Below are 110,979 nucleotides of genomic sequence, written 5' to 3'. Positions count from 1 at the left end.
GGCGCGGGGGTGATGTTCACCAACACGTCGGTCTTCGACGCGATCGCCAAGGCTCAGAGCCTGACGGTCTTCGACGCCAAGGGCGCGCCGGTCTTCCAGCTGGACCTCAAGGGCACGGCCGAGGCGCTGGCGGCGGCACGCAAGTGCCAGCAGCAGGAAAGCTGAGCCCCCTGCCGGGGGTGTCTGCGTGAACTGTCGGGCGAGGGGTTGCGCGCGGCTTCGCCGCGCGCCCCGGCCGGCCTTCGGCCGGCAAGTCCTCATCCCGGCCTTCGGCCGGCACGCCCAAAGCCCGGTCAGCGCAGCGGCGTGAACAGCGCGTCGTTCAGGCGGCAGTCCCTGCGCGCATCCGGGCCGCAGGGGCGGGGCTCCAGCCCCCGGGTGAAACAGATCCGCACCTCCTGCACATAGCCGTCGCGGCAGGTCACGGTCAGCATGTCGGGCGTCAGCTGAGGATTGTCCTTGAGAAACGCCTCTTCGACGACCGAGGCCGGCAGGCGCACCGCGTTGCTCAGCTTGCGGAACACCTCGGGCCGGACCACGCGGCCATAGGCCACCCGCGACAGGCGAAAGTAGTCCTCCGGTGCCAGCCCGGAACAGGAGCCATGCTTGCGCCACTGGTGCCAGGCCAGCCCGGCGCTGCCCATGATGTCGGTCATCTCGCGGGTCATCTGCCGCGATGGAGAGGGTTCGGAGGTGTCGCAGGTTTCCGGCCACCCGGTCTCGAACTGGGGCCAGAGCCCGTGCAGCAGCCAGCCGTGATCCTCGTCGCATTGCGGCGCCCGGCGCTGGTCCCCTTCCAGGGCGCACCAGTTCGGCGACCAGCTCAGCGCCATCACGTAATAATCGAACCGCCCCGGGGCATTTTCGGCCTCGCTGGCGCGCGCGGCCATCCCGACGGGCCCGGGCGCCGCCGCCAGGGCCAGCGCAAGGATCCAGCTGCCGAAAGCCTGCCGCATTCGCCTCTTCCCTTTCCGGTCATCGCCGACTATACAACGCCGAAGTTCCCCGACAACGGAAACCCGCCCGTGGCCTGAAACCCGGGCAGCCTGGTCCGCCCAGGCGCCGGGGAAGATGTATGTGTTAAGGAGCATGACTATGGCACGACTGATCAACGCGCGCGCGACGGCGGTCTGGCTGGTGGACAACACCACCATGACCTTCAAGCAGATCGCGGATTTCGTCGGCATGCACGAGCTCGAGATCCAGGGCATCGCCGATGGTGACGTTGCCGTGGGCGTGCGCGGGTTCGACCCGATCGCGAACAACCAGCTGACCCAGGCCGAGATCGACAAGGCCGAGAAGGATCCGCTTTACCGGCTGCGGGTCAAGACCAACCCCGCCGCCGAGGGCGAGGAGAAGCGCCGCGGCCCGCGCTACACCCCGCTGTCGAAGCGCCAGGACCGTCCGGCTTCGATCCTGTGGCTGGTGAAGTTCCACCCGGAACTGGCCGACAGCCAGATCTCGAAGCTGGTGGGCACCACGAAGCCGACGATCCAGGCGATTCGCGAACGCACGCACTGGAACATCGCCAACATCCAGCCGATCGACCCGGTCGCTCTGGGCCTCTGCAAGCAGTCCGAACTGGACGCCGCCGTGCAGAAGGCCGCCGCCAAGAAGGCCGCCGAGGGCGAGGTCATGGACGACGACGCCCGCCGCCGTCTCGTCTCGACCGAGCAGTCGCTGGAGATGGAGGCCGAGCCGCGCATCCCGACCGCGATCGAGGGGCTCGAGACCTTCTCGCTCAGCGACAGCGACGAGGACGACAAGGAAGACAGCGAGCCGATCGTGGACGCCGACAGCTTCTTCAACCTGCCCTCGGGCGAGGATGACGACGACGACGAGGACGACACGTCGCGCTGAGCCGCGCCGCCCTCCGGCACCATGCCGCAAGCTCACGCGCCCGCCCGGGATCCCGGCGGGCGCGTTTGCGTTTCGGGGCCGGGGCCGGGGCCGGTGCCGCGCCTGCACAATTTCCCCGCGCCCGCGGGGGACAGGGCCCGCGCCGGTGTCGAAACCATCTCTGCCGTTGAAGCCACGGGGGCGAAGCTGCTACGCCTGTGCGGCAGGGCCGAAACGGCAGGGCACAAACGGCAGGGGGCAGGATGCGCATCCGGATCGACGTCGACATGCACTACCGGTTTACCCGGCCCAACACCGTCTTCCTGGCGCTGGAGGCCGCCCGGACCGAGGGGCAGGAGATCCTGCACCAGAACCTGACCATCACCGAGGCCAGCCTGACCCGGGTCGAGGGCGACGCCGGGGTCGGCGAACGGATCTGGGCGCAGGTCACCGCCACCGAGATGGCCCTGTCCTACGATGCCGAGGTCGATATCACCCGGCCGGCGGTTTCGCTCAACACGCTCGAGGCCGCGCCGCTGCACCGGATCCCCGGGCCCGTCGCGCCCTACCTGCGGCCTTCGCGCTATTGCCAGTCGGACAAGTTCGTCACCTTCGTCGGCAAGCGCTTCGGAGACCTCTCTGGCGGCCGTAAGGTCGCCGCGATCCGCGACTGGATCGAGGCCAACCTGACCTATGTCCCCGGCAGTTCCGACGCCGACACCAACGTGCTGGAAACCTTCGCCGGCCGGCAGGGTGTCTGCCGCGACTACGCGCATCTGGCCTGTTCGATGATCCGCGCCGCCCAGATCCCGGCGCGCATGGTCGCCGTCTACAGCCCGCAGGTCACCCCGCCGGATTTCCACGCCGTGGCGCAGGTCTGGCTGGACGAGGCCTGGCACCTGGTGGATGCGACGGGCATGTGCTCGGCCGATACGCTGGCCGTCATCGCCATCGGCCGCGATGCCTATGACATCGCCTTCATGGATTCCGAGGCCCCGGCCGAACTGATCTCGCAATCGGTTTTCGTGACGCCGGCCTGAGGCGGGCAGCGTTCTCCGCCTCGCGTCACACCGCCTCGGCCGAGGTCACGTTCGCCGGGATCGGCACCCGCCATTCGGGCCCTGTCCCATGCGCCGCCAGCACCCGTTCGACCACCGACGCACGGATCGCGGTGGCGTTTTCCTCGGGCTGGGGCCGCAACAGGGCCCCGCCGCGCGCCGTGCCTTCCAGGAAATAGACATAGGGCGCCGCCGGATCGTCCACCTTCCAGGCCGATGGCACCGTCTCGCAGTGACACCCCGCAAAGCCGCGCGCCTCCAGCACCGGAAAGGCCAGCGCGGGATCGGCATAATCGGTGGCCCCGGGGCCGGGCGGCAGCGTGATCCCGGGGTCGCCATGCGCCGCGATCGCCTCGAAGACATATCCAAGGGCGCTTTCTGCCCCGGCGCCGCACCAGACCGAGAAGGCCAGCCGCCCGCCGGGTTTCAGCACCCTGCGCGCCTCGGCCAGCACCTGCGGCGGATCGGGCACATGCGGCACGCCGAAGCCGATCGTCACCGCGTCAAAGGTGCCGTCCTCGAACTCCAGCGCCATCGCGTCGCCCTCGACGAACCTGGCCCCCGGCACCGCAATGCGCGCCATTTCCAGCATCGCGGGCGAGAAATCCACGCCCGTCACCTCGGCGCCGGCGCCGACAAGCCCCGCGCTGACGTTGCCATGGCCGCAGCAAAGGTCCAGCGCCCGCGTCCCGGACCCGGCCCGGACCGCCGCGACAAGCGCGGGCACCACCATGTCCGAGGCCTTCGCGAAGGCCTGGGCATAGGCGCGCGCCACATTCGGGTCCGACCATTCCCGCCGTTCCAGTGCCGCGAAGCCCGTTGTATCCGTCATGCCCGTATCCTCCCCACCTGCCGACCGACGCAGACTTGCGCGCAGGCCGGTTACCTTGCGTCACTCTAGCTGCAAACCCCCCGCCGCGCCACCTCCCCGGGCGGGCGCATCTTCTTGAGCCTCCGCCGCCGCCCCGGCGCACAAGCCCTGTGCATCTGCCCGGCGCCGCGCCCCGGGCCCGGGTCATCGGGTTGACGATTGCCTGCCACGCCCCGACATTGTCCCGGCACCCTTCAGACGGAGCCATCCCGGACCCTTCCATGCCCCACCGTTCCTCCACACGCGCCATTTCCCTGACCGAATCCCACGTGGCGCGGGTCTACCGCGAGGTGCCCGATCCCGGCCCTTCGGACACCCACACGCCGATGACGGATGACGACAAGGCAGAACTGGCGCAGCGTCTGCTGGAGGAGAACGCGGGCCGGCCGTTCTGGGTCTTTGCATATGGCTCGCTGATCTGGAAACCGGCCTTCGAATACGACGAAAGCCGCGCCTGCATCCTGCACGGCTGGCACCGGTCCTTCTGCCTGCACATGCAGGGCTGGCGCGCGACCCCGGAAGAACCGGGCCTGATGCTGGCGCTGGACAAGGGCGGCGCCTGCAAGGGCGTGGCCTTCAAGATGCCCGAGGATGACCAGCTCAGCCGCATGATCCGCCTGATCGAACGCGAAGGCGCCTTCCGCGAGATGATCCCCTGGATCCGCTGGGTCACCCTGCGCGCGAACGGCGAAAGCTTCCGCGGCCTGGTCTTCTACTGCACCCCGCCCGCCGACCGGCGCCACGACGGCGAGGGGCGGCTGGTGCGCCTGCCGCTCGACGACCAGGTCCACCGCCTGGCCCGCGCCGTGGGCCACGCCGGCAGCTGCGCGGAATACCTCTTCAACACGGTCAGCCATCTCGAAGAGCTCGGGATCCACGACAGTTACATGTGGAAACTGCAGGCGCTGGTCGCCGACGAGATCGACGCCGTGCACGGCCCCGAACCCCGCGCCGCGGCGGAATAGGGCAGGGGGCGCTGCGCCGCCCCGGCCGCCCCGGTATCCCGGAACGTTACAGCCCCCGGATCTCGCCCAGTCCCAGCACCTCGCCCGAGGGGCCGCCCTGCTGCGAGCCGCCCGGCGGCTCTTCGGAGATGCCCATGGTGAAGGTCCCCTCGATCCCCCGCAGCGTGTCTGGCAGCTCCAGCCGCGCCGTCTCGCCCGCGCCAAACAGCCCGACCGAGATCGCCGGCTGATCGTCGCCATGCGCCCAGACCTGCAGTACCCGGCCCTCGGGCGCGGTCCCGGATATCCGCGTGACCTGCAGAACGCCCTCGGCCTCGTCCAGCACGGCAAGGTACCGGAAGCTGCCGTCGTCCGACGCGATCTCGGCCGCGCGCAGCGGATCGGGGCCCGGTCCGCTCAGCCAGAGCCAGCCCAGGATGGCCGCCAGGAACACCGCCACCGCGCTCAGCCCGCGCCAGAACCCCAGCGCCGCGCGCATCCGCGACGACACCGGCGCCGGAGACGCCCCGAACAGCCGCATCTCCAGCCGCGATTTCACCTCGGCCGGGACGGGTTCGGGCGGCAGCTCGACCGCTAGGTCGGCCAGCTCGATCTCCCACCGGGCGACGGTGGCCGCAAAGGCGGGGTCCGAGGTCACGCGCCGGTGCGCCTCTGCCAGCTCATCGCCGGTCAGAAGGTCCAGGGCGTATTCGGCCGCCAGCATCTGGTCGTCGTCGTGGGCCATCTCCTCGCTCATCGGGACATGCACTCCCGCAATGTGGTCAGCCCGCGCCGCAGCCAGGTGCGCACCGTGTTCAGCGGGATGCCGAAATGCGCCGCCAGGTCGGCATAGCTGTCACCCTCAAGGTAGGCGCGCCGCACCGCGTCGCGCCGGTCGTCGGGCAACTCGGCCAGGCAGGCGCGGATCCGCGCCAGCTCGGACGCGGCCACCGCCGCCGTCTCGGGCCCGGCGCCGCTGCCGGCCAGGTAATGGGCGTGATCCTCGATATCCTCGTGTCTCTTTCGGCTGCGCAACCGGTCGATCGCGGTGTTTCGGGCAATTGTGACGAGCCAGCTCATCGGGTGGTGATCCGTGACTTCGAAACGCCCGGCATTGCGCCAGACCTTCACAAAGCTGTCCTGCAGCGCATCCTGCGCCTCGGACCGATCCTTCAGGACACGCAGGCAAAGCGCGAAAAGTTTCGGCCCCGCGCGATCGAACAGGTCGGAAAACGCCTGCCGGTCGCCCAGACCGATCCGTCCCAGTAGCCGCTCCAGCTCTTGCCGGTCGTCGCTGTCCATCCATTCCCCTCGGGCGGCCGCGCCATGGCCGCCCTGCTTGCCCTATCCATAGCAGGCCGGGGGGCGGAGGCGTCAAAGAAATTGTGTATCGGGGTCAATCACTTGTTCGAAAAGTGCCGGAAGCCCGCGAATTCTTTGAAACTTCGCGCGGTTGCGGCTCGTGCCTGTCTGTATCGCTCCGGCGCTTGTGCCGGACGCTTGCACTCAAGGACGAAAAGGGAGTTCTCCTATGCAGACGCGTATCATGGCCGCCGCCACCGCAACCACGGCCCTTGCCATTGCTCTTGCCACGACCACCTTCGCCGCCGAACACGCGATGGCGCCGTCGGTCCAGGCCTCGGACCAATCCGTTGCCAATGGCGTCGTCAGCGCCGACATGATCGCCGCGGGCGAAAACGGCTGGATGGTCGTGCACCGCACCGATGCCGAGATGAAGCCGGGCCCCGTCGTCGGCTATGCGCCGCTGCGCATGGGCGAGAACGTGGATGTCGCCGCGATCCTGACCGAAGAGGTCGCCCCGGGCGACATGCTGATGCTGATGGTTCATGGCGAGACGGGCGGGATGGAGACCGGCGTGTTCGAATACACCCTCGGCGCCACCGAAGACGGCCCCGTCCGGGTCGACGGTGACCTGGTCATGACCGTGATCACGGCCCAGTAAGGGCCTCGGGTCCGGGGCGCACGCGTCCCGGAAACCTGTCGCGCATTTTCGCGGCAGGGCATGCGGCGGGGCGGCCATTGCTCCATGAACCCTCCGCTTCGCTGCATGCGGCTGTCCCGTGACGGTCAGGGCCGCACCTGCCGGTCTCTCGCCGTGCCGGGCATGGAACCCGCCTCACAATATGAAATCCTCCTCGGTCAGGCCCAGCGACTTGACCACCAGGATCTTCATGTCAAAGCTCCCGTCGCCATCCGCATCCACGTTTACCAGCGTGTTGCCGTTGGCTTCACGCGTCGCGACCGAGGCGCCGTCGCCCGTCAGAGCGCCATTGCTGACAAAGGTCCAGTCATCGGCCAGCGCCGCCAGGTTGATCCGGTCCTCGCCGCTGACAAATCCGTAGATCCGGTCGAACCCGGCCTCGGCGGTGCTTTCCGAGGTGGACAGGAAGCGGAATTCGTCCGCGCCGGAATTGCCGCGCATGCTGTCCTGGCCTTCGCCGCCCAGCAGCAGGTCGTCCCCCGACCCGCCACGCAGGTCGTCGTTGCCGGCCATGCCGACCAGCCGGTCGTTGCCGCCCCCGCCCAGCAGCAGGTCATCCCCGTTGCCGCCGTTAAGCGCGTCGTCCCCGGCGGCGCCGCGCAGCTCGTCCGCGCCGTTCTGCCCGATCAGCTGGTCGTCTCCGGCGGCGCCCAGCAGCAGGTCGTTTCCGTTCCCGCCCCGCAGGACATCGTTGCCCTGAAAGCCGTAGATCTCGTCGTTGCCGCCCATGCCGGACAGCTGATCGTCGCCCGACCGCCCGGCCAGCACATCGTCCGCCCCGGTGCCGCGGGTCAGGGGCTGCGGCGTGGTCTCTCCGCCGCTCAGGACCTGCCGGACCCAATCCGTGACCATGGCCTGCAGCTTCTCGGGCTCCGTCAGGTCGGCGAAGGCAAGGATCGCCGCTGTGACGTCATCCCCGAACTGCACGAATTCCACCATCGCATCGACGTAGTCTTCGGGCCAGATCTCGGGGTCGATCGTCTCCAGCAGGTCGTCGACGGTTATGTCCTTGTTGGTGCCGGCCAGCGCGGCGACGTCCCGCAGCTGGTCCATCACCGCCTGCAGCTGTTCCTGCAGCAGGCGCAGTTCGTCCAGGTTCAGGTCTTCGGCAAGGGGCAGCCCGACCGCGGGATCGGCCCAGAAGGCCAGAAGCTGCGCCAGCGCCTCGCTCTCCTCCCCCGGAAGGGGGGCGGTCAGGGCGCTGAATGGATCGGACAGGCTGGAGAGGATATCGGACAAGCTCGGCATGAGACCCCCGGGGCTGAGTCGGCAGAATGAACCGCCTGACCGGCGCCCCGGCAGTGCGACAGCCCGGGCGCCCTTGCGGGACCCGGATTGGCCGGGCACCGGTGACGGCCCGGCCTGCATACCGCGCTGATGGTTAATCAGACGTTAGCGCCGCCCGGCGCAGGCCCGTTCCGCGTCAGCGCGTCACAGGTCCTTCCGCGCGCGCAGCGCCGCGGTGATCGTGCCGTCGTCGAGGTAGTCGAGCTCTCCGCCGATCGGCACCCCCTGCGCGAGCGAGGTCAGCCGGACCCGCCCGTCCAGCTGGTCGGCGATGTAATGCGCCGTGGTCTGGCCATCGACCGTGGCGTTCAGGGCCAGGATCACCTCGGTGATGGATTCTTCTTCCACCCGGGTCAGCAATTGCGGGATCCGGAGGTCCTCGGGTCCCACCGCGTCCAGCGCCGAAAGCGTCCCGCCCAGCACGTGGTAGCGACCCTTGAAGACCTGCGACCGTTCCATCGCCCACAGGTCGGCGACATCCTCGACGACACAGAGCTCGCCCGTCGCGCGTTTCTCGCTCAGGCAGATGTCGCAGATATCGGTCGTGCCGACATTGCCGCAGCGCAGGCATTCGCGCGCGGTGGCGGCCACGGTCTGCATCAGGTCCGCCAGCGGGGTCAGCAACAGCGCCCGCTTGCGGATCAGGTGCAGCACCGCGCGCCGCGCGGACCGGGGGCCAAGCCCGGGCAGCCGGGCCATCATCTCGATCAGCGCGTCGATATCCCGGGTCGAGGACATGGGGGCGTCGTGGACCGAAGCTGCCTCAGAACGGCAGCTTCATGTCCTTGGGCAGCCCGAGGCTTTCGGTCAGCTTGGCCATCTCTTCCTGCTGCCCTTCCGCGGCCTTGGCCTGCGCGTCCTTGATCGCGGCAAGGATCAGGTCCTCGACCACTTCCTTGTCGTCGCCGCCCAGGATCGACGGATCGATGTCCAGCGATTTCAGCTCGCCCTTGAGCGAGGCGGTGACCTTCACCAGGCCCGCGCCGGATTCGCCGTCGACCGTCATTTCGGCCATCTGCTCCTGCAGCTCGCCCATCTTGGTCTGCATGTCCTGCGCGGCCTTCATCATCTTGGCCATGTCGCCAAGTCCGCCGAGTCCTTTAAGCATGTCGTGTTCCTTCAGAAGAGTTTGATCGTCGCCGGGTAGACCGTATCAATGAATCTAAGCTCGCCTTCGATGGCATCCCCGTGGGAATATGCCATGTCTCCGCTCAGAAGCTGCCATCGGCCGCCCAGGTTGATCAGGTTGTAAACACGGATTCCCGATCCCATCAATTGCAGATGGTGGTTCTGATTGCACGCGGCCCCGCCGGGCGCCTGGAAAGAGATGGAGCCCGCCACGTCATTTGTCGCGCTCACCGGCAGTTCAAGCACCCGGCTGCTGAACTCGCCCGAGGTGCCGTCGGGCTTGCGTCCGTCCCCCAGCTCCACGCGGATGATCTGCTGCTGCGTCAGGGCGCGGAACAGGATCTGGCTGCGCACGTCCGCGCTGCCCGAGCTCGCGCCGGCCTTCAGCGCCATGTTGCGCACCACCGGGTTGGACGCGCACATCAGGTCCTCGAAGGCAAAAAGCTGCTCCAGCGGATCCGCCTCGGGCGCGACCATAAGCGACATCAACTCGCGGGTCTCATCCCGCGTGAACTGCTGCACCTGCGCGCATTGCGCCTGTGCGCCGGCCTCGGAGGCGGTGAACAGGGTCAGGGTGGCCAGAAGCGCGGCGAAAGGAGGCAGGAAATTGTGCAAGGGACTAGTCCTCAGAACAAGCGGATCGTGGCGGGATACCGGACGTCGTTAAAGACCACTTTGCCTTCGACCGTGTCACCGTGATCGTAGTCGAACCGGCCGGTAAGCAGGAACTTGCGCGGGCTGCGATCGACCTTCATCGTCATGGTCGTGCCGGAAAATTCGGCGATCGAACTGGCGGAACAGGCCCCTCCGGCCCCCGCGTCGAAAGACATGCAGCCGCGCGCGGGATCTCTATACACGACGTCCAGCGTCATGACGCCAGGCTCGCGCAGGTTCCGGCGGTATTTCGGGTCCACCGGCTCGCCTTCGCCCAGCTCGATCTGCAGCACAACCTTCTCGAACAGCGACCGCATCAGGATCTGGCCGCGCACATCCGCACTGGGCGAGCTGGCACCGGTGCGCAGCGCCATGTTGCGCAGCACCGGCTCGTCGGCGCACATCAGGTCCTCGAAAGCAAAGAGCTGTTCCAGCGGGTCGGCTTCGGGCGCCATCATGACCGACATCATCTGCCGCGCCTCGTCCCGGTCAAGCGGGACCAGCTCGGCGCATTGCGCCCGCGCCAGGATGGGCAGTGTCAGCAGGCTCATGGCAAGGGCCAGTCGGATCATGGCGGTCTCCCCTTTGTCGGATCATGGTCAGTATAGCGCGATCCACGCCGGGTAGGTCGCGCCGTCAAGCGTGACCTGCCCGTTCAGCCGGTCGCCATGTTCGTAGGCAAAGGAGCCGACAAGCTTGGGCGACCCGCTGGAGATCGAGATATCCAGCGTCGTGCCGAAGACCGTGGCCAGCGAAGATGCGTCGCAGATCCCGCGGTCCACGAAGCTCATGCAGCCCTGCGCGGGATCGCGGTAGCGCACCGGCAGAGATATCATCGGGTCCGAGGCCAGCCGTTCGGCCTGGGTCTCGGTGGGCTCTTCCGGCTGGTCGAGGCGGATGGTCAGGATCTCCGTCTCGAAGATCGACCGAATCAGCACCTGGCCCCGGATCACCGGGTTCTCCGACAGGCTGGCGGTGCGCAGGGCCAGCTCGCGCAGGCCGGGCTGGCCGGCGCACATCAGGTCCTCGAAGGCAAAGAGCTGGTCCAGCGCCGACACCTCGGGCGAGACCATCGCCGCCAACATCTCGGCTGCGCTCTCGCGGTCGAGATCGACCATCTCGGTGCAGTCGGCCAGCGCCGCGGCGGGCAGAGCCAGGGCCGCGAGACCGGCAAGCCACCTAAGACCGGAAAGGCCCCTATGCTCCGGGCCTGTTCTCTCGGGGCGCAATGTCTCGGGGGTGGGCCGCATCGGTAGTTCTCCCGTTTCGGGGAATGTCACTGGTTACTCTCTTGCGAGGTTAACCGAACCGAGCGTCATTTCAACATGGGGCTCCTCGGGGCCGCCTCACTCGTCCTCGAACGGATCCCATTCCTCGCTGACCTCGGGCAGCGCCTCGGTCTCGGCTTCGGCGGTCAGCTGGGCGCGGGTGCGGATGTCGGTGATCTTCGCGGTGGGGAAATGCGCGCGGACAGCTCGGATCAGCTCGCTTTCCTCGGCCTCGGCCTCCATCGCCAGGCGTTCGGCGTCGCGCACCTCGGCGATGCTCGGCGCGCCGCCCTCGCTGGTGACGATCACGGCCCAGCGGTTGCCGGTCCAGCTTTGCAGCTTGCCGCCCAGGCGCTGCGCCAGGTCGGCGGGCGCGCCGGGGGCGGGGCAGAACTCGATCCGGCCGGGGCTGTATGACACCAGCCTTACGCCGCTCTCGACCTCCACCAGAAGCTTCACGTCGCGGTTGGAGCGGATCAGCTCCACCACCCGCTCGAATGTCGTGTAATGGGCCAGCGCCTCGTCCGGGGCCAGCGCCCGTGCGGTGGCGGGGCCGGCATGTCCCCTTCCGCTGCCGCCCGCGCGGCCTGAGGGCACGGCGGGTGGGCGCGTCTCGGCCCGGGTCTCCGGGCCGGAGGGGGCCACGCCGCCACCGCCGCCATTGGGCGCGGGGCCGGGGCCAGACTGGGGCGTCTCGCGGATGCGGCGCACCAGCTCCTCGGGCGAAGGCAGGTCGGCCACGTGGGTCAGCCGGATCACCGCCATCTCGGCGGCCATCATCGCGTTGGGCGCGGCGGCGACCTCTTCCAGCGCCTTGAGCAGCATCTGCCACATGCGCGTCAGCACCCGCATCGGCAGGTTCTCGGCCATGGCGCGGCCGCGCTCGCGCTCGTCCGGGCTGACCGTCGGGTCCTCGGCCGCGTCCGGCGTGATCTTCACGACCGAAACCCAATGCGTGATCTCCGCCAGGTCCCGCAGCACCGCCAGCGGGTCGGCCCCATCGGCATATTGCGCGCCCAGCTCGGTCAGCGCACCGGCAGCATCGCCGGTCAGGATCATGTCCATCAGGTCCAGCACCCGGCCGCGATCGGCCAGCCCCAGCATGGCGCGCACCTGCTCGGCCGTCGTCTCTCCGGCGCCATGCGAAATCGCCTGGTCCAGCAGCGAGGTCGCATCCCGGGCCGAGCCCTCGGCCGCCCGGATGATCAGCCCCAGCGCATCCTCGGCGATCTCTGCGCCCTCGGCCGTCGCGATCCGCTTCAGCAGCCCGGCCATGTCTTCCGGCTCGATCCGGCGCAGATCGAACCGCTGGCAGCGCGACAGCACCGTGACGGGCACCTTGCGGATCTCGGTCGTGGCGAAGATGAACTTCACGTGCTCGGGCGGCTCCTCCAGCGTCTTGAGCAGCGCGTTGAAGGCGCTGGTCGAGAGCATGTGGACCTCGTCGATGATGTAGATCTTGTAGCGGGCCGAGGCGGCGCGATAGCGCACTGAATCGATGATCTCGCGGATGTCGTTCACGCCGGTGCGGCTGGCGGCGTCCATCTCCAGCACGTCGACGTGCCGGCCCTCCATGATCGCCTTGCAATGTTCGCATTGCCCGCAGGGCTCCGTCGTCGGCCCGCCGGTGCCGTCGGGGCCGATGCAGTTCATCCCCTTCGCGATGATCCGCGCCGTCGTGGTCTTCCCGGTGCCCCGGATGCCGGTCATGATGAAGGCCTGCGCGATGCGGTCCGCCTCGAAGGCGTTCTTCAGCGTGCGCACCATCGCATCCTGGCCGACGAGATCGGCAAAGGTCTCGGGGCGGTACTTGCGGGCGAGTACCTGGTAGGCAGGCTGATCGGTCATGGGGCTTCCTTCGCGGGGACAGCGGCAGGCTACCGGCTTGGCCGGGGGCTCCGCAAGCGGAACACGCGCGGGCGGGGCATCCGGCGGGCCGTCGGCGCGGGACCTGCCATGGGACTTGTCACGAGGCGCATCAGCGGCTAGCAAGAGCGCAGCCGCCCCGGGGGCGGCATCCGGGTCCGCGGACAGCCGTATCGGCACCCCCGACATCGACGGACGACATCCTTTCGGTTGATCTCCTGCCCGGACAGCGGACCATCGGGCCTGTGGTGAGGGATACCGATGACTGATTCCACGCAATACCTGCGTCGTGCCGCCAAGGCGCTGCGCAAATCCTTCGACGCCGGCGCGCCCGAGGCGCGGGCCCGCGTCCATGCCGTCCTCCCCGGCGCGACCGCGCTGCGCCATGCCGACGCGCTGCACGTGATCGCCCGCGAGGCCGGGCACGACAGCTGGCCCAGGTTGAAATTCGCCGAAGAGGCCCGCGCGCTCGACCGGGCCGCGCGCGCCCGCCAGCTGGGCCAGGCCCTGGAACAGGGCCGCCGCTGGGCGATCGAGGCGCTGCTCTCCGAAGATCCCGCGCTGGGGCGTGACACGCTGGCGCTGGCCTGCGCCACCTATGACGTGGCCGAGGTGCGCCGCCGCCTGTCGCGCGATCCGGATGCCGCGACCCGCGCGGTGGCGGGGCGCCGGCCGATCGCGGATCTGGCCTTCTCGCGCTACCATCTCTGCGGCGGGGAAGAGGCCGACATGCTCGCCGTGGCCGAGGCGCTTCTGGCCGCCGGCGCGGATGTGGACGACAGCATCCCGGCGGGCGACGGCAGCGATCACCGGCTCTCGGTGCTCTACGGGGCGATCGGCCACGGCAACAACATGGCGCTGGGCGAATGGCTGCTGGATCACGGCGCCGACCCCAATGACAACGAGTCGCTCTACCACGCGACCGAACTGGGCCATCGCGGCGGGCTGCGCCTGCTGCTGGCCCATGGCGCGCGGCCAGAGGGCACCAATGCGCTGCTGCGGGCGCTGGATTTCGACGACCGCGAGGCGGTGGCGCTGCTGCTGGCCGCCGGGGCCGACCCGGCCGAGCTGCCGGCTGGTCATCCCTCGGGCGAACCCGCGCTGGTGGCTGGGGCGCTGCACCAGGCGGCACGGCGGATGTGTTCGGGCGCGACGGCAGAGCTGTTGATCGCGCATGGTGCCGATCTCTCGGCGCGGTTCTTCGGCCACACGGCCTATGCGCTGGCGCGGATGCATGGCAACGGGCCAGTGGCCGGGGCCATCGCCCGGGCGGGCGGCGACACGTCCCTGACCGCGGCCGAGGCGCAGCTGGCGCGCGCCGCCGACGGCACGCAAGGCTCCCGCGACTGGATCGACATGGCGCTGCTCTCGGACGAGGCGCGCCGGCTGCTCTGCCGCATGGCGGGGAGGCCCGGGGCCCTGCCGCACATGCGCCGGCTGGTGGAGATGGGGTTCGACACCAATGCCACGGACGAGATGGGGCTGACGCCGCTGATGCTGTCAGGCTGGGAGGGGTTGGGGGAGGTTTTTGCCTTCTTCCTGTCGCAGGGTCCGGACCTGGGCCATGTGAACGGCTTTGGCGGAACCCTGTTCGAGACGATCCTGCACGGGTCGATGAACGCCCCGCAGCGCGCGGCGCGCGATCACATCGACTGCATGGAGCAGGCGTTGCGCCACGGCGTGGCCCTGCCGCGCGGGGCGCTGTCGATTCAGGGCGAGGCGGCGATGATGGCCTTCCTCGCCGACTGGGCCGAACGCCATCCGGGCCAGGTGGTGGAGAGCCCCGCCGCCTGACCGGAGGCGCCCGTGGCGGGGCGCGACCAGCGCGCGTCCCGCTCCCGCCCACCCACCCCGCGAGACGCGCGCTGGCCGCGGCGCGGGGTGGCGAAGGCGGGGCCTTTTGCATGGGCGAAATCGTGAACCAATGGTAAATGCGCCGCTGTAACCCGTTGATTTCAAGCAGGGCGACCCGTGTCCCACGCGTGGGACATCGCGCTGGCGGCGGCGGCAGTATTCGGCAAAGGCCCCCCGGCAGATGCCCCGATATCAAAGCGATGATCGGGCATGCCAAGCGGGGGGAAAGGTGAGAGGCTGGACAACGACCCAAGCGGGGCTCGTTACGGCTGCTTCCTTCCGGACCTGACCGGGTTGGCGAGGCGCTCGCCCGCGCCAACCTCTCGATGGGTTATCTAGGGATCCCGGCGGCGGAATGCAACCGTTGCGTTGGCCGCGGGAGCAGATCGGCCCTGCGGGCGACGGGCGCTGGCCGGGCGATCAGAACCGCAGGCGCAGCTGCAGGAACCCGTCGGGCTCCAGTCCCAGGTCTTCCGGCGCCAGCGGGGCGATTTCGTCCAGCAGGGCGCGCGCGGCGGGGCCGGTACGAGCCAGCGCCCGGGTGCCCGGCGGGGCGGTCAGCCGCCAGGGCGGGGCAAAGCCTGGCGCGGGATCGGTGCGGATGTGATCGGCCACCGCCTCGCGCAGCTCGGTCGGGGCGACGGGCACCTGGTCCGCGCCGCGCAGGGCCGCGAAATTGCCGCCGCCGCCGACGCGGTAACTGTTGGCCACCACCAGCAGGTCGGCCCCGGGATGCAGCTCTGCGCCGTCCAGCCAGGCCCCTGTGACGCGCCGCGCGCCCGCATCCCGCAGACGACCGTCGGGCGCGTAGCGGGCCGGACGCGTGGGGTCGATGACGTAGTCCAGCCCGTGGATCACGTCGAAGTTGTAGCCCGCGATATCCTGCGGGATCAGCGGCTGATCGGCCGCCCCGGGCGCGATCTGCGACAGCAGGCTCGCCGACATCTCCAGCCAGTCCAGCACCTGCGCGCCGCTCAGCCGCACGACGCGCAGCTCGTTGCGGTAGACATGCAGGTCCGACACGTGCCGCAGGGTGGCGGGCCCGCCGGGCACATCGGTGAAGGCGGCCGCCCCGGCGCGGGCGCCGAACTTGCAGGGCGCCACGGCCGACAACAGCGGCACCGAGTCAAGCCCGGCCGCGTCCACCGCCGGACGCACCGCCGCGGCCTGGGCATCGGCGACAAGCGCCAGGCCGTGATCCGGACCGAAGAGGCTGAAGTAGCTGTGCAACCGTCGCGGCACACGGCCGACGGGCTGGTCCAGCGCGCTGCGCGTGGCCTCGTGCACCGGACCCAGCAGGCGGGTGAGCGACGGGTCCTCGGGCGTCGGCGCATCGGTCTCTGCCGGGTCGGCGCCGTTGATCCCCCGCAGCGCCACCGTTGCGCCGTCCAGCTGCCAGCCGCCGGCCCCCCGCCGCAGCCGAAGATCCATCACCCCCAGGTGCGATCCGGCCGAGCCCGGCATCACCACCGGCCGGCCATGGATCGTGCCGCGCCCGGCGTTGACCGCGTCAAGGCCCTGGTGCGCGGGCCCGGGCAGCTGCTGATGGGTGTGGCCCGCCACGACCGCGTCGACCTGCGCCAGTCCGGCGATCGGGATCGCCGCGTTCTCGGCCCCGGCGCCGGGATCCTCGGCACCCAGCCCGGTATGGGCCAGCACGATCACCAGGTCGCAGCCCCCGGCCTTCAGCCGCGCCGCACCCTCGCGCACGGCCTCGACCATGTCGTCGATCTCGAACCGGTTGGCCACGTGATGGGCGTTCCACAGCGCCGTCTGCGGCGGCAGCACGCTGAGCAGCCCGACGCGGATCGCCTCTTCGCCGGGCACCGCGACCTCCAGCCGCAGGTCCCGGCGGATCGGCCCCGTCTCGCCCCGCAGGTTGGTCGAGATCACGGGGCAGGGCGCGTCGCGCAGGATCCGCATCAGCATCTCGGGGCCGAAATCGAAATCGTGGTTGCCCAGCCCGATCGCATCGTAGCCAAGCGCTGCGAAGGCCTGCATCAACGGGTGCACCGCGCCGGCGGATCCGCCGTGCTCGGCGACCCAGACATCGCCCAGCGGCGTGCCCTGCAGGCTGTCGCCGTTATCCAGCAGAAGCACCGCGCGGCCCTGGGCCTCCGCCTCGGCCCGGGCGGCGCGGATCAGGCTGGCGGTGCGGGTCAGGCCGCTCGCCGGGTCGGGGCTGTCGGTATAGTAGTTGTGCGCGCACAGATGCATGTGCAGATCGGTCGTCGCCAGGATCCGCAGCCCGACGCTGCCGGCTTCCCGGTCCGGGCGCGTGTCGGCCGGGGCGGTGGGGTCCAGAGCGTCTGGCCGGGCCATGAAACCTATGCCTTTCGGGGGCTTGCGAGGATGTGCTTTCCCTGCCCCGGCGTCAACTACAGCCCGATGGCCGCGCCCTGTCAAGCGACGGGAGGGCGCAGGCAAGGCCGACCGCAGCGATCACGCCGCGGATCCGGCCGCCACGGGTCTCGGCGATTGAAATGTCCCGGCAGAAGTGCCATCGACAGCGCACCGGCGCAGGCGGACCCAGGGCCCTGACCCGGGTGCCTGAAAAGCGGGCAGCAGGCGGGCGACAGACCGGAAGACACGGGCGGAGAGCGGGCATGAAACGGGCGGAACAGGTGACATTCGGCGGATCCCGGCTGGACCGGGCGGCGCATCTGCGGGGCAACCCCGCCGCCCTGGCCGAGGCGCGGGCCCATCCCGATGCCGCCTCGATCCTGATGTGGCGCGGCAAGCCCATGGTCTGCGGCCCCGATGGCGACAGGCTGGCCTTCGTCACGACGCAGCACCCGGTGATCTCGGCCGGGCATGACAGCCTGATCGGCGGGCCCATCCTGCTGGGCATCGACGACACCGGCCCCTTGTTCGCCACCGACCTGTCGGACTGGACGCCCGGCGATATCGACGAAAGCGCGCTCGACCATTTTGTCGACACCTCCCTGCAACGCTACCCGGGCTTCCCCGAGGATCACGTCTTTGCCGAGCTGCGCCAGCTGATGACCCGCCTGAACCCGCGCCATGCCGAGCTGGTCGCCGCCGCCAAGGCGCTGATCGGCTGGCACGGGATCCACCCGTTCTGCGCCCGCTGCGGCGCCCGGTCCGAGATCACCCAGGGCGGCTGGCAGCGCACCTGCCCGGCCTGCGGCGCGCATCACTTCCCGCGCACGGACCCCGTGGTCATCATGCTGATCACCCACGGCAATTCCGTCCTGATGGGCCGCTCACCGGGCTGGCCCGAGGGGATGTATTCGCTGCTTGCCGGCTTCATCGAACCGGGCGAGACGCTGGAGGCCGCCGTGCGCCGCGAGGTCTGGGAGGAATCCGGCGTGAAGGTGGGCGAGGTCGGGTATCTCGCGTCGCAGCCCTGGCCCTTCCCGGCCTCTTTGATGTTCGGCTGCTGGGGCCGGGCCGAAACGCGCGAGATCACCGTCGACCCGGTCGAGATTGAAGATGCGCTCTGGGTCACGCGGTCGGACATGATGGACGCCTTCGCCGGGACCCATCCCTTCATCAAACCCGCGCGAAAAGGGGCGATTGCCCATTTCCTTTTGCAGAACTGGCTTGCAGATACCCTGGAATGACCAGACACTTTCCGCAAAACACGAGCAGGCGCAGATGAAATTCTCGAGCAAGGAAGATGTCGAAGCCCCGATCGAGCATGTCTTCGATATGCTCGCGGATTTCGACTCCCACCAGCGTCAGGCCTTTCGCCGCGGGATCCAGGTGCAGCGCACCGACACCCGCGCGGAACCGGGCGTCGGTTGTTCCTGGCACGCGGTGTTCGACCTGCGCGGCAAGACACGGGATATCGACGTCGTCGTGGCGGCCTTCGACCGGCCCGAAAGCATCCATTTCGCCTCGGACAGCCAGGGGCTGATCGGCGAGATGACGATGGAGCTGAAGGAACGCTCGCCCACCCGCACCCGCATGGCGATTTCGGTGGAGCTGAAGCCGAAGACGCTGTCGGCCCGGCTGCTGGTGCAGTCGATGAAGCTGGGAAAGAAGACGCTGAACAAGCGCTTCAAGCTGCGCGTGGCGGAATACGCGAAGACTCTGGAAGAGCGGCACCAGGCAAAGACGGCCTGAGCCTGGCAGTCCGGCCGGGCGGCAGCCTCTGCTACATCACAGTATATATAGTGTGACATGCCCGGGTCCGGACCGCGCGGGCCCGCACCAATGCCCCGTCAGATGATCAGCATGATCGCCGTCAGAAGCAGCAGGCTGATCACCAGGTAGCCGGCCAGCGCGAAGAGCCCGTCGCGCACCAGCAGCGTCAGCGACATCAGCAGCACCGCCAGCGCCATGATGGACGAGGTGAAGGGCAGCAGCTCCATGAAGGGCATGGAGAGGCCGCAGAAGATGCAGGCCGCATAGATCACCCGGTTGAACGGCGCGGCGGCCAGGAAGGACAGGCGCGGGCGCGTGTGAGTGTCCAGCCAGCGGGCCGGGTCATGCAAACTGTCGGCGACCTTCTCGACCCAGCGCGACGGCACCCGGCGCCGGCGCAGGACGCCCGGCAGCCAGAGCTTGCCGCGCCGGCCGATCAGAAGCTGCGTGCTGATGACGGCGATCAGGATGCCGGCGGCGCTTGAAAACCCCGGCACCCCCGACAGCGGCGACACGATCGCCAGGGCCGGAACCATCAGCACCGGCACGAAGGAGGTCCGCCCCATCGCGTCCAGCAGGTCGCCGACATTGGTTTCGCCGTCCTCGACCGCCTCGTTGATCTCGTCGATCACGGCGGACATGCCGTCCGGCGTTGCAACCTTGTCGGGGTTGATGGGGTCTCTCATGGTCACGTCCTAGAACACCGGGCCGCGACCGGATGCGGGCGACCTCTTGAAAGGTTAACTCGGTTTCGCGCGGGGGTGTTCCCTGCGTTTGCCGCAGGGCGGGCGCGGGACCGGTTGCGCAGGGGACGGGGGCGCGGATGCGTAAGGCGTGGGCAGGCGGCCAGGGTCGTTGCCGGGCGCCGCGCAGGGCGGCGTTTCCGGCCCGGACCCGGGCGGGGCCAGCGGCGGGACAGCCATGCGACCGGGCAAGGCCGGGGCCTGCGAAAAAATGCGGTCCGCAGGCGTCCCGGTGTGACCGTCTTACCGGCGGGGATCGGCAGGATAGGTGCCGAGGATCCGCAGGTCGGTGGTGAAGTAGCCCAGCTCGTCCAGCGCCAGCGCGACGTTGGGATCGTCGGGGTGGCCCTCGATATCCGCGTAGAACTGCGTGGCCGTGAAGGACCCGTTGACCATGTAGCTTTCCAGCTTGGTCATGTTCACGCCGTTGGTCGCGAACCCGCCCATCGCCTTGTAGAGCGCGGCGGGAATGTTGCGCACCTGGAAGACGAAGGTGGTGATCATCTTCTCGCTGCGGCGGGTCTTGTCGGGCTCGCGCGTCATGATGAGGAACCGCGTGGTGTTGTGCGCGTGATCCTCGATGTGGCGGGCCAGGATATCCAGCCCGTAGATCTCGGCCGCGAGGTCGGAAGCCAGCGCGCCGATGTTGCGCTGCCCGCTGCGCGCCAGATCGGCGGCGGCGCCCGCGCTGTCGGCGGCGGCCTCGCCCGTGATCCCGTGCCGCGCCAGGAACGCGGCGCATTGCGGGATCAGCACCAGGTGGGCATGCACCGTATCGATCTCTTCGATCTGGACGCCGGGCAGGGCCATCAGCGAGATATGCACCCGCACGAAGGCCTCGTCGACGATATGCAGCCCCGATTCCGGCAGCATCCGGTGGATGTCGGCGACCCGGCCATAGGTCGAATTCTCGACCGGAAGCATGGCCTGTTCGGCCTCGCCCGAGCGCACGGCCGCGATCACGTCCTCGAAGGACCGGCAGGGCAGCGCCTCGAATCCGGGCCGCGCTTCGCGGCAGGCGGCATGGCTGTAGGCGCCGGGTTCTCCCTGGAAGGCGATGCGACGGGTCATGTCTGTGTCCGATCTGGCGGTTTGGTCGTTTGGTCGCGGTGTCTATACCTTGCACGACGGAGGGGGAAGCCTTAGACACTCCTCCGACACCTATCAACAAGGACAGGCGATCCATGGACACGATGACCGTCACCAAGGTTGCAGCGTCGCTTTGCGGAGCCCTGCTGGTCTTCATGCTGGCTGGCTGGGCCGCGGAAGGCATCTACCATGTGGGCGGACATGGCGAAGCCGCTTACGTGGTTGAAACCGGTTCCGACGACGCGGCCGAAGAAGAAGTCGATGAAGGCCCCGCCTTCTCTGAAGTGCTGGCCTCGGCCGATCCGGACAAGGGCGCCAACGTCTTCAAGAAGTGCCAAGCCTGCCACAAGCTGGAAGAGGGCGCCAATGCCACCGGCCCGACGTTGTACAACGTGGTCGGCCGCCCGATCGGGGGCGTCGACGGCTTCGGCTATTCCGACGCGATGGCCAGCCACGGTGGCGACTGGACGCCGGAGGCGCTGAACGAATTCCTGACCAAGCCGTCGAACTACATGCCCGGCACGGCCATGAGCTTCAACGGCCTGAACAAGATCGACGACCGCGCCAACCTGGTCGCCTATCTGCAGACCATCGGCGGTTGATCCCGGCGACGGCCAGGAAAGCTGGACAGGCACCAAGTTTCGAAAAAGGCCGTCGCGCAACTGGCGCGGCGGCCTTTTTGCATTGCGGAGTGGCCTTGCATTGCGGAGTGGCGCGCGGACCATGCGGGCGGTCGCGGTACCGGAGGGGTGCGTTGCCGCAGGTTGTGTTTCGCGCGCGAAACAACCCTTGGTTGATCGTGGGGTAGATCGTCGCCATTCACGGAAACTCACTTGAATGTTGGCGCTGTGGGCTTTTAGCCTAGTATCAAATGCATAATATCCCGGTTCGACCCGGTAGAGCCCATAGAGGATGAGCCCCATGACACGACGTGGCCAACGACGTTCCGCACTCGGCGCCGCCCGAGGCACAACCGCGCTGCCTGCGATATCATGGGACCTGGCGCAGACGATGCGGATCGCGCTGCTGGGGGGGCTTTTGCTGATCGGTGGCGCATTGGCGGCGCGGGCGCAGGACGCGGCCGAGGCTCCTGCGGGCGAAGAGGCCGAGGCCGGCGCAGTCGAGATGATCGAAAGCCACGGCTATTCCTTCTACGGCGACCTGAAATACCCCGCCGATTTCGAACATTACGACTACGTCAACCCCGACGCGCCCAAGGGCGGAGAGATCTCTTTCGCGCAGCTTGGCACCTTCGATTCGATGAACCCCTACACGATCAAGGGCCGCGCCGGATCGCTGAGCTGGAGCATGTACGAAAGCCTGCTCGCCGACGGGCCGGCCGATGCCTATGGCGAAGCCTACGGCCTGCTGGCGGAAAGCGTCGAATACCCGGCCGACAAGTCCTGGGTCATCTTCCACATGCGCCCCGAGGCGACCTTCTCCGATGGCTCGCCCGTCACCGCGCATGACGTGGTCTTCTCGCACAACCTGCTGCTGGAACAGGGCCTGCCGTCTTATGCCGCGGCGGTGAAGAAACGCATCCCAAAGGCCGAGGTGATCGACGATCACACGGTGAAATTCTACTTCACCGACGGCATCTCGCGCCGGTCCCTGATCGATCAGGTCGGCGGCGTGCCGGTCTGGTCCAAGAAATGGTACGAGGAAACCGGCGCGCGACTGGACGAAAGCCGGATCGAAACCTCGCCCGGCTCCGGCCCCTACATGATCGAAAGCGTCGATGTGAACAATCGCATCGTCTACAAGCGCAACCCGGACTACTGGGGCTGGGATCTGCCGGTGAACCAGGGGCGGCACAATTTCGACCGTATCCGGATCGAGTATTTCGCCGATGACGCCCCCGCGTTCGAGGCCTTCAAGGCCGGCGAGGTCACCTTCCGCAGCGAGGGTGACAGCAAGAAATGGGCGTCGAACTACAACTTCCCCAAGGTCCAGAACGGCCAGATCATCAAGGCCGAGCTGCCCGACGGGACCCCGCCGACACCCACCGGCTTCGTCTTCAACCTGCGCCGCGAGATCATGCAGGACAAGCGCATCCGCGAGGCGCTTGCGCTGGGCTACAACTTTGAATGGACAAACGAATCGCTGCAATACGGGTTGTTCGAACAGCGCGCCTCGTTCAGCCAGGACACGCCGCTGATGGCCACCGGCGTGCCCGAGGGCGACGAGCTGGCGCTGCTGGAAAGCCTGGGCGATATCGTTCCGCCGGAGCTGCTGACCGAAGAGGCGCGGATGCCGCACAGCTCGAATGCCGAGCGGCTGAACGACCGGCGCAACCTGCGCCGCGCCATGGGCCTCCTGGACGAGGCCGGCTGGCCCGTGGGCGACGATGGCAAGCGCTACAACGCCGATGGCGAGCCGCTGAGCATCACCTTCCTGTTCAACACCGCCGCCGAGGGCACGCTGGGCGGCGTGGTCGAGAACTATGTCAAGAACCTGGTGACCATGGGCGTCGATGCCAAGCTGGAGAAGGTCGACCCGTCGCAATACACCCTGCGCGAGCGCGAGTTCGACTATGACATGGTCTACGACAGCTACGCGTCCTTCCTGGGCGCGGGCACCGGGCTGATGCAGCGCTTCGGTTCGGACGAGGCGGCGTTTTCCGTGTTCAACCCGGCCGGGCTGGCCAGCCCGATGGTCGACGCGATCATCAACGCGGCGCTCTTCGCCGAGAACAAGGAAGACGAGGAAACCGCCCTGCGCGCGCTGGACCGGGCGCTGCGCTACGAATTCTTCATGGTGCCGGTCTGGTACAACCCCAGCTACTGGGTCGCCTATTACGACCAGTACGAGCATCCCGAAACCCTGCCGCCGCTGGACCTGGGCTATCTCGACTTCTGGTGGTACGACGCCGAGAAGGCGGACGAGCTGCGCGCCGCCGGCGCACTGAGGTAATCCACAGCCATGGGCGCCTATATTCTCCGGCGGCTTTTGCTGATCATCCCCACGCTGCTGGGCATCATGATCATCAACTTCACGCTGGTCCAATTCGTCCCCGGCGGGCCGGTCGAACAGGCCATCGCCCGCGCGCAGGGGCAGGGAGACGTCTTCGGCAGCTTTGCCGGCGGGCAGGGCGACACCGAGATGGCGGGAGAGAACGCCTTCGAGGATCGCTATGTCGGTGCGCGGGGTCTGCCCGAGGAATTCATCAAGGAGCTGGAGAAGGAATACGGGTTCGACAAGCCGCCCGTGCAGCGGTTCCTGATCATGCTGGGCAATTACATCCGCTTCGATTTCGGAGAGAGCTATTTCAGGTCGATCGGCGTGACCGAGCTGGTGGTGGAAAAGCTGCCGGTGTCGATCTCGCTTGGGCTGTGGTCGACGCTGATCGCCTATCTGGTGTCGATCCCGCTGGGCATCGGCAAGGCGGTGAAGGACGGATCGAAGTTCGACACCTGGACCAGCGGTATCATCATCGTGGCCTACGCGATCCCGGGATTCCTGTTTGCCGTGCTGCTGCTGGTGCTCTTCGCGGGGGGGTCATATTGGCAGATCTTCCCGCTCAGGGGGCTGACCTCGGACAACTGGGAGCAGCTGAGCCTTTTGGGCAAGATCGGCGATTACTTCTGGCACATCACGCTGCCGGTCCTGGCCTCGACCATCTCGGCGTTTGCCACGCTGACGCTGCTGACGAAGAACAGCTTCCTCGACGAGATCAAGAAACAATACGTCATCACCGCCCGCGCCAAGGGCCTTTCCGAACGGCAGGTGCTGTACGGCCATGTCTTCCGCAACGCGATGCTGATCGTGATCGCCGGCTTCCCGGCGGCCTTCATCGGCATCTTCTTCGGGTCCTCGGTGATCATCGAGACGATCTTCTCGCTCGACGGTCTCGGCCGGCTCGGGTTCGAGGCGGCGGTGGCGCGCGATTACCCGGTGATCTTCGGAACGCTGTTCATCTTCGGCCTGATGGGCCTTGTGGTGGGCATCATTTCGGACCTGATGTATGTGCTGGTCGATCCGCGGATCGATTTTGAAAGCCGGCAGGGGTAGGGCATGGCCGAGACGACACTGGACACCCCGGCGCGCCGCAAGCGGCCGTTCCTGTCGCCGCTGAACCAGCGGCGCTGGCGGAATTTCAAACGCAACCGGCGGGCCTATTTCTCGCTGATCCTGTTCTCGATCCTTTTCGGCCTGTCGCTGTTCGCCGAGTTCATCGCCAATGACCGGCCGATCCTGGTGAGCTACCGGGGCGAGTATTACACGCCGATCTTCAACTTCTACCCCGAGACCGCCTTTGGCGGCGATTTCCAGACCGAGGCGATCTATCGCGATCCGGAGGTCGAATGCCTGATCGTGTCGGGCGGGATGGATGCCTGTTTCGACGATCCCGAGGGGATCATGGAACAGGCGAAGACCGGTGTCGTGGATGGCGAGGAGATCGAGCGCGGCTGGACCCTGTGGCCACCGATCCCCTATTCCTATGACACCTCCGTCGAACGCCCGGGCGCGGCGCCGCTGCCGCCCGGGGGCAACAACCTGCTGGGCACCGACGACACCAAGCGCGATGTCTTCGCGCGGGTGATCTACGGCTTCCGGCTGTCGATCCTGTTCACCATCATCGTGACCGGCTTCGCCTCGATCATCGGGATCGCGGCGGGGGCGGTGCAGGGCTTCTTTGGCGGCTGGCTGGACCTGATCTTCCAGCGCATCATCGAGATCTGGTCGGCGACGCCCTCGCTTTACATCATCATCATCATGTTCGCGATCCTGGGGCGAAGTTTCTGGCTGCTGGTCATCCTGCTGGTCGCGTTTTCCTGGACGGCCCTGGTGGGCGTGGTGCGCGCCGAATTCCTGCGCGCGCGGAACTTCGAATATGTGCGCGCGGCGCGGGCGCTGGGGGTCAGCAACCGGACCATCATGCTTCGCCACATGCTGCCCAACGCCATGGTGGCCACGGTCACGATGCTGCCCTTCATCATCACCGGCACGATCGGCTCTCTGGCCTCTCTCGATTTCCTGGGCTTCGGGCTGCCGTCCTCGGCGCCGTCGCTGGGCGAATTGACGCTGCAGGCCAAGAACAACCTGCAGGCGCCCTGGCTGGCCTTCACCGCGTTTTTCACCTTTGCAATCATGCTGTCGCTGCTTGTCTTCATTTTTGAAGGCGTGCGCGATGCCTTCGACCCGCGAAAGACCTTCTCATGAGCGCATTGCTTGAGGTGAAGGACCTCACCGTCGCCTTCCGCCAGGACGGCCAGCTGATGCAGGCGGTCAAGGGCGTGTCCTTTTCCGTCGACCGGGGCGAGACCGTGGCGCTGGTCGGGGAAAGCGGCTCGGGCAAGTCGGTCTCGGCGCTGTCGACCGTGTCGCTTCTGGGCGAAAACGCGGTGGTCGGCGGATCGGCGCGCTACAATGGAACCGAGATGATCGGCGCGGGGGCGGAAACGCTGCACAGGGTGCGCGGCAACGACATCAGCTTCATCTTCCAGGAGCCGATGACATCGCTGAACCCGCTGCATACGATCAGGAAGCAGCTGGGCGAGGTGATGGCGCTGCACCAGAACATCACCGGCAAGGCGGCGGATGCGCGGATCATCGACCTGATGACCAAGGTCGGCATCCGCGATCCCGAAACCCGGCTGGACGCCTATCCGCACCAGCTGTCGGGCGGGCAGCGGCAGCGCGTGATGATCGCCATGGCGCTTGCGAACGAACCCGACATCCTGATCGCGGACGAGCCGACCACGGCGCTGGACGTGACGATCCAGGCCCAGATCCTTGAACTGCTGGCGCGGCTGAAGGACGAGGAGGGGATGGGCCTGCTGTTCATCACCCATGACCTTGGCATCGTGCGGCGCTTTGCCGACAAGGTCTGCGTCATGAAGGACGGCGAGATCGTCGAGGCGGGGCCGGCGGAGGAAATCTTCTCCAACCCGCAGCATCCCTATACGCAGAAACTGCTGGCGGCCGAACCCACCGGCTCCCCCGAACCGGTTGCGCCGGATGCCGACGAGGTGGCGCGCACGGAGCACCTGAAGGTCTGGTTCCCGATCCAGCGCGGCTTTCTGCGGCGCACGGTGGGCCACGTGAAGGCGGTGAACGACGCCACGATTTCGGTCCGCGCGGGCGAGACGCTGGGCATCGTGGGCGAAAGCGGCTCGGGCAAGACGACGCTGGCGCTGGCGCTGATGCGGCTGATCCCGTCGGAAGGGCCGCTGTGGCTGGGCGATCAGGACCTGCGGACGCTGTCGACGGGCGAGCTGCGGCGGATCCGCAAGGACATGCAGATCGTGTTCCAGGACCCGTTCGGCTCGCTCTCGCCCCGGATGACCTGCGCCGAGATCATTTCCGAAGGGCTGACGATCCACAAGGTCGACAAGCATCGGTCGCAACGCGAATTGGTGGCCGAGGCGATGGTGGAGACCGGGCTGAACCCCGCGGCGATGGACCGCTACCCGCATGAATTCTCGGGCGGGCAACGTCAGCGCATCGCCATCGCGCGGGCCATGGTCCTGCGCCCGAAGCTGCTGGTGCTGGACGAGCCGACCTCGGCGCTGGACATGACCGTGCAGGTGCAGATCGTGGAGCTGCTGCGCGGGCTGCAGCGGAAATACGGGCTGGCCTATCTGTTCATCAGCCACGACCTGAAGGTGGTGCGCGCGATGAGTCACCGGATCCTGGTGATGAAGCAGGGCGATATCGTGGAGGCCGGGGAGGCCGAAGAGCTTTTCGAACGGCCGAGCCATCCCTACACGCGGGAGTTGCTGGCCGCCGCCCTCTGAGCCTGTGGCGCCGCTGCGCGTCTGATCGAATGGCGCGCGGGCGGAGAGGTGGGGAGCCTCCGGCGGGAGGTATTTGGGCAAAGATGAAGGATGGACGTGGCGCGCCGGGGGCTGGCCGGTGCTTGGCCATGCCTGGTTGCGGCGTGGTGCGTCCGGTCAGGCGGCCGGGCGATGGCCCCCGCGGGAGCCTCCGGCGGGAGGTATTTTGACCAAGAAGAAGCAGGGGCTGGGTGCCCGGGTTTCGGAGCGGGGCGCGGACCCGTGTCTTCACCTTTGGAAAAATACTCGTCGTCTCGTCATGGGCCGTCGCGACGCCTGGCCTGAGGCGCTTCCGGGCCGCTGGCGAGAGGGACGTGATCTGCGGATGTGTCGGGACTGTGCGACCGGTTGGCGGTGTCGCGGGGCCCGTGTCGGGCCGGAGTGGATGTCAGGGGCGCGTGAACGTGAGGGCCGCGCCCCTGGCGATCTTTCGGGTCGGTTCGTCCGTCGGGAGGCTGCTCACGGGCGGCGCGTGACCTTGGTGGCGACCGACGGCTTCGTCCAGTGACGCGGCGCGTTCCAGTCCTTGGGGGCCTTTGCCGGGCGCTCGGTCATGCGGGGCGGATCGATCCGGGTGGCGGTGTGAAAGCTGCGGGCGAGAATTCCGAACATTGTCTTGCTCCTTTGGTTGGCGTTGCAGGTTGTGAAATAGGCGCTGCGGGATCATTGTGCTACTCATGAAATTTCGGGGCAGTTAAGCAGGAGTTACATGTGGACTGGCGAGATCTGCCACCGCTCGCGGCGCTGCGGGCCTTCGCCGCCTATGCAGAGACGCGTTCCGTGGAGGAGGCGGGGGCGGCTCTGAACGTCAGCCATGCCGCGATCAGCCAGCAGTTGCGAAAGCTGGAGGAACACATGGGGGTGGCCCTGCTGGACCGGTCGGGGCGGCAACTGGCCTTGACGGCGGAGGGGGCGGAGCTGGCGCTGGCGCTGGGCGAGGGATTTGAAGCCATCGGGCGGGGGGTGGCGGCCCTGACGCAGCGGGAAGACGACCGGCCGCTGCAGATCACCTCGACCGCGATGTTCGCCGCGGTCTGGCTGGTGCCGCGGCTGCCGCGGTTCCGGCACGCCTATCCCGAGATCGACCTGATGGTCGACCCGTCGGTCACGCTGCGGCCGTTGGAGCCGGGCGGCGTGGACGCGGCGCTGCGGCACGGGGACGGGAACTGGCCGGGGCTGGACGCGGAACTGATCGTGGACAGCCCGATCGCCATCGTGGCGGCGCCGGACCTGGTGGGGGAGGCGGAGATCGGGGGGCCGGAGGAGCTGCGCCGGATGCCCTGGCTGCAGGAGCTGGGGACCAACGAGGCGTCGGCCTGGCTGAAGAGCTATGGCGGGGACGGGGTGTTGGCGGGGGGCGTGACCTCTTTGCCCGGCAATCTGGTGCTGGAGGCGGCGCGGCAGGGACAGGGGGTGGCGATCACCACGCGGATCGCGGTCACAGAGGATGTCGCGGCCGGGCGGCTGAGGCTGTTGTTCGAGGAGGACACCCACAAGGGTTACTATCTGGTGACGCGGCCCGGGGTGCATCGTGCGGCGCTCAGGGCGTTTGTCCGGTGGATCCGGGCGGAAGCGGCGCGGGCGGGGTGATGCGGGTGGCCGGGGCCGGGGCGGTGGGGTGAAACCCCACCCTACGGGCCGTGTCGAATGAATGGGCCGGGACGGGAGGATCCGCGCGGGATCCGGTGGCGTCCTGCCCGCGAGGGCCGCTGGGCATGGGGCGGTGGGGAAAACTCCACCTGGCGGATATGGGGCGACCGCGTCTGTCGGGGGGGAGCGGGTGGATCCCGCTCGGCGAGGCCGGCCGGGGACAGGTAGGGTGGGGTTATACCCCACCGGTCCCCGGGGCGGCCTGACGGTGACGGGGCCTCAGCTGGGCCCCATCATGAAGCAGGTAACGTTGCGCGCCTGCAGGCGGCGGCAGGCCAGGTCGGCCATGTCGCGGGTCATGCCCTGGAACGTCGCATCGTAGCCGCGCGCGTTCTTCAGAACCGCGCGGTCGACGCCGTCCAGCGTTGCCATTTCCGACAGGGCCGTGCGCAGCAGCACCTTCTCCGCCTGGTAGCGGCTGGTGTAGCGGCCGACGTTGATGCCCCAGAGCGCCTCGCCCTTGGTGGACAGTCGGGTCACGACCTCCTGTTCGGGCTCCGGCTCGGGCCGGACGGCGGGGGCGATCGGCGTCTTGGCGGCCTGCTGCGGGTCGTCGCCGTCATCGCTGCCCTGGGCTTCGCTGACCAGCGAGGCGATCTGCTCCTGCAGCGCGGAATTGGCCACCTCGGCCACCACCGGCAGCGGGCGTGCCGAGGGCCGCAGGCTGCGCGCGACCTGGCCGCTGACGCGGACCGTCTTGCCGCCGTCGCCGATTGCTGCCGCATTGCCGATATAGACCGGTTTCTGCGGCTTGCGGACGCGCGCGTTGGACGGGGCGCGGCTGAAGCCCATGTCGAGCAGTTCCGCCACCCGGGCGTTGCGCGCCGCGGTGGAGCTGCCGCCGAAGACCGTGGCGATGATCCGTTCGCGGCCGCGCTCGGCCGAGGCCACCAGGTTGAAGCCGGCGGCGCGGGTGTACCCCGTCTTGATCCCGTCGGCGCCCTTGTAGGCGGCCAGCAGGCGGCGGTTGGTGTTGGGCACTTCGCGCAGGCCCGCGTCCGTCGTGCGGCGCGAGAACAGGTTGTAGTACTGCGGGTAGTCGTAGAACAGGTGCCGGCCCAGCGTGGTCATGTCGCGCGCGGTGGACAGGTGCCCCTCGGCGGTCAGGCCGTGGGCGTTCTTGAACGTGGTCCGCGTCATGCCCAGCTGCTTGGCCGTGGCGGTCATGCGCCGGGCAAAGGCCGCCTCGCTGCCCGAGATCGCCTCGCCGATGGCGGTGGCCGCATCGTTGGCGGATTTCACCGCCGCCGCGCGGATCAGGTAGCGGAAGGCGATGGTCTGTCCCGACCGAAGGCCCAGTTTCGACGGCGGCTCGCTGGCCGCGTGGCTGGAGATCCGGACCTGGTCGTCCAGCCCGATCTCGCCGTTCTCGACCGCCTGGAAGGCGATGTAGAGCGTCATCATCTTGGTGAGCGAGGCCGGGTGAAGCCTGGCGTCCGCGTTTCGGGAATGCAGCACCTTCCCGGTGCGTGCGTCGATAACCATGGCCGCGTAGGGAGCCGCAAGTGCGGGAAGCGCAGCGAACATCATCGCCGCGATCAGAAATGCGAACCCCAGACGGGCCGGCGAGAATAGCCGAACCTGCACGATTTTTGCCTCTGTCTGCCTCTTGGCGCCTGTTGTTCAGGTGCCTGTTTTGGAATTCTTGGCATAAAGGTAACACAGAGGAAATTTGAAATAAACCTGAGACTTGCGAGGAAAGGTTGAGGCAGATTCATGATGAATCAAGATGTAGTTGCCTCCTCGCGCGTATCCGCAATCTGGGGTGGTGCGCTGGTCGCGGCATTCAGCCGCTGGCGTTCCGTTATGATGCGTCTTTGCAGCAGTTCGATGTGAACGCGGGCCTGAAAGGCGGTCTGGCGATAGGCCGCGGGCAGCTTCAGGTGGGCCAGCCGGGCATCGAGGGCGCGCAGGCGGCGGGCCATGGCATCGAGCGTTTCCAGGTCGCTGCCTGATTCGAGCCGGTCCTCGATCTCGCGCATGGTGGGGTAGTTCTGCCAGACGCGGTAGTTCTGGGCATAGGCGTAGAGGCTGGGCAGGGCGCGCAGCAGCGGCAGCACGATGAACAGCAGCGGCAGCAGCAGGATCAGGACACGGTTCAGCTGTGCCGCCATCCAGTAGGGCACCCACTCCTGCACCACCGGGGGTCCGTTCAGGATCAGGCTGCGCGCGGCGTTGTTGATGGGAATGTCGGAATTGGTGACCGAGGGGAATTCGCCCTCGTCCTGCAGGATGCTGCGTCCGCCGTGGATTTCGAGAGCGGCCATCGCCAGCCGGTTGACCAGGGCCGGGTGAAGGTCGTCGCGGATCGCCAGCCGCGCTTCGAGCGCGAGCAGCTCGCGGCGTCCGGACGGGAAGGGCGGGTTGAAGCTGACCGCGGCGGGCGGGATATCGACCAGCGAGGCGCTTGGCATCCGGCGCGACAGGGCCTCGACGAATTGCGGCTGCAGCACGCCGAGATTGCCGGCAGCATAGGCGTTGCGCAGGTAGGGGGCGTCGATCGGGGCGACGAAGACGGCGATGTCGATCTCGTTGGCCGACAGGGCGGCGACGGCGTCGGAATAGCCGAGCTCGGTATGGATATTGGCGTCCGGTGACAGGCCCACGGCGCGTTCGAACTGGGCAAAGGCGACGCGGGTGCCCGACCCCTCGACGCCGGCATTGATCCGCAGGTCGCGCCAGTCGGCGGGGTTCGGGCTGATCGGGTTCGAGGTTTCGTAGAGCAGCAGCAGCGGTTCGCTGAAGACGTTGCCGATGGATTCGACATCCGCCGAGGGCACACCGACCCCGCCCTGCAGAAGCGCGGCGTCGGCCTCGCCCTGCGCCAGCAGCATGGCGTTCTCGGCGGATCCTTCGGTCTGCAGGATCCGCACCGTGATATTGTCGCGTGCCAGCACCGAACGGTACCTGGCCGCCACCCGGTGATAGGCGCCGTCCTCGGGCCCCGCCGCGAGAACCAGCTCGCCGGGCGGGCGCAGGAACAGGATGCTCCAGACCACGACCCCGACAATTCCGGCGGCGATCGCAATGCTCCAGAGCAGGCGCGTCGGCAGGGTCATCCGGGGCTCCGACCTGAGGGATCGGGCTCAGGCTAGCCGCAGGGTGACCCCGGGGCAAGCGTGCCGGCCGGCGGGCTGCCGGGCTATGGCATGAGGGCCGGTCAGCCGATCTCGTCCACCAGGGCGGGCAGTTCGCCCAGATCGGCGATCTCGCGGAAGCGGGGCGCGTCGGTGGGCGGATCGGCGCGCTCGATCTCCCACACCAGGCCGAAGGGGACATGCACGCCCCAGCTGCCGGCCTCGATGCTGGGCACCACGTCCGAGCGCATGGAATTGCCGACCATCAGCGCGCGGTCGGGCCCGTCACCATGGCGGGCGAAGATGGCGCGGTAGGTGTCGGGCGTCTTCTCCGACACGATCTCGACCCCGTCGAACAGCTCTCCCAGCCCGGATTGCGCCAGCTTGCGTTCCTGGTCCAGCAGGTCGCCCTTGGTGATCAGGACCACGCGATGGGTTCCGGCCACGGCCTCGACCGCCTCGCGCGCATGGGGCAGCAGTTCGATCGGGTGGCGCAGCATCTCGCGGCCCGCCGCCATCAACTCGGCGATGACCGAGGCCGGCACGCGCTGCTCCGTGACCTCGATCGCGGTTTCGATCATCGACAGGGTGAACGCCTTGATGCCATAGCCGTAATGCCCGAGGTTGCGGCGCTCGGCCGCGAGCAGCCGTTCCGCCAGGTGATCGGGATCGGCATGGTCCGCCAGCAGGTCGGCAAAGCGCTCCTGCGTGAGCTGGTAGAAGCGTTCGTTGTGCCATAACGTGTCGTCGGCATCGAACCCGATGGTGGTGATGTTGTGACCCATCCGTTAGCTTTCCCTTTTCCATTCGGGCGTATCGGTTATATAACACCGACCAGCCCTGCGAAACCGGATCCGGGTGATTTGCCAATGATGACCGCACCATTGATGATGTCGGACAAGGATGACGACGAGTCCGACGCCTCGATCCTTGTCGAGACGCGTCCGAAGACGAAGCGCCCGCCGCTCTACAAGGTGCTTCTGCTGAACGACGACTATACGCCGATGGAATTCGTCGTGCACGTGCTGGAACGGTTCTTCGGCATGAACCATGCCCAGGCGTTCGAGGTCATGCTGACCGTCCACAAGAAAGGCGTCGCCGTTGTCGGCGTGTTCAGCCACGAGATCGCCGAAACCAAGGTCGGCCAGGTGATGGATTTCGCCCGCCGCCACCAGCATCCGCTGCAATGCACGATGGAAAAGGAAGACTGAGCGCGGGGTTACATCCCGGGGCCGGTCCTGTTTCATGATATGCGCTGACACTTTCGCGGCGGGGGTTTCATGTCTGCCCGCCTGAGTCTCGTTCTGGAGAACGGGGATCTCGTGCTGCCCGATGAAGGGCAGATCCTGCTGTTGCATCCCACGGCCGGGGCCGAGCTGTCGGCGCTGCCGCGCGAGCGTGTGCTGGCGGTGCAGCCGATGCGGCCCGATCACGATGCGCTGGCCGCACGCGGGTTCGAGATGGCAGTCGCGGTGCCCGAGGGCGAGCGGTTCGCGGCGGTGGTGGTCTTCCTGCCCCGCGCGAAGGACCTGGCCCGCGCGCTGGTCGCGCAGGCGGCCGGGGTCTGCGACGGGCCGCTGGTGGTGGATGGCGCCAAGACCGACGGGATCGAATCGCTTCTGAAGGATCTGCGCAAGCGGGCCGGGGTCGAGGGCACCCTGTCCAAGGCCCATGGCAAGATTGCCTGGACCGTCGCACCGGATTCGGAAGCCTTCGCCGACTGGCGCGAGACGCCGGGCGAGGCGGACGGGTTCCGCACGGTGCCGGGCGTGTTCTCGGCCGACGGGGTGGACCCGGCCTCGGCCCTGCTGGCCGGGGCGCTGCCGGGCAAGCTGGGCCGCCACGTGGTGGACCTGGGCGCGGGCTGGGGCTTTCTTGCGGCCCGGGTCCTGCAGGACGCCGGGGTAAAGCGGCTGGACCTGGTGGAGGCGGATGCGCGGGCGCTGGATTGCGCGCGGGCCAATGTGACGGACCTCAGGGCGCGGTTTTACTGGGCCGATGCGCGCAGCTGGATGCCGGACGCTGTGCCGGATGTCGTGGTGATGAACCCGCCCTTCCACACCGGCCGCACCGCCGATCCGGAGCTTGGCCGTGGCTTTATCGCCGCGGCGGCGCGGATGCTGTCGCCGGGCGGGCGGCTGTTCCTCGTGGCCAACCGGCAGCTGCCCTACGAGGCCGATCTGTCCGCGCTGTTCACGACATCCGAGCAGATCGGAGGCGACGGACGGTTCAAGATCCTGCGCGCCGAGCGTCCCTCTCGCGGTCGCCGCGGATGAGGGTTAGACTGACGCCAAGTCGATAAGGAGCCTTTCATGTCCTTTGCCATAACCGGCAAGACCGCCATCGTGACCGGCGCCGCCAACGGCATCGGCCTCGCCATCGGGCGGCTGTTCGTCGAGAAGGGGGCCAACGTGATGTTCGCCGATGTCGACGAGAAGCGCCTGAAGGAGGAACTCGGCGGGGCCGAGCAGGCCGAGAACGTGCGCTATTTCGCCGGAGATCTGCGCGAGAAGCTGACCATCGCCAACCTGCTGTCGGCCACGATCGACGCCTATGACCAGGTCGATATCCTGGTGAACGGCGCGCGGCAGGTGGTGCCGTCGGATCCGCTGGATCCCGACGACGACAGCGTGATCGCCCTGCTGAACCAGAACCTGATGCCCTCGCTGCGGCTGTCGCAGCTGGTGGCGAAACGGATGATCAAGCAGGCCGACGACGACGACAGCGACCGGCCGGCCGGGTCGATCATCAACCTGTCTTCGATCGCCGCGCGGCGGACCCATCCGGACCTGATGGCCTATTCCGTGGCCTCGGCCGCGCTGGACCAGATGACGCGCTCGCTGGCGGTGGCGCTGGCGCCCAGCCGGATCCGGGTGAACGCGGTGGCCTTCGGCTCGGTCATGAGCGCCTCGCTGAAATCGACGCTGAAGGACAACCGGGAATATCGCCGGGACATCGAGGATCACACCCCCCTGTCGCGCATCGCCGCGCCCACCGAACTGGCCGAGGCGGTGCAGTTCCTGGCCTCGGACGCGGCGGGCTTCATGACCGGGCAGATCCTGACGCTGGACGGCGGCCGCACGCTGCTGGACCCGGTGGCGGCGCCGGCGCATTGACGCGTGGTCGAGATTTTTCGTCCGAAAAATCTTGTCCGGCGAGACGAAGGGAAAGGAAAAGACCAGATGGGCTCTGACACGGTTTCGGAGATCGGCGCAGATTTTTCGGACGAAAAATCTCGGGCCGCGCAGTGGTTCCGCGCGCTGCGGGACGAGATCGTCGCCGCCTTCGAGGGGCTGGAGGACAGCCATGACACCGGCCCCCTGTCGGATGCGGCGCCGGGCCGGTTCGAGGTGACCGAAACCAGGCGCGCGGCCCCGGACGGGCGAGATGCCGGTGGCGGGCTGATGAGCGTGATGCGCGGTGGCCGGGTCTTCGAGAAGGTCGGCGTCAATGTCTCGGAGGTTTACGGCACGCTGGGCGACCGGGCGCAGGCCGCCATGGCCGCGCGCAAGGGCATTCCGGGCATGGCGGAGGACCCGCGCTTCTGGGCGTCGGGCATCTCGCTGGTGGCGCATATGCAGAACCCGCATGTTCCGGCCGTGCACATGAACACCCGCATGTTCTGGACGCCCCATGCCTGGTGGTTCGGCGGCGGGTCCGACCTGAACCCCTGCCTGGAATACGACGCCGACACCGCGCATTTCCACGGCCAGCAGAAGGCGCATCTGGATCCGCACGGCGCAGACCTGTACCCCCGGCTGAAGGACTGGGCGGACGAATATTTCTTCATCCCCCACCGCAAGCGCGCGCGGGGCGTCGGCGGCATTTTCCTCGACGACCATTGCACCGGCGACTGGGAGGCGGATTTCGCCCTGATCCAGGATATCGGCCGGGCCTTTCTGCCGGCCTTCGTGCCGCTGGTCGAAAAGCGCCGGGTGCAGCCCTGGGACGAGGCCGACAAGGACGCGCAGCTGGTGCATCGCGGGCTCTACGCTGAATACAACCTGGTCTACGACCGCGGCACGAAATTCGGCCTGGAAACCGGGCATGACGCCAATGCCGTGCTCATGAGCCTTCCGCCGCTGGCGAAATGGGTCTGAGCCCCTACACTTACCCGTGAACACCGATGACCCCGGGGCCGCGCGGCCATAGATCCGGGGCGAACCGCCAACAGGATATCCACCATGACCGACACATATACACCCCCCGCCGTCTGGACCTGGGACAAGGAGAACGGCGGCCGCTTCGCGTCGACCAACCGCCCCATTGCCGGGCCGACCCATGACAAGGAGCTGCCGGTGGGCGAGCATCCGCTGCAGCTTTATTCGCTGGGAACGCCCAACGGCGTGAAGGTCACCGTCCTGCTCGAAGAGCTGCTGGCCGCCGGCGAGAGTGGCGCGGAATACGACGCCTGGCTGATCAAGATCGGCGATGGCGACCAGTTCGGCTCGGGCTTTGTCGAGGCGAACCCGAATTCCAAGATCCCCGCGCTGGTGGACCGCTCCGGCTCCGAGCCGATCCGCGTATTCGAAAGCGGCGCGATCCTGATGCACCTGGCGGAGAAGTTCGGCCAGTTCCTGGGCAAGGCCAAGGACCGGCCCGAGATGCTGTCCTGGCTGTTCTGGCAGATGGGCTCGGCGCCCTTCCTGGGCGGCGGCTTTGGCCATTTTTACGCCTATGCGCCGGAGAAGTACCAATACCCGATCGACCGCTACGCGATGGAGTCCAAGCGGCAGTTGGACGTGCTGGATCGTGAACTGGCCGAGAAGCAGTTCATCGTGGGCGACGAATACACCATTGCCGACATGGCGATCTGGCCCTGGTACGGGCAGCTGGTGCTGGGGCGGCTGTACGATGCCGCGGAATTCCTGGACGTGGAAAGCTACACGCACGTGCTGCGCTGGGCGAAAGAGATCGACGCCCGCCCCGCCGTGCAGCGCGGCCGGATGGTCAACCGCACCTTCGGCGATCCGGCGATGCAGCTGCATGAACGCCACGCGGCCTCGGATTTCCTGACCAAGACGCAGGACAAGGTCGAAGCCGCCGAGTGAGCAGCGCCTGACCCCGGGCTGGCCCGGACCCGCAAGGAACGCCCCCGGCCCGCATCGGTGCAGGGGGCGTTTTCGTGTCGACCGGACGGGCTCAGGCCTTGCGCCAGCCGGCCTCACCCAGGGCGTGCCAGTAGCTGGGCGCGACGCGCATCTTCGCCACCACGCCCTTGTCCGCCAGAAGCCGGTGCATCCGGGGCAGGCGGTAACAGGGCACATGCATCACCAGGTGATGTTCGAGGTGGTAGTTCACCCAGTAGGGCGCGAGGAAGAACCGCATGACCGGGCCGGCCAGCGTCGTGCGGGTGTTCTGCAGGGGATCCTCGGACTGTTCCGTGGCGCCGTGTTCGGCGATGTTGCGGATCCGCAGGACAAGCTGGAACCACGTCAGGTAGGGCAGCAGCCAGAAGGCCAGCCCCCACCACCATTGTCCCGCCAGCCCCATCGCCACGATCACCGCGAGGAAGACGGGCAGGGATTTCCACAGCTCCGGCGCCTTGAAGGCCTGCGCCATGTCGCGTTCCGCCGCCTCGACCGCGTCGTGATCCCCGGCCAGCCGGACTGACATCACGATCTGCCCGGCCAGCTGTTTCACCCCGGTCTGCCCGGTGAGATCGCGCAGGAACTTGCGCCGGAGCGAGGCGCGGGTGGTCGGGAATTTCCGCGACAGGATCAGGTCGGGGTCCTTGTCGGTCTGGGTGTGGCGGTGGTGGGTCAGGTGGTAATGGCGGTAGGTCGCCAGCTCGGCCAGGATCGGGCGGCCGCACAGCCATTCTCCGATGATGTCGTTCAGCCGGCGCGACCGGAACAGCGCGTTATGCGCCGCGTCATGCATCAGGATCGCCAGGCCCAGCTGGCGCGAGCCGATCACCATCACCGCGATCAGCGCCGTCAACGGGTTCGGCCAGAGCGCGAAAAGCGCCAGGGCGGCGCCGATCACCGCCCAGCAATGGGCCACCAGCAGCGCCCCGATCAGGTCCGAGCGTTCGGCCAGCGGGCGGATCTCTTCGCTGGTCATCCAGGCCTTGCCCGGTGTCGCAAGCCGCCGTGCCGGTTGTGTTGGATGTGTCATGCGGTCGTCTCCTCCTCGACCCACGGGTCAAGGGTGACAAACCGGGCAGGCCTTGGTCAAGCAGGCCGCGACGTCACGATCTCCAGTCGAAGAAGCCGGGGCCGGCCCTGTCCAGCAGGCGCTGCGCCATCTCGCGGCCCATCTCGGGGCCGTCCTCGATCGGGGCCGAGGCGCTGTCGGCATGGGCATCGGACCCGTCGGGGCGCAGCACCTCGCCGCGCAGGCGCAGGGTGGTGCCGTCAAGCTCGGCCAGCCCGGCGATGGGCGTTTCGCAGGACCCGTCGAGCGCGGCGAGGAAGGCGCGTTCCGCCGCGAGCCGCTGGCCCGTGGGCGTGTCGTGGATCGCCTCCAGCATCCCGGCCACGCGGCTGTCGTCGGCGCGCCGCTCGATTCCGATGGCGCCCTGGGCCACGGCGGGCAGCATGTCCTCTGGCGCGATCGGCGTCGCGGGGATGCCGCCATCGCCCAGCACGGCACCCAGCCGGTTCAGCCCGGCCATGGCGAGAAAGGTGCAATCGGCCACGCCGTCCTGCAGCTTCTTCAGGCGCGTCTGCACGTTGCCGCGGAATTCCACCACCTGCAGGTCGGGGCGCCGGTTCAGCAGCTGCGCCCGGCGCCTCAGGCTGGACGTGCCGACAACGGCGCCCTGCGCCAGCCCGGCAATCCCCGTGCCCGAGGGCGAGACGAAGGCATCGCGCACGTCCTCGCGCGGCAGGTAGCAGTTCAACAGCAGCCCCTCGGGCTGCTCGCCCGGCATGTCCTTCATCGAATGCACGGCGATGTCGATCTCGCCCGAGAGCAGCGCGGCCTCGATCTCGCGGGTGAACAGCCCCTTGTTGCCGATCTCCTTCAGGGGCCGGTCCGCGGCGATCATCGCGCGGTCGTCGCCGGTGGTCTTGATGACCACGATGGTGAAGGCCTCGGGCGGCAGGTCGAAGGCGGCGGCCAGCCGGTCACGGGTTTCATGGGCCTGCGCAAGCGCAAGCGGGGAGCCGCGCGTGCCGATGGCAAGGGGGGCGTCGGGGGAGGGGAGCGGCATCGTCATGGCTCATCTGTATTCGCGTCTTTTTGCCCTGACAACCTGCCGGTGCTTGACATCCGCCCTGACAGGCCGGACCCAAGGACGGAACGAGAGGCGGGTCAGGAGGCGGAGATGAGCGACCAGAAAACAATCTTGCGGGCGCTTGCGGGCGAAACGCTGCCGGTGCCCCCGGTATGGATGATGCGTCAGGCGGGCCGGTACCTGCCGGAATACCGAGCCACGCGGGCCAAGGCGGGCGACTTCCTGTCGCTGTGCTATACGCCGGACCTGGCCGCCGAGGTGACGCTGCAGCCGATCCGCCGCTATGGCTTCGACGCGGCGATCCTGTTTGCCGATATCCTTCTGGTGCCGCAGGCGCTGGGCGCGGACCTGTGGTTCGTCACCGGCGAGGGGCCGCGGCTGTCGACCATCACCTCGCAATCCGATTTCGACGCGCTGAAACCGGTCGAGGCGATCCACGAGACGCTCGGCCCGGTCTACGAGACGGTGAAGATCCTCTCGGGCGAGCTGCCGTCGGAGACCACGCTGATCGGCTTCGCCGGCGCGCCCTGGACGGTGGCCACCTACATGATCGCCGGGCGCGGCACGCCCGACCAGGGCCCGGCCCATGCGCTGAAAGCGGAAAACCGGGCGCTGTTCTCGGCGCTGATCGACCGGCTGACGGCGGCCACGATCGAATATCTCTCGGCCCAGGTCGAGGCCGGCGCCGAGGTGGTGAAGATCTTCGACAGCTGGGCGGGGTCGCTGAACGGCGCGGATTTCGAGGATTTCGCCCTGAAGCCCTGCCTCGAGATCACGGCGGCGCTGAAGGCGCGTCACCCCGGCCTGCCGGTGATCGGCTTCCCGCGCGAGGCGGGCGAGGCCTATGTCGGGTTTGCCAAGGCCACCGGGGTCGATTGCGTGGCGCTGGACAATTCGGTCGACGCGGCCTGGGCGGCGAAGCACGTGCAGGTGGATGGCTGCGTGCAGGGCAACCTGGCGTCGTCGCACATGGTGACGGGTGGCCAGGCGCTGGTGGACGAGACGCGGGCCATCGTCGAGGCGTTCTCGAAGGGGCCGCATATCTTCAACCTGGGCCACGGAATCACGCCGGACGCCGATCCCGAGAACGTGGCGCTGATGATCGAGACGGTGCGCGAAGGGCGCTCCTGAAGCGGCGTCGGCGCCCGTGGCGGGTGACGGCGCCGGAGGTATTTGGGCAAAGGTGAAGACAGGGCGCGGCGCGAGGGCGGCGGGCCCAGCTGCGGCTGTGGGCGCTGCGCCGGGCGTGTTGGAAAGGTGGGCGGCAGGCTGGTCGGTTACGCCTGTGCCATCGGTGGTCCGCGGACGAGACGCGGCAGGCGCGCGGCCCGTCCGCCGGGGGTGAGACGGGCCAGTGTGACGTGGGGGATCTTTTCGCGATCGGGCCGGAATTCCCACTTGACGCCGCTTGGCGCATTCCTTACGTCGGCGCTCACGTTTGGCGGAGTAGCTCAGTTGGTTAGAGCAGCGGAATCATAATCCGCGTGTCGGGGGTTCAAGTCCCTCCTCCGCTACCAAATCCCTTCATGGTCTGCCATATTCACATCAGCAGTTCGGCGCTCTCCGTTGGAGGCCTTCCGCTCGCGTGAAAGTCTCATGCTGCGGCTGTCCGAATTCCATTCGTGATGGTGGTGAACGATACTCTCCGATGCCGCTGCGATGACGCGGGAGCGTGGGTGTCCGCGCCGCCAACGAATGTCGCTTCCCCGTCTTTGCAGCACATGCAGCAGAATTCTCAGATGGGGTGCGTGTTCTTCCGTTTCGTTGACCAGGTGAGGATTTCCGTGGGGATCCGGTTCAGGGGGCGGGCCGTATCCGCGCCTCCACAGGCAAGGGCTTCCTTTGGCATTCCGAACACGACCGACGAGGCTTCGTCTTGTACCAGCGTGACGGCCCCGGCCTGCCGCATCTCGAGCAACCCTTTCGCGCCGTCGTCTCCCATGCCTGTCAGGACGATCCCCATGGCCTTGTTTCCCGCGTTCTGGGCGACCGAACGGAACAGCACATCGACTGACGGGCGGTGCCGTGAAACACATTCGCCGGTAACGATGTCAAGAATGTAGCCAGCTCCGCTGCGCCGCAGCAGCATGTGGTGGTTGCCGGGGGCGATGAACACGCGATCCATTTCCGGCCTGTCACCGGATTGCGCTTCGGACACTGTCAGTCGGCATAGCCCATCGAGTCGCTGTGCGAAGGTCCGCGTGAAATGTTCGGGCATGTGCTGCACGATCAGGATGGGTGGCAGGCCCGTGGGCAGGGCCGAGAGAAGTCTGACCAGTGCCTCGGTTCCGCCGGTCGAGGCGCCGATGGCGATGACGTCGCCGCTCGGCGGACCGGCGTTCGGTCGTGGAGGCAGGGGCGGCAGGATCACGTCGGCGGTCAGCTTGGGGCCGGGGCTGAGCGTTTTCGGAGCCGGTTTTGCCTTGCGCTGCGGATGTGTCGATGCCGCGGCCCGGACCGCGTCGCACAGCCTGACCTCGGCTTCGGCCCAGTCGGCATCGCTGGCCAGGCGAGGCTTGGCGACAACCTCGGCGGCGCCCGATTCAAGCGCGCGCATGGCGTTCTCGGATCCCTCGGTCGTGAAGCTGGAGCAGACGACGACGGGCAGGGGGTGCTGGGCCATGATGCGGCGCAGGAAGACCAGCCCGTTCATGCGCGGCAGGGCCAGGTCCAGGATCATGACGTCCGGCAGGGCGATGCGCATTTCCTCGGCGGCCTCGAACGGATCGCTCGCCATAGCGGTCACGACAATGCCCTGATCGGCGGAGAGCAAACGTTTCAACGCCGCGCGCGCGGCTGCGCTGTCATCGACGATCATAACGCGGATCGGCGCGCGGTGCGGGCTCATGCGTTCGCCTCCATTTTGCGAAAGACGGCCGGCGCCACCTGGCTCAGACGCGGATCCTCGACGATCATGGATTCAGCATGTCCGACGAAGAGCCACCCGCCCGGGCGCAGATGGTTCGTTACCTCGCTCACGACCCGGGCCTGCCGGTCCGTGTCGAAATAGATCAGCACGTTGCGCAGGAATATCACGTCGACGTTCTGCGCCACCGGGAAGGGCGGATCGGTCAGGTTAAGTTCGGCGAACCGGGTTCTCCGTCTAAGTTCGGGCACGATACGGGATTGGCCAACCCCGGTGGGACCCCTGCCGGTCATGACGTAACGCGTCCTGAGATCGGCCGGAACCGGGTGCAGCTGCTCGGTCGGGTAGATGGCCCGCTCTGCCTGCGTGAGAACATTCTTCGAGATGTCCGTTCCGAGAATGGCCCAGTCCAGCCGGGCATCCCTCAGCGCCGCATCCGCCAGCACCATGGCAGCCGTATATGCTTCGGCACCGGTGGAGGCGGCCGCGCTCCACAACCGGAAGCGGGCAGTGGCGCCGGGCCGGGCGCGGCCCAGCGCTTCGGGGACGGCCTGGCGCAGGAGGATATCGAAATGGCGCGGCTCGCGGAAGAAGTCGGTCTTGTTGGTTGTTACCTGATCGATGATCAGGTCCCATTCGTCGCGCAGGGCGCCCGAGTCGAAGAGATGGCCGAGGTAATCGTCGAACGTGCGGAACCCGCCTTCGAGGAAACGGCGGCGCAGGCGTGAGACCAGGAGATTGTCCTTGGTTTCCGGCATCTTGATACCGGTTTCCCGATAGATCATCTCACGAAGTTGCTGTCGACGCCCGGGCGCGGTCAGTTCGGGCATTGCGCTGGCCCGGCCGTGGCGTTTAGGGCTCGTGTTGCCGACATCAGCGTCGGGTCAAAGATCGCCCGGATATCCAGGAGCGCGATGATCATGCCGTCACGGCGGCCGATGCCAAGCAGCATCCGGGGATCCCAATCGAGCATTTTCGCTTCGCCGAGCGGCGAGACATGGCCGTTGTCGTCCAGTTGAGCCACCTCGATCACGCGATCGACGCGCAATGCGATGTGATGCCTTTCGCCCTGGGCGTCGAAACACAGCAACATGATGCGCGTGTCCTCGTCGTCGGGGCGAGGGTCCTCGCCGAGCAGGCAACGCAGGTCCACCAGCGCCACAGAAGTGCCCCGGACATCGATCAGCCCCAGGAAGTGCGGCGGCGCTTTGGGCAGGCGAGAGGGCTTCTGGGGCGACAGGATTTCCTGGACGATGCCGACCTCGACAGCGAAAAGGGAGTCCGCGACTGCGAAGGTTACGACCGTTTCGACGCGTTCCATCGTGCCGGGCTCACGCGGCGTTGCTCTTGCCGGAAACCTGTCGCATGAAATCCGCGTCGAGGTCGTCTTCGGACCCCGACATGTCAAAGTCGAACCCGCCCCCTTCAAGCATGCTCGATTTGCGGGTGGGTTTCGACATGGCTTTCCGTTTGGCTGTCGGCGCCACGGCTGCCGAAGCCTCGGCTGCCAGGGCGGTCTTGTCGGTGCGGAAATACGAAATCGCGGCGCGAAGCGTCTCGGACTGCGCGGACAGTTCTTCGGCGGTTGCCGACATCTCTTCGGAGGCGGAGGTGTTTTCCTGGGTGACCTTGTCGAGCTGCTGTATCGCCAGGTTCACCTGCGTCGCGCCCGATGCCAGCTCCTGGCTGGCCGAGCTGATCTGGCTGACCAGTTCCGAGGTCCGCTCGATATCCGGCACGAGGCCTTCGAGCATCTTGCCGGCCTCTTCGGCCGCACGCACCGTGTCTCCGGAGAGCGACGATATCTCGCCCGCGGCGGTCTGGCTGCGCTCGGCCAGCTTCCGCACCTCCGAGGCAACGACGGCGAAGCCACGCCCATGTTCGCCCGCACGCGCCGCCTCTACCGCGGCATTCAGCGCGAGAAGGTCGGTCTGCCGGGCGATTTCCTGCACCACCATGATGCGTTCAGCGATGGTCTTCATGGCCTCGACAGCCTGAGACACGGCGCGGCCGCTGTCGCGGGCGTCAGTGGCCGACTTGCGGGCCATGTCTTCGGTCTGAGTCGCGTTGTCGGCGGTCTGCTTGATATTGGCGGTCATTTCCTCCACGGAACTTGACGCCTCTTCGGTCGATGACGCCTGTTCGGTCGCACCCTGGCTGAGCTGTTCGGCGGTCGAGGCCATTTCGGCGGCGCCCGAGGCAGCCTGCCCGGCGCCGCTGGTCACTTCGCCCACGACCCGGCGCAGGGACTGCGTCATCTCGTTCATCGCGCCGAGCAGGTCCGCAATCTCGTCATTGCTGTTGATCTTCGCGGTTTCGGTCAGGTCGCCGGCGGCCACCTTGCGCGACAAGGCTATGGCACGGGTAAGGCCCCGGGAAATGGTCAGTACGATCCACAGGCCCGCTACGGCGCCCACCGCGGCGATTGCGACCATGACCGTGAAGGTCAGGTTGCGCGCCTTCAGGTAGTTCTCTTTGGCTGTTTCTGCTCCGCGCGCCAGGCCTTCACGATTGGTTTCAAGAATGGAGCCGATCTCGGCCTCCATCTTCTGCCAGGCGGTCTTGCCCTCGCCGTTGACAAGCCGAAACGCCGTCAGAGCCTCTCCCCGGTCGGCGATTTCCATCGACCGCCTGTTGATGTTGCGGATATCGGCGAGGACGGCCTCATACGTGTCAAGCCCGCGCTGGCCTTCCTCCGACGCGATCGTCCGCATCTTCTGCATAATGTCGTCATGCGCGGACCGTGCCGCATCCATCGCGGCCCTCACTTCTCGCTTCATGGTCAAGGTTTCCGCAAGGATGTATTCGCGCACATCCCGCTGGATGCGCAATTGCTCGCGTCCCATCTCTTCGGCCAGCCTGACCCGTTCGGCTTGCACGTTGATCGCGTCATCCATCCGGTTCTGCATGCCCGCCATGCTGTTCAGCGTCATGAAATTGGCGCCGATCGAGGCAGCGATCAGCAGGATAAGCGTCAGGGAAAGCTTGAGTTTCAGCGTCAGGCGCATGGCTGGTCCTTAATTTTGGAGGGCAGCGATGTCGGAGCCAGCCAGGTGGCCCGCGAAGATCGCAGCGAGGTCGGGAATGATGAAAAAGCGGCTGTCCTTTCGGCCGATGGCCTGGACGAACTGGCGGGGCCAGCGGGCACCGACGCTTGGAACGTCTTCAAGGCTGGCCCCCGCGACATCCGTCACCTCATGCACCTGTTCGGCCAGGATGCCGACGACCGAAGGCCGGCCGTCCAGCATGAGTTCGAGCACGAGGATGCGAGTATCCTCGTCCGGCGGGCGGATCGGCATCCGAAGTGGGATGCGCAGGTCGGTCAGGGGGACGACCATGCCGCGGACGTTGATCAGGCCCTTGGCAAAGCCGTGGGCATTGGGCACGCGGGTGATCGTTCCGGGTTCGATCACTTCGCGCAGGATGGCGGTTGGAACAGCAACAAGCCCGCCGCCCAGGCTGAGCGTGACCATCGTCTTGTCGCTGTGGCCCGGGGTCTGGGGGGCATGAGCGGTCGCTGACTGCATCAGGCGGCCTCCATGCTTTCGCGGCTCTGCCCGAACGCGACCAGTTGGGGGACATCGAGGATCAGGGCGACGGACCCGTCGCCAAGGATCGTTGCCCCGGAGAAGATCTTAAGCCCGCTGTGCAACGGCGAGAGCTGCTTGATCACCGTCTGGCTGGAGCCGATGATCCGGTCGACGGTCAGGCCGACACGCAATTCGCCGGCTGTTACCACGATCACCTTCTGGAAGGGAGCGGGAGGGCCCGAGCTGTCCAGCAGGTCGCGCATGCGCAGGAAGGGCACCAGCTGGTCGCGGATGTTCAGGAACCTCGTGCCGTCGTCGTGAGCCGCGTGGTCCTCGGGCAGTTCGATGATGTGCTCTACGGCCAGAAGGGGGATCGTGTACCTTTCGCCCGCGATTTCAACCAGCAGCCCGTCGATGATTGCCAGCGTCAGGGGAAGGCGCATGTGGATCTGCGTGCCGTGGCCGGGTTCGCTTTCAATGTCGATGCTGGCACGCAATTGCTCCATGGTGCGTTTGACCACATCCATCCCGACACCACGCCCGGACAGTTCCGTGACGGTATCGGCGGTGGAAAACCCGGGTTCCAGGATCAGGGCCTGGATCTTGGCGACATCCATGTCGGCATCCGGCGCGATCAGGCCTCGCGCCTCGGCCCGGGCGCGGATACGGTCGGGGTCCAGGCCGCGTCCGTCGTCCGACAGGGTGATCACCACCTCGGCCCCGGAATAGCGTGCAGCGAGCCGTATCGTGCCGGTATCGGGCTTGCCCATCGCCCGGCGGTCCGGGGCGGCCTCCAGGCCGTGATCGGCGGCATTGCGGATCAGATGCATGAGCGGGTCGGCGAGCATCTCGATCACGGTCTTGTCCAGCTTGGTGTCTTCGCCGTCGGTCTCGAATTCTATCTGCTTGCCCAGCGTTGTGTTCAGATCGTGGATCAGGCGCCGGAACCGACCGGTGATCGACCCGATCGGTGTCATGCGGATGGACATGGTCGTTTCGCGCATCCCCGTCGCAAGCCTCTGGATTTCCTCGGCGACGGCAACCAGTTGCGGATTTCCCGCCTGGGCGACCAGCTCTGACAGGCGCGCCTCGGCGATCACCAGTTCGCCGACCCGGTCCATCATTTCATCCAGACGCTCTGCCGGGACGCGCATCATCGCGCGTTCCGGCGCGGCCGAGCCACCCTGTGGCGATGGCGCCGTTTCCTTGACGTGGGGCGTCGGATCCTCTGTGGCGCGGCTGAGGTCGAACACAAGCTCCGTTTCATTGAACACGAAGACCTCGCGGATCTCCTCCTCGGTCCGTGAACCGGGCAGGACCATGCGCCAGCCGATGTGCAACAGGTCGGGGCGGAGGTCCGGCAGATCCGGAAGCCTGTCCAGCAGAGGTTCGATGTCCGACGCGCCCATCTCGCGCAATTCATCGAGCAATGTGTGCGGCCTGGTTCCCAGGACCAGGCAATCGGGCGCCAGGCGGAAGGTCAACCGCCAGTCTGCCGGCGCGTCGGTGTCGGCAGGCACGGCGCCCGTGACCAGCGCGTCGAGCTCGGCCAGCAGAGGCGCGCCGGCGTCGGGCGGACCTCCTTCCAGAAGGCTGACCGCGTGATCGCGCGCCCTGAGACCCAGGTTGATCAGCACCGGCGTGACGGGGAACTGGCCATCGCGCACCGCTTCGAACGCCGTTTCGAAATTGTGCAGGAACTGCGCAAGTTCGGTCTGGCCGAACATCGCGCCCGTGCCCTTGAGCGTGTGCAGGTCGCGGAACACACTGTCGATCAGCGCCTTGTCATCCGGGCGCGACTTCATGTCGAGCAATCCGGCTTCGAGACTTTCAGCCAGTTGGCGGGCCTCGATCTGGAACAGCTCTTCGGTCTCGTCGGTCATCTGCCCAGCACTTTCTGCACCACGCTCATCAGCTTGCGGTCGTCGAAGGGCTTGGTCATCCAGCCGATTGCCCCGGCTTCCCGCGCCTTGTGCTTCAAGGTGTCCGCATTTTCCGTGGACAGGAAAATGACCGGCACGCCGGCGCTGCCGGGCAATTGGCGGAAGGCCCGGATGAAGCCTATTCCGTCAAGGTTTGGCATGTTCTGGTCGGTGATCACCGCCGACGGCATCTTTGAGCGCGCCTTGTCCAGCCCGATCTGGCCGTCCGGCGCCTCGACCGTCTGATAGCCGGCCAGTCGCAGCGCCGAAGTGACGAGGCGCCTGACCGAATCGGAATCGTCTATCACCAGGATTTCGCCGCTCATGACGTGCCGCCCTCTGGGGCAGTGAAGCCCGTGGTGACGGGTTCGGCCCGGCAGAGTGCATCCAGACCGAGCGACTGCCACAGGCGCAGCGCTTCGCCCCCCTCGGGCATCTGTATCGCCAGGTCCCTGCCGCGCGACCTGGCTGTCTGGACCGCACTGGCCAGCAGCTGGGCACCGCATGTGTCGAACGTGTCCGCCTCGGTCAGGCGCACCACCTCGACACCGTCATCCAGACTGGAGGCAAGACGAAGTCGGCACTCCTCGATCCCGCCTATTGCGAACGATGCCATGACATCCCTCCTTTTGTGACAAGGATGCTCCGTCACTAGCGCCAAAGTCTTACCAGTTACTGAATCGCCCTTTGGCCTGATCGAACCCGTCTAACCAAACATTAAGACCGCTGTCCTATCCTGCCCTCTGGCGTGCGATCCGATGCGTGTCGGGGCCGATTGTGCTGAGAACGGAAGAGCGAGGACATTGACCGAATGGTGAACTCGGCCAGCCCAGCGTCCGGCGCACATGAAGTACTTGCGGGCTGTGACGAAGAAATTCGCGCGGTCGAGGCCGTCTTCACGGAAGCGGCGGACGCCCTTGCCTCCGGGCAGGCACAGATACTCGATCTTGTCGGTGTGCTCGGGTCCTATCGTGACGGCCTTATGGCCATGTCCGCCGAAGATATCGCGGCTGCCGTCAAGGCAATGGCGCGGCAGTTCGCCGGGACCCGTGAAGCCTTTGGCCGCGAATGCAGCGCGATTTCCGAGATCGAAAGCAATCTGCAGACGGCGATGCCGCCTCTGGCGCGGCTTCAGGACCGGGTGCAGACGTTGCAGGTCTTCACCAGCACTGCAAGGGTGGTGGAGGAAGAGTTCGGCCTGGATGGCGAACACGCCTTTTCTCACAAGATCAGAGAGCTGACCGCCAGCAGCAGGACCGGATACGAGGAACTTCACCAGCACAGTCAGGCAATCCTGGGACAAACCCGCGAGGTTCGGGCCGGGCAGGCGAGTTTTGCCGAGGCCGGGCTTGATGCGCTCGCCAGCCTGAGCGCGGATCTTCTTGACCTTGCGGAGACGATCGTGCCGCGGCTGAATGCCGCCAAGCAGGACGCCGACCATGTGGCCGGTGTGACCACGCAACTTTCTGATCTGATGTCGCGCGCGATCTCTGCCCTGCAGGTCGGCGACAGTTTCCGGCAGAGGCTGGAACACGCGCGCGCCGGCATCGCGTCCTGCCCGCCGAGACGTGAAGCGCCCGAAGCACATGACCTGATCATGCTGCTGGTTTCGGCGCAATTGTTCGCCGCCGGGCGCGCGCTTGGCACCGATCTGGACCGTGTGTCGATGGCGATGTCGGAGGTGTCTGCGAAAACGGGAGGGCTGGTCGAATGGGGGCGGTCGCACCTGGGCGGGTCCGATATCGCGGACTTGCTGCAGTCGCTTCAGGATCTGTGCGGATCCGGCCTCTCCAAGCTGTACGCATCGCAGGCAGAACGGCGCATCCTGGACGGAAAACTGCGCAAGCTGCGGCACATCACGGGCAACATGCAGCGGGTCATGGCCGAGCAATCGGCTGTCGATATCGAAATGAAGCTGGGCAGTTACAACGTGTCCCTTCGCAGCCGGGCGTCCACCGAGAAGGGCGCGGCGATATCTTATGTCGCCAAGCAGATCAGCGAGCTGGTCGATCATTGCCTTGCTGCCCGTCAGGACATTGTTGTCTGCCTCGAGATGGTCAGATCGACAATCGTGGGAACGATCGAAAAGAGCGAAGGCAGCGTCGCGGACGAACTTGACGATATCGGAGACCGGCTCGCGGGATTGGGCCGGATGATGTGCCTGTGGCGCGATTTCGACCACAATCTCAGAGCGACGACGGAAATAGGCCCATCCGCGATCGCAGATTTCTCGCGCTGCGCGCAGCAGATGCGCGCGCAGCAATCCGCGGCGCGATCCGTGCAGGGCCTGGCCGAGGCGCTGTCGGATGGGCTGTCGCCTTCGGATGCGCCCGCTCTGCTGAAGGTGCCGCAGGCGCGAGAGGCCGCCGAAGCGCTGCGGGCGGTTTATTCAGTGCCCGAGGAACGCGAGATCCACGACAACCTGTGCCGAGGATCGGCTGACATCCCGGCCCCGGCCAACAACGCGGAGACCGAACAGGAGAGCGAGGAAGAGTTCGAGTGGTTCTGAAACCGATGGAAACCGAGGTAGACGACAAATGCTGACACAGACAGAGATCGCAGCCATCCGTTCCAGCTGGCTTGCTGTCGTGGCCGATCGCGATCGCGCAGGTGAATTGTTTTACGACAATCTGTTCCGCACGGCGCCTGAGACGAAGTCCATGTTCAACGCGTCCGCCCGGGTCCAGGGGCGCAAATTGATGGAAACGCTGGCAATCGTGGTGGAGGGGCTGGATCAGTTCGATGCGCTCCTTCCGACTCTACGCCATCTTGGACAGGTCCACGCCGAACTTGGTGTGCGGCGCGAACATTATGAGATCGTCGGGACGACCCTGATCAAGACACTTGGGGACGCTGCCGGTGGCAAGCTTGATCCACAGCAGGAAGCCGCCTGGCGCAAGGCGTACTGGACGGTCGCCGACATCATGAAGGCCGCTGCTTGAATTAAGGCCTGCTGGATATAGGTGTCCAGCGGGGCCGGAAAGGCGTGAATTTGACAGCCTGCGGCCCGCGAAGCGCTATATCCGGCTGACGAGCCACAATTCGCACTGTTTACGTCTGCATGATGCGGATCGTGACGTTGCTTTCGGTCTTCCAAGATCTGCTCTTCGCGTCGGTTGCCGCGTCGTCCACGTCCTTCATCCGCACCTTGGTCGCGGCATCCATCTCCGCGCCTGTCACTTGCAGACCAAGTATATCGACGGGCAGGTCGTGACCGGACAAACACCACGATGCGTGGAATGCAGCTGCACAACGCCGTTCTCCCATGCCGAGCCCGTCCCGTTTCCCGGCGCCAGCTGGGACAGGGCCCTTCGCGTGTTGCAATACGAAATTGCACGCCGTCGGTTTTTGCGTTTGTCTGACGATTGTCGGCCCGACACGAGGAGACACAAGATCCATAGCGACCACTTCAAGAAGCAGCTCAGCTTGCGGCATTTGCGCGTGATTGCGGGCCTGGCCGAACACAAGCTTGTCGCGCGTGTGGCTGATGCATTGAACGTGACGCAGCCGGCGGTATCCAAGCAGATCAACGAGTTCGAACAGATCGCGGGCACGCCGATCGTAACGCGCGAGCGCAATCGCCTGTTCCTGACGCCGGTCGGAGAGCGCCTTGCGGAACACGCCCGTCTTGTGCTGGGCCAGATCGACCGCGCGGCGTTCGACCTTGATGCGATGGTCAGCGGGGCCTCGGGGCCGGTGCAGGTGGGGGTGGTGGCCTCGGTCGCGCCGATCCTTTTGCCGGGCGCGATCAGCCTGTTCAAGCGCAGTGCCCCCCGTTCGACCATTGCCATCAGCGAGGGGCATTTCGTATCGCTCTTTCCATCGCTCGAAGCCGGGCAGATCGACCTTCTGATCGCGCGGATATGGCAGCCCAACACGTTCGAGGGCGTGGATCAGACCATGTTGTTCCGCGAACCCGTGGTGGTGGTCGGCGGGCGCGCGCAACAGCTGGACAACGTCGAAAGCATGACCTGGGCGCAGGCGGCGGCCTGCCCGTGGATCCTGCCGCAGGCCAATTCGGTCGCCCGTCGGGCGCTGGATGCCATGTTTGCCGGTCACGGTCTGGCCCCGCCGGCCAACATCATCGCCTCTTCGGCGTTGTCGCTGAACATCGAATTGCTCAAGCAGACGCCGACCCTGGGCTTCTTCCCCAGCAGTCTCGCGGCGTCCCATGCGGCCCGGGGGGATCTGGTGATCCTGCCGCTTGATACCAAGGGACTTTTGTCCGAAGTGCGCTGTTTCTGGCGCAGCGAAGACACAGACGTGAACAGCCCGGCGACCTTGTTCCGGAAGTGCCTGATCGAAGCCGCCTCGCAGCGTCAGACCATTCCATTTGGTTAATGTGTCTTAGCCAAAAGTCATTATCGCGCGGGAAAATCGTCCTGTAACCTCACCCGACGTTCAAAAGGGGGGCGGGCCGAGACGGCCCGGGGCGCATGACGACAAGCGATTCAGCGCAGATGTCCGCGCGGCACATCATGGCCGCTTTCGCCGATGGCTCTCTGACTCCCAGTGTGTTCCTCGAAGCCTGCCTGGACCGCATTTCGGCGCTGAACCCGGCGATCAACGCGCTGACCGCCTTTGACAGCGAACGCGCGGCGGTCGAGGCGGCGCAGGCGACCCGCCGTTGGAAAGACGGCACGCCCAGGGGGCTGCTCGACGGGCTTCCGATCGGCGTCAAGGATCTGCAGGATACCGCCGGGTTGCTGACCTCCCATGGCAGTCCGCGCGCCCGGGGCAACATCCCCAGGGTCGATCTGCCAATGGTCGCGCGCCTGCGCTCCCAGGGTGCGACGGTGCTGGCCAAGACGAACGTGCCCGAGCTGGGTGCGGGCGGCAACACGCGCAACCCGGTCTGGGGCGCAACCGGCAACCCGTTCAACCCGGCGCTGGTCGCGGGGGGGTCTTCGGGCGGATCGGCGGCGGCCCTGGCGGCGGACTTGCTGCCGCTCTGCACCGGGTCGGACACCGGGGGCTCGTTGCGGTTGCCCGCCGCGCTGTGCGGCATTGTCGGCTACCGCCCGTCGGTCGACGTGATCGCGCATCCGACACGGCCCGTGGGCTGGTCGGCGATCTCGGTGCTGGGGCCGATGGCGCGCGACATGGACGACCTGATCCTGATGCTGCGCGCCTGCCATGGCTTTGACGCAGGCGATCCGCTGTCCTGCCCCTCTGACCCCGCCCGGTTCGATGCCTTGCCCGACGTGCCCTTGTCGTCCCTGCGGCTGGGCATCAGCGAGGATTTCGGCGGCGCGCCGGTCGATCCGGATATCCGCGCCACCTTCCGCGCCCGTGTCGCGGCGCTTGCCCCTCACGTCGCCGAACTGCGCGAGGTCGATCTGAACATTGGCGAGATGGACCGCGCCTTTGACATCCTGCGTGCCGAAAGCTTCCTTGCCGGGTTCGACGAGGCGACCCGAGCCTTCCCCGATGATTTCGGCCCGCATATCCACCGCAATGTCGAACTGGGCCGGACCATGACCCTTGCGGACAGGGCGTGGGCGCATCTGGAACAGACCCGTATCCTGCGCAGGTTCAATGCGCGGATCGAAGGGCTGGACGCGATCCTTGTGCCCACCTCTCCCGTGTCGCCCTTCCCCTGGACCGAGGCCTATCCTGCCAGCATCGACGGTACCGAGATGGACATATACTACCGCTGGCTTGCGCTCACCTATCGTGGCTCGATGAGTGGCGGGCCGGTGATCTCTCTGCCCGTCGGACGCGACGGGGCGGGCATGCCGTTCGGATTGCAGATGCTGGGGCCGGTGCGGGGCGATGTCGGGCTGCTGGCCGCGGCCCGTAGCGTCGAGACGTTCTTTGCCCGGGACCCGGCAACGGCCCGGCCACGCCCGGACCTTGATGCCCTGCAGCGCAGCACCGTCGACCTGCGCTCGATCGTGACCCATCCGCCGGTGACCAACACCGCAGGCGGTCCCGAGATGACGACCGCGGTATAAAGGACCGGACATCATGTGGCCCATTCCTGTCATCTTCGTGCTGCTGCTGATCAGCGGGACGGCCTTTGCCTACCTGATGGGCGCGGTGTCGGTGCTGTCTTTCGTGATGGCAGGCAAGGCGCAATTCCTGTCGATCCTGCCGCAACGGATCTTTGCGCAGCTTGATGTCTTTGCCTTCATGGCCATGCCCTTGTTCATCCTGACGGCAGAAATCATGACCCGCGCGGGTGTCACCCGCAGCCTGATCGACTTTGCCCTGTCCGTGGTCGGGCGGTTCCGGGGCGGGTTGGGCCATGTCAACGTGCTGACCAGCGTGTTCTTTGCCGGGATCTCGGGCTCGGCCATTGCCGACAGCGCCGCATTGTCGCGGACATTCGTCCCCGAGATGGTCGAGCGCGGCTATAGCCCCTACTACGCCGGCGCGATCACGGCGGCCTCTTCGATGATCGGGCCGATCATCCCGCCGTCCATCATCATGATCATCTATGGCGGCCTCACCGGGGCCTCGGTCGCGGCGCTGTTCGCCGCCGGTATCGTGCCGGGCATCCTGCTGGCGGTCTCGCTGATGGTCCTGAACGCGGTCATGGCGCGCATCGGCAACCACCCCGGCGGCGCCGCGGCGGATGCGCCCGCCTTCTGGCCCAGTCTGCGCCGCGCGGCTCCGGCCCTGCTCCTGCCGGTGGTCATCCTCGGGTCGCTCGTGCTGGGCCTTGCCACGCCGACCGAAGGCTCGGCCATTGCCGTTCTCTTCGCCCTGATCGCGGGCCAGTTCTATACCGGCCTGTCATGGCGCATGCTGTTCGACGCGCTCGAGGCCACGGCGCGGCTGACGGGGACGATCTTCATCATCCTCGCGGCGATCTCGGTGCTGGGGTTCCTTGCGGGGCAGATGGGCTGGTCGCAAATGCTGGCCGACTGGGTCGAGTCCATCGGTCTGACCGGTCCGCGCTACCTGTTCTTCCTGGTGGGCATCTTCCTGATCGCGGGCATGTTCATGGACACGCCCGTCGCCATGACCCTGCTGATCCCGCTGTTCGCACCTCAGGCGCTGGCGCAGGGGATCGACCCGGTGCATCTGGGCGTGGTCCTGTGCTTCAACCTGTGTGTGGGCCTGATAACACCGCCCCTGGGCAAATGTCTCGTGGTGGTCGCCGCCCTGACCGAGCTGAACTACTGGCGCCTTGCCTACGCCGCGCTGCCCTTCGTGGCGGTGCAGATCCTGCTGCTGCTGGCGCTCGCCTACTGGCCCGAACTCACTCTGACGGTTCCGCGGCTGGCCGGATTTTCCGTGAACTGAAAACATACTGGGAGGAACCTCTATGCAATTCAAAGCCTTTGCCCTGTCGGCCCTGATGCTTGCGGCCACCGCCGCCACGGCCGAAGTGAAGATCGCGCTGGACAGCGCGCCCGACCTCGAAACCTCGGGGTCCTATAACTGGGCGGCCACCTTCGGCGCCGAGCTGACCAAGGCCGGGTTCGACGTGCGCGAAATGCCGCGCGGTGCCGTCGGCAACGAGGCCGAGAAGTTCGACCAGGTCACCACGGGCCTGCTTGAAATCTCGTTGTCGGATATCCGTTCGGTCGCGCAGGTCGAGCCCTTCGTCTACGGGCTTCGTCTGCCGTATCTGTTCGACGATGCAGCCCACATGCAGCGCGCATTGCACAAGGGCGCCATCTTTGATCGCGTGAACGAGGCGCTGGCCCCACAGGACGCCATGCTGCTGGCCATCGCCCCGCTCGGGCCGTCCTCGGGCATCATCACCACCGACACGGCGGTGCGCGCGCCTTCCGACATGGCCGACCTGCGGATGCGCGCGCTCGACGATGCGCAGATCGCCATGTACGAGGCCTGGGGCAGCTCGGGCACCATCGTGCCCTGGGGCGAAGTCCCCGCTGGCCTGCAAACCGGGGTGATCGACGGCTATCTGAACTCGCCCTTCGTGCCGATCATGTTCGGCCAGACCGACTTCGTGAAGAACTTTGCCGACGCGGGTGTCATCATGCCTGCGCGCGCGGTTCTGGCATCCCGCATGTGGTATGATGGCCTGAGCGACGAAGAACGCGCTGCCGTGGATGCCGCCGTCGAGACCGCCGATTCCGCGACGCAGGAATGGCTGGACCGCGTTTCGGTCTCGTCTCTCGAAGCACTGGAAGAGGCCGGTGTGTCCGTGCAACGACTCGATGCGTCCGAGCGCGACGCCTTCCGGCAAAAGTCTCTGGCGGTCTACGACTCGGGCCTGATGCCCGCCGATGACGTCGCCGCGTGGCAGGCGCTGGCCGCCGACGCCCGCTGACCCCAAACGCGCGTCCCGTTTGCCGCGGGGCGCGCATAGCCTGACAGACGGAACCCGCCATGCGCGCCTTCATCATCGGACTGAGCGACCTTTTGCACCGCATCGCGCGGGGCGTTGCCGTGGCCGCCCTGGCCGGCATGTTCATCACGGTGATGATCCAGGTGATCGCGCGCTATGGCTTTTCCTCGCCGCCCATCTGGACCGAGGACGTGGCCCGCTACATGATGGTATGGACCGGCCTGCTGGGCGCGACCCTGTCGTTCAAGACGCGGTCGGACGCGGTGCTGATGGCCAGCGTCTTTCCCCCGCGCCCGAACTGGCCTGGCCTGATGGCCGAAGCCATCCAAACCGCCGCGGTGCTGACATTCGTCCTGCCCACGGTCTATTTCTGCTTCATCGGGCTGCGCGGCGGCTTTGCACGCGGCTACCTTGCGCGTCAGGCGGCGCTGACGATGGACACGCTGGGCATCGCAATGGTGTGGGTCGCCGTGATCGTGCCGATTGCAATGATCATCATCCTGATCCACCTTGCCGCCCGCTGGGCCTGCGCCCCGGCGCAGTCGCATGGCGAGGCGCAGGCCAGTCTCGACTGATGCCCCGACCGAACAAGGACCCCCATGACATCCGTTCCCAACCTGCCGTTTTCGAAGACCCGCCGCGTCGACAACCTGCTGTTCCTGTCCGGCGAACTGGGTTTTGACGCCGAGGGCAAGATCCCCGATGGAATCGAGGCGCAGACCCGCAACTGCCTGGAGCGCATCGGAAAGACTCTCGCGTGCGAAGGCGTTGGCCTGCAGGACGTGGTCTCCTGCACCTGCTACCTGACCGACAAGGCCGATTTCGCGGCCTTCAACGCGGTCTATGCCGAATATTTCTCGGACCCGCTTCCGGTGCGGACCACCGTGCTTAGTGGATTGATGCTGGATGCCTGCGTCGAGATAACGGTCATCGCAAAGGTATAACCACGCACGAAGGCAGGGCGAAGGAGGCAGGGCATGGCCGAAATCCTGGTGATCGGGGCCGGAATGGTCGGCGTCTCGACCGCGCTTGCCTTGCAGGACCGCGGCCACGCGGTCACGCTCGCCGACCGGCGCGCGCCGGGGCAGGAAACCAGCTTTGGCAATGCCGGCGTGATTCAGGTCGAGGCCGCAGAGCCTTACCCCATGCCGCGCGCGCCGTCGGAGCTGTTGCGCCATGCGCTGGGGCGGACCAATGATGTGACCTGGTCGCTCTCGGGGCTGGCGTCGATGGCGCCTGCGCTCTGGCGGTACTGGCGCGCGTCCTCGTCCGCCCACCATGCGCAGGCGGCCGCGACCTATGCCCGCCTGACATCCCGCGCCACCGAGGATCATGCGCCGCTGATCGCGGCGTCGGGGGCGGAAAACCTCGTCGCGCGGCAGGGTCTTGCCCTTGTGTTCCGCAACCCGGAAAAGTTCGAGAAAGAATGTGGCTACGCGGCCCATCTGGCCGATCGCTACGGTGTCCGTTACCGCGCTGTTTCCGGGGCTGACTGGCGTCGCGAAGAACCCGCGCTCCGGTCCGACCCCGTGGGCGCGATCCACTTCACCGACAGCTGGAGCGTCTCGGACCCGGGCGCCCTGACAACCGCCTACGCCGCGCTTTTCGAGAAGCGCGGCGGGCGTATCGTGATCGCCGATGCCGCGACGCTGGCAAGAACGGAAACCGGCTGGCGCCTGACCGGGCCGGAGGGTGCGATCACGGGCGAGACCGCCGTGCTGTGCCTTGGTCCATGGACAGGCGTGGCACTGCTGCGGTTCGGCCTTCGTGTTCCGATGGTGCTCAAACGCGGCTACCACGCCCATTATGACGCGCCGCAGCAATTGCGGCGGCCCTTTCTGGACACCGACAATGGCGTGGTGTTGTCATCGATGCGCGCGGGCCTGCGCATGACCTCCGGGGCTGCCCTGGTCGCGCCGGGCGCGCCCGCAGATCCCAGGCAACTCGCCCGTGGCGAACGGGCCGTGGGCGACCTTGTCGCGCTTGGCCCGCGGATCGACGGATCGGACTGGTTCGGGACGCGACCCTGCCTGCCGGGCATGTTGCCCATGGTCGGCGCCGTGCCGGGCAAGCCCGGGCTCTGGGTAAATTTCGGGCATGGGCATCAGGGGTTCACGCTCGGCCCGACAACCGCCACCCTGTTGGCGGAGAGCATCGACGGTGCAAGCACCACGCTGCACAAGGCTCTCTCGCCCGCGACACGACTTTGACCGGGACCGCGTGGCGTCCGTCGGAAAAGCGGGACGACGCGGCGGACCGAATGACATCCCGCCATCAGCCGACGGACCTGGTTCGACTTTCCGGATCTGCCGGTCTTGGCGAAGTGGGATCGGGGCAAGACCGACGAGCCCGGCCTGCGTTGTTGAGGTAGACTTGATTGAGACGGCCGGCCGCCAGTCTCACAAAGGACCAAGTGATCGCACCTCTGGCCGGATGCTGCCGGCGAAGGTCCGATGAAAACCACCTTTCGCAAGTGGTATCGCGGATGGCTGCCGCGCGCTCAGCGCATCAACCCGGCTGCGGCTTTGACTTAGAGAAAGTCGACATGTGTGGTACCTTGTGGGTAAATGGCATGACGACGGCGGAAGTTGCGGTAGACAACGGGGTTAACGTCGCCGCGCTGCTGGAGGCGCGGGAAGCGCTGACAGATGCGCCCGAAGCCGCGCAGTTCCGGTGGACCGCCGTGTGCGAATGGCGGGCGGGGACGCACAGCACCTAGACGGTCGAGGGGTTTCATGGCCTGGGCGCCGCGCAGGCGCACCGGCGGAAGTTCAGTTTCGAAACCGACCATCCCGAACTCTTTGCCTCGGAGGACAACGGGGCCACGCCGGTCGAGTTGGTTCTGTGCGGGATCCTCGGTATCGACAGCGACGTGCGCAACGGGTTCTACGGGATCCACGTGCGCTACCGCGTCGACGCGGACGCCAGCCGTGAAGATATCGAGGCACTGGTGGCGCAGTCCCAGAAACGGTCGGCAGTGTTCGACATCATCAGCAATCCGACGAACGTGACGGTCAGCGTGGACTGATCCCGGACCGTGCCGGGTTGGCAGAGCCAGCTACGGACGACGGTGGTCGTCGTCGGCGCCGGCCATGCGGGGCTGGCCATCAGCGCCTGCCTGTCGATGCGCGGGATCGACCACGTGGTGCTGGAAAGGGGTGAGGTCGCGAACAGCTGGCGGACAGAACGCTGGGACTCGCTCAGGCTTCTGACGCCCAACTGGTGCAGCCGGCTTCCGGGGCATGGATATCGCGGGCCCGACCCGGACGGGTTCATGGACATGGCCCAGACGGTGGCCTTCATCAGTGATTTCGCGCATGCCGTATCGGCACCGGTTTTGACGGGCCGGAGGGTGATTTCGGTCAGCCGGCACGCGCCCGGGTATCGTGTCAGAACCGATCTCGAGACCTGGCAAAGTCGCGCCGTTGTGCTGGCCTCGGGCGCGTGCAACCTGCCGAACGTTCCGTCCCATGCGGCTGATCTGCCGTCCGGCATCCTGTCGGTCGACACGGCGCATTACCGCCGGCCGGATGAGCCCTATTCCGGCAGTCCCGCCTGGCGAAGTCCGTCAAGAAGCTGCTCGATCAGCGCGGGATCGACGACCATCGGGTTCTTGCGAACGGCCGAGAGCGAAAAGCGCGGGATGTCGCGCACCAGCTGATCGATGGCGCGCCGGGCCTCTCTGTCCCGCCCAAGCCGGGCGTTGGCGCAGGCCAGTGTTACCAGAGCCCCGAACAGCCCGGGGTCGCGCTGCAGGCCCTTCTGGGACAGTTCGATGGCCTTTTCGTATTCGCCGCGGAAGTAATAGCCGTGCCCGATCGCGTCGAGCAGCCAACTGCCGCGGAAGTCCCTTGGGGTGCTCTTCAGGGCACGCTGGCAGGCGGCGATGCCATCGTCGAGTTCGCCGCAGAAGATCAGCGCATGACCCAGGATCGCGTAGCCGTCGGCGTAATGCGGATTCAACTCGACCGCGCGGCGGGCGGTGGTGACCGCTTCGCGCGCCTGGCCCGTGTAAAGCTGAACCGACGCAAGCGCATAGACGCATTCCGCGCTGGCCGGGGCCATGTGCACGGCCTTGCGCACCAGGTCGCGCGCAAGGGCATAGGCCTCGCGCGCCGGCCGCGTCCAGCCATGCATGGCCTTGTGCGCATGACATAGGCCCGTCAGGGCATGAGCCATGGCGAAATCCGGGGCCTCTTTGACGGCCAGTTCCAGATGCGCGATCCCCGCTGTCAGCTCGGCCTCGGTCATCGCGAAATAGCCGCGCAGTCCCAGGAAATAGTGGCCCCAGGCATCAAGCTGCGAAGCTGTTGCGTCCGCCGCCCGGGCGATCTCGGTGCGCAGGATTTCAGGCGCCAGGGTAGAGGCGATACGGGCGACGATCTCGTCCTGGGCGGCAAAGGGATCTTCCATGTCGGCATCAAGCTGATCGGCCCAGACGTGACCGAGCCGGTCGGTATCAATAAGCTGGGCATTGATGCGCACACGCGCCCCGGCCGACCGGACGCTGGCCTCAAGCACGTAACGCACGCCCAGTTCGCGGCCGGCCTGTTTGACGTCGACGGACTGGCCCTTGTAGCGGAACGCCGAATTCCGGGCGGCGACAAAAAGCCAGTGAAATCGCGACAGGGCCGTGGTGAGGTCCTCGGCGACACCATCGCAGAAATACTGCTGGCCCGGTTCGTCGGACAGGCTGTCGAACGGAAGGATGGCCAGCGAAGGTTTCCGAAGCGGCGTTCTGGCCGTTGCCGGCGGGGTCCAGGGCGAGTACGGCGGAAAGCCTGCGGCGTAAACGATCCAAGCGCGATACCTCTTTAGTTCAAGAACACATGAAGTGTAATCGCCGGGCTTGCGGAGTGTCCATTGCCTCGTATGGGACACTTTTGTCGAAGACGCGGCTGGTTGTCTGGTGCCCCCCTGCGCGGATCGGTCCGGATGACGCACCCCGTGCCGGCGCCCTGCGGGCCGTGGAGACCGGATGCGAACGTTCGCCAGATAATGTCGAATGGCGGCCTTGAGCGGGCGGTGTGTCGCCGGGCACCTGCGACGTCAGGCAGCCGGCTGTTGGCTTGATCCGAACCGGGCCCGGACCCTGATTTTGCCGAAGCGGTCTGGCAGGCAGCGCTTGACCAGACAGATCGTCCGCGTTTCCCGGCAGACCGAGGGGGTTCAGCGGTCGCTGAACAGGCGGGCGCGCGGCGGCGCGGGCCGCGCCGCCGCCGGTCCGAGGTCGCCGCCTAGAGGCTGCCTTCGCTGCCCATGAACATCAGAGACGGGTTGGATCCGTCATTGGACACCAGGCAGCGCCAGGGCGCCCCGTTGGTCCCGACCCGCATGTAGACGGCGGTGGCAGCCTGAGAGAACTCGCTGCCCACCACGCGCACCGCGCCATCCGTCTGGGCATCGAGCGCATTGCTGCAGCTGCTTATGGCCGCGTTGCTGACCGATCCGTCCATGCTTTCGATGAACGGCGGGCCCGCGGGGCTTGGCGCCATCTGGCCTCCGCCGCTGGGGACTGCTGTGTCGTCGCAGCCGGCCAGCGCGGCCGCGCCAAGGGCAAGGGCCGCCAGGGTGAAGCGTATGGTCATCGTGTCTGTCTCCTTCTCTCAGGGGGGTGGCCGTCCGGATCCGCAACATGTCATCGCAGGTAGCGTGCGTTGACCCATCCGCGTCCCCGCATGTCGGTCATCATCTCGATCTCGCACCAGCGCGACGCTCCGACATCCTGACACCCCAGCCGGCGGACCCTGTCGCCATTGGCCAGGGCGCCCACGATCGGGTTGCCGGTTCCCGGCCCGCTGCGCACGTTCAGGACATCGTTTGCCGGCACGCCAGCGATCTGAACCGTGTCGGTCCCACCGCCACCGGACGCGGCCCCGCCCTGGTCGCCGGGACCCGGCAGGCGCAGGAACCGTGCCGCGACCCAGCCGGTCACGCCGCCGGTCGAGGCCTGGACCTGGCACCATTGCTGCCCATCCGACATCGTGCAGCCGCCCGCGTTGCGCAGAACGGTACCGTTGCGGTGTTCGCCGATCTTCTGGCCACTGGGCCGCGGCGCATCCCGGACGTTCAGCACGCCGCCGCTCCCCGAAAGGCGCACGACAAAGAAATCCTCTTCCGGCAACAGGCCGGAGGGGCTTGATCCCGGCGATCCCGTGCTCTGCGACTGGCCGCCGGGTGCGATGTAGACGTCGATGGAATATCCGACGGTCTTGCCGGCGTCGGCGTCGTTGCCCATCAGGTAGACCCGGATCGCCCAGTTGCCGCTGGACGGAAGCGTGACCTCTGCGCGCCGGCCCTCGGTGCTGCCGTTGAAGAGCGCCGGATAGTCCTGACCTGCGGGAAGGATGTTGAAAAAGGCGGATCCATTGCCGTTGGTGCCGGTGACCGCGAGCGATACGACCATCGTCTGCCCGCCCTGCGCCGCCAGAACATAGTCGATATACGCGTTGCCCACGATCGTGCCGTTGATCGTCGTGCTGCTGGCGCCGGCCGCGAAGCTTATGGGCACGCTGTCCTGTGCCCTCGCGGGGGTCATACCCGCCAGTGCTCCGGCGGCCAGGCCGAGTGCGGCCGAGGTGAGCAGTGCGGAGAAACGTTTCTTGCTCATGACCATGATTGGCGTCGTCCCTTGGTGACGACACGCCACCCGACGCAGACGGTGTTAAATCTGTTCCGTGCTCTCATGCGTTTGCTCCCCCTGTCTTGAGTGAGACGCTTTGGACAAAGCACCTTCGCGCCAGTGTCGCGACCCGGATTGCGCAGACGCCGGGGCCGGGCTGCGCCGCCTGCCGGACGGTCCAAAGGGACGCTCAGCAATCCTCGGCGGGAAGCATCGTCACCTCGGAATAGCGCCCGTCGGATGTCACGATCCGGGCGCAGGCACCGGTGTCGCGGTTGAACCACCACGTTGTCAGCCCTTCGCTTCGGATCGGCTCATAGCCTAGGTTCTGCAGGCCCATCTCGGCCTGGCCGGCCCGCGCGCCCTGGAAGGACGACAGGTCCGTGGAGCTGCCGACCGTCGGGGCCGAGGCCGATCCGCCGGTGTCCTCCATGCACCCTGCCACCGCTGCTAGCCCGATGAGGGCGACGAAGATCTTGCGGTCGATCATGACCAATCCTTTCCTGTTCATGAAATATCCTGCCGTGCGCCTCCGCCCGGGCTACCGGATGGCGAATTCGATCGAATAGCCGATCCGGCCTCCGGTCCGGTTCATTCTCCGCCGACCTCTGCCAGCTTAGCCAGGATCTCATCGCATTGCGCGGCGCTGCCCACGATTTCGCCGGCATCGCCCGTCGCGCCGCTCACGTTGGAGGCCGCGCGGGTCAGGACCTGGTCGACCTGCTCGGCGGTCAGAAGGTCTTCATCCATCGCGGCCTTCACGGTCGAACAGATCCCGGCGCTCAGCCCGGTGGCGATGCCGATGCCGGCGGCCGCGCCGGTCATCAGCGGGGCCACGACGAGGCTGCCGGCAAACAGGCCGATGATCAGGAACAGCAGCGGGATCAGGATCTTGCTCATGTCGCTCTCAGTTGCGTCCTCGGCGCCAGTCCGACCGGCTTCAGCCCGGGCAGGGCGCACGCGACCGGCCATGACCGATCCGCGAGAAACCGAAACGTTGCATGCCGCGTGCCCCCCTTTTGGGCCGCCATTCCGGCGCCGGCCCACATCTCTTGAATGTCAGTTCACAGAAGGCGCGCGGGCCGTGCAATCCGGATCGCGATGTCGCTGTCCATATTGCGCAGGCCTTGGTTAATAACGCTGGCGCGCCAGTGTGGCCGAGGGGGCCTCGCCGTATTTGGTGGCATAGGCCTTCGCGAAACGCCCGAGATGTCCGAAGCCTGCTGCGTAGGCCGCGGATGCGACTGTCATCTCGATGTCGTCCGAAAGCAGCAGCTTCCGGGCCTGCTCAAGGCGGATGTCGGTCAGCATCGCCCAAGGGCTTCGGCCAGCGACGGCGCGGAACGCTGTCTCGAGCGTCCGGTTGGAAATCCCGCAGGCAACGGCGATATCCGAGATGGTCCCGATGTCTTCATAGGCCGCATGCATGAACTCGAGAGCCTTCCGGACATGCCGGTGCGCCGGTCTGTCCGCCCATCCGGAGGCCGCGGGCAGAGCGTCCGGTTGCATGAGGGTCAGCAGTTTGTCCGACAGGATGTCTTGCCAGTGGACCTGGCTTTCCGGCCGCAGGGGACGTTGCGCGAGCGGATCCAGATCTTCGGTCAGCATCTGCGCCAACTGGAGAAAATGCCGCGCGGTGGGCGCGGCGGTCTCGTTGATGACCTGAAAGAAAGTGTCGGGTGTCAGTTGCCGCCCACCGGCACCGCTTTTGCCCTGCATACCAGTCAGGTCGGACTGGTCGAACAGCAGGACGATCGCATCGTAGGTGCCAGGCGTGGTTGGCATGACCCGTGTGGACCGTATCCCGCGACCGACGATCAACAGCTGGCCGGGCCGGGCGTGCAGGGTCCGGTCGGAGAGTTCCGAGGTGATCGTCCCGACCGTTGGAATGATGACCGAGATCTTCCTTTCCTCGATCACCCGGATATCATGCCCGGTGGACCGGACTCGCCCGACGCAGACGGCGTTCACGAATGCCTTCTCCACGGTCATGCGCTGCCGGGCCGCGTCATGCAGGACCGGGCGCTGCCCGCCTGCGAAGAGCCCGCCGTAGCGGAGCGATGCCTGGTTTGATCGGTAGTCGGCAACTTGGTGGAAGCACGTCATTCGATACCACGCACGCTCGTCTTAAGGTGGACGCCGTTGAGTCAGGGATCATCCTAGAGGTGCATGCGTCTGTTTCAAGACTTGAAGGATTCAAACTGCGATTCGCGCTCAAGCTCTGGCGCTCGGCCTGTGCCTGGTCGCCCAACACCACGCGGGACCCTGTCCGGTCAGATGGGTGAAATCGGGGCACACTGGGGCGATCAGGCGCGGGAGCATGTCTTTACCGCCGAACTGGCCGGGGAACGGGCGCCATCGGGCGGCACCCATGCTGTCGGACCGGCGTGCAATCAGCCGGCGAGGTCCGCAAGGTTGGCGTCGAGCAGCGCCTGCTGATCGGCCGGGGCCAGCCCTTCTTCGAGGATGTCGCAGAGCACTTCGAAGACCGCGGCGGCCCGTCCGTCCGACGCGGTCTGCCAGATCCATTCGGATCCCGCCACGGCGACATCCATCATGTCGCCCCGCGCCTCCTCGAGCTCGGCCTCCGGCAGATCGAGCGCGATGCGAACATCTCCGATCCCCTGCCGCGGGACGTTCGCGTCTTTGGCATAGTGCTCGAAATTGGAGAAAAATTCCTGCTGGATACCGGTAGAGACTGCCCGGTTCACGATCTCCAGTATTGGACGCAACAGGTCCTTGGTCTCTTTGCCTCCCTCCACCGCCTCCAGCGCATTCAGCATCTCGGTCTGCCCGCGAAGGCTCGTTGGAACAGTCAGTTCGAGTCTCACTCTGCCGCATGCCTTTCGGTGATGTTCATTGTGCTGAACCTATCGTGACGCGAGGGTATAGCAAGGTCGGTCGGAAGGACTTCGGTGTTCAGAGGGCGGGAGCCGCCTGAAACGCCACTTCGATGCGTTGCGGTGACACTATGAAGAGCAGTGTTGCCGAACCCTGCCGGCGAAGGACCGCGTCCGCGTCGCCGCATGGGCGGGCGCGCCGGGCGCTGCGCGTGCCGAAGGGCTGTCCGAGCCGGGCATGTTGCGCGGTGCATGGGGCGCTCTGTCAGCCGGACAAGGTGCGGTCCCTTGCTAATGCCGACCGCAGGTTGCTGCGCCCGCTTGCAGCTGCGGCAACGGCCATGGCCCGCCGGTTGCGCGGCAATGGCCAGCTTTCGGACATCTTCCGGGTGTCACCGCCCGAGAACGATCGTCGAAAGGGGCAATTGCGGGCGCACCGCGACGCGCTCGAGGGCGAAGAGAGAATTGACACTTCGGATCCTCGCCCGCGCGGTCAGGTCCTCCAAAAGAGCATCGAATGCGGCGGTGTCGGGCACCACGACGCGCAGGAGGAAATCGTGGCTTCCGGCAAGCCGATAGACGTCGCGGACCGCATCGAGGGTCGCGACGACGGAGAGGAACTCGGCCCGCCATTCCCGCGTGCGCTCCATCGCTTCGACCATGATGAACGCCGTGAGGTTCAGCCCGAAGGCATCCGGATCCAGCAGCGCGACGCGGGCGCGGATGGTCCCGGCCTCCTTGTGCCTCTGGATGCGTTTCCAGCAGGGCGTCTGGGACAGGCCCACCTGGTCGGAGATCTGGGCCACGGGCATCGTCGCGTCCCGTTGCAGCAGGTCGAGGATCTTCAGGTCGATACGATCGAATGTCATCATGTCTCCTTGGCCCTGCGGGGCCAGCTCGCGAAGAGTCGGATGCATGATGACAGGTTTATCCAAAATGTCGATCATGTTTATCGTGTATTTGGAAATGGCTCGCTTTTCCCGCCGGGCGTGTTAACCTCAACACCGACGGTTGCCTGTTCGAAGGACCCTTGCGCCGATGATCACCCTCAAGACGAAATACGCCCTGAAGGCGCTAACGGTCCTGGCGGACGAAAAGGCGGGCGAGGCGGGGCCGCTGCGCATCGAACAGATCGCGGAACGCTCCGGCGCGCCCAAGCGGTTCCTTGAACATATCCTTCTTGACCTAAAACGCGCCGGGGTGATCGGCAGCCGGCGTGGCCGAAACGGGGGCTATGAGCTGATCAAGGATTCGCGCCGGGTGTCGCTTGCCGAGATCCTGCGCCTGATCGACGGGCCGCTGGCGCCTTTGCCCTGCCTGTCGCGCCGCGCCTACCAGAAATGCGAAAATTGTGACGAGGAGACCTGCAGCGTGAAGGCGGTCTTCGGCGGGTTCTACGCCACCTATCTGGTGATGATCGAATCCCTGACCCTGTTCGATCTGCAGGCCGAGTCCCGTCCTCTGGAGCGGTTTCCCCTCCTGGAGCCCCACGCCGGAGGATAATCTTCTACCGCGCCGCAAAAGAATGGCAGGGATTTGCCTTTGAAAAACACGACTAAGTCTGTCGATATTTAGGTATCAGGCCGGCGCCGGTGCCCCCTGAGCCAAGGCCCCCGAGGATCACCCCGACGGCCTGGCACGAAACCCGACAGGCTCAGCGAGGTAATCTCCATGTTTCGAAATGATCAGTACCGCCGGCAGCCGCAGCGCGGCGTGTCGCGCCGGAATGTCCTGGCCGCGCTCGCGGCCGGCGTGACACTTGCCGGCTCTCTGCCCGCCGCCGCGCAGGACGCCGTCGAGATCCTGAACGTCTCCTACGATCCGACGCGGGAATTCTACCGCGACTACAACGCGCTTTTCGCCGAATGGTGGAGCGCGCAGGGCCATGGCCCGGTCACCGTCCGTCAGTCGCACGGCGGCTCGGGCGGGCAGGCGCGCGCGGTGATCGACGGGCTGGACGCAAGCGTCGTGACGCTGGCGCTGGCGGCCGACATTTCGGCCATTGCCGAGCGGACGGGCCGTATCCCCGAAGACTGGCAATCGCGTCTGCCGCACAATGCCGCGCCCTACACCTCGACCATCGTGTTCCTCGTCCGCGAGGGCAACCCGAAGGGCATCGCCGACTGGGGCGATCTGGCGCGCGACGACGTCGAGGTCATCACGCCGAACCCCAAGACCTCGGGCGGGGCGCGGTGGAACTTCATGGCAGCCTGGGCCTGGGCGCAGGTGGAATTCGCCGGGGACGAGGCGAAGATGCGCGCCTATGTCTCCGAGCTCTACCTGAACGTGCCCGTTCTGGACACCGGGGCGCGCGGGGCGACCAACACCTTCGCGCAACGCGGGATCGGCGACGTGCTGCTGGCCTGGGAGAACGAGGCCTTCCTCGCGCTGGCCGAACAGGGAGAGGACGCGTTCGACATCATCGTGCCGTCGGTCTCGATGCTGGCCGAGCCGCCCGTCGCGCTCGTCGACGGCAACATCCGCTCCGATGCGCAGAGGGTGGCGGCCGAGGCCTTTCTCGAACATCTCTACAGCCCCGAGGCGCAGGCGCTGGCGCTGAAACATTACTACCGGGCGTGGGACACGTCTGCGGCGGCGCCCGAGGATCTCGCGCGGTTGCCGGATCTGCGGCGCCTCACCATCGACGATTTCGGCGGCTGGAACCAGGTGCAGCCCGCCTTCTTCGGCGACGGCGGGCTGTTCGATCAGATCTATTCGGAGCAATAGGTCATGAAGGCGGGTCTTATGCGCGCGCGCTCGCCCCTTCCGGGGTTCGGGCTGACCTTCGGGATCACGATGGCGGCGCTGTCCGTCGTGGTTCTGCTTCCCATCGGGGCGCTGCTGGGGCGCGGCATTGCCATCGGCCCCGCCGAGCTGTGGCAGATGATCGACACGCCTCGGATCTGGGCCGCGCTGGCGCTGTCGTTCCGCGCGGCGCTGATCGCCTCGCTGTTCAACCTGGTCTTCGGGCTGCTGCTGGCCTGGGTGCTGGTGCGCTACCGGTTTCCGGGGCGCGGTCTGGTCGACGCGGCAGTGGATCTGCCCTTTGCGCTGCCGACCGCCGTGGCCGGCATCGCGCTTGGCGCGCTTTATGCGCCCAACGGGGTCTTCGGGCAGCTGCTGGCACCCTTCGGCATCCGCGTCGCCTATACCGAGGCCGGCATCTGGCTTGCGCTGATCTTCATCGGGCTGCCCTTTGTCGTGCGCACCGTGCAGCCGGTGATCGCCGAGATCGACCACGAGCTGGAAGAGGCCAGCGCCACGCTTGGCGCACACCGGGCCTATACCCTGCGCCGGGTGGTCCTGCCGATCCTTACCCCGGCGCTGCTGACGGGCTTCGCGCTCGCCATGGCCAGGTCGGTCGGCGAATACGGGTCGGTGATCTTCATCGCCGGGAACCTGCCGTTCACGTCCGAGATCGCGCCGCTGCTGATCGTGATCCGGCTAGAGGAATACAATTACGACGCGGCGGCGGCGATCGGGATCGCCATGCTGGTGATCTCCTTCGCGATGCTGCTGGCCATCAACCTCATCCAGATCTGGAGCCGACGGAGGATCGCACATGCCTGACCCCCGGAGCCACGCCCACGCGCCGACCCGGTGCCAGCATGCAAGGTGCCGCCTTCGCCCCCGTCCGGCCATCATGGGAGATCGCTGAATGCCTGACGTCATCCTCGTCCCGCACCGGGACGTCACAACCGAGCCGCGGCTTGTCCGGGGCCTGCTGGTCGGTGTCGTCCTCCTCCTGATCGGGATCCTGCTCTTCGCGCCGCTGGCCGCCGTCTTTGCGTCGGCCCTGTCCGAAGGCCTGCGCGCCAGCCTTGAAAGCCTGACCCTGCCCGAGGTCCGGTCGGCGATCCGCCTGACGCTCATGGTCGCGGCCATCGTCGTGCCGCTGAACGCCGTCCTCGGCATCGCCGCAGCCTGGGCCATCGCCAAGTTCGATTTTCGCGGCAAGGCGGTGCTGATCACGCTCATCGATCTGCCGTTCTCGGTCTCGCCGGTGGTGGCGGGGCTTTCGCTGGTCCTGCTGGCCGGTGCGCAGTCCTCTCTCGGCGCGTGGTTTGCCGCGCATGACATCCGGATCGTCTTTGCCCTTCCGGCCATCGTTCTGGCCACGCTCTTCGTGACCTTCCCCTTCGTGGCCCGAGAGCTGATCCCGATCATGATCGAACAGGGCCGCGCCGAGGAAGAGGCGGCGCTGACCCTCGGCGCCTCGGGCTGGCGGACCTTCCGCACTGTGACCCTGCCCAACATCCGCTGGGCGCTTCTGTACGGGGTGCTGCTGTGCAACGCCCGCGCGATGGGAGAGTTCGGGGCCGTCGCCGTGGTATCGGGCAAGATCCGGGGCGAGACGACGACCATGCCGATCATGGTCGAGATGCTTTACAACGAATACCTCTCGGTCGCCGCCTTTTCCCTGGCGGGCGTCCTCGCGCTGCTCGCGCTTGTCACCCTCACGCTGAAATCCCTGCTGGAATGGCGCCATGCCGATGTGCTGGCCGCCACCCGCCGTCACTGAAGGATCACGGACATGAACATCGACATAGATTGTCTCGAAAAACGGTTCGGCGCGGACCGGGCTTTGCATCCCGTCTCGCTTTCCATCCCCTCGGGGGCGCTTGTCGCGCTGCTGGGGCCGTCGGGGTCGGGCAAGACGACGCTGCTGCGCATCCTGGGCGGGCTGGAGTTTCCGACCGCCGGGCGGGTGCGGTTCGACGGGTGCGATGCAACGGGCCTGAGCGTGCAGGAGCGCCGCGCCGGTTTCGTTTTCCAGCACTACGCGCTCTTCCGGCACATGACCGTGTTCGAGAACGTGGCCTACGGTCTGCGGGCCATGCCGCGAAAAACACGCCCGGGCGCGGCCGAGATCGACCGCCGGGTGACCCGGCTGCTCGACCTTATCCGGTTGCCGGACATCGGCCGGCGTTACCCGGGCCAGCTGTCCGGCGGACAGAGGCAACGTGTGGCCCTGGCGCGCGCGCTTGCCATCGACCCGCGGATGCTGCTGCTGGACGAGCCCTTCGGCGCGCTTGACGCGCAGGTCCGCAAGGAGCTGCGGCGCGGCCTCCGCGAGATCCACGACAGCACCGGCCTTACGACCGTCTTCGTCACCCACGACCAGGAGGAAGCGATGGAGCTTGCCGATCTCGTGGTGGTCATGTCGATGGGCCGGATCGAGCAGGTCGCCCCGCCGTCAGAAATCCGCGCGAAACCGGCGAGCGATTTCGTTCGTCAGTTCACGGCGGCATGACACTTCGGGTAGGGGAACCGGCTTACCACTCGGCGAAGGGATCGACGGGCAGATGCTCCCGTATCCGGTGGAAGAAGATGTCGATCTCCAGCGCCAGGCCCATTTCGAACGCGTTGAGCTCCGTCCCGCTCCAGCGGTGCTGTTCGAGCCGGGCAAGGAAGTCCCGGCGGGCCTGCGCGTCCTGCGGCTCAAGCGGGGCGTCTTCGACCGCGCGCAGCATGTCGATCCGCTTGTGGACCTCGCGCATGGCCGAGAAGGCCTCAATCATCACCCGCGCGAGGCGCGGTTCGTCCTGCCACGAGCGGCCGCCGAACACCTCCTGGACAACACGGTTTCCGGCGCCCAGGCAATCATAGGCCACGCAGCCGGGGAAACCCTCTTCGGTCAGCCTGTCATGGATCGTGCAGCTGTGCCGCGACAGGTTGCGGCAGGGTTCGCCGGGGTTCTTGTCAAAGGCGAAATCCTTGCCCTTGTCGAATGCCAGAGCAAGGCAGCACAGCGCCGCGCACTTGGAACAATCGGTCCTGAGGGGATCGGTCTGGGGCATCCTGGCTGTCGGTCCCTTTGGGGGATGTGGCTGATCCGCCGTATCCCGCGGAACGGCCCCGGAATGCAAGCGCCGCGCCACGGCTGATCTGGTTGGAGCCATGTCACCCCATTGCGCATGTCGGGTGCCCGCAGGCTGCGGCCACGACCTGCGCCGGGCGTCAGAGCGCCCGGACGATCGCTTCCAGTACCTCCTGCGCCCGGTCTCCTGCGACCCAGCGCAGGACGACCACGACGTCATGGTCCGGGTCGATCCAGATCTGGTGCGTTCCGGCGCCCTGGGCGGCAAAGGACCTTGCGGGCAGGGCGGGATTGGCTTCCGGCCCCCGGTTGAGCCACCACAGAAAGCCGTAGTTGGCCAGCGTGGGCGACGGCGTGACCGCCTGCGCCATCCAGCCCTGCGGCAGCAGGCGCCGCCCCTCGTGGACACCGTCCCGCAGGATCAGCTGGCCGAACCGCGCGTGATCGGCGGCCGAGATGAACAGCCCGCCGCCCCAATGCCCGCCGCCGGGCACGGATTGCATGCGCCGGCCGTCGATCTCGACCCACGAGGATTCGTACCCTTCCCAGCGCCAGTCCCGCGAGGCGCCGATCGGGTCCATGATCCGGTCGCGCAGCACCTCGGGCAGCGGGCGGCGGAACAGAGACATCAGGGCGAAGGACAGGGCGTTCACGCGGACATCGTTGTATTCGTAATGGCTGCCCGGGGTCTGCATCGGGCGTTCCTGACCCTTGCGGGAATTGTCCGCGCCGACGCCGATCTGGCGGTAATGGTCGACCTGGTCGGACTTGCCGAAGATCTCGCCGCGCCATTCGCTGTTCATGTTCAGGAAATGGCGCCACGTGACCTGCCCGTTGTGCGGCCCCTCGAAGACCGGGCCCGGCACGCGGACACGGACCGGCTCGTCCAGATTGGGCAGCAACCCGTCGCCATGGGCCAAGCCCGCCAGGGTCGACAGGTAGCTCTTGGCGATCGAAAAGGTCATGTCGGCGCGGTCGACATCGCCCCAGCGCGCGATCTCGTGGCCGCCGCGCAGCACCAGCCCGGCAGGCCCGCCCCGAGGCTCCACGGGGCCGACGATCTCGGTCCAGGGGCCGGTCTCGTTCCATTCGACGTTCCCGACATAGCTGCCGTCTTCGTAATACATCGACCGTGGCCAGGGGGAGTCGCTTGCCTCGGCCAGGGCTGTCGCCCGGGCCATGCGGTCGGGGTCGAAATCGGGGGTCATGCTGTCATCCTTCGCGGCGGGCTGTTGCTGTCCCGGCTTGGCCGCTGGCGCGGGCGGCTGCAAGGGCCGGCGGCCTGTCAGGCGGCCCGGCGCGTCGCACGCACCCGGTTTCGACCAGTAATATGGCGGTCCCGTCAGGCGGCCGTGCCGCGGCGGCCGGCTCTGTCGCCCCAGCGCCGCGCTGCACTCGCGCATCGCGTGCCGGGACACCCGCCGCTCGCCGGGTCGCACCGCCCAAAAGGTTGAGTTTGCGCCGTTTTTCCGGACGTCCGCAAAATACCGATTATTGTCCGGCCGGTCGGGGCAAGGCCCTCATTATTGGGCGTATTTCCGGCGCAATCGGATATGCGCGCATGCCCTGACGTCATAAGACTTAGCTGGCCGGTTGAAACCTGATATGTAAACTCCCCAAACCAACAGGGGGAACAGAAAAGAATGAATAATCGTTTGCGCAAGATCACCATCGTCGGCGGCGGAACGGCCGGCTGGATGACCGCGCTGATCATGGAGACCGAGTTTTCCCGAACTTCGGCGCCAAAGGATCGCCCGCGCATCTGCCTGATCGAAAGCCCCAACATCGCGACGGTCGGTGTGGGTGAGGCCACGGTGCCTCATATGCCGCGCACGATCCGCAAGGCAGGAATTACCGAGCGGGATTTCTTTCGTGAGACCAATGCGTCATTCAAGCTGGGTGTGAAATTCTGCAATTGGAACAAGGATGCCAGAGGCAATCGCATCGATTACGTGAATCCCTTCGCTCACGGCCAGATCCTGGAAGGGCTGGAGGCGGCCGAATATTTCCTGCGCTTTGGCAACGGCGACCGGGATTTCACCCAATCCGTCGCGCCTCACGATGACCTGGGCCGCCTGTGCAAGGGCGCCCGGGAACTGGGTCAGCCCGAGTTCGAACAGCGCTTCGGCTATGCCTATCACCTGGACGCGGTGAAATTCGCCGGCATGCTGTCGCGCGTCTGCACCAGGCGCGGGGTGGAGCATATCCAGGACGAGGTGCAATCGGTCGAGCTGGACGAACAGGGCAACGTCAGCCATCTGATGCTGGAACGGAAGGGCCGCCACGATGTCGAGATGGTCGTGGATTGCACCGGCTTTCGCGGGTTGATCATCAACCAGGCGTTGGGCGAGCCGTTCCTGGATTACTCGGATTACCTGCCCAACGACCGTGCCATGGCGTTGCAGATCGAACATCCGGACCCCGAGAAGATCGAAAGCGTTACGCGCTCCACCGCGCTGGGCGCGGGCTGGACATGGCGGGTGCCCCTCTACAACCGCGTGGGCACGGGCTACGTGTATTCCTCCGCGCATCGCACGGACGATCAGGCGGCGGATGAATACCTTGAATGGCTGGGCGACAGCGGCAAGGGCGCGACGCCGCGCGTGATCCCGATGCGCATCGGTCGCGTGCGCAATGCCTGGGTCAAGAACTGTGTCGCGGTCGGCCTGTCCGGCGGGTTCATCGAGCCCCTGGAAAGCACCGCGATCCACATGATCGAACACGCCGTGCGCTGGTTCACCGAACATTTGCCCACGCGTGAGATCGAGCCCGCGCTGCGCAGCAGGTACAATCGGCAGATGAACAGGCTCTATGATGAGGTGCTGGACTTCATCTGCCTGCACTACCGGCTGGGCAACCGCACGGACGACCAGTACTGGATCGACGCGCGCACCGAGATGAAGATCCCCGACCGCCTGGCCGAGAACCTGGAGCTTTGGCAATACCGCCTGCCGATGGACCACGATATCGGCTTTGCGACGCTGTTCGATTTCCGCGTCTACCAGACCGTTCTGCTGGGCAAGCAGGTCTATGACACGGGCTACGGGCCCGGGATCCGCGATCGTCTGCGGCCGGTGAAAAAGCCGATCTGGTTCCACTACACCAAGGGCGCAAAGGCGCATCTGGCGCAGATCCTCAAGACGATGCCGGATCACAAGACGCTGTTGCGGGACATTCGCGGAGAGCTGGAGCAGCCGGCCTATGCCAGGGTGGCGGCCATGAAACCCACGGTGCCGATGCCGGGCGAGGCGCCGGAGCCGGTGAAGATCCAGAACATGCCGAACCATGCAGAGATCCGGAGCGGGGCAAAGGACCTGCAGCTGTTCTAAGGCACCGCGCGGCGTCGCGGCCCGGGGCCGGAGAGGCCCTGGCCGTCCCGCCGCCCGCATGACCCAGGGCGGGTCCCCAATCGGGGCCCGTCTTTTTCTGTCCTGTCCCGCGTGCCGGATGCCGGTGCCGCGCAGGATCGACCGAGCTTCGATTTGATCGGCCACCCACTGGCCTTCGCGGTGGAGCCGGGTGTAGAGGACAGGCAGGTGACCCCATGGTCCCGCGCCGGGCCGCCGGATATGCCGGTCGCCTGGTCCGCACGAGGATCATGCAAGGCGAAGGAGACAGGATGAAAGACTGGAAGGCATCGGCCTCGGCGCTCTACGATGGCGAATTCCGCCCGATGTTCATCAACGGCAGCTGGTGCGAAGCCCGCTCCGGCGAGGTGATGGACGCGCGCAACCCGGCTGACGGGACGCTTCTGGCGACCGTTCCGAAAGGCGGCAAGGCCGACATCGACGCGGCCGTCTCCGCGGCCCGTACCGCGTTCGAAGGCCCCTGGTCCAAATGGACGCCGTTCGAACGCCAGGCCCTGCTGCTGCGGATCGCCGAGCGGTTCGAGGCGGAGTGGGAAAGCCTCTGCCTGTCCGACACGCTGGACATGGGCATGCCGATCCAGCGCACCCTGGCCAACAGCCGCCGCGTGCTGGGCATGTTGCGCTTCTACGCCGGGCAGGCCGTGACGATCCACGGCCAGACCATCCCCAATTCCTTCCCGGGAGAGATCTATTCCTCGACCGTGCGCGAGCCCATCGGGGTCGTCGGCGCCATCATCCCCTGGAACGCGCCCATCGCGGGCTCGATCTGGAAGATCGCGCCGGCCATCGCCACCGGCTGCACCGTGGTGCTGAAACCCTCCGAAGAGGCCTCGCTGACCGTGCTGATGATCGCGCGGATCATGCAGGAGGCCGGGCTGCCGGACGGCGTGCTGAACATCGTGACCGGCCTTGGCGCTGACGCGGGCGCGGCGCTGGCCGAGCATCCGGGCGTGGCCAAGATCGTCTTCACCGGCTCGACCGCGACCGGGCAGGCCATCGCGCGGGCGGCCACCGGCAACCTCAAGCGTGTCTCGCTGGAACTGGGCGGCAAATCCCCGGTCATCGTCTGCCGCGATGCCGATATCGAAAAGGCCGTGCCGGTCGCCGCGATGTCGGTCTTCGCCAATTCGGGCCAGATCTGCATCGCCGGCTCGCGCCTTTTCGTGGCGCGCGAGATCCACGACGAATTCGTCCGCCGCGTGGCCGAGTTCGCCGCCAACCTGCGCATCGGCCACGGCATCCAGGACGACACCGACATCGGCCCGATCATCTCGGCCCGCCAGGCCGAGCGCATCGCGGGCTACCTGTCGGCCGGCCCGACCGAGGGCGCCGAGATCGTCACCGGCGGCGCCCGCGTCGAGGGCGCGGGGTTCGAGGGCGGACATTTCTTCCACCCCACGGTCTTCGGCGGCGTCACCGACGACATGTCCATCGCGCGCGAAGAGATCTTCGGCCCCGTGATCTCGGCCATGCCCTTCGACGATATCGACGAGGTGGTCGCGCGCGCCAATGCCACGCCCTACGGGCTGGCGGCGGGCGTGTTCTCGACCCACCTCGGCACGGCGCACAAGCTGGCGCACCGGCTCAAGGCCGGATCCGTCTGGGTCAACATGTACCACGCCATCGACCCCGCCGTGCCCTTCGGCGGCGTGAAGATGTCGGGCTACGGCCGCGAAGGCGGGACCGAGCACATGGAGGAATACCTCGACACCAAGGCGATCTGGATCAACACGGACTGATCGCCGGCCCGCCCCGAAGACAATCGCCCCGGGCCGCAGGTCCGGGGCAGGGGCCGCGCGTGGTCGCGGCTTAAGGACCTAAGGACACATATCATGCATGTCGGTATCATCGGCGTCGGGCTCATGGGCCACGGCATCGCCCGCAACATCCTGTCGCGCGGAGGGTTCGCGCTCAGCTTCCTGGATCATCCCGGCAACCAGCCGGTGGACGAGATCACCGGCCTGGGCGCCAAAGCCTGCGCCACCCCGGCAGAGATCGCGGCGGTGTCGGACGTGGTGATCCTCTGCGTCACCGGTTCGCCCCAGGTCGAGGCGATCGTGACGGGCGAGGCCGGGCTGGCGCAGGCCCTGAAACCCGGCGCGGTGGTGGTCGATTGTTCGACCGCGCTGCCCGACTCGACCCTGCGCATGGGCGAGGCGCTGCGTGCGGCGGGGGGCGATTACATCGACGCGCCGATGAGCCGCACCGCGAAACACGCGCATGAGGGGCAGCTGAACCTGCTGGTCGGCGGCGATGCCGCGACGCTGGACAAGGTGCGCCCGGTGCTGGCCTCCTTCACCGAGAGGGTGGACCACGTGGGCGCCCTGGGTCACGGCCACCGCCTGAAACTGCTGCACAATTACGTCTCGGTCGGCTTCATGACCCTGCTGGCCGAAGCCTCGGCCCAGGCCGCCGATGCGGGGGTCGATCCGCAGATCCTGGTTGACGTGCTGGCCGGCGGTGGCGGGTCCAGCGCCGCGCTGGACCGGCTGGCGCCCTACATCACCGCGCATGACCGCGAGGGGCTGCCGTTCTTCGTCGCCAACGCGCAGAAGGACATCGATTATTACCGCGCCATGTCCGAGGCCTCGGGCGCGCAAAAGACAATTGCCGATGGCGTCTCAAGCGCGCTGGCCGGGGCGGTCGATGCGGGACATGGGCAGGCCTATGTTCCTGAACTTGTTAGTATTTTCCGGAAGGCGGACAGCTGATCCGCTGCCCCGCCCGTGCCCGCCCACAGGCCGGCGCGCGGGCGGGGTTGCCCCGGATAATTCGCTTGTGTAGCTACGGCTGAAACTTGATGGGAGGATATCCATGACGTTCGTAATCCGCGGCCTGGCCGCTGCCGGCGCCCTTGCCGCATTCGGCCTTCCGGCCCTTGCACAGACCGAAGTGAAGATCGGCTATGCCCTGGCCCCCGACAGCCACTATGGCGTCGCCGCCGCCAAGCTGGAAGAGGTCGTGCTGCAAGAGACCGGCGACCAGTTCACCTTCACCCACTTCCCGTCCTCCGGCCTTGGCGGCGAGCGTGAAGTGATCGAGGGGCTTCAGCTGGGCACCATCGAGGCGACGATCGTCTCGTCGGGCACGCTGGCCAACTTCGTGCCGGAAACCGGGGTGTTCGACATCCCCTTCCTGTTCCGTGACCTCGACCACGCGCGCGCCGTGCTCGACGGTCCGATCGGCGAAGAGATCCTCGGCCAGTTCGACAGTGTCGGCCTGCATGGCCTGGCCTGGGGCGAGCAGGGCTTCCGCCACATCACAAACAACCGCAACGCGATCCACACCCCGGATGACGTCCAGGGCCTGAAGATCCGCACCATGGAGAACCCGGTTCACCTGGCGGCCTTCAACGACATGGGCGCGGCCCCCACGCCGATGGCCTGGCCCGAGGTGATCTCGTCGCTGCAGCAGGGCGTGATCGACGGGCAGGAAAACCCGCTGTCGGTGATCGTCTCGGTCAAGCTGGACGAGGTGCAGGACTACCTGACGCTGTCCGGCCACGTCTATTCGCCGGCCATGCTGCTGGTGTCGAAGCCGTTCTGGGAAGGTCTGGACGACGACCAGAAGGCCACATTCGAGACCGCCGCGACCGAGGCAGTGGCCGCGATGCGCGGCTATGTCGACAATGTCGAGACCACCGGCGTCGAGACGCTGAAGGAGCGCGGCATGGAGATCAACGAGCTTTCGGCCGAGGAAAAGGCCGCGTTCCAGGAATCGATCGCCGGCGCCTACGAAGGCTATTACGAGACCTACGGCAAGGACCGTGTCGACGCGATCGTCAACTTCGAGTGACGTGACACCGCCGGCGCCCTCGTGGCGCCGGCCCGCTTTTCACTGGCGCCGCACCCGGCGCCGGCCTGCTTCCCGCTGGCGCCCATCGCGGCGCCAGCCTGCTTTCCGAGGGCGCCGCATTGAGACGTCTTGAACACTTCTTCGTGGCGCTGAACGGCTGGGCGCTGATCCTCATGCTGGGGGCGATGTCGCTCATTGTCGGGGCGAACATCACGATGCGCTACCTGACCTCGCATTCCTTTCCCTGGGCCGACGAGGCCGCGCGCTACCTGATGATCTGGCTGACTTTTTCCGGCGCGGGGCTGATCCTGCGCATCGGGGGGCATGTGGCCATCACCAACCTGCAGGACGCGCTGCCGGCCACGGGGCAGAAGATCCTGCGCGGCCTGCTGGTCCTCGGGCTGCTGATCTTCTTCGGCTTCATGGTGCAGGTCGGGCTGCAATACGCCCAGCGGATGCAATACCAGGTCACACCGGCCCTGCGGCTGCCCTTCAGCTATGTCTATGCGGCGATGCCCGTGGGCTTCGGCCTGCTGATCGTGCACCTGCTGCTGATCGCTCCGAAATTCATCATGGCGGGCACCTACAAGCGGCTGGATGACGACGGCACCGACGATGGTGCCCTGCCCGGAGGCGCCAATGGCTGAAATCCTGTTCCCCGCGCTGTTCATCCTGCTCGCGCTTGGCCTGCCGGTGGCCTTCGCCATGGCGATCGCGGTCTTCGTCGCGCTCAGCTTCGGCTCCAGCTATCCCCACCTTGTCGTGGTGAAAGAAATGTTCTCGGGCCTCGACAGTTTCCCGCTGCTGGCGGTGCCCTTCTTCATCCTCGCCTCCGAAATCATGACCGGCGGCGCCGTGACCTTGGCGATCCTGCGGCTGGCGCAGTCGCTGGTGGGCCATCTGAAGGGCGGGCTGGGCCATGCCAATGTGGTCAGCTCGGCCATGTTCGCCGGCATCTCGGGCAGCGCGCTGGCCGATGCGGCCGGGCCGGGCACGATGATGATCCGGATGATGGAAAAGGCCGGCTATGACCGCAGCTATGCCGGTGCGCTGACCATCGCCAGCTCGGTCGTGGGGCCGATCATCCCGCCGTCGATCACAATGATCATCTACGCCATGCAGGACAAGGAGGTCTCGGTCGGGTCGCTGTTCATGGCGGGCGTGCTGCCCGGCGTGCTGATCACCGTGATGGTGCTGCTGGCCAATGCGCGGGTGAGCCATGCGCGGGGCTATTCCTCGGGCGCGCCGATGCCGCCGCTGGCCGAGATCGGGCGCATCGCCTTCTATGCGCTGCCGGCCCTGTTCCTGATCCTGCTGATCGTGGGCGGCATCCGCTTCGGCATCTTCACCCCGACCGAGGCCTCGGTCATCGCGGTGTTCTATGCGCTGATCGTGGGGCTTTTCGTCTACCGGACGCTGAAGCTGCGCGATCTGCCCGACATCATCCTGCGCGGGGCGCTGACCTCGGGCGCGGTGCTCTTGATCCTGGGCGCGGCGCGGGCCTTTGCCTGGGTGCTGATCATCGAAGGCATCCCGCAGTTCCTGGCCGAAACGATCATCGCCTGGGACCTGACGCCCATCGTCTTCCTGCTGGCGGTGAACGTGCTGCTGCTGGGCTTCGGCCTGTTCATGGACCCGCTGCCCGGCGTGATGATCCTGGTGCCGATCCTGGCGCCGATCAGCTTCGCGCTGGGGATCGACCCGAACCATTTCGCGATCATCGTGATCGTCAACCTGACGCTGGGCCTGACGACGCCACCGGTGGGCAGCCTGATCTTCGTGGTCTCCTCCACGGTGGGCATGAAACCGTCCGAGCTGATCCGCGAGATGCCGCCGTTCTTCCTGGCGCTTGCGGCGGCGCTGCTGGTGATCACCTTCGTGCCGGCCCTGTCGACCTGGCTTCCGGGCATCAGCGGGTTCTGATCCACCTCCCCGGTCCGGCAGGGTCGGGGGGGGCGGCTGCACGGGGGGCAGCCGTCCGGGGCCTAGCCCCGGACCTTGCGCTCGCGCCAGATCACGTAAAGCCCGCTGCCGATGATCACCGCCGCCCCGACCAGGGCGGTGCGGTCGGGCACCTCGCTCCAGATCAGCCAGCCGAAGGCGGTCGCCCAGACCATCGCGGTGTAATCCAGCGGCGCCACCACCGCCGCGGGCGCCAACCGGAAGGCCTGGGTCATCAACGTCATGCCCGCCGTGCCGAACACCGCGATGGCCCCGAACAGCCACAGATCCCCGATCTGCACCGGTTGCCAGACAAAGGGCACGACAAGCGCGCTGAGCACCGCGCTGGTCCCGGTCAGATACAGAAGCATCGTCCAGACGCTTTCGCGCGGATCGACCCAGCGCGCGCCCAGCATGAGCAGCGCGTAGATGAAGGCGGTCGCCACCGGCAGAAGCGATACGGTCTGGAAGGCCGCCGTTCCGGGGCGGATCACGATCAGCACGCCGACGAAGCCGGCACAGACGGCCATCCAGCGGCGCGGGCCGACCTTCTCTTTCAGGAAGGCCGCCGACAGGGCGGTGATGAACAGCGGCGCGACGAAGATCAGCGCCGTCGCCTCGGCCAGTTCCAGGTGCATCATGCTGGTGAAGAACAGGATCGTCGCCGAGATCCAGAGCACCCCGCGCACCAGGTGCGCGGCCGGGCGATAAGACCGCAGCGCCGCGGGGCCGCCCATCCGCAGGGTCAGCAGGATGGCAAAGGGCAGGGCGATGATGTTGCGCAGAAACAGGATCTGAAGCGGCGGGTAATCCGCGACCAGCGTCTTGGCCAGCGCGTCATTGGCGCTGAGGCTGGCCACCCCGGCCAGCATCATCGCGATGCCCACGGCCGTGGTGTCCTGCGGTGCCGTGGATGTTCCTGTCGTATCGCCTTGCAAACCGGGCCTCCCTGAATGTCGGGGGCATGGCATCCGACGACACGGGTGTGCCTGCGCGACGCCTCGACCTCGCGCTGCCGGGCGCCCCCCTCTCCGGCCCGGCGGGCGCACCATAGGGGGCGACGGGCCGGCATGAAAGACGCAGTGACACCATCTGGACACGCCCCCGGGTACAGCAGGGGCGCCGGTGGTCCGCCCCTTGCGCTACCGCGCCGGGCGCAGCGGCGGCAGACGCGGCTCGAAGATCGAGGATTTCACGATCGAGGTATGCGTCTCGGCCCGTTCGTGGAACGGCAGCAGGATGTCGTCGAGCTCTGACACATCGGCGATGGCCAGGCGCGTGACATAGCAATCGTCGCCCGTGACCCGGTCGCAGGACATGAAGCGCGGCTGCTCCTGTATCATCTTCTCGACCGCATGTAGCTGCCCGCTGCGCGGCTTGATCCGGACCAGCGCCTGGATCGAGTAGCCAAGCGCGCGCAGGTCAAGCCGCGCGCCGAAGCCGGTGATGTAGCCCTGCTCGCGCAGGTGGCGCAGGCGCTCGCCGACGGCGGGGCCGGTCAGGTCGACCTCCTTGCCGATGTCGGCGAGACTCAGCCGCCCATCGGCGTCCAGCAGTTCGATGATCCGGCAGTCTGTCTGATCCATGGGTTTCGGCATGAAGGTGCGCGCGCCTCGCGGGTTATGAAGTGAAGGAACTTTCACCGTTTGGCCTTCGGCCTCAACGGGACGAAAAATAGGCGCGTCACTAGGATCCTGTCAAACACACACAGGAGACGACAATGGATATTCAACGTATCGCCGCGTTCAGCCAGGGCAGCTCGGGCGGCAATCCCGCCGGGGTGGTGCTGCTGCGCGATCCCGCGACCGAGGCCGAGATGGCGCGTGTCGCCGCCGAGGTGGGGTTTTCCGAAACCGCCTTTGCCCTGCCCGAGGATGCCGGCGGCCGGGCCTGGCGCGTGCGCTACTTCTCGCCCGAGAGCGAGGTGCCGTTCTGCGGACACGCCACGATCGCCCTTGGCGCGGCGCTGGGGCAGCAGAACGGGGCGGGCCGCTACAAGCTGACGCTGAACGACGCGCGGATCACGGTCGAGGCCGCGACCGGGCCCGAAGGGATGCAGGCCACGCTGTCCTCTCCGCCGACGCACAGCCGCGCGGTGTCGGAGGAGGAGCTGGCCGAAGTGCTGACGCTCTTTGCCCTGACGCGCGGGGATCTCGATCCCCGTCTGGCGCCGGCGCGCATCCATGGCGGGGCGGATCACATCGTCCTTCCGCTGAAGGATCGCGCGGCGCTGGCGGCCATGACCTATGACCTCGACGCCGGGCGCGCCGTCATGCGGCGGCACGGGCTGGTCACCGTGATGCTGGTCTTCATCGAAGGCGCGCAGGACTTCGCCGTGCGCAACGCCTTCGCCTCGGGCGGGGTGCTCGAGGATCCGGCGACGGGCGCGGCGGCGGCGGCCTTCGCCGGCTACCTGCGCGACGCAGGCTGGCCCCATGGCGGCGCCTTCACCATCCGCCAGGGCGAGGACATGGGCAGCCCCTCGCTGATCCGGGTGGACCTGGACGACACGAAAGGTGCGCCCGTGCGCGTGTCGGGCGGCGCGCGGGTGATGGGCTGAGCGCATGCGCCCCGGTCCGGGCCGTCCGGTCCCCTTGCGGTCCCGGCCCGGCTTTGCTCAGGCGCCGGCCCTCGGCGTCTCAAGCGTCTTCGCCAGCTTGCCCAGCATCGTCAGGCACTCGGCCAGCTGCGCCTCGGACAGGAATTCATCCGCCTGGTGCGCCTGCGCGATGGAGCCCGGCCCGCAGACCACGACATTCATCCCGCGCTCCTGGAAGATCCCCGCCTCGGTCCCGAAGGACACCACGTCGGTCGAATTCGACCCGGTCAGCGCGGCGACCAGGTCGCGCGCGGCGTTGTCGTCGACCACCTGCAGCCCGTCGACCTCGCCGATCACGTCCGTCAGGATCGAGGCCTCGGGCGCGACCGCCTGCATCGCCGGCAGCAGGTGATCCTCGCAATACGCCCGCAGATGCCTTTTCACGTAATCCGCATCCTCGGCGCTGACGGGCCGCATCTCCCAGTCCACGCGCGCCTTGCTGGCGATCACGTTATGCGCCATGCCCCCGGTCAGCGCGCCGACGTTGACCGTCGTCCAGGGCGGCGAAAACCGCGATTGCGGCGTGGCGCGGGCGCGCAGGTCGTCCTTCAGCTCCAGCAGCCGGGCGACGTAGCGCACCGCGTATTCGACGGCGTTCACCCCCAGCTCGGGCTGCGATCCGTGCCCCTCGGTGCCCTTGAAATGGGTGGAATATTCGTAACAGCCCTTGTGCCCCTCGATGATGCGCATCTCTGTCGGCTCGCCGATGATCGCCATCGCCGGAGAGATGCCGGTGCGGTCCAGCGTCTCGGCCAGGGCCTGCGCGCCGAAACAGCCGATTTCCTCGTCATAGGTGAAGGCGAAATGCACCGGCCGCCGCAGATCGCGCCCGGCGAACTGCCCCGCCATGGCGACGGTCGCCGCGATGAACCCCTTCATGTCGCAACTGCCCCGGCCATAAAGCAGGCCGTCGCGCGCCGTCATCGAAAAGGGATCGACGGTCCAGGGCTGATCCTCGACCGGGACGACATCGCTGTGGCCCGACAGCACGATGCCCCCCGGCGCGTCCGGGCCGATGGTGGCAAACAGGTTGGCCTTGGTGCCCGAGGGATCGGGCAGCACATCGACCCGTGCGCCCACCGCTTCCAGCCGCGCGGCGAGGTAAGAGATCATCTCGAGGTTGCTGTCGTGCGAGATCGTCGGGAAGGCGATCAGATCGCCGAGTATCTCCCGCGTGGTGTCGAGCTGTTCCATGCCGGGGCTCCTTTCTTCGGCGCCGGGGCCGCATCGGGCGGCCGGGCGCGATTGGCAGGGGGCAGGCCAGCGGGGGCCGCCGCCGTCCTGCCCGTGGCGCATGAAAGGCACAAGGGCCCCCGGTTGCAAGGCCGCGTCGCGCCGCAGGGGCAGGGGGCGGGTGGGATGCCGCGCAGAGAGCGCGGGCCGGGAAGCAGGGTCAAAACAGGGCACTGCGTCATCGCGGCGCCGGTGTTTCCGGGCGTCCGGCATGGACATCCCGGCCCGGCTGCGACACGATCCCGCGTCCGGAATTGTCCGGACGCTCTTTCGCCCCGTCCGGCATCGTCCGGACGCCCCGCCGCCCCATCCGGCATCGCTTTGGAGACGCGACATGACCCTGGCCCCATCGCCCATCCCCGCCACCCGGACGGGGGCCCCGGGCCGCGCCTGATGCAGCTGGACGATCGCGATATCCGGATCCTGCAGGTGATCGCCCGCGAGGGGCGCATCACCAAGGCGGCGCTGGCCGAGCGCATCGGCCTCTCCCCCACGCCCGCCTGGGACCGGCTGCGCAAGCTGGAAAAGGCCGGGCTGATCGAAGGCTACGGCGCGCGGATCAACCTGCGCAAGCTGGCGCCGCATGTCACCGTCTTCGTCACCGCCGAGCTCACCGATCACACCGCCGCCCGGCAGCAGGCCTTCGAGGCCGCGATGCAGACCTATGACGAGGTCGTCGGCTGCTGGGCGCTGGGCGGCGGGTTCGACTACCTGTTGCAGATCGTCACCCCGGATATCGACGCCTACCAGCGGCTGATCGACCAGATGCTGGACGACCGCATCGGCCTGTCGCGCTACTTCACCTACGTGGTGACCAAGCCGGTCAAGGGCAGCGCCCCACCCCCGATCGAGCTGCTGCTGGGCCCCGCCGCGTCCTGAGCGCGGCACAGCCCACATGAGTGGTCCGGCCCCCTTGTGACAGCCAGACGGGCTGTCCGGGCGGGCAAGTTCAGTCTCACCTTCTGCGGCGGATGCCGATGATGGCCCCGGAACAGGCCGCGCAAACAGGAGGTAGCCATGCCCGGAACAGCCCTGTCCGCCCGCGACGACATTTCAGACAAGTCGCTGGTGCGGTCCTTCGCCTATGTGAACGGCAAATGGTGCGCCGGAGTCACCGGCGAAACCTTCACCGTGACCGACCCCGCCAACGGCGCGCAGCTGGGCGAGGTCGCCAGCCTTACTGCCGATCAGTCCCGCGCCGCCGTGGATGCCGCGCAGGCGGCCTTCGACCACTGGGCCGGGCTGCTGCCGCAGGAGCGGTCCGCGATCCTGCGCCGCTGGTTCGACCTGCTGGGTGCGCATCGCGAGGACCTCGCCCGGATCATGGTGCTGGAACAGGGCAAACCGCTCTCCGAGGCGCTGGGCGAGATCGACTATGCCGCCGGGTTCCTCGAATTCTACGCAGAGGAATCCAAGCGCCCGAACATCGAGGGCGTCACCAGCCACCTGCCCGATGCCGAGGTCGAGCTCTGGCGCGAGCCGGTGGGCGTCGTGGCGCTGATCACCCCGTGGAACTTCCCCTCGGCCATGCTGACCCGCAAGGCGGCCGCGGCACTGGCGGCGGGCTGCACCGTGGTGGCGCATCCCTCGGCCGAAACGCCGTTCAGCGCGCTGGCCCTGGCCGAACTGGCCGAGCGCGCGGGCGTGCCTGCCGGCGTGTTCAACGTGATCACCGGCGACGGCGCCACCGTCACCGGGCCCTGGACCGAAGATCCCCGCGTGCGCGCGCTGTCCTTCACCGGCTCGACCGAGGTCGGCAAGCTGCTCTACCGCCAGTCCGCGCAGACGGTGAAGAAGCTGGTGCTGGAACTGGGTGGCCACGCGCCGGTGGTGATCTTCGAATGCGCCGATCTCGAGACGGCGGTCGAAGAGACCATGAAGGCCAAGTTCGCCACCTCGGGCCAGGATTGCCTGGGCGCCAACCGGATCTACGTGCAGCGGCCGGTCTACGACGCGTTTCTGGAAAAGTTCAGCGAGGCCACAGGCCAGCTGACCCTCGGCAACGGCATGGACGATCCCGACATCGGCCCGCTGATCCACGAACGCGCGGTGCAGCGGCAGGAGGCGCAGGTCGCCGACGCGCTGGAGAAGGGCGCGCGGCTGGTCTGCGGCGGCAAGCGGCGCGAGGCGGGCTCGCTCTTTTATCAGCCCACCGTGCTGGTCGACGTGCCCGACACCGCCCTGATCATGCGCGAGGAGACCTTCGGCCCCATCGCCGCGATCCTGCCCTTCGACACCGAGGACGAGGTCGTCGCCCGCGCCAACGACAGCGAATACGGCCTTGTCGCCTATCTGCATGCCCATGACCCGCGTCGGATCTACCGGGTCAGCCGGGCGCTGCAATACGGCATGGTGGCGGTGAACCGCACCAAGGTCACCGGCGCGCCGATCCCCTTCGGCGGCACCAAGCAATCCGGCCTGGGCCGCGAAGGCGCCCGCCTGGGCATGGAAGAATTCACCGAAGTCAAATACGTCTGCCGCGACTGGGCATGACGCGGAAAGGAACCGATGATGTTGCGCAATGACCAGCTCGATCAATGGGATCGGGAAAACTTCTTTCACCCCTCCACGCATCTGGCTCAGCATGCGCGCGGCGAAAGCCCGAACCGGGTGATCCGCACCGCCTCCGGCGCACATATCGAGGACCGCGACGGCAAGCGCCTGCTGGACGGCTTTGCCGGGCTTTATTGCGTCAACGTCGGCTATGGCCGGCCCGAGATCGCCGAGGCCATCGCCGCGCAGGCGAAGGAGCTGGCCTATTACCACGCCTATGTGGGCCACGGGACCGAGGCCTCGATCACGCTGGCCAAGATGGTGCTGGACCGGATGCCGGCCAACATGTCCAAGGTCTATTTCGGCCTCGGCGGCTCGGATGCGAACGAGACCAACGTCAAGCTGATCTGGTACTACAACAACATCCTCGGCCGGCCGGAGAAGAAGAAGATCATCTCGCGCTGGCGCGGCTATCACGGCTCGGGGCTGGTGACAGGTTCGCTCACGGGGCTTGAGCTGTTCCACAAGAAGTTCGACCTGCCGGTGAGCCAGGTGAAACACACCGTGGCGCCCGATTATTTCCGCCGCGAGGATCTGAACCAGACCGAAGCGCAGTTCGTCGCCCATTGCGTCGCCGAGCTGGAAGCGCTGATCGACCGCGAAGGCGCCGACACGATCGCCGCCTTCATCGGCGAGCCGGTTCTGGGCACCGGGGGTATCGTGCCGCCGCCCGCAGGCTACTGGCCCGCGATCCAGGAGGTGCTGCGCCGCCACGACATCCTTCTGGTCGCCGACGAGGTCGTCACCGGCTTCGGCCGGCTGGGCAGCATGACCGGCTCGGCCCATTACGGGATCGAACCGGACCTGATCACCATCGCCAAGGGTCTGACCTCGGCCTATGCGCCGCTGTCGGGCTCGGTCTTGGGCGACAAGATGTGGAAGGTGCTGGAACAGGGCACGGATGAAAACGGCCCGATCGGCCATGGCTGGACCTATTCCGCCCATCCCATCGGCGCCGCCGCCGGGGTGGCCAACCTGAAACTGCTGGACGATCTGGACCTTGTCGCCAACGCGGCCGAGGTCGGCGCCTATCTGCAAAAGGGCCTGCGCGACGCGCTGGGCGATCATGCAAACGTCGGTGATATCCGGGGCGAAGGCATGCTGGCGGCCGTGGAATTCGTCGAGGACCGGGCCGACCGGCGCTTCTTCGATCCCGAGCGCAAGATCGGTGCGCAGGTCTCGGCCAAGCTGCTCGAGACGGGCAGCGTGATCGGCCGCGCCATGCCGCAGGGCGACATCATCGGCTTCGCCCCGCCGTTTTGCCTGACCCGCGACGAGGCCGACATGATCGTGGCCGCCATGACGCGCGCCGTGAACGAGGTTCTCTGATCCACGAAGATCCGGAGCCGTGCCCATGTGGGACGGCTCCGGCCCGGTGCCAGGCGCCCCCTTCCGCGCCCCCGGACAGGGCCGGGCCGCGCCCTTTGCGATTACACAACTTCCCGGCGCCCGCCGCACCGATTTCGCCCTAGGATTTCCCCGCCGAAGCGGTCACTCTGTCCCCGGCGAAAACGCGGCAGCCTCCCTGTCCGCACCCGGGGAGACCGCACATGGCTTTCGATTTCATCCTTATGCTCACCTCGAACGACTGCACCATCGCGGATGCGCGCGCGCGGCTGGACGAGGCGCTGGAAGGCGGGGTGCGCCATATCGGCTTCAAGGACGTGGGCCTGCCCTTTGCCGAGCTGAAGGGCCTCGCGGATGCGATCCGCCGGGCCGGGGGGCGGTCCTACCTGGAGGTGGTCAGCCTCGATGCCGAGAGCGAGCTGGCCTCGGCCCGGGCGGCGATCGACCTTGATGTGGATTGCCTGCTGGGGGGCACCCGGGCCGAAGACGTGACGGCCCTGACCCGGCACCACCCGCTGCGCTACTTTCCCTTTCCGGGCCGGATCACCGGCCATCCCAGCGTGCTGGAAGGCCCGGCGGAGGCGATCGTGGACTCCGCGCGCAAGCTGGCGGACCTCGAACACGTCCATGGGCTGGACCTGCTGGCCTACCGGTTCGACGGGGCGGTGCCCGCGCTGATGGCGTCGGTCTGCGCGGCCGTCGAGAAGCCGGTGATCATGGCTGGCAGCATCGACAGTCCGGACCGGATCTCCGATGCCGCGCAGGCCGGGGCGGCGGGTTTCACGGTGGGGACGGCGGCGCTGGCCGGCGAATTCCCGGCCGAGGGCGAAGGCTTTGCCGAACAGGTGCGCGCGATCCTCGACCTGACGCACAAGGCGCGCGCCACGTCGATCGCGCCGCGGCGGCTGGCGCTGTCGGCCCATGACACGCGCAAGCCGCAGCTGCGCGCCTGGGTGCTGCGGCACCGCCGGGCGCTGGCGGGGCACCGGCTGATCTGCACCGGCGGCACCGGTCGCATGATCGCCGAGGCAGCGCCCGAATTGCAGGTCCAGCGGCTGCAGCGCGGCGGGCGCGGCGGCGATCAGCAGCTGGGCGCCCTGGTGGCGACCGGGGACCTGGACGCGATGATCTTCTTCGCCGATCCGACCTTGCCGCACAGCGGCGACGCGGACCTGCAGGCGCTGACCCGGCTGTCGGTGCTGCATGACACGCCGCTTGCGCTGGGTCCGGCGGCGGCGGACATGATGGCGGGGGCGCTGCTGGCGCGGTAAGGCGCGCGCGTTCGGCACGCTCTGCCCGGATCTCCGGGATCCCGAACCGGCAGACTCCGCCGGACCCTCAGGCGGCCAACGCGTTCGGCAGCCCGCAGATCAGGTCGCTCGCCCGTTCGGCCAGCGCGATGGTGGGGGCGTTGGTGCTGCCTGACGGGATCCGCGGGAAGGTCGAGCTGTCAGCCACGCGCAGCCCGGCGACCCCATGCACCCGCAGGTACGGATCGACGACCGAGCTGGCCGGATCGAGACCGATCGGGCAGGTTCCCACAGGGTGGTACGAGGTCCGCGACGCGCGGCGCACGAAGGCCTCCAGCCCCTCGGGGTCATCCGCCGACAGGCCCGGCCCGATCAGGCCCGAGACATGCTCGCGCAGCGCCGGCTGGTCGAGGAAGCGCAGCGCCAGCCGCATCGCGCGCACCTGGCCCTGCACGTCGTCGGGATGCTCCAGGTAGCCTGCGCGGATCCGCGGCAGTTCGGTCGGATCGGAGGAGCGGATTTCGACCGTGCCGCGGGATTTCGGCTGCAGGTGGCCGGCCTTGATCGTGATCCCGTGGCGCCAGCCGTCCCGCAACAGCCAGGGGTCCGACCAGGTGTCGAGCAGCGGCATGAAGTGGAACTGCACGTCCGGGCGCCCCTGTCCGGCCGTGTCGACAAAGGCAAAGGCGTCGACGGCCGGCTGGGCCAGCTGGCCCGAGCGCCGCAGGGTCCATACCAGCTCGTCGCAGAGCATCTTCAGCCCGGTCTCCCGCCAGTGCAGCGAGACCGCTTCGCGGGTCGCGGCATGGACCGACACGTTCAGGTGGTCGTGGAAGTTCCGCCCCACCGGCAGCTCGGCCTTCTGCCGCACTCCGGCGCGCGCCAGCACGTCGCCGGGCCCCACGCCCGAGAGCTGCAGCAGCCGCGGCGAGCCGATGGCCCCGGCCGTGACGATCACCTGCTTGCGCACCCGCGCGGTGCGCCGCTCGCCCCGGCGATAGGTCACCCCGGTGGCGCGGCCGTGCACGATCTCGATCCGTTCGACCAGCGTGTCCATTTCAAGGCTCAGCGCCGGGTTGTCCCGCACCGCCGCCAGGTAGGTGCGCGAGGCCGAGGCGCGTTCGCCGCCATGGGTCGTGGTCTGGTAGAACCCCACGCCCTCTTGCGAGGCGCCGTTGGGATCGAGGATATAGGGATGGCCCGCCTGCTGCCCGGCCCGCACAAAGGCTTCGGACAAGGGGTGGCGATGGCGGTTCTCGGACACGTGGAGCAGGCCATTGGTGCCGTGATAGGCATCGGCCAGGGCCTCGTTCCGCTCGGCCCGCTTGAAATAGCGCAGCATCTCCGCGCCGTTCCAGCCCGCTGCGCCGAACTCCGTCTCCCAGGCGTCGTAATCCGCCGGGTGCCCGCGCACGTAAAGCATCGCCCCGATCGAGGACGACCCGCCCAGGACCCGGCCCTGCGGCATCGGCATCTCGCGGTTCCCGGTCGGCGCCTCCGGCTCGCCCGCGTAGGGCCAGGAATTGGCAGCAACCGCCTGCGGTATGGCCCCGGGCGCCCGAAGCGGCCAGCTGTCGTCGCTGCCGCCGGCCTCAAGCAGCAGAACCGTTCCGCGGCCGCGGCTGACGATGTTATGCGCGATGACGCAACCGGCAGACCCCGCGCCGACGATGATGTAATCGAACGTATTCGTGGACAAGTCTGGATCCTTCGACTCAGGCCCGGCGCGTTCTGCCCGCTCCGTAGGTGCTCAGTCGCCTACCTCTCGAACTGATCGTTTTCCAGAGGCGGAAACAGCATTTATCCGGATCGTGGCGACACTGTTCCTCTGCAGTGCAGCAAGGCGCATTTATCTGAATTCATGTCATAAATCAGGACCGCGCGCAACCGGACGCGCCTGGCCTGCGCCCAGGGGCGGTTGCTGTCGGGATCCGTAATAAATAGATAGCCAACCTATCTGGATGGAGCGTTGCGATGCCTCGGAAAACCGCAAGAGCCCCCGGCTCCCGGCGCGATCCGGGCGCGATTCATCTTCGGTCAGGACTTCTCGGTTAGGTCTGGATCCCGAAGGGTGAGGGGCCGGATGACAGATGATCGACATGAAACCGGTTCGGGTCGGCGGCGTGCCGTTGTCCCTGGCCTGGCGCCGGGGCGACCCGGCCGCACCCTGGCGGTGGTCATGGCGCCCGGCGGCCTCGCCGGGACCGGCCGCTGAGATCCGGCCGTCGGGGGAGCCAGCGCAATGCCCATCATGTCCAGGACAGTCTCGCGCCTGAAACAGGCCGTCCCGTGGCCATCCGGCCCCGCCCGCGCGCTGCTGCTGCGCGGCCTTTTGGTGCTGGCGGTGCTGGCCGGCTGCCTCCTGCTGCTGGGACAGCGCATGTCCGGCATCCGTCCGACCCAGGTGATGGAGGCCATGGCCGCCATCCCCGTCGGCGCCTGTGTCGCGGCGCTGGCCTTCGGCCTGCTCAGCCATGTGGCCGTGTCGGGCTACGATCTGCTCGCCTTCACCCGGATCGGCCGCCGCGTGCCCTGGCCCCGGGCGCTGGCGGGCGGCTTTTCCGGCACCGTCATGGCCGAGGTGCTGGGCTTCGGCCTGGTCACCGGCTCGCTGGCCCGCGCCCGGATCTACCGCGCCAACGGCATCGGCGCGGCCGAGGCGCTGGCGATCTCGGGCATCGTCGCCGCCGGCTTCTTCGCGGGGCTGGCCCTGCTGCTGGCGCTGCTCCTGCTGTGGGACCCCACCGTCGCGGCCAGGATCACCGGTCTGCCGCCCGGCGGCATCCGCGCGCTGGCCCTCGTCGCGCTGGCCGTCATGGCGGTCGGCGCCGCCCTTGGCACCCTGCGCCCCCGCCGCCTGCGCGCCGGCCGGCTTGACCTGCGCATCCCCGATGCGCGCTGGCTCGCCAAGGCCGCGCTGCTTGCCGCCGCCGACCTGGTGCCCGCCGCGCTTTGCCTTGCCATCATGCTTCCGGCCGGGACGCTGCCGCCGCTCGCTGGCTTCGTGGCGATCTACATCACCGGTCTTGCCCTGGGCTACCTCGTCGGCTCGCCCGGCGCCGCCGGCCCGTTCGAAGGCATCCTCTTCCTTGCCCTGCCGGGCGTCGCACCCGCCGATCTGGCCGCCGGCATCCTGATGTACCGGTTCATCTACTACCTGCCGCCGCTGGCCGCCGCGCTGGTCCTGATCCTGCGGGCGCCATCGGCGCCGCGCACCCCGCTGCTTTCGGGCCCGCCGCTGCGCGAACGCATCGCCTGGACCATGGACAGCGCGTCCCAGGCCGAGGCCGAGCTGGTTCTGCTGGGCGACAAGCACGCCTATTTCCCGGTCGAGGGGCAGGGCTTTGTCTTCTACGGGATCTCCGGGCGGATCTGGCTGGTGATGGGCGACCCGGTGGCGCCGCGCGCCGCCTGGGACAGCCTTGCCGCCGGGATCGAGGCCGAAGCCCGCGCCGCCGGCGCCACGCTGGCGATCTACAAGGCCTCGGCCCGCGCCCGCCCGATGTGGGAGACGCGCGGCTACCACCTGCAGTCCCTGGGCGAGGAGGCCGCCGTGTCCCTGCCGGGGTGGAGCCCCGAAGCCCCCGCCCGCCGCGAACTCCGCCGCAAGACCCGGGGCGCCCGGAAGGCCGGCGTCACCCTGCGCCGCCACCGCCCCGGCGCCCATCCCGTCGAAGAGATGGCCCATGTCGCCCGGGCCTGGCACGACAGCAAGGGCGGCCAGCAGAGCTTCTCCATGGGCCACTGGGCGCCGGCCTTCAACCGCCGCCACATGGCCGTCACCGCCTGGCAGGGCGAGAGCCTGATCGCCTTCGCCACCGTCTGGGTGTCGGGCGACGGGCGGGAATGGATGCTGGACCTGATGCGCCAGCGGCCCGAGGCGCCCAACGGCACGATGTACGCGATCATGGCCGAGGCCATCGCCATGGCGTCCGAGGGCGGGGCCTCCAGTTTCAACCTGTGCATGGCGCCGCTGTCCGGGCTCGACCGGGCCGATCCGCCGGGGCTGCTGTCGCGGCTGGGGCACCGGGCCTACACCGGGCTGAACCACCGCCACGGCCTGCAGGGGATGCGCCGGTTCAAGGAGGTCTTCCGCCCCGACTGGTCCGCGCGCTACCTTGCCGTGCCGCATCCTCTGATCCTGCCCGAGGCCCTGCTGGCCGCCCGCCAGCTGGTTCACCGCCAGACCGCACCGGGCGAATGCGGCGGGCTGCGCACGCCCTGGCTCGCGCCGCTGCCCGGCGCCGCCTCCGCCTGGCCGGAGCAGGCCGGGACCCGCAGGCCGCGCAAGTCCGCCCACCGCGCCGCCTGACCCGGCGCCCCCGCGCGATCCGGATGCCCTCCTGTCCTCCGACCCGTGGCATCGTTTCGATCCGCGGTGTAATCCGGGGCGCCAGGCGGGCTTTCCATGTCCGGCCGGGGGCGTATACGCGTCTGATCCTTGTCTTCTGCCTCGTGCATCGGCCTGCGCTGCGCCTGTCGGTCCGATCCGCTCTATTGCGAGGCGGCGCCGGGATGGTTACCTCGGTCACCAGACCCAAGGGAGACAGCACATGGACCACCAGACCGAGATCGAACTTCAGGCCGCCGCCTTCCGCCGCCTGCAAAAGCACCTGATGGAAGAGCGTCTCGACGTGCAGAACATCGACATGATGAACCTGGCCGGGTTCTGCCGCAACTGCCTGAGCCGCTGGTACAAGGAGGCCGCGCTGGAGAAGGGGATCGAGATGGACGATGCCCAGGCGCGCGAGACCTTCTACGGGATGCCCTATTCCGAGTGGAAGGCGAAGCACCAGACCGAGGCCAGCGCCGATCAGAAGGCGGCCTTCGGCAAGGCCTTTGCCGAGAACGTCACCGACAAGGGCTGAGGCCCCACCGGCCCGGGCGACGCGGATATGCCGTGGCCCGGGCCGCGCTCCGGGCTTCGGGTGAGCCACTGCACAGACCCTGTTCGATTTCGGCTCTTACTCGCGGGATCGCACAGTCCTACCTTCTGACCAGGCACGGAACAGGAGAGGTTCGGCAAGATGAGTGAACGGCTGCCCACCTATTTCATCTCCCACGGCGGCGGCCCCTGGCCCTGGATCGAGGGGATGGCCCGCGAGCTGAAGCCACTGGGCGATGCGCTGGCCCGGATGCCCAACGAGATCGGCACGCGGCCCAGGGCGGTCCTGATGATTTCGGGCCACTGGGAAGAGGATGCCTATACGGTGCAGACCGCGCCGCATCCGCCGATGCTTTACGACTATTACAACTTCCCGCCCCACACCTACGAAATCGCCTATCCCGCCCCGGGCGACCCGGCGCTGGCCGAGCGCGTGGCCGAACTCGTGTCCGCCGCGGGCCTGCCTGTCGCGCGCGATGCGGACCGGGGCTATGACCACGGCACCTTCGTGCCGATGGCGGTGATGTACCCCAAGGCGGACATGCCGCTGATCCAGCTGTCGATGCGGCGCCATTACGATCCGGCAGAGCATTTCAGGCTGGGCCAGGCGCTGGCGCCGCTGCGCGACGAGGGCGTGCTGATCGTGGGGTCGGGCCTGTCCTACCACAACCTGCGCAACTTCGGACCCGGGGCCAAGGCGCCGTCAGAGGCCTTCGACGCCTGGCTGTCCGAGGTTCTGACCCATGCGCCCGACACAAGGACCGCGGAAGTCCTGGACTGGGAACAGGCGCCCTCTGCACGGGTCTGCCACGCGGAAGAGGATCACCTCGTGCCGCTCTTCACCGCGCTTGGTGCCGCCGAGAACGATCCGGCGGAGCGGGTCTATCACCAGGTCGACATCTTCGGCGGGGTCACCGCGTCAAGCTGGAAGTTCGGCTGAGCTGAACCGGCCGAAGACCTGGCCGAACGCCCGCCCGCCCACCCCGTCCGGCCAGGTCTTCGGCCGCGCGGGGTGCAGGGTCTCGGGTGTAGGGTGGGGTTATACCCCACCGGCCGCAGGGCGCGTTAAAACGAAAGGCGGCACGCGCCCCGGGTCGGGCACGTGCTGCCTTTATTGATACCTGTTTGGACCGGCCTCAGACGGCGGTCTTGAGGCTTTCGTCCAGGTAGATCTCGCGCAGGCGCCTGGCCACGGGGCCCGGCGTGCCGGCACCAAGGGCCGCGCCGTCGATCTCGACCACCGGCATAACGAAGGAGGAGGCGGAGGTGATGAAGGCCTCATCCGCCGCCTTGGCTTCCTCGATCGAGAAATTGCGCTCCTCGACCTCCATCTGCGCCTCTTCGGCAAAGCGCAGCACCGCGGCGCGGGTGATCCCGTGCAGGATCTCGGTCGACAGCGCGCGGGTGATGATCTTGCCGCCCTTCACGATATAGGCGTTGTTCGACGTCCCCTCGGTCACGAAGCCGTCCTCGACCATCCAGGCGTCATCGACGCCGGCCTTCTTCGCCATCATCTTGCCCATGGAGGGATACAGCAGCTGCACCGTCTTGATGTCGCGGCGGCCCCAGCGGATGTCCTCGATCGAGATCACCTTGATGCCGGCCTCGGCCTGCGGGCTTTGGGCCAGCCCGGGCTTGTTCTGGGTAAAGAGCACGATGGTCGAGGGGGTCGTCGCCGGATCGGGGAAGGCGAAATCGCGATCACCGGCGGAGCCGCGGGTGATCTGCAGGTAGACGAGACCGTCGGTGATCCCGTTCCTGGCGACCAGCTGGCGGTGGATCTCGAGCAGGTCGTCCATCGTGACCGGCGCGGCCATGTCCAGCTCGCCCAGCGAGCGTTCCAGGCGCTTTGCGTGGCCGTCGAAATCGATCAGCTTGCCGCCCAGGACGCTTGTCACCTCATAGACGCCATCGGCCATCAGGAAGCCGCGGTCGAAGATCGACACCTTTGCTTCGGTTTCCGGCAGGTAATCTCCGTTCACATAGACGGTGCGGGTCATGGGCGTGTCTCCGAATGTTGCGCGCTGGTCGTGGTCGATCGGGGGCGGCGCGTCAAGATAAGCGTTGGGATCGGGTGGCGGATGCCGTGTTGGAGTATTTTTACCAAGAAGAAGACAGGGCGTCGGCGCTCAGCCCCAAAGCTCCGGGGCAGGGGGGTGCACGCCCTTTTCGTCGAAGATCAGCGGCGTGGCGCGGTCTCGGGCCAGCAGCAGCGGGCCGTCCAGGTCGGTGATCAGAGCGCCCTGCGCCACCATGACCGCCGGGGCCATCGCCAGGGACGAGCCGACCATGCAGCCCACCATGATGTCATAGCCCTCGGCCAGGGCGGCCTCGCGCAGGGCCAGCGCCTCGGTCAACCCGCCGGTCTTGTCGAGCTTGATGTTCACCACGTCGTACTTGCCCTTGAGCTTGGGCAGCGAGGCGCGGTCGTGGCAGCTTTCGTCCGCGCAGACGGGCACCGGGCGGTCCATGCCGATCAGGGCGTCGTCCTCTCCGGCGGGCAGGGGCTGTTCCACCAGCGCCACGCCGAGGCGGACCAGATGCGGGGCGAGGTCGGCATAGACCTCGGCCGACCAGCCCTCGTTGGCGTCGATGATGATCTTCGCATCCGGCGCCCCGGCGCGGACCGCTTCCAGCCGCGGCATGTCGTCGGGCGTGCCCAGCTTGATCTTCAGCAGCGGGCGATGGGCGTTCTTCGCCGCCTGCGCGCGCATCTCCTCGGGGGCGGCCAGCGACAGCGTATAGGCGGTGATCTCCGGCCCCGGCACGGGCAGGCCGGCGAGATCCCAGGCGCGTTTGCCCGCGCGCTTGCATTCCAGGTCCCAGAGCGCGCAATCCACCGCGTTGCGCGCCGCGCCGGCGGGCAGCAGATCGGCCAGCTTTTCGCGGTCGATGTCCCCGGGCAGGCCGAGGATCTGGGCCTCGACGCTCTCCAGCGTCTCGTCATAGCGGGCGTAGGGCACGCATTCGCCCATGCCCCGCATGTCGCCGTCCGTCACCGTCACGGTCAGCACCTTCGTCTCGGTGCGCGAGCCCCGGCTGATCGTGAACACCTGCGCCAGCGGGAAGACATCCCGCACAACCTCGATCCGCATCTTGCGCTTCCTTTCCCGGGCCGAACCCGTTCCGTCCCGGGCGTGTGTGGCGGCCCGGGACGGTCATTCCTGATGCTGTCGCACATACCCCGGCCGGGCCCGGCGCGAACCGGGCGGCCAGGGTGCCGGCCCCTGCTTACAGGGCCTTCAGCGCCTCGACCAGACGGTCGGCGCCCTGGCGGAACGGATCCACCGTCGGCAGGCCCATACGCTCCTCGACCTCGGCCATGTAGGTCATCGCCTCGTCCTCGGACATGTGCTGGGTGTTGATCGAGATACCGACCACCTGGCACGACGGGTTCGCCACCTGCGCCAGCGCCAGCGCCGTGTCGCGCACCGCTTCCAGCGTGGGCATGCCGTAATCGGGCAGCCCGCGCATGTGGGTCCGGGTGGGTTCATGGCTGAGGATCAGCGCATCGGGCTGGCCGCCATGGATCAGCGCCATGGTCACGCCCGAATAGGACACGTGAAAGATCGAACCCTGGCCCTCGATGATGTCCCAGTGGTCATCCTCGTTGTCGGGCGTCAGCCATTCGACCGAGCCGGCCATGAAATCGGCGATCACCGCGTCCAGCGGCACGCCTTCGCCGGTGATCAGGATGCCGGTCTGGCCCGTGGCGCGAAAGCTGCTCTTCATGCCGGCTTCGCGCATGCTGTGGTCGATGGCCAGCGCGGTGTACATCTTGCCGACCGAGCAATCGGTGCCCACGGCCAGCAGCCGCTTGCCCGAGCGTTTCTTGCCGTTGGCGATCGGGTAGACCACCGTCGGCACACGGACGTCATGCAGGGTGCGGCCGGTGGCTTCGGCCACGGCCACCAGGTCGGGTTCGTTGCGCAGCAGGTTGTGCAGGCCCGAGGCCAGGTCGAATCCCTCTTCCAGTGCCTGGATCAGCACCTTCTTCCAGGCCTGGCTGATCATGCCGCCGCGGTTGGCGACGCCGATGACCAGCGTCTTGGCACCGGCCGCCTTGGCCTCGGCCAGGGTCATGTCGGTCAGGCCCACGTCCGCCTTGCAGCCCTCCATCCGGAACTGGCCGACGGCATTCTCCGGGCGCCAGTCGCGGATGCCCTGGGCGACCTTCGCGGCAAGCTGGTCGGGCGCATCGCCAAGGAACAAGAGGTAGGGGGTGTGGATCATGATAGGCTCCAATTCGTTTGACGCGCATTATCCCGCGCCGTTCCGTGGATGTCCTGTCGAACCGCGCCGTCAAGGGGGGCGGGATGCGAAGAATGTGCGCGGAATGGGCGGGTTTGTCGAAGAATCGTGCGTTCCCGAGTCGTCCCGCCGCAAGGCCGCGCCCGGTCCCGTCCCCGGGCAAACGCTCTTGGAAACGCCCTTGTCGTCCAATGGCTCAGGCCGGGCGACACCCTTCGGTCACGTCACCGGCTTTCTGCATCTGCATAATGACTCTTGCATGCGGCCGCGCAATTTAATAGCAGATTTTCCCAAGTCCTGCGCAACAATCTGACCCAAAGGCTATCACATGAGCTTTCGCATCCAGCCCGCCGCCCCGGCCCGGCCCAACCGCTGCCAGCTGTTCGGCCCCGGATCGCGCCCGGCGATCTTCGAAAAGATGGCCAGCAGCGCGGCCGACGTGATCAACCTCGATCTCGAAGACGCCGTGGCCCCCACCGACAAGGAGGCCGCCCGCGCCAACATCATCGAGGCGGTCTCGGACATCGACTGGGGCAAGAAGACGCTTTCGGTCCGCATCAATGGGCTGGACACGCCCTACTGGTACCGCGACGTGGTCGACCTGCTGGAACAGGCCGGCGACCGGCTGGATCAGATCATGATCCCCAAGGTCGGCTGCGCCGCCGACATCTACGCCGTCGACGCGCTGGTCACCGCGATCGAGGCCGCGAAGGGCCGGACCAAGAAGATCGACTTCGAGGTCATCATCGAATCGGCCGCCGGCATCGCCCATGTCGAGGAGATCGCCGCCGCCTCTCCGCGCCTGAAGGCCATGAGCCTCGGCGCCGCCGATTTCGCGGCGTCGATGGGCATGCAGACCACCGGCATCGGCGGCACGCAGGAAGATTACTACATGATCCGCGAGGGCCGGAAATACTGGTCCGACCCCTGGCACTGGGCCCATGTCGCCATCGTCGCCGCCTGCCGCACCCATGGCGTGCTGCCGGTCGACGGCCCCTTCGGCGATTTCTCCGACGATGACGGCTTCCGCGCCCAGGCCCGCCGCTCGGCCACGCTTGGCATGGTCGGCAAATGGGCGATCCACCCCAAGCAGATCGCGCTCGCCAACGAGGTCTTCACCCCCTCCGACGCCGCCGTCACCGAGGCGCGCGAGATCCTCGCAGCCATGGAAGAGGCAAAGGCCAAGGGCGAAGGCGCCACGGTCTACAAGGGCCGCCTGGTCGACATCGCCTCGATCAAGCAGGCCGAGGTCATCGTCCGCCAGTCGGAAATGATCGCCGGCGCGTAAGGCGCCCTTCCAGGTCCCGGGCCGCCACCTCGCGCCCCGGGCCAGCCCCCCGACCGGCACCATTCCGCGCCACGCCCCTGTCTTCTTCTTGGCCCAAATACCTCCGGGGGAGGCGCCGCAGGCGACGGGGGCAGCGCCCCCAAACCCCCCTCGCGACCCCGCGCCCGACCTTTGTACAAAACGGACAAACCCCACCCCGGCCGATGTACAAAACGGACAAAACCCCTCAGGCGCGCAGGTCCTTGGGCGAGCCCATCACCACGTAGGACGTCAGCGCATTCACATGCGGCAGCGTGCCCAGCACGTCGGTATGAAAGGTCTTGTAGCTCGGCAGGTCGGCGCATTCGATCCGCAGCAGGTACTCGATCGTGCCGGTGATGTTGTGGCATTCCACCACCTCGGGGGACCGCGACACCGCCCGTTCAAAGCTCTCCTGCGCCTGCTTGGTATGGCTCGACAGCCCCACGCCGATATAGGCGACGAATCCCACCCCCATGGCCGCCGGGTTCAGCACCGCGCGATAGCCCGCGATCACGCCGGATTGCTCCAGCTCCCGCACCCGCCGCAGGCAGGCCGAGGGCGAAAGCCCGACCCTTTCGGCCAGCTCCAGGTTGCTGATCCGCCCGTCCTGCGCCAGGACATGCAATATCCGGCGGTTTATCTCGTCTGTCTTCGCCATTTGTTGCGAATAATGCCTTGGCCCGCGTCGCTTTGCAATTTCATGGCGCCGCATACGCGCAATCCTTGCGTCCATGACACATGACCTTCTCGCCGCACTCGTGCTTTTCGTCTTCGTGGCCACCGTCACCCCGGGGCCGAACAACCTGATGGTGATGGCCTCGGGCGCCAATTTCGGCTTCCGCCGCACCGTGCCGCACATGCTGGGCATCGGCATCGGCTTCTCGCTGATGGTGCTGCTGGTGGGCGTCGGGCTGGCGCAGGTCTTCAACGCTTTTCCGCCTTTGTATCAAGTGCTTAAGGCCGCCAGCATCGCCTACCTGCTCTACCTCGCCTGGAAGATCGCCCATGCCGCCCCGGTCAAACAGGGCGCCGCCGAGGGCCGCCCGATGACCTTCCTGCAGGCCGCGGCCTTCCAATGGGTCAACCCCAAGGCCTGGACCATGGCGATCACCGCCACCACCGCCTATGCGCCCAGCCAGACGCTCGCGGCCATGGGCCTCATCGCGCTCACCTTCGGTCTCGTCTGCTTCCCGGTGGTCAGCACCTGGACGCTCGCCGGCCAGCAGCTCGCCCGCCTGCTCACCAGCCCCTCGCGCCTGACGATCTTCAACTGGACGATGGCCACCCTTCTGGTTGCCTCGCTGATCCCCGTGATCCTGCCCTGACCGGGCAATCCCTTGACCGCCCAGGGAAAAAGCGCCACCCGCTCCTTCATCTTTGCAAAAATACCTCCCGCCGGAGGCTCCCGTACTCACATCCGGCGCAAGGCCCTGGCCCGGTGCGCCCGCGTCGCGTCCAGCATGTCTCGGCCTATGTCCATGTCCCGGAGCGACCAAAACATGCGACCGATAACCAACCCCGCCGTCCCGTCTGGCCAGCAATGTCCCCTCGGTCTGTGGGTCCCGCGACGGCCCTTGCAGGCGTCGCTCAGTTGCACTCTTTCGCGAGCTTCTCCATATACGCCCCCAACACCGCATCTGAGGGGCGCTTGATGACCCAATACCTGGACTTCGAGAAACCGCTTGCCGAAATCGAGGGCAAGGCCGAGGAACTGCGCGCGTTGGCGCGGACAAACGAAGGCGCGGATGTCTCCTCCGAGGCCGAGGCGCTGGACGCCAAGGCGGCCGCGATGCTGACCGATCTCTACAAGGATCTCAGCCCCTGGCGGAAATGCCAGGTCGCCCGCCACCCCGAGCGGCCCCATTGCAAGGATTACATCGAGGCGCTGTTCACCGAATACACGCCGCTGGCCGGCGACCGCAACTTCGCCGACGACCTGTCGGTGATGGGCGGTCTGGCGCGGCTGGACGACCGGCCGGTGATGGTGATCGGCCACGAAAAGGGCTCCGACACCAAGTCCCGGATCGAGCGCAATTTCGGCATGGCCCGCCCCGAGGGCTACCGCAAGGCGATCCGCCTGATGCAGATGGCCGACAAGTTCGGCCTGCCGGTGGTGACGCTGGTGGACACGCCCGGCGCCTACCCGGGCAAGGGCGCCGAAGAGCGCGGCCAGTCCGAGGCGATCGCGCGCTCGACCGAGGCCTGCCTGCGCCTTGGCGTGCCGCTGGTCAGCGTGATCATCGGCGAAGGCGGCTCGGGCGGCGCGGTGGCCTTCGCCACGGCCAGCCGCGTGGCGATGCTGCAGCATTCGGTCTACTCGGTGATCTCGCCCGAGGGCTGTGCCTCGATCCTGTGGAAGGATGCCGAGAAGATGCGCGAGGCCGCCGAGGCGCTGCGCCTGACCGCGCAGGACCTGATGAAGCTGGGCGTGATCGACCGCGTGATCGAAGAGCCCAACGGCGGCGCCCATCGCGCGGCGAAGGTGACCATCGCCTCGGTCGGCCGGGCCATCGGCGCCATGCTGGACGAATTGTCGGGCATGGACCGGGCGCAGATCCTGCAGGACCGCCGGACCAAGTTCCTCAAGATGGGTGAACGCGGGCTGGCGGCGTAAGCCCCTGGTTCCGAACCGGAACCAGGGGCGCGCGGCGGGGCTTCAGCTGGCCAGAAGCCGCAGCCCCTGCGTCACGTCCGAGCGCACGGCCAGCCGCAGCCCCGGCTCGTCCCCGGCCTTCAGCGCGGCGACGATCAGCTTGTGATAGCGCGGCGGCTCGGTCCGCCTGAGCTTGCCGTAAAGCGCGTGCATCGTCGGGCCCAGCTGCAGCCACACGGTTTCCGCCATGGCCAGCATCGCCGGCGCCTGGGCGCGCAGGTAAAGCGTGCGGTGGAATTCCAGATTCGTCCGGATGTAGCCCACCGCGTCCCGCTGGGCGATGCGCTCGGCGATCCCGGCATCGATGGTCTGCAGCCGTTCGATCAGCGCGATATGGGCGCGGGGCAGCGCGCGCGAGGCAAGCTCGACCTCGATCAGCGCGCGCAGCGCGGCCAGCTCCTCGATTCGCTCGTTCGACAGCTCGGGGGTCGAAACCCGGCCCGAAGAGGACAAAAACAGCGCACCCTCGGCCACCAGGCGGCGCACCGCCTCGCGCGCGGGCGTCATCGAGACATCGAATTCCTTGCCGATTCCGCGCAGCGTCAGCGCCTGTCCGGGCGCGATCTCGCCATGCATGATCCGGGTGCGCAGGCCCCGGTAGACCCGGTCGTGGGCGACGGGCAGGGCATCGGAGGATCTGGCGGCGGCTGTCATGCGATACTTGTGATCACAAATCCCGGCAGGGTCAATCTCCGGCGTCGGCAGCCGCTTCGGTTTCCAGGTCGAACCGGTAGCGGTGCAGTCCCGCGCCCTCGGCCCGAAGCCAGGCGCGCGCCGCCTCGTGCGGGCCGTAAAGCCGGTTCACCACAGACCAGAACGCCGGGGAATGGTTCATCTCGGCCAGATGCGCGACCTCGTGCGCCGCGACGTAATCCAGGACCTCGGGCGGGGCCATGACCAGCCGCCAGGAATACATCAGCGCCCCGGCCGACGAACACGATCCCCAGCGCGAGCGCGTGTCGCGCAGTGTCAGGCGGGTGTAGCGGCGGCCCAGGGCGGCGGCGTGCCGGTCCGAGGCCTCGGCCAGGCGGTCGCGCGCCACGGCCTTCAGCCAGGCCTGTGCGCGGGCTCCGGGGCGGCTGGCGGGCAGGACCAGCGCGTCGGGCTCCAGCCGCACGCGCCGCGTGCCCTCGCAGACCACCTGGCGCAGGCGGCCCTCGACCGGCAGCGCGGCGCCCGGGCCCACGATCACGTCGCCCGCGCGGCTGGCCAGATGCCCGCGCACCCAGTCGGATTTCGACACGGCGAATTCCAGCGCCTCGGCCTCGCTGACGCCGCGTGGCACGGTCAGCGTCACCCGCCCGTCCAGCTGCGACACCCGCAGCGAGATTCGCCGCGCCCGGGCCGAGCGGCGCAGGAGCAACGGCACCGGAGGCGTTCCGGGCAGCACGTGGTCGACCATTCGGCAGGGCTCCGTACCTGTTTGGGCGCGCGTTGGAGATGCCAAAGCCTTTGACAGCTTCGGTCCGCTGTGGCAGTTGGCCAGAATCTCCGAAACGACTCATACCTCTTTGACTAAGGATAGTGACATGCCCAAGGAAGAATGGGGCGTCAAACGCGTTTGCCCGACCACCGGTAAGCGGTTCTACGACATGAACCGGAACCCGATCGTCAGCCCGTACACGGGCGAGGTCGTGGAGCTCGACACCGGCAAGAGCCGGATGATCGCAGCCGACGCCGAGGACGCCGCGACGCTGAAGGCAAAACAGAACACGTCGAACGACGACGTGGAACTGGATGATGACGACGATACGGTCGACGTGGACCTGGGCGATGATGTCCTGGACGACGACGATTCCGAGGACAACGTGTCCCTCGACGACCTCGCCGACGTCGCGTCTGACGACGACGACTGAGGGACGGACCGGCAAAAGAACCGGGGTGCGGGCCGGGCTGAAATTTCTTCGCATCGGGTCGGATTTTTCGCTTGATCCCACCCGATGGAGGGCATATCAGCACTGCACCTTAAGGGGCCTTAGCTCAGCTGGGAGAGCGCTACAATGGCATTGTAGAGGTCAGGAGTTCGATCCTCCTAGGCTCCACCAAATACCCAGTGAAAAGCACCGGATAACTTTGGCTTTGCAGTCAGAGGCTTACTTTTCCCGCACGAACCGGTGCTGTTTTTCTTTCGAAATCCCGTAGTGTTGTGACCCGCGTCACCGGCGCGGTCGTCACTCTGCAATCCCCCCTCTGTCAGACCCGAGGATGGCCCATCAGCGACCATGTCCCCGTCGTGACGGGTGCCCTGGGAGCGGGCAAGACCGGCCTGGCCACCGCATTCGCCGGCTGCGGCATGCACACCGTGCCCGAATCGGCTCGCGCGATCATCCGGCAGGAGATGCCGAGCGGCGGAGACGCGCTGCGCCGAGCGGATCGCATGGCCTCGAACGGACGCCGGGGCAGGACCTGCGCGCCCATGGCGCCGCACAAGCCCTCTCGGGTCCCGTGAACTCGACCATTCCCGACCTCCTGCTGTCTGACGCTCTGGCCCATGCCGGAGGTTCGGCAGCCTCGCGTCAGTCTCTGTACGGCAGTGGAGGTAAAACCGCTTGGCAGGTGATCCCGAAGGCGCGGCACCGCCTTCGCCACCAACAGGAACCGCGCCACCGGATTCGCCCGGCAGCGCGGTCCATTGATCTGCAAAAAGGACTGGGATCGGTCCCCGTGGACCCCCGATCAGTTCGTCGGCACGTAGATCACGTCATCGTTGTCCAGCACGATGACCCTGTCGCCGCCCAGGAAGATGACCTCGTCGTCCCTGTCGAACCGGTATCCGTCGTAGTAATCGTAGTTTGCACCGACCGTCGCCACACCCAGCGCATCGGCCACCGTGCCTGCGTCCGGATTGGACGCCCGGACCGCGCTCAGCAGGTCGTTCTCGTCCTCTGCCGGAAGCGATCCCTTGTAGGCCGAGAGGACGGAGGATTCCGCGCCCCGTACCGACAGGGCTGCTGCAAGAAGATCCTCCTCGCTCGGGGAGCCGATCGCGATGACCTCGCGCGCGTCCAGCACCTCTGACCGGGTGGGGCGCTCCATGCCCGCGATCAGGGCCTCGGCTGCAGAGGTGTCGGGATAGTCGAGGACCTCCTGCGCCGCCAGGCGCTGCTCCCGCGTTGCGCTGGGGTCCGCGAGGACCGCCTGCGCCGCGTCTATCTGCGCCGCGGTCGGGCTGTTCCCGACGAGGTTGAAGGCCCGGGCCAGATCGATCGTGCTCTGCGCCGCCTGGTAACTGTCGTAGGCATCGGCCGTCGATGCCAGGTTGTAATCCGCGACCGCAAGCGCCGCGGCGAGGCTGACCGGTCCGGAACCGGAGAGATAACTGCCGTTGGCGATATGCGCCTGCTTGGCGCGCGGGCTGGAGTTGAGGGCGCCGGTCAGCTTGCCGGCATTGCGCGGGAGCGTGACATCGGGGTCGATCGCAACCGAAGGAGCAACCGGGCGGACCGAAGTCTCAGGTGCCATACGCGACACCTGCTTGACCGTCCCCTGGCGGCCGTGGCCATTGCCCGGCGTGCCGGCCGTGGCACGCGACCTGTCAGAGCCTTTGGGCGCGAAAAGCCCGGCCACGCCGTTGGCTTTCAGGTTGCGGCCGAGGCTGCGGAGCTCGTCGCCGACACTGGCGCTGCCATGGCCCGAGTTGCCGCGCGACTGGCCCTTTCCGCTGTTGCCCCTGCCGGCGCCGTTTCCGTTCCCGTGTTCACCGCCATGGCCGTTTCCTCGGCCATTGCCGCCGCCATTGCCGCCGTTGCCATTGCCGCCGCCGTTGCCGCCTCCATTCCCGTTGTTGTCGGCAAAGGCGGCTTGGGACATCGTGATCGTTGCCAGCGGTGCAACAGCTAGGGTGGACAGGGCAAAGGCGGACACCGAGACTCTCAGAAACTTCAGCATGACGTATTCCTTGTCTTTCTGACGTGGGTAGGCACTGCCGCTGCATCGCCATGTGAATGCCGCGCACCGGTGCGACCGTACGGGACGCGAACGGTGCGCAAGGCCATTTCCTGATTTCCAGAACTATCAGCAGGCACGGCGCGTTCCACGGTTCCGTGGGGGTGGGCCCGCGGGGCGCGGTTCTCCGCCGGGAAAGCACGTCCGATGACAGTCTTCCGCCGATCTCCACCGGAACGACCGATGGCGCGCGGAAATCGGCGCGTGGCGTCGAACGGCCAAGGCGTGTCTTCTCGGGACCTGGAGTGGTGGTTCACTCGACGCGTTCGGTGAGGAAGGACGCGATGACCTCGGTCAGGCGCTGGTGAACCGCTTCGCGCGATGCAGCGGACGTGCCGCAGATCGCTCCGGCGCCGTCTTCCTCGAGGATGGCGGGCCCGGCCTCGGTGCAGGCGGCGAAGCCATCGTAGATGCTGGCCTCGGGCAGGGTGACGGACCTGGCGGCGGCGGCCGACGCGGCCAGCGCCTCGGGGCCAAGCGCAATCAGCAGGGCGGGGGCGGTCATCGGGGCAAGGTCCAGGCTGGCCATGTATTCCGGGCCAAGGGCCACGGCGGCCGTCACGCGCGGATCGGGTGACAGGCGGGCGAGACCTTCGGGGCTGGTGTCGGTCAGTGAAACGCCCTGGGCGGCGAGCCAGCCGCAATCGGGAGCCTGGCCGCCGGAGCAGCTGTCCATGTAGCCCTGCGCGTCCATCCCGGCCCCGGCGAGCGACAGCGCCGCCGTGCCGCCCAGGGCGAAGCCGATCACGGCGATCCGGTCGGCGTCGATCCGTCCGCGCCAGGTGTCATTGCCCAGGACGATGTCGATGGCCCGGCGGATGTCCTGCGGTCGCTGCCAGATCTCATCAAGGGCGGCCGCGGCGCTCTCCGGGCGGGGGGCGTTGACTTCGGCGACCACGAACCCGGCCTGCGCGAGCGCGGCGCTCAGCCACGCGCCGGAATTGGCCGCCGAGCGCAGACCGCCGTGGGAGACCACCACAAGCGACAGCTGGCTTTCGGGCAGGACGGCACCGGTGGCGGCGGGGACGCCCTGGAAGACCGCATTGCCGCCGATGCTCCCCGATGGCTCCTCCGCCGACGGATACCACAGCGACAGCGCGAGGGGGCGGTCCGCATTGGTGGCGTCCGAGAGCGGGGCGAGGCCGGGCGCCGGGTCGGCCAGGCAGGGAAGGGCGGTCAGAGCCAGGACGAGGGCGAGCGGGAATTTCATGTCAGGGCTCCGTGCCAATGCGAAACTTGCCGTTTCCTAACATGTTCCTGTGGGGAAAACAGGGCCGGGCCCTTCAGGGCCGTGGGCGACCGGACTGCCCGCCGGCCGGGGCGGATTGCGTGGATCCCGGGCTTGGGGCGCGGCCTGTCTTCGGCTCAAAGGTCAAAACCAGCAGGGGCCCTCCGGTCCTGATCCGGAGCGCCCCTGTCCGTGGAGACATCATGCCTGTGGCCCTGCGGTGAACCCCGAGGGCCCCGGCGCCGGGTCTCACTGTGTGCCGGGGAACACCACCTTCCAGTCCTTGGCCATGTCGAACAGCGTCCAGCCATAGGTCGAGGCGGCACTCAGCCCCTCGTCCAGCTGTCCGACGTTGCTGTCCTTGTCGTACGCCCATTCGCGCGTGCCGTCCGTGTGATGCACGAAGGCGCAGAAACGGGGGCCGTCGGTGATGCAGGTGTATTGCAGCATCTGCAGGTCGCCGTCGGAATTGCCGAAGGCGGCGATGGGCTGCTTGCCGATATGCATCTGGATCCCCACGGGCTTGCCTGGGCCGTCGTCGATGAAGTCGACGTCCGGCTCCTTCAGCAGCTCGGGTTTGCCGTCGACGATATCGAACTTGAGCTTGCCCGAACTGCCCACGATCTGCGGGTTGGGGATGCCATAGGCCTGTTCGGTGAAGGCGCGCATGAAGTCGATGCCGCCGCCGGAGACGACGAAGGTCTGGAAGCCGTTGGCGCGCAAATAGGCCAGAAGCTCCAGCATCGGCTGGTAGACCATGTCGAGGACGGGCCGGCCGGTTTCGGGGTTCTTCGCCGTGGTGATCCAGTCCAGCACGGTGGAGTTGAATTCCTCGGTCGTCATGCCCGAATGGGTCGCCCCGATGACCTCGGCGATGGCCTTGTGGCCGCCGGCGAACGCCTTGTCGATGTCACCCTTCAGGATCGAGGCAAACGGCTCGGTGGTGGTCCAGTCGGGATGCTGCGGCGCCAGCGCCTTGACCCGGTCGATGGCGAAGTAAAGCTGCACGTAGGCCGGCTTCTCGGCCCAGAGCGTGCCGTCGTTGTCGAAGACCGCGACGCGGTCGGCCACCGCGACGAAGTCGTCGCCGCCTTCGGTCGTCACGCCGTCGACGAAGGCGATGATCGCGGCCTTGCTGTCGCCGTCGTTCCAGGACGGCAGCGGGTCGGTCTGGGACAATGCCGGAAGGGCGAAGGCCACGGCGGCTGCAGTGATCAGGGGGCGCATCAAACGCATGAATTCCTCCAGTCTGTCCGGCGTCAGGGCCCGAGGCCGGTCACTTGAAACGAAAAGATCAGGCCCGTTTCCGGACCCGACCATATCACAGAACCTCGGCAAGAGCCGTATGCATCAGTTTCCTGTCGGCATGCCGATGCTGACGCCGTCCTTGGCGAGCTGGTCGCGCACCCATTCGAACCGCTGATAGTTCGAGATGGTGATCGGCCCGGTGTAGGTCTCGCTCTGCAGCTTGCGCGGCGGGTACGTCACGTAGCTTTTCATCAGCTTGGCCACGACCTGGTTGGCGGCAACGGTGGTCCAGGTCGCTTCGGTGAAGGTCGTCATGAAGATGTCATAGCGTTCCTGCGGGTCGGACAGCAGGTTGAACACCTGCGGCACGGTCGCGACGTATTCGCTGGCGCCTTTCCAGCCGAGGTTGGTGTCGACCGCCAGACCGCCCGTGGAGGCACCGTCGCCGCCGCGCAGGTTGAACACGAACTTGAACTGGCCGACGCGCACGGCACCCGGGCTCAGCTCGTCCTCGGTGAAGTAGAACCATTCGTTGCGCGGGCTGTCGCCCGAGCCGGTCCAGACCGGGGTCATGTCGTAGCTGTCGAAGATGATCGGCTGGCCTTCGCGGTCCTCGGTCGGCAGGTCCTGACCGGCCAGCGACGCGAAGGAGGCCATCAGGTCGAGACCGCCGGTGATGTCGTTGTTGACGACATTGGCCGGCACCTGGCCCGGCCAGCGCACGATTGCGGGAACCAGGTTGCCGCCTTCACGCACGGTGCCCTTGGTGCCCCGGAACGGGGTGTAGCCGCTGTCGGGATAGACGTCCTGCCAGGCGCCGTTGTCCACGGTGTAGAAGACCAGCGTGTTGTCGGCGAGGCCCAGTTCATCGAGCTTTGCCAGCACGTTGCCGATGCGGGTGTCGAGCTCGATGACCGAATCCGCATAAGGAAGCTTGGTCGTCGATTTGCCCTCGAAATCCGGGTGCGGCAGGTTCGGCTGGTGGTTCTTCATGAAGTTGACGTTGATGAAGAACGGCTCGCTGGTGTCCTTCGCGGCGTCCTCCAGGAATTCCATCGTCGCCTCTTCGACGTATTTGTCGAGGAACGGAATGCCGACGACGCCCTTGTCGGGAGTGTCGACATATTCACCGCTGACCTTGAAGACCTCCTTCGCGTCCTCGCCGGCGTTGCCGGACAGCGCGCCGCGGGTCACCTTCTGGAACATCTCGCGCTGTTCCTTGGACATGGCCTTGTGCCACTCGGGGTCGGTGTAGGTGTAGGCGTTGAGGTGATAGAGGAAGGCGTATTTCATCACGTCGTAGCCTTGGGCATTCGGCAGCGCGTAATCGCTCTCGCCCAGGTGCCATTTGCCGGTGAAATAGGTCTTGTAGCCAGCTTCCTTCAGCACCGACCCCAGCGTCCATTCCGCCTTCGGCAGGCCGCCGCCCTGGCCCTGGAAGGCCACGGTGGTCATGCCCGAACGGTTGGGAATGCGTCCGGTCTGGATCGCGGCGCGGCCCGGGGTGCAGGAGGGCTGACCGTAGAAGTTGGTGAAGGTCATGCCTTCGTCGGCGAGCTTGTCGAAGTTCGGCGTCGGCATGCCGCGCGCCTCGCCGCCCAGATAAGGGCCCAGGTCGCCCCAGCCGGTATCGTCCGAGACGATCAGAAGGATGTTGGGCTTGGTGGTGGGCTGGCTGTCCTGTGCCATGACGGTCTGGGCCGCCAGGCCGCTTGCCGCCACGGCCAGGGTCAGGGCCAGTATCTTGTGTCGCATGTTGCTCTCCTTGTCGCAGTCATTCTTCGGTCTGGGCCAATGCGCCGGGGTGGGCGAGGCAGGCTGTGTCCGGGTCCTGGGGGCGGATCCGGCTGCCGTCAGTGGCGGCGGACCTCGGGGACCCGTTCACGCCTTGCCTCGCTTGTTGCCTCGGTACGGGCCGTGGTCCGGTCGGGGGCTCTTGCCCGCCTCCCGCTTCGGTGCCGAGGTCGGGCCGTGGCTTCCTCCGGCGGTAACGTCCCCGGAGGACGGTGCGATTGATAGTTGGACCTTGTAAGTACCCCTGGGTCAGCCGGGGGCGGCGGCAGCGGGTCGTCCGCCGCGGTCCGGCCGTGGTTCAGGGA

General features: G+C 67.3%; 106 protein-coding genes, 2 tRNA genes, 1 other RNA gene and 1 pseudogene (1 of these 110 cut by a window edge). 57 read left to right on the top strand and 53 right to left on the bottom strand.

Annotated elements, in window-relative coordinates; translation table 11 throughout:
• Nucleotides 1–165 carry the 3' end of a hypothetical protein gene (locus ATO3_RS12665; RefSeq protein WP_088650222.1) on the top strand. The gene continues 330 nt to the left of window position 1, outside the view, so the window shows 165 of its 495 coding nt (coding positions 331–495); its start codon lies off the left edge, out of view; it ends in the stop codon at nt 163–165.
• Nucleotides 166–293: 128 nt separating this feature from the next.
• Here ATO3_RS12665 and ATO3_RS12660 read toward each other — a convergent pair whose 3' ends face one another.
• Nucleotides 294–956: a ribonuclease T2 family protein gene (locus ATO3_RS12660; RefSeq protein ID WP_088650221.1), complete on the bottom strand. Its 663-nt coding sequence runs from the start codon at nt 954–956 to the stop codon at nt 294–296.
• A 139-nt stretch (nt 957–1,095) separates the two neighbouring features.
• Here ATO3_RS12660 and ATO3_RS12655 point away from each other — a divergent pair, with 139 nt between their 5' ends.
• Together ATO3_RS12655 and ATO3_RS12650 are read left to right on the top strand one after the other, a co-directional pair.
• Nucleotides 1,096–1,860, top strand: coding sequence for a DUF1013 domain-containing protein (locus ATO3_RS12655; RefSeq protein WP_088650220.1), 765 nt, complete (start codon nt 1,096–1,098; stop codon nt 1,858–1,860).
• Between the two features lie 242 nt (nt 1,861–2,102).
• Nucleotides 2,103–2,879, top strand: coding sequence for a transglutaminase-like domain-containing protein (locus tag ATO3_RS12650; protein ID WP_088650219.1), 777 nt, complete (start codon nt 2,103–2,105; stop codon nt 2,877–2,879).
• Nucleotides 2,880–2,904: 25 nt separating this feature from the next.
• Here the strand turns inward: ATO3_RS12650 and ATO3_RS12645 are convergent, their stop codons facing one another.
• The gene (locus ATO3_RS12645; RefSeq protein ID WP_088650218.1) at nt 2,905–3,729 is read right to left on the bottom strand and encodes a methyltransferase domain-containing protein; all 825 of its coding nucleotides are present in this window, start codon (nt 3,727–3,729) and stop codon (nt 2,905–2,907) included.
• Between the two features lie 260 nt (nt 3,730–3,989).
• On the opposite strand from ATO3_RS12645, the gene ATO3_RS12640 reads away from it, so the two are divergent.
• Nucleotides 3,990–4,733: a gamma-glutamylcyclotransferase gene (locus ATO3_RS12640; RefSeq protein WP_088650217.1), complete on the top strand. Its 744-nt coding sequence runs from the start codon at nt 3,990–3,992 to the stop codon at nt 4,731–4,733.
• A 46-nt stretch (nt 4,734–4,779) separates the two neighbouring features.
• Here ATO3_RS12640 and ATO3_RS12635 read toward each other — a convergent pair whose 3' ends face one another.
• Both ATO3_RS12635 and ATO3_RS12630 read right to left on the bottom strand, forming a co-directional pair.
• Nucleotides 4,780–5,469, bottom strand: coding sequence for an anti-sigma factor (locus ATO3_RS12635; RefSeq protein ID WP_088650216.1), 690 nt, complete (start codon nt 5,467–5,469; stop codon nt 4,780–4,782).
• On the bottom strand, nt 5,466–6,014 hold the full coding sequence (locus ATO3_RS12630; RefSeq protein ID WP_088650215.1) for a sigma-70 family RNA polymerase sigma factor: 549 nt from the start codon (nt 6,012–6,014) through the stop codon (nt 5,466–5,468). The genes ATO3_RS12635 and ATO3_RS12630 overlap by 4 nt, the downstream gene beginning before the upstream one ends.
• Before the next feature lie 316 nt (nt 6,015–6,330).
• On the opposite strand from ATO3_RS12630, the gene ATO3_RS12625 reads away from it, so the two are divergent.
• A complete protein-coding gene (locus ATO3_RS12625) occupies nt 6,331–6,675 on the top strand; it encodes a DUF7282 domain-containing protein (protein ID WP_408630816.1) in 345 nt (114 codons plus the stop codon).
• A 174-nt stretch (nt 6,676–6,849) separates the two neighbouring features.
• Here the strand turns inward: ATO3_RS12625 and ATO3_RS12620 are convergent, their stop codons facing one another.
• The 7 genes from ATO3_RS12620 to ATO3_RS12590 form a co-directional block, all read right to left on the bottom strand.
• The gene (locus ATO3_RS12620; RefSeq protein ID WP_088650214.1) at nt 6,850–7,962 is read right to left on the bottom strand and encodes a calcium-binding protein; all 1,113 of its coding nucleotides are present in this window, start codon (nt 7,960–7,962) and stop codon (nt 6,850–6,852) included.
• A gap of 183 nt (nt 7,963–8,145) precedes the next feature.
• Nucleotides 8,146–8,739 (bottom strand): recombination mediator RecR, encoded by a 594-nt coding sequence (gene recR, locus ATO3_RS12615; RefSeq protein ID WP_088650213.1) that lies wholly within the window; start codon nt 8,737–8,739, stop codon nt 8,146–8,148.
• A gap of 25 nt (nt 8,740–8,764) precedes the next feature.
• The gene (locus ATO3_RS12610) at nt 8,765–9,109 is read right to left on the bottom strand and encodes a YbaB/EbfC family nucleoid-associated protein (protein WP_088650212.1); all 345 of its coding nucleotides are present in this window, start codon (nt 9,107–9,109) and stop codon (nt 8,765–8,767) included.
• 11 nt (nt 9,110–9,120) lie between these two features.
• Nucleotides 9,121–9,744 carry a hypothetical protein gene (locus ATO3_RS12605; protein WP_088650211.1) on the bottom strand — a complete coding sequence of 208 codons (624 nt, stop codon included), beginning with the start codon at nt 9,742–9,744 and terminating at the stop codon, nt 9,121–9,123.
• An 11-nt stretch (nt 9,745–9,755) separates the two neighbouring features.
• Nucleotides 9,756–10,355, bottom strand: a complete 600-nt coding sequence (locus tag ATO3_RS12600) for a hypothetical protein (RefSeq protein WP_088650210.1) — start codon at nt 10,353–10,355, stop codon at nt 9,756–9,758.
• Nucleotides 10,356–10,382: 27 nt separating this feature from the next.
• Nucleotides 10,383–11,033, bottom strand: a complete 651-nt coding sequence (locus ATO3_RS12595; RefSeq protein ID WP_143747268.1) for a hypothetical protein — start codon at nt 11,031–11,033, stop codon at nt 10,383–10,385.
• Between the two features lie 96 nt (nt 11,034–11,129).
• On the bottom strand, nt 11,130–12,899 hold the full coding sequence (locus ATO3_RS12590) for a DNA polymerase III subunit gamma/tau (RefSeq protein ID WP_088650208.1): 1,770 nt from the start codon (nt 12,897–12,899) through the stop codon (nt 11,130–11,132).
• Nucleotides 12,900–13,178: 279 nt separating this feature from the next.
• On the opposite strand from ATO3_RS12590, the gene ATO3_RS12585 reads away from it, so the two are divergent.
• Nucleotides 13,179–14,711: an ankyrin repeat domain-containing protein gene (locus ATO3_RS12585; protein WP_088650207.1), complete on the top strand. Its 1,533-nt coding sequence runs from the start codon at nt 13,179–13,181 to the stop codon at nt 14,709–14,711.
• A 288-nt stretch (nt 14,712–14,999) separates the two neighbouring features.
• Here the strand turns inward: ATO3_RS12585 and ffs are convergent.
• An RNA gene (gene ffs / locus ATO3_RS12580) (signal recognition particle sRNA small type) lies at nt 15,000–15,096 on the bottom strand.
• A 95-nt stretch (nt 15,097–15,191) separates the two neighbouring features.
• On the bottom strand, nt 15,192–17,093 hold the full coding sequence (locus ATO3_RS12575) for a 5'-nucleotidase C-terminal domain-containing protein (RefSeq protein WP_088650206.1): 1,902 nt from the start codon (nt 17,091–17,093) through the stop codon (nt 15,192–15,194).
• Between the two features lie 284 nt (nt 17,094–17,377).
• Here ATO3_RS12575 and nudC point away from each other — a divergent pair, with 284 nt between their 5' ends.
• Together nudC and ATO3_RS12565 are read left to right on the top strand one after the other, a co-directional pair.
• Nucleotides 17,378–18,358, top strand: a complete 981-nt coding sequence (gene nudC, locus ATO3_RS12570; protein ID WP_088650205.1) for an NAD(+) diphosphatase — start codon at nt 17,378–17,380, stop codon at nt 18,356–18,358.
• A gap of 34 nt (nt 18,359–18,392) precedes the next feature.
• Entirely contained in the window at nt 18,393–18,863 is a 471-nt protein-coding gene (locus ATO3_RS12565) for an SRPBCC family protein (RefSeq protein ID WP_088650204.1), read from the top strand.
• 98 nt (nt 18,864–18,961) lie between these two features.
• Here the strand turns inward: ATO3_RS12565 and ATO3_RS12560 are convergent, their stop codons facing one another.
• Nucleotides 18,962–19,570: an exopolysaccharide biosynthesis protein gene (locus tag ATO3_RS12560; protein WP_233152125.1), complete on the bottom strand. Its 609-nt coding sequence runs from the start codon at nt 19,568–19,570 to the stop codon at nt 18,962–18,964.
• A gap of 300 nt (nt 19,571–19,870) precedes the next feature.
• The gene (locus ATO3_RS12555) at nt 19,871–20,698 is read right to left on the bottom strand and encodes a prephenate dehydratase (RefSeq protein WP_088650203.1); all 828 of its coding nucleotides are present in this window, start codon (nt 20,696–20,698) and stop codon (nt 19,871–19,873) included.
• A 113-nt stretch (nt 20,699–20,811) separates the two neighbouring features.
• On the opposite strand from ATO3_RS12555, the gene ATO3_RS12550 reads away from it, so the two are divergent.
• The 5 genes from ATO3_RS12550 to ATO3_RS12530 all read left to right on the top strand — a co-directional run bounded on the left by ATO3_RS12550 (nt 20,812) and on the right by ATO3_RS12530 (nt 27,456).
• Nucleotides 20,812–21,318, top strand: a complete 507-nt coding sequence (locus tag ATO3_RS12550) for a c-type cytochrome (RefSeq protein ID WP_088650202.1) — start codon at nt 20,812–20,814, stop codon at nt 21,316–21,318.
• 319 nt (nt 21,319–21,637) lie between these two features.
• Nucleotides 21,638–23,629 carry an extracellular solute-binding protein gene (locus ATO3_RS12545; RefSeq protein ID WP_408630812.1) on the top strand — a complete coding sequence of 664 codons (1,992 nt, stop codon included), beginning with the start codon at nt 21,638–21,640 and terminating at the stop codon, nt 23,627–23,629.
• A 9-nt stretch (nt 23,630–23,638) separates the two neighbouring features.
• The gene (locus ATO3_RS12540; RefSeq protein WP_088650200.1) at nt 23,639–24,727 is read left to right on the top strand and encodes a microcin C ABC transporter permease YejB; all 1,089 of its coding nucleotides are present in this window, start codon (nt 23,639–23,641) and stop codon (nt 24,725–24,727) included.
• Nucleotides 24,728–24,730: 3 nt separating this feature from the next.
• Nucleotides 24,731–25,879 carry an ABC transporter permease gene (locus tag ATO3_RS12535; protein WP_088650199.1) on the top strand — a complete coding sequence of 383 codons (1,149 nt, stop codon included), beginning with the start codon at nt 24,731–24,733 and terminating at the stop codon, nt 25,877–25,879.
• The gene (locus tag ATO3_RS12530; RefSeq protein WP_088650198.1) at nt 25,876–27,456 is read left to right on the top strand and encodes an ABC transporter ATP-binding protein; all 1,581 of its coding nucleotides are present in this window, start codon (nt 25,876–25,878) and stop codon (nt 27,454–27,456) included. Before ATO3_RS12535 ends, ATO3_RS12530 begins: the two co-directional genes overlap by 4 nt.
• 498 nt (nt 27,457–27,954) lie before the next feature.
• Here ATO3_RS12530 and ATO3_RS28825 read toward each other — a convergent pair whose 3' ends face one another.
• A complete protein-coding gene (locus ATO3_RS28825) occupies nt 27,955–28,107 on the bottom strand; it encodes a hypothetical protein (protein WP_158217954.1) in 153 nt (50 codons plus the stop codon).
• Between the two features lie 99 nt (nt 28,108–28,206).
• On the opposite strand from ATO3_RS28825, the gene ATO3_RS12525 reads away from it, so the two are divergent.
• Nucleotides 28,207–29,085: a LysR family transcriptional regulator gene (locus ATO3_RS12525; protein ID WP_088650197.1), complete on the top strand. Its 879-nt coding sequence runs from the start codon at nt 28,207–28,209 to the stop codon at nt 29,083–29,085.
• Nucleotides 29,086–29,364: 279 nt separating this feature from the next.
• Here the strand turns inward: ATO3_RS12525 and ATO3_RS12520 are convergent, their stop codons facing one another.
• The 3 genes from ATO3_RS12520 to ATO3_RS12510 all read right to left on the bottom strand — a co-directional run bounded on the left by ATO3_RS12520 (nt 29,365) and on the right by ATO3_RS12510 (nt 33,007).
• Entirely contained in the window at nt 29,365–30,675 is a 1,311-nt protein-coding gene (locus tag ATO3_RS12520; protein ID WP_088650443.1) for a D-alanyl-D-alanine carboxypeptidase family protein, read from the bottom strand.
• 194 nt (nt 30,676–30,869) lie between these two features.
• Entirely contained in the window at nt 30,870–32,204 is a 1,335-nt protein-coding gene (locus ATO3_RS12515; RefSeq protein WP_088650196.1) for a TAXI family TRAP transporter solute-binding subunit, read from the bottom strand.
• Nucleotides 32,205–32,305: 101 nt separating this feature from the next.
• Nucleotides 32,306–33,007, bottom strand: a complete 702-nt coding sequence (locus ATO3_RS12510) for an HAD family hydrolase (RefSeq protein WP_088650195.1) — start codon at nt 33,005–33,007, stop codon at nt 32,306–32,308.
• A gap of 87 nt (nt 33,008–33,094) precedes the next feature.
• Between ATO3_RS12510 and clpS the strand changes: the two genes are divergently transcribed.
• The 5 genes from clpS to yghU all read left to right on the top strand — a co-directional run bounded on the left by clpS (nt 33,095) and on the right by yghU (nt 37,273).
• Complete coding sequence (gene clpS, locus ATO3_RS12505; protein WP_408630815.1) at nt 33,095–33,433, top strand: ATP-dependent Clp protease adapter ClpS; 339 nt, start codon at nt 33,095–33,097, stop codon at nt 33,431–33,433.
• A gap of 69 nt (nt 33,434–33,502) precedes the next feature.
• Nucleotides 33,503–34,498, top strand: a complete 996-nt coding sequence (locus ATO3_RS12500) for a class I SAM-dependent methyltransferase (RefSeq protein ID WP_088650193.1) — start codon at nt 33,503–33,505, stop codon at nt 34,496–34,498.
• Between the two features lie 36 nt (nt 34,499–34,534).
• Complete coding sequence (locus ATO3_RS12495; protein WP_088650192.1) at nt 34,535–35,338, top strand: SDR family NAD(P)-dependent oxidoreductase; 804 nt, start codon at nt 34,535–34,537, stop codon at nt 35,336–35,338.
• 66 nt (nt 35,339–35,404) lie between these two features.
• Nucleotides 35,405–36,322, top strand: coding sequence for an oxygen-dependent coproporphyrinogen oxidase (gene hemF, locus ATO3_RS12490; RefSeq protein WP_408630811.1), 918 nt, complete (start codon nt 35,405–35,407; stop codon nt 36,320–36,322).
• 84 nt (nt 36,323–36,406) lie between these two features.
• A complete protein-coding gene (yghU, locus tag ATO3_RS12485) occupies nt 36,407–37,273 on the top strand; it encodes a glutathione-dependent disulfide-bond oxidoreductase (RefSeq protein ID WP_088650191.1) in 867 nt (288 codons plus the stop codon).
• A 91-nt stretch (nt 37,274–37,364) separates the two neighbouring features.
• Here the strand turns inward: yghU and ATO3_RS12480 are convergent, their stop codons facing one another.
• Nucleotides 37,365–38,342 (bottom strand): fatty acid desaturase family protein, encoded by a 978-nt coding sequence (locus tag ATO3_RS12480; protein WP_088650190.1) that lies wholly within the window; start codon nt 38,340–38,342, stop codon nt 37,365–37,367.
• Between the two features lie 73 nt (nt 38,343–38,415).
• Nucleotides 38,416–39,387 (bottom strand): hydroxymethylbilane synthase, encoded by a 972-nt coding sequence (gene hemC / locus ATO3_RS12475; protein ID WP_088650189.1) that lies wholly within the window; start codon nt 39,385–39,387, stop codon nt 38,416–38,418.
• Nucleotides 39,388–39,495: 108 nt separating this feature from the next.
• Here hemC and hemE point away from each other — a divergent pair, with 108 nt between their 5' ends.
• Together hemE and ATO3_RS12465 are read left to right on the top strand one after the other, a co-directional pair.
• Nucleotides 39,496–40,536, top strand: coding sequence for a uroporphyrinogen decarboxylase (gene hemE / locus ATO3_RS12470; protein WP_088650188.1), 1,041 nt, complete (start codon nt 39,496–39,498; stop codon nt 40,534–40,536).
• Between the two features lie 309 nt (nt 40,537–40,845).
• Nucleotides 40,846–40,922, top strand: a tRNA-Met gene (locus ATO3_RS12465).
• Nucleotides 40,923–41,140: 218 nt separating this feature from the next.
• Here ATO3_RS12465 and ATO3_RS12460 read toward each other — a convergent pair.
• Genes ATO3_RS12460 through ATO3_RS12425 form a run of 8 tightly spaced genes read right to left on the bottom strand, consistent with a single transcriptional unit; the run spans nt 41,141 to nt 48,339 of the window.
• Nucleotides 41,141–42,253: a protein-glutamate methylesterase/protein-glutamine glutaminase gene (locus ATO3_RS12460; protein WP_088650187.1), complete on the bottom strand. Its 1,113-nt coding sequence runs from the start codon at nt 42,251–42,253 to the stop codon at nt 41,141–41,143.
• On the bottom strand, nt 42,250–43,101 hold the full coding sequence (locus ATO3_RS12455) for a CheR family methyltransferase (RefSeq protein WP_088650186.1): 852 nt from the start codon (nt 43,099–43,101) through the stop codon (nt 42,250–42,252). Before ATO3_RS12455 ends, ATO3_RS12460 begins: the two co-directional genes overlap by 4 nt.
• Nucleotides 43,089–43,592: a chemotaxis protein CheW gene (locus tag ATO3_RS12450; RefSeq protein WP_088650185.1), complete on the bottom strand. Its 504-nt coding sequence runs from the start codon at nt 43,590–43,592 to the stop codon at nt 43,089–43,091. Before ATO3_RS12450 ends, ATO3_RS12455 begins: the two co-directional genes overlap by 13 nt.
• Before the next feature lie 10 nt (nt 43,593–43,602).
• A complete protein-coding gene (locus ATO3_RS12445; protein ID WP_088650184.1) occupies nt 43,603–45,279 on the bottom strand; it encodes a methyl-accepting chemotaxis protein in 1,677 nt (558 codons plus the stop codon).
• Nucleotides 45,280–45,288: 9 nt separating this feature from the next.
• A complete protein-coding gene (locus ATO3_RS12440) occupies nt 45,289–45,798 on the bottom strand; it encodes a chemotaxis protein CheW (RefSeq protein ID WP_088650183.1) in 510 nt (169 codons plus the stop codon).
• A complete protein-coding gene (locus ATO3_RS12435; RefSeq protein WP_088650182.1) occupies nt 45,798–47,684 on the bottom strand; it encodes a chemotaxis protein CheA in 1,887 nt (628 codons plus the stop codon). Before ATO3_RS12435 ends, ATO3_RS12440 begins: the two co-directional genes overlap by 1 nt.
• Nucleotides 47,681–48,049 carry a response regulator gene (locus ATO3_RS12430; RefSeq protein WP_088650181.1) on the bottom strand — a complete coding sequence of 123 codons (369 nt, stop codon included), beginning with the start codon at nt 48,047–48,049 and terminating at the stop codon, nt 47,681–47,683. Before ATO3_RS12430 ends, ATO3_RS12435 begins: the two co-directional genes overlap by 4 nt.
• The gene (locus ATO3_RS12425) at nt 48,046–48,339 is read right to left on the bottom strand and encodes an anti-sigma factor antagonist (RefSeq protein ID WP_088650180.1); all 294 of its coding nucleotides are present in this window, start codon (nt 48,337–48,339) and stop codon (nt 48,046–48,048) included. Before ATO3_RS12425 ends, ATO3_RS12430 begins: the two co-directional genes overlap by 4 nt.
• Nucleotides 48,340–48,534: 195 nt before the next feature.
• Between ATO3_RS12425 and ATO3_RS12420 the strand changes: the two genes are divergently transcribed.
• The 9 genes from ATO3_RS12420 (at nt 48,535) to ATO3_RS12380 (ending at nt 58,202) form a co-directional block, all read left to right on the top strand.
• The gene (locus ATO3_RS12420) at nt 48,535–50,232 is read left to right on the top strand and encodes a hypothetical protein (protein WP_088650179.1); all 1,698 of its coding nucleotides are present in this window, start codon (nt 48,535–48,537) and stop codon (nt 50,230–50,232) included.
• Nucleotides 50,233–50,260: 28 nt separating this feature from the next.
• A complete protein-coding gene (locus ATO3_RS12415; RefSeq protein WP_088650178.1) occupies nt 50,261–50,665 on the top strand; it encodes a globin domain-containing protein in 405 nt (134 codons plus the stop codon).
• A gap of 238 nt (nt 50,666–50,903) precedes the next feature.
• Nucleotides 50,904–52,064 (top strand): LysR family transcriptional regulator, encoded by a 1,161-nt coding sequence (locus ATO3_RS12410; protein WP_233152124.1) that lies wholly within the window; start codon nt 50,904–50,906, stop codon nt 52,062–52,064.
• Between the two features lie 95 nt (nt 52,065–52,159).
• The gene (locus ATO3_RS12405) at nt 52,160–53,680 is read left to right on the top strand and encodes an amidase (protein WP_088650177.1); all 1,521 of its coding nucleotides are present in this window, start codon (nt 52,160–52,162) and stop codon (nt 53,678–53,680) included.
• A 13-nt stretch (nt 53,681–53,693) separates the two neighbouring features.
• Nucleotides 53,694–54,977, top strand: coding sequence for a TRAP transporter large permease (locus tag ATO3_RS12400; protein WP_088650176.1), 1,284 nt, complete (start codon nt 53,694–53,696; stop codon nt 54,975–54,977).
• Between the two features lie 22 nt (nt 54,978–54,999).
• Nucleotides 55,000–55,974 carry a TRAP transporter substrate-binding protein gene (locus ATO3_RS12395; RefSeq protein WP_088650175.1) on the top strand — a complete coding sequence of 325 codons (975 nt, stop codon included), beginning with the start codon at nt 55,000–55,002 and terminating at the stop codon, nt 55,972–55,974.
• A gap of 59 nt (nt 55,975–56,033) precedes the next feature.
• Entirely contained in the window at nt 56,034–56,567 is a 534-nt protein-coding gene (locus ATO3_RS12390) for a TRAP transporter small permease (protein WP_088650174.1), read from the top strand.
• 24 nt (nt 56,568–56,591) lie between these two features.
• Complete coding sequence (locus tag ATO3_RS12385; protein WP_088650173.1) at nt 56,592–56,936, top strand: RidA family protein; 345 nt, start codon at nt 56,592–56,594, stop codon at nt 56,934–56,936.
• Nucleotides 56,937–56,969: 33 nt separating this feature from the next.
• Nucleotides 56,970–58,202 (top strand): NAD(P)/FAD-dependent oxidoreductase, encoded by a 1,233-nt coding sequence (locus tag ATO3_RS12380; protein WP_088650172.1) that lies wholly within the window; start codon nt 56,970–56,972, stop codon nt 58,200–58,202.
• Between the two features lie 320 nt (nt 58,203–58,522).
• Here the strand turns inward: ATO3_RS12380 and ATO3_RS29015 are convergent, their stop codons facing one another.
• Nucleotides 58,523–58,783 (bottom strand): hypothetical protein, encoded by a 261-nt coding sequence (locus ATO3_RS29015; RefSeq protein ID WP_198963268.1) that lies wholly within the window; start codon nt 58,781–58,783, stop codon nt 58,523–58,525.
• A 45-nt stretch (nt 58,784–58,828) separates the two neighbouring features.
• Here ATO3_RS29015 and ATO3_RS29010 point away from each other — a divergent pair, with 45 nt between their 5' ends.
• Nucleotides 58,829–59,020: an OsmC family protein gene (locus ATO3_RS29010; protein ID WP_198963267.1), complete on the top strand. Its 192-nt coding sequence runs from the start codon at nt 58,829–58,831 to the stop codon at nt 59,018–59,020.
• A gap of 9 nt (nt 59,021–59,029) precedes the next feature.
• Complete coding sequence (locus ATO3_RS29175; RefSeq protein ID WP_088650171.1) at nt 59,030–59,653, top strand: NAD(P)-binding domain-containing protein; 624 nt, start codon at nt 59,030–59,032, stop codon at nt 59,651–59,653.
• Between the two features lie 1,576 nt (nt 59,654–61,229).
• Here ATO3_RS29175 and ATO3_RS12365 read toward each other — a convergent pair.
• The 7 genes from ATO3_RS12365 to ATO3_RS12335 form a co-directional block, all read right to left on the bottom strand.
• On the bottom strand, nt 61,230–61,580 hold the full coding sequence (locus ATO3_RS12365) for a hypothetical protein (RefSeq protein ID WP_198963266.1): 351 nt from the start codon (nt 61,578–61,580) through the stop codon (nt 61,230–61,232).
• A 50-nt stretch (nt 61,581–61,630) separates the two neighbouring features.
• On the bottom strand, nt 61,631–62,602 hold the full coding sequence (locus ATO3_RS12360) for an SH3 domain-containing protein (protein ID WP_233152123.1): 972 nt from the start codon (nt 62,600–62,602) through the stop codon (nt 61,631–61,633).
• A gap of 202 nt (nt 62,603–62,804) precedes the next feature.
• Nucleotides 62,805–63,104, bottom strand: coding sequence for a hypothetical protein (locus ATO3_RS12355; RefSeq protein ID WP_088650170.1), 300 nt, complete (start codon nt 63,102–63,104; stop codon nt 62,805–62,807).
• Nucleotides 63,105–63,205: 101 nt separating this feature from the next.
• The gene (locus tag ATO3_RS12350) at nt 63,206–63,514 is read right to left on the bottom strand and encodes a hypothetical protein (protein WP_088650169.1); all 309 of its coding nucleotides are present in this window, start codon (nt 63,512–63,514) and stop codon (nt 63,206–63,208) included.
• A gap of 231 nt (nt 63,515–63,745) precedes the next feature.
• A complete protein-coding gene (locus ATO3_RS12345) occupies nt 63,746–64,606 on the bottom strand; it encodes an AraC family transcriptional regulator (protein ID WP_158217953.1) in 861 nt (286 codons plus the stop codon).
• Between the two features lie 401 nt (nt 64,607–65,007).
• On the bottom strand, nt 65,008–65,397 hold the full coding sequence (locus ATO3_RS12340; RefSeq protein WP_088650167.1) for a hypothetical protein: 390 nt from the start codon (nt 65,395–65,397) through the stop codon (nt 65,008–65,010).
• Nucleotides 65,398–65,846: 449 nt separating this feature from the next.
• Nucleotides 65,847–66,323, bottom strand: a complete 477-nt coding sequence (locus ATO3_RS12335) for an Lrp/AsnC family transcriptional regulator (RefSeq protein ID WP_233152122.1) — start codon at nt 66,321–66,323, stop codon at nt 65,847–65,849.
• Between the two features lie 169 nt (nt 66,324–66,492).
• Here ATO3_RS12335 and ATO3_RS12330 point away from each other — a divergent pair, with 169 nt between their 5' ends.
• The 5 genes from ATO3_RS12330 (at nt 66,493) to ATO3_RS12310 (ending at nt 70,708) form a co-directional block, all read left to right on the top strand.
• Nucleotides 66,493–66,957 carry an RrF2 family transcriptional regulator gene (locus tag ATO3_RS12330; protein WP_088650165.1) on the top strand — a complete coding sequence of 155 codons (465 nt, stop codon included), beginning with the start codon at nt 66,493–66,495 and terminating at the stop codon, nt 66,955–66,957.
• 168 nt (nt 66,958–67,125) lie between these two features.
• Nucleotides 67,126–68,181: a sulfate ABC transporter substrate-binding protein gene (locus tag ATO3_RS12325; RefSeq protein WP_088650164.1), complete on the top strand. Its 1,056-nt coding sequence runs from the start codon at nt 67,126–67,128 to the stop codon at nt 68,179–68,181.
• Between the two features lie 3 nt (nt 68,182–68,184).
• Entirely contained in the window at nt 68,185–69,024 is an 840-nt protein-coding gene (gene cysT, locus ATO3_RS12320) for a sulfate ABC transporter permease subunit CysT (protein WP_088650163.1), read from the top strand.
• Between the two features lie 88 nt (nt 69,025–69,112).
• Nucleotides 69,113–69,976: a sulfate ABC transporter permease subunit CysW gene (gene cysW, locus ATO3_RS12315; protein WP_088650162.1), complete on the top strand. Its 864-nt coding sequence runs from the start codon at nt 69,113–69,115 to the stop codon at nt 69,974–69,976.
• 12 nt (nt 69,977–69,988) lie between these two features.
• Nucleotides 69,989–70,708 carry a sulfate/molybdate ABC transporter ATP-binding protein gene (locus tag ATO3_RS12310; RefSeq protein ID WP_088650161.1) on the top strand — a complete coding sequence of 240 codons (720 nt, stop codon included), beginning with the start codon at nt 69,989–69,991 and terminating at the stop codon, nt 70,706–70,708.
• 22 nt (nt 70,709–70,730) lie between these two features.
• Here the strand turns inward: ATO3_RS12310 and ATO3_RS12305 are convergent, their stop codons facing one another.
• Together ATO3_RS12305 and ATO3_RS12300 are read right to left on the bottom strand one after the other, a co-directional pair.
• Nucleotides 70,731–71,255 (bottom strand): hypothetical protein, encoded by a 525-nt coding sequence (locus tag ATO3_RS12305; RefSeq protein WP_088650160.1) that lies wholly within the window; start codon nt 71,253–71,255, stop codon nt 70,731–70,733.
• A 160-nt stretch (nt 71,256–71,415) separates the two neighbouring features.
• On the bottom strand, nt 71,416–72,483 hold the full coding sequence (locus ATO3_RS12300; protein ID WP_088650159.1) for a serine hydrolase domain-containing protein: 1,068 nt from the start codon (nt 72,481–72,483) through the stop codon (nt 71,416–71,418).
• Between the two features lie 435 nt (nt 72,484–72,918).
• Between ATO3_RS12300 and ATO3_RS12295 the strand changes: the two genes are divergently transcribed.
• From ATO3_RS12295 to ATO3_RS12270, 6 genes and pseudogenes are all read left to right on the top strand, one after another.
• On the top strand, nt 72,919–74,604 hold the full coding sequence (locus ATO3_RS12295; RefSeq protein WP_088650158.1) for a tryptophan halogenase family protein: 1,686 nt from the start codon (nt 72,919–72,921) through the stop codon (nt 74,602–74,604).
• Nucleotides 74,605–74,894: 290 nt separating this feature from the next.
• Nucleotides 74,895–76,382, top strand: a complete 1,488-nt coding sequence (locus ATO3_RS12290; RefSeq protein ID WP_088650157.1) for an aldehyde dehydrogenase family protein — start codon at nt 74,895–74,897, stop codon at nt 76,380–76,382.
• Nucleotides 76,383–76,454: 72 nt separating this feature from the next.
• Nucleotides 76,455–77,354: pseudogene (locus tag ATO3_RS12285) on the top strand (NAD(P)-dependent oxidoreductase); the annotation flags it as partial.
• A gap of 103 nt (nt 77,355–77,457) precedes the next feature.
• Nucleotides 77,458–78,438, top strand: a complete 981-nt coding sequence (locus ATO3_RS12280; RefSeq protein ID WP_088650155.1) for a TRAP transporter substrate-binding protein — start codon at nt 77,458–77,460, stop codon at nt 78,436–78,438.
• A gap of 119 nt (nt 78,439–78,557) precedes the next feature.
• The gene (locus ATO3_RS12275; protein WP_088650154.1) at nt 78,558–79,085 is read left to right on the top strand and encodes a TRAP transporter small permease; all 528 of its coding nucleotides are present in this window, start codon (nt 78,558–78,560) and stop codon (nt 79,083–79,085) included.
• Complete coding sequence (locus ATO3_RS12270; protein WP_088650153.1) at nt 79,078–80,361, top strand: TRAP transporter large permease; 1,284 nt, start codon at nt 79,078–79,080, stop codon at nt 80,359–80,361. The genes ATO3_RS12275 and ATO3_RS12270 overlap by 8 nt, the downstream gene beginning before the upstream one ends.
• 62 nt (nt 80,362–80,423) lie before the next feature.
• Here ATO3_RS12270 and ATO3_RS12265 read toward each other — a convergent pair whose 3' ends face one another.
• Together ATO3_RS12265 and ATO3_RS12260 are read right to left on the bottom strand one after the other, a co-directional pair.
• Nucleotides 80,424–81,317 carry a DMT family transporter gene (locus tag ATO3_RS12265; protein ID WP_332888699.1) on the bottom strand — a complete coding sequence of 298 codons (894 nt, stop codon included), beginning with the start codon at nt 81,315–81,317 and terminating at the stop codon, nt 80,424–80,426.
• A 204-nt stretch (nt 81,318–81,521) separates the two neighbouring features.
• Nucleotides 81,522–81,965 carry an Lrp/AsnC family transcriptional regulator gene (locus ATO3_RS12260; protein WP_233152121.1) on the bottom strand — a complete coding sequence of 148 codons (444 nt, stop codon included), beginning with the start codon at nt 81,963–81,965 and terminating at the stop codon, nt 81,522–81,524.
• Nucleotides 81,966–82,099: 134 nt separating this feature from the next.
• On the opposite strand from ATO3_RS12260, the gene ATO3_RS12255 reads away from it, so the two are divergent.
• A complete protein-coding gene (locus ATO3_RS12255) occupies nt 82,100–82,939 on the top strand; it encodes a PhzF family phenazine biosynthesis protein (protein ID WP_088650150.1) in 840 nt (279 codons plus the stop codon).
• Nucleotides 82,940–82,996: 57 nt separating this feature from the next.
• Here the strand turns inward: ATO3_RS12255 and argE are convergent, their stop codons facing one another.
• Nucleotides 82,997–84,172: an acetylornithine deacetylase gene (argE, locus tag ATO3_RS12250; RefSeq protein WP_088650149.1), complete on the bottom strand. Its 1,176-nt coding sequence runs from the start codon at nt 84,170–84,172 to the stop codon at nt 82,997–82,999.
• 432 nt (nt 84,173–84,604) lie between these two features.
• Here argE and ATO3_RS12245 point away from each other — a divergent pair, with 432 nt between their 5' ends.
• The 4 genes from ATO3_RS12245 (at nt 84,605) to ATO3_RS12230 (ending at nt 89,382) form a co-directional block, all read left to right on the top strand.
• Nucleotides 84,605–85,090: an Lrp/AsnC family transcriptional regulator gene (locus tag ATO3_RS12245; RefSeq protein ID WP_088650148.1), complete on the top strand. Its 486-nt coding sequence runs from the start codon at nt 84,605–84,607 to the stop codon at nt 85,088–85,090.
• Between the two features lie 138 nt (nt 85,091–85,228).
• On the top strand, nt 85,229–86,704 hold the full coding sequence (locus ATO3_RS12240; protein ID WP_088650147.1) for an NAD-dependent succinate-semialdehyde dehydrogenase: 1,476 nt from the start codon (nt 85,229–85,231) through the stop codon (nt 86,702–86,704).
• An 18-nt stretch (nt 86,705–86,722) separates the two neighbouring features.
• Nucleotides 86,723–88,093: an aminotransferase class III-fold pyridoxal phosphate-dependent enzyme gene (locus ATO3_RS12235; protein ID WP_088650146.1), complete on the top strand. Its 1,371-nt coding sequence runs from the start codon at nt 86,723–86,725 to the stop codon at nt 88,091–88,093.
• Between the two features lie 221 nt (nt 88,094–88,314).
• The gene (locus tag ATO3_RS12230) at nt 88,315–89,382 is read left to right on the top strand and encodes a methylglyoxal synthase (protein ID WP_088650145.1); all 1,068 of its coding nucleotides are present in this window, start codon (nt 88,315–88,317) and stop codon (nt 89,380–89,382) included.
• A 67-nt stretch (nt 89,383–89,449) separates the two neighbouring features.
• Here the strand turns inward: ATO3_RS12230 and ATO3_RS12225 are convergent, their stop codons facing one another.
• Nucleotides 89,450–91,060: a GMC family oxidoreductase gene (locus ATO3_RS12225; protein ID WP_088650144.1), complete on the bottom strand. Its 1,611-nt coding sequence runs from the start codon at nt 91,058–91,060 to the stop codon at nt 89,450–89,452.
• A 543-nt stretch (nt 91,061–91,603) separates the two neighbouring features.
• On the opposite strand from ATO3_RS12225, the gene ATO3_RS12220 reads away from it, so the two are divergent.
• From ATO3_RS12220 to ATO3_RS12210, 3 genes are all read left to right on the top strand, one after another.
• Nucleotides 91,604–93,673, top strand: coding sequence for a bifunctional lysylphosphatidylglycerol flippase/synthetase MprF (locus ATO3_RS12220; protein WP_088650143.1), 2,070 nt, complete (start codon nt 91,604–91,606; stop codon nt 93,671–93,673).
• A gap of 241 nt (nt 93,674–93,914) precedes the next feature.
• A complete protein-coding gene (locus tag ATO3_RS12215) occupies nt 93,915–94,229 on the top strand; it encodes a DUF1244 domain-containing protein (protein WP_088650142.1) in 315 nt (104 codons plus the stop codon).
• A 159-nt stretch (nt 94,230–94,388) separates the two neighbouring features.
• Nucleotides 94,389–95,186, top strand: a complete 798-nt coding sequence (locus ATO3_RS12210) for a DODA-type extradiol aromatic ring-opening family dioxygenase (protein ID WP_088650141.1) — start codon at nt 94,389–94,391, stop codon at nt 95,184–95,186.
• Between the two features lie 196 nt (nt 95,187–95,382).
• On the opposite strand, the gene ATO3_RS12205 is transcribed toward ATO3_RS12210, so the two are convergent.
• The 3 genes from ATO3_RS12205 to dgcN form a co-directional block, all read right to left on the bottom strand.
• Nucleotides 95,383–96,246, bottom strand: coding sequence for a D-amino-acid transaminase (locus ATO3_RS12205; protein ID WP_088650140.1), 864 nt, complete (start codon nt 96,244–96,246; stop codon nt 95,383–95,385).
• A 129-nt stretch (nt 96,247–96,375) separates the two neighbouring features.
• Nucleotides 96,376–97,341: an N-acetyl-D-Glu racemase DgcA gene (gene dgcA / locus ATO3_RS12200; protein WP_088650139.1), complete on the bottom strand. Its 966-nt coding sequence runs from the start codon at nt 97,339–97,341 to the stop codon at nt 96,376–96,378.
• Between the two features lie 136 nt (nt 97,342–97,477).
• Nucleotides 97,478–98,479 carry an N-acetyltransferase DgcN gene (dgcN, locus tag ATO3_RS12195; RefSeq protein WP_088650138.1) on the bottom strand — a complete coding sequence of 334 codons (1,002 nt, stop codon included), beginning with the start codon at nt 98,477–98,479 and terminating at the stop codon, nt 97,478–97,480.
• A gap of 346 nt (nt 98,480–98,825) precedes the next feature.
• On the opposite strand from dgcN, the gene ATO3_RS12190 reads away from it, so the two are divergent.
• Nucleotides 98,826–99,785: an L-malyl-CoA/beta-methylmalyl-CoA lyase gene (locus ATO3_RS12190; RefSeq protein ID WP_088650137.1), complete on the top strand. Its 960-nt coding sequence runs from the start codon at nt 98,826–98,828 to the stop codon at nt 99,783–99,785.
• A 226-nt stretch (nt 99,786–100,011) separates the two neighbouring features.
• Here the strand turns inward: ATO3_RS12190 and ATO3_RS12185 are convergent, their stop codons facing one another.
• Nucleotides 100,012–100,464, bottom strand: coding sequence for an Lrp/AsnC family transcriptional regulator (locus tag ATO3_RS12185; protein WP_088650136.1), 453 nt, complete (start codon nt 100,462–100,464; stop codon nt 100,012–100,014).
• A 73-nt stretch (nt 100,465–100,537) separates the two neighbouring features.
• On the opposite strand from ATO3_RS12185, the gene ATO3_RS12180 reads away from it, so the two are divergent.
• Together ATO3_RS12180 and ATO3_RS12175 are read left to right on the top strand one after the other, a co-directional pair.
• The gene (locus tag ATO3_RS12180; protein ID WP_088650135.1) at nt 100,538–101,131 is read left to right on the top strand and encodes a LysE family translocator; all 594 of its coding nucleotides are present in this window, start codon (nt 100,538–100,540) and stop codon (nt 101,129–101,131) included.
• A 326-nt stretch (nt 101,132–101,457) separates the two neighbouring features.
• Nucleotides 101,458–102,420, top strand: coding sequence for an acetyl-CoA carboxylase carboxyltransferase subunit alpha (locus tag ATO3_RS12175; RefSeq protein WP_088650134.1), 963 nt, complete (start codon nt 101,458–101,460; stop codon nt 102,418–102,420).
• A gap of 42 nt (nt 102,421–102,462) precedes the next feature.
• Here the strand turns inward: ATO3_RS12175 and ATO3_RS12170 are convergent, their stop codons facing one another.
• The gene (locus tag ATO3_RS12170; RefSeq protein ID WP_088650133.1) at nt 102,463–103,113 is read right to left on the bottom strand and encodes a GntR family transcriptional regulator; all 651 of its coding nucleotides are present in this window, start codon (nt 103,111–103,113) and stop codon (nt 102,463–102,465) included.
• A 31-nt stretch (nt 103,114–103,144) separates the two neighbouring features.
• Nucleotides 103,145–103,861, bottom strand: coding sequence for a M48 family metallopeptidase (locus ATO3_RS12165; protein WP_088650132.1), 717 nt, complete (start codon nt 103,859–103,861; stop codon nt 103,145–103,147).
• Between the two features lie 127 nt (nt 103,862–103,988).
• Here ATO3_RS12165 and ATO3_RS12160 point away from each other — a divergent pair, with 127 nt between their 5' ends.
• The 3 genes from ATO3_RS12160 to ATO3_RS29165 all read left to right on the top strand — a co-directional run bounded on the left by ATO3_RS12160 (nt 103,989) and on the right by ATO3_RS29165 (nt 104,908).
• The gene (locus ATO3_RS12160) at nt 103,989–104,315 is read left to right on the top strand and encodes a TIGR02300 family protein (protein ID WP_088650131.1); all 327 of its coding nucleotides are present in this window, start codon (nt 103,989–103,991) and stop codon (nt 104,313–104,315) included.
• 113 nt (nt 104,316–104,428) lie between these two features.
• Nucleotides 104,429–104,504 (top strand) — tRNA-Ala (locus ATO3_RS12155).
• 101 nt (nt 104,505–104,605) lie between these two features.
• Nucleotides 104,606–104,908, top strand: a complete 303-nt coding sequence (locus ATO3_RS29165) for an AAA family ATPase (protein ID WP_332888698.1) — start codon at nt 104,606–104,608, stop codon at nt 104,906–104,908.
• Between the two features lie 227 nt (nt 104,909–105,135).
• Here ATO3_RS29165 and ATO3_RS29160 read toward each other — a convergent pair whose 3' ends face one another.
• The 4 genes from ATO3_RS29160 to ATO3_RS12135 all read right to left on the bottom strand — a co-directional run bounded on the left by ATO3_RS29160 (nt 105,136) and on the right by ATO3_RS12135 (nt 110,635).
• Nucleotides 105,136–106,347 (bottom strand): hypothetical protein, encoded by a 1,212-nt coding sequence (locus tag ATO3_RS29160; protein WP_233152120.1) that lies wholly within the window; start codon nt 106,345–106,347, stop codon nt 105,136–105,138.
• Nucleotides 106,348–106,657: 310 nt separating this feature from the next.
• A complete protein-coding gene (locus ATO3_RS12145) occupies nt 106,658–107,614 on the bottom strand; it encodes an alpha/beta hydrolase family protein (RefSeq protein ID WP_088650130.1) in 957 nt (318 codons plus the stop codon).
• A gap of 267 nt (nt 107,615–107,881) precedes the next feature.
• Entirely contained in the window at nt 107,882–108,868 is a 987-nt protein-coding gene (locus ATO3_RS12140; RefSeq protein WP_088650129.1) for an HAD family hydrolase, read from the bottom strand.
• Between the two features lie 114 nt (nt 108,869–108,982).
• Nucleotides 108,983–110,635 (bottom strand): arylsulfatase, encoded by a 1,653-nt coding sequence (locus tag ATO3_RS12135; RefSeq protein WP_088650128.1) that lies wholly within the window; start codon nt 110,633–110,635, stop codon nt 108,983–108,985.
• Nucleotides 110,636–110,979: the final 344 nt, after the last annotated feature.

It is taken from the genome of Marinibacterium profundimaris, assembly GCF_002210095.1.
Taxonomy (GTDB): domain Bacteria; phylum Pseudomonadota; class Alphaproteobacteria; order Rhodobacterales; family Rhodobacteraceae; genus Marinibacterium; species Marinibacterium profundimaris.
The sequence above is the reverse complement of the archived record's forward strand: the minus strand, read 5'-3'. Positions and strand labels throughout refer to the sequence as shown.

Excerpts from the sequence above, each read along its gene's own strand:
- ATO3_RS12435 (WP_088650182.1), bottom strand. The coding sequence starts at position 47,684 with ATGACCGACGAGACCGAAGAGCTGTTCCAGATCGAGGCCCGCCAACTG.
- ATO3_RS12460 (WP_088650187.1), bottom strand. The coding sequence starts at position 42,253 with ATGAGCCCGCACCGCGCGCCGATCCGCGTTATGATCGTCGATGACAGC.
- ATO3_RS28825 (WP_158217954.1), bottom strand. The coding sequence starts at position 28,107 with ATGTTCGGAATTCTCGCCCGCAGCTTTCACACCGCCACCCGGATCGAT.
- ATO3_RS12295 (WP_088650158.1), top strand. The coding sequence starts at position 72,919 with ATGAATAATCGTTTGCGCAAGATCACCATCGTCGGCGGCGGAACGGCC.
- ATO3_RS12445 (WP_088650184.1), bottom strand. The coding sequence starts at position 45,279 with ATGCGCCTGACGCTGAAACTCAAGCTTTCCCTGACGCTTATCCTGCTG.
- ATO3_RS12420 (WP_088650179.1), top strand. The coding sequence starts at position 48,535 with ATGGTGAACTCGGCCAGCCCAGCGTCCGGCGCACATGAAGTACTTGCG.
- ATO3_RS12400 (WP_088650176.1), top strand. The coding sequence starts at position 53,694 with ATGTGGCCCATTCCTGTCATCTTCGTGCTGCTGCTGATCAGCGGGACG.
- ATO3_RS12230 (WP_088650145.1), top strand. The coding sequence starts at position 88,315 with ATGGCTTTCGATTTCATCCTTATGCTCACCTCGAACGACTGCACCATC.
- ATO3_RS12630 (WP_088650215.1), bottom strand. The coding sequence starts at position 6,014 with ATGGACAGCGACGACCGGCAAGAGCTGGAGCGGCTACTGGGACGGATC.
- ATO3_RS12450 (WP_088650185.1), bottom strand. The coding sequence starts at position 43,592 with ATGGAACGCGTCGAAACGGTCGTAACCTTCGCAGTCGCGGACTCCCTT.
- ATO3_RS12215 (WP_088650142.1), top strand. The coding sequence starts at position 93,915 with ATGGACCACCAGACCGAGATCGAACTTCAGGCCGCCGCCTTCCGCCGC.
- ATO3_RS12210 (WP_088650141.1), top strand. The coding sequence starts at position 94,389 with ATGAGTGAACGGCTGCCCACCTATTTCATCTCCCACGGCGGCGGCCCC.
- ATO3_RS12575 (WP_088650206.1), bottom strand. The coding sequence starts at position 17,093 with ATGGCCCGGCCAGACGCTCTGGACCCCACCGCCCCGGCCGACACGCGC.
- ATO3_RS12205 (WP_088650140.1), bottom strand. The coding sequence starts at position 96,246 with ATGACCCGCACCGTCTATGTGAACGGAGATTACCTGCCGGAAACCGAA.
- ATO3_RS12190 (WP_088650137.1), top strand. The coding sequence starts at position 98,826 with ATGAGCTTTCGCATCCAGCCCGCCGCCCCGGCCCGGCCCAACCGCTGC.
- ATO3_RS12270 (WP_088650153.1), top strand. The coding sequence starts at position 79,078 with ATGGCTGAAATCCTGTTCCCCGCGCTGTTCATCCTGCTCGCGCTTGGC.
- ATO3_RS12135 (WP_088650128.1), bottom strand. The coding sequence starts at position 110,635 with ATGCGACACAAGATACTGGCCCTGACCCTGGCCGTGGCGGCAAGCGGC.
- cysT (WP_088650163.1), top strand. The coding sequence starts at position 68,185 with ATGAAGGCGGGTCTTATGCGCGCGCGCTCGCCCCTTCCGGGGTTCGGG.
- ATO3_RS12175 (WP_088650134.1), top strand. The coding sequence starts at position 101,458 with ATGACCCAATACCTGGACTTCGAGAAACCGCTTGCCGAAATCGAGGGC.
- hemC (WP_088650189.1), bottom strand. The coding sequence starts at position 39,387 with ATGACGATGCCGCTCCCCTCCCCCGACGCCCCCCTTGCCATCGGCACG.
- ATO3_RS12530 (WP_088650198.1), top strand. The coding sequence starts at position 25,876 with ATGAGCGCATTGCTTGAGGTGAAGGACCTCACCGTCGCCTTCCGCCAG.
- ATO3_RS12540 (WP_088650200.1), top strand. The coding sequence starts at position 23,639 with ATGGGCGCCTATATTCTCCGGCGGCTTTTGCTGATCATCCCCACGCTG.
- ATO3_RS12380 (WP_088650172.1), top strand. The coding sequence starts at position 56,970 with ATGGCCGAAATCCTGGTGATCGGGGCCGGAATGGTCGGCGTCTCGACC.
- ATO3_RS12145 (WP_088650130.1), bottom strand. The coding sequence starts at position 107,614 with ATGAAATTCCCGCTCGCCCTCGTCCTGGCTCTGACCGCCCTTCCCTGC.
- ATO3_RS12385 (WP_088650173.1), top strand. The coding sequence starts at position 56,592 with ATGACATCCGTTCCCAACCTGCCGTTTTCGAAGACCCGCCGCGTCGAC.
- ATO3_RS12180 (WP_088650135.1), top strand. The coding sequence starts at position 100,538 with ATGACACATGACCTTCTCGCCGCACTCGTGCTTTTCGTCTTCGTGGCC.
- ATO3_RS12185 (WP_088650136.1), bottom strand. The coding sequence starts at position 100,464 with ATGGCGAAGACAGACGAGATAAACCGCCGGATATTGCATGTCCTGGCG.
- ATO3_RS12480 (WP_088650190.1), bottom strand. The coding sequence starts at position 38,342 with ATGACACATCCAACACAACCGGCACGGCGGCTTGCGACACCGGGCAAG.
- ATO3_RS12585 (WP_088650207.1), top strand. The coding sequence starts at position 13,179 with ATGACTGATTCCACGCAATACCTGCGTCGTGCCGCCAAGGCGCTGCGC.
- ATO3_RS12455 (WP_088650186.1), bottom strand. The coding sequence starts at position 43,101 with ATGCCCGAACTGACCGCGCCCGGGCGTCGACAGCAACTTCGTGAGATG.
- ATO3_RS12510 (WP_088650195.1), bottom strand. The coding sequence starts at position 33,007 with ATGGGTCACAACATCACCACCATCGGGTTCGATGCCGACGACACGTTA.
- recR (WP_088650213.1), bottom strand. The coding sequence starts at position 8,739 with ATGTCCTCGACCCGGGATATCGACGCGCTGATCGAGATGATGGCCCGG.
- ATO3_RS12160 (WP_088650131.1), top strand. The coding sequence starts at position 103,989 with ATGCCCAAGGAAGAATGGGGCGTCAAACGCGTTTGCCCGACCACCGGT.
- ATO3_RS12655 (WP_088650220.1), top strand. The coding sequence starts at position 1,096 with ATGGCACGACTGATCAACGCGCGCGCGACGGCGGTCTGGCTGGTGGAC.
- ATO3_RS12425 (WP_088650180.1), bottom strand. The coding sequence starts at position 48,339 with ATGGCATCGTTCGCAATAGGCGGGATCGAGGAGTGCCGACTTCGTCTT.
- ATO3_RS12280 (WP_088650155.1), top strand. The coding sequence starts at position 77,458 with ATGACGTTCGTAATCCGCGGCCTGGCCGCTGCCGGCGCCCTTGCCGCA.
- ATO3_RS12395 (WP_088650175.1), top strand. The coding sequence starts at position 55,000 with ATGCAATTCAAAGCCTTTGCCCTGTCGGCCCTGATGCTTGCGGCCACC.
- ATO3_RS12495 (WP_088650192.1), top strand. The coding sequence starts at position 34,535 with ATGTCCTTTGCCATAACCGGCAAGACCGCCATCGTGACCGGCGCCGCC.
- ATO3_RS12515 (WP_088650196.1), bottom strand. The coding sequence starts at position 32,204 with ATGACCCTGCCGACGCGCCTGCTCTGGAGCATTGCGATCGCCGCCGGA.
- ATO3_RS12415 (WP_088650178.1), top strand. The coding sequence starts at position 50,261 with ATGCTGACACAGACAGAGATCGCAGCCATCCGTTCCAGCTGGCTTGCT.
- ATO3_RS12240 (WP_088650147.1), top strand. The coding sequence starts at position 85,229 with ATGCCCGGAACAGCCCTGTCCGCCCGCGACGACATTTCAGACAAGTCG.
- ATO3_RS12405 (WP_088650177.1), top strand. The coding sequence starts at position 52,160 with ATGACGACAAGCGATTCAGCGCAGATGTCCGCGCGGCACATCATGGCC.
- ATO3_RS12355 (WP_088650170.1), bottom strand. The coding sequence starts at position 63,104 with ATGATCGACCGCAAGATCTTCGTCGCCCTCATCGGGCTAGCAGCGGTG.
- cysW (WP_088650162.1), top strand. The coding sequence starts at position 69,113 with ATGCCTGACGTCATCCTCGTCCCGCACCGGGACGTCACAACCGAGCCG.
- dgcA (WP_088650139.1), bottom strand. The coding sequence starts at position 97,341 with ATGCGGATCGAGGTTGTGCGGGATGTCTTCCCGCTGGCGCAGGTGTTC.
- ATO3_RS12535 (WP_088650199.1), top strand. The coding sequence starts at position 24,731 with ATGGCCGAGACGACACTGGACACCCCGGCGCGCCGCAAGCGGCCGTTC.
- ATO3_RS12620 (WP_088650214.1), bottom strand. The coding sequence starts at position 7,962 with ATGCCGAGCTTGTCCGATATCCTCTCCAGCCTGTCCGATCCATTCAGC.
- ATO3_RS12430 (WP_088650181.1), bottom strand. The coding sequence starts at position 48,049 with ATGAGCGGCGAAATCCTGGTGATAGACGATTCCGATTCGGTCAGGCGC.
- ATO3_RS12330 (WP_088650165.1), top strand. The coding sequence starts at position 66,493 with ATGATCACCCTCAAGACGAAATACGCCCTGAAGGCGCTAACGGTCCTG.
- ATO3_RS12245 (WP_088650148.1), top strand. The coding sequence starts at position 84,605 with ATGCAGCTGGACGATCGCGATATCCGGATCCTGCAGGTGATCGCCCGC.
- ATO3_RS12220 (WP_088650143.1), top strand. The coding sequence starts at position 91,604 with ATGCCCATCATGTCCAGGACAGTCTCGCGCCTGAAACAGGCCGTCCCG.
- ATO3_RS12350 (WP_088650169.1), bottom strand. The coding sequence starts at position 63,514 with ATGAGCAAGATCCTGATCCCGCTGCTGTTCCTGATCATCGGCCTGTTT.
- ATO3_RS12625 (WP_408630816.1), top strand. The coding sequence starts at position 6,331 with ATGGCGCCGTCGGTCCAGGCCTCGGACCAATCCGTTGCCAATGGCGTC.
- ATO3_RS12390 (WP_088650174.1), top strand. The coding sequence starts at position 56,034 with ATGCGCGCCTTCATCATCGGACTGAGCGACCTTTTGCACCGCATCGCG.
- ATO3_RS12345 (WP_158217953.1), bottom strand. The coding sequence starts at position 64,606 with ATGACCGTGGAGAAGGCATTCGTGAACGCCGTCTGCGTCGGGCGAGTC.
- ATO3_RS12500 (WP_088650193.1), top strand. The coding sequence starts at position 33,503 with ATGTCTGCCCGCCTGAGTCTCGTTCTGGAGAACGGGGATCTCGTGCTG.
- ATO3_RS12565 (WP_088650204.1), top strand. The coding sequence starts at position 18,393 with ATGAAATTCTCGAGCAAGGAAGATGTCGAAGCCCCGATCGAGCATGTC.
- ATO3_RS12660 (WP_088650221.1), bottom strand. The coding sequence starts at position 956 with ATGCGGCAGGCTTTCGGCAGCTGGATCCTTGCGCTGGCCCTGGCGGCG.
- yghU (WP_088650191.1), top strand. The coding sequence starts at position 36,407 with ATGACCGACACATATACACCCCCCGCCGTCTGGACCTGGGACAAGGAG.
- ATO3_RS12165 (WP_088650132.1), bottom strand. The coding sequence starts at position 103,861 with ATGGTCGACCACGTGCTGCCCGGAACGCCTCCGGTGCCGTTGCTCCTG.
- clpS (WP_408630815.1), top strand. The coding sequence starts at position 33,095 with ATGACCGCACCATTGATGATGTCGGACAAGGATGACGACGAGTCCGAC.
- ATO3_RS12325 (WP_088650164.1), top strand. The coding sequence starts at position 67,126 with ATGTTTCGAAATGATCAGTACCGCCGGCAGCCGCAGCGCGGCGTGTCG.
- ATO3_RS12290 (WP_088650157.1), top strand. The coding sequence starts at position 74,895 with ATGAAAGACTGGAAGGCATCGGCCTCGGCGCTCTACGATGGCGAATTC.
- ATO3_RS12610 (WP_088650212.1), bottom strand. The coding sequence starts at position 9,109 with ATGCTTAAAGGACTCGGCGGACTTGGCGACATGGCCAAGATGATGAAG.
- argE (WP_088650149.1), bottom strand. The coding sequence starts at position 84,172 with ATGGAACAGCTCGACACCACGCGGGAGATACTCGGCGATCTGATCGCC.
- ATO3_RS12300 (WP_088650159.1), bottom strand. The coding sequence starts at position 72,483 with ATGACCCCCGATTTCGACCCCGACCGCATGGCCCGGGCGACAGCCCTG.
- hemE (WP_088650188.1), top strand. The coding sequence starts at position 39,496 with ATGAGCGACCAGAAAACAATCTTGCGGGCGCTTGCGGGCGAAACGCTG.
- hemF (WP_408630811.1), top strand. The coding sequence starts at position 35,405 with ATGGGCTCTGACACGGTTTCGGAGATCGGCGCAGATTTTTCGGACGAA.
- ATO3_RS12600 (WP_088650210.1), bottom strand. The coding sequence starts at position 10,355 with ATGATCCGACTGGCCCTTGCCATGAGCCTGCTGACACTGCCCATCCTG.
- ATO3_RS12365 (WP_198963266.1), bottom strand. The coding sequence starts at position 61,580 with ATGACCATACGCTTCACCCTGGCGGCCCTTGCCCTTGGCGCGGCCGCG.
- ATO3_RS12260 (WP_233152121.1), bottom strand. The coding sequence starts at position 81,965 with ATGGATCAGACAGACTGCCGGATCATCGAACTGCTGGACGCCGATGGG.
- ATO3_RS12650 (WP_088650219.1), top strand. The coding sequence starts at position 2,103 with ATGCGCATCCGGATCGACGTCGACATGCACTACCGGTTTACCCGGCCC.
- ATO3_RS12555 (WP_088650203.1), bottom strand. The coding sequence starts at position 20,698 with ATGACCCGTCGCATCGCCTTCCAGGGAGAACCCGGCGCCTACAGCCAT.
- ATO3_RS29015 (WP_198963268.1), bottom strand. The coding sequence starts at position 58,783 with ATGGTCGGTTTCGAAACTGAACTTCCGCCGGTGCGCCTGCGCGGCGCC.
- ATO3_RS12640 (WP_088650217.1), top strand. The coding sequence starts at position 3,990 with ATGCCCCACCGTTCCTCCACACGCGCCATTTCCCTGACCGAATCCCAC.
- dgcN (WP_088650138.1), bottom strand. The coding sequence starts at position 98,479 with ATGATCCACACCCCCTACCTCTTGTTCCTTGGCGATGCGCCCGACCAG.
- ATO3_RS12340 (WP_088650167.1), bottom strand. The coding sequence starts at position 65,397 with ATGCTGAATGCGCTGGAGGCGGTGGAGGGAGGCAAAGAGACCAAGGAC.
- ATO3_RS12550 (WP_088650202.1), top strand. The coding sequence starts at position 20,812 with ATGGACACGATGACCGTCACCAAGGTTGCAGCGTCGCTTTGCGGAGCC.
- ATO3_RS12440 (WP_088650183.1), bottom strand. The coding sequence starts at position 45,798 with ATGCAGTCAGCGACCGCTCATGCCCCCCAGACCCCGGGCCACAGCGAC.
- ATO3_RS12140 (WP_088650129.1), bottom strand. The coding sequence starts at position 108,868 with ATGCGTTTGATGCGCCCCCTGATCACTGCAGCCGCCGTGGCCTTCGCC.
- ATO3_RS12645 (WP_088650218.1), bottom strand. The coding sequence starts at position 3,729 with ATGACGGATACAACGGGCTTCGCGGCACTGGAACGGCGGGAATGGTCG.
- ATO3_RS12310 (WP_088650161.1), top strand. The coding sequence starts at position 69,989 with ATGAACATCGACATAGATTGTCTCGAAAAACGGTTCGGCGCGGACCGG.
- ATO3_RS12170 (WP_088650133.1), bottom strand. The coding sequence starts at position 103,113 with ATGACAGCCGCCGCCAGATCCTCCGATGCCCTGCCCGTCGCCCACGAC.
- ATO3_RS12255 (WP_088650150.1), top strand. The coding sequence starts at position 82,100 with ATGGATATTCAACGTATCGCCGCGTTCAGCCAGGGCAGCTCGGGCGGC.
- nudC (WP_088650205.1), top strand. The coding sequence starts at position 17,378 with ATGAAACGGGCGGAACAGGTGACATTCGGCGGATCCCGGCTGGACCGG.
- ATO3_RS12595 (WP_143747268.1), bottom strand. The coding sequence starts at position 11,033 with ATGCGGCCCACCCCCGAGACATTGCGCCCCGAGAGAACAGGCCCGGAG.
- ATO3_RS12360 (WP_233152123.1), bottom strand. The coding sequence starts at position 62,602 with ATGAGCAAGAAACGTTTCTCCGCACTGCTCACCTCGGCCGCACTCGGC.
- ATO3_RS12590 (WP_088650208.1), bottom strand. The coding sequence starts at position 12,899 with ATGACCGATCAGCCTGCCTACCAGGTACTCGCCCGCAAGTACCGCCCC.
- ATO3_RS12635 (WP_088650216.1), bottom strand. The coding sequence starts at position 5,469 with ATGAGCGAGGAGATGGCCCACGACGACGACCAGATGCTGGCGGCCGAA.
- ATO3_RS12305 (WP_088650160.1), bottom strand. The coding sequence starts at position 71,255 with ATGCCCCAGACCGATCCCCTCAGGACCGATTGTTCCAAGTGCGCGGCG.
- ATO3_RS12560 (WP_233152125.1), bottom strand. The coding sequence starts at position 19,570 with ATGAGAGACCCCATCAACCCCGACAAGGTTGCAACGCCGGACGGCATG.
- ATO3_RS12545 (WP_408630812.1), top strand. The coding sequence starts at position 21,638 with ATGACACGACGTGGCCAACGACGTTCCGCACTCGGCGCCGCCCGAGGC.
- ATO3_RS12520 (WP_088650443.1), bottom strand. The coding sequence starts at position 30,675 with ATGATGTTCGCTGCGCTTCCCGCACTTGCGGCTCCCTACGCGGCCATG.
- ATO3_RS12335 (WP_233152122.1), bottom strand. The coding sequence starts at position 66,323 with ATGACATTCGATCGTATCGACCTGAAGATCCTCGACCTGCTGCAACGG.
- ATO3_RS12235 (WP_088650146.1), top strand. The coding sequence starts at position 86,723 with ATGTTGCGCAATGACCAGCTCGATCAATGGGATCGGGAAAACTTCTTT.
- ATO3_RS29160 (WP_233152120.1), bottom strand. The coding sequence starts at position 106,347 with ATGCTGAAGTTTCTGAGAGTCTCGGTGTCCGCCTTTGCCCTGTCCACC.